This is a genomic window from Desulfovibrio sp. Huiquan2017 (assembly GCF_017351175.1).
In the GTDB taxonomy this organism is placed as follows: domain Bacteria; phylum Desulfobacterota; class Desulfovibrionia; order Desulfovibrionales; family Desulfovibrionaceae; genus Pseudodesulfovibrio.
Map to the genome: position 1 here is coordinate 57,672 of NZ_JAFMPN010000008.1, position 115,343 is coordinate 173,014.

Here is a 115,343-nt window from a genome sequence, read left to right on the forward strand (position 1 = left end):
TCGTAGGCTTTCTCGTCGAGAGCCCTGACAGTATCCAGCAGCTTTTGCGCTTCCTCTGGTTTGAGGAATCGGGTCCGGGCGTTATTTATTCTCCCCACTTCGATCGCTCGGGTAGGGCTTTCAGTCTCGACGATGCCTCTTTTCCTGGCGTGATTCCAGACGAGGCGAAATATGGCTAGAGAAAGTTGGGCTGTTCGCAGGGTGCGCCCTTTGTCCAGGATGGCGAGTTTGATCTGTTCGATGTCATCCGGAGTGACGGACCGCATGGGCTTCCCGTTGAGCTGAGGGGAAATCCATGTCTCAAGGTGTTGCTTTTCGCTTTTGATCGTTGTGGGCTTTTTCCGGGTACGGGCTTCCGGGAGGTAACGATTGTTGAAATAGTCCTCAAAGGACGTGTCCTTGCGTTTCTCGGAAAGGACTGCTTCGCGTGATCGTTGATTCTCTTCTTGGGGGCCGGTGGGGCCGAGTCCATTCTTTGCGTTTTCAAGATACAATTGTTTTTTTAAGTAGGCATTACTTTCAGACCAGCCTTCAGACTCCCAGCCAAGCAGGCCTTCGTACTGCTTCCCATTAAACATGAATCGGTAGCCGAAATTGCGATCAAATCGCACGCCATGTTTGCGTGTGCTATGCTGTTGCCACCTGACTCCGGTAAATTTTTTCGAGTTGATCCATTTCCTGCTCATTCCGGCCTCCTGGGAGACCTTGACGCTGCCACAAAATTGCCACGAAATCACCACAAAATTTCGTGGCAAACAAAGTGAACTCCAGTGAGCTCCTGTGAAGTTTGTGGCATATAACTTATTGGCAATATTTGATTAAAATGATTTCAAGTGAACTTCAGTGAACCCTTAAATAGAGACTCAAAATCCGCCGGTAGCGATACTGTGAGGGTTCGAGTCCCTCCCCTGGTACCAGAATGAAATGAGGGCGTTAGAGGTTGTGCCTCTAGCGCCCTTTTTGTTTTGTCGGCGGAAGAGCGGGATCGCTCGCGGGGAGCTGTCGGGAGTTAGTCCTTGGCGGCGGCGAGGCAGGCCGTTTGGAGCCTTTCTTTTATGTATTGCACCACATCGTCGTCGGCTTCGTAGAGGTCGAAGCATTTGGCGTCTTCGCCCAGGAGGCCGCCGGGGACTTCATCACCCAGGTCCTTGGGGTCGTCCACCAGGTCGTTGTAGAAGCAGATCGACAGCCAGCGGTCGGCGGGGTCGTCGTCGATGACGTCGACCATGGCGAACAGGTTGCGCCTGGTTTGGTTCTCATGGGCGGCGCGCAGGGAGAAGGTGATGCCGGGGCGGGGCACGAAGTCGAGCCGGATGCCGCCCAGCCCTTCGAGGTGCGCTTTGAGGGCCGTGAAACAGTTCTTGGTGTTGTTGGGGTCCGTTGTCCATGAGTCGAGGAAGGCGGCCAGTTTGTCGGCGAGCAGGGTGTCCATGGGGGAGGTCTCCTTGGGATGCGTTGCTTCGGTTGCGGGGCAAGGGGGCTTGTCGGCCGACTTCGGACAGTCTCGGCCGTACGTGTCCCCCAAAGGGGCCGAACAGGGAGTGCCTCCCGTGCCTATACGTGCTGAACGCCAGGCCTTCAAGGGGAAGGTGGGGCGGAATATCCGTCTCGCGCGGAAAGTCGTGGAAGCCAAGCGGCCAGACTCCGGAAGGGTGCTCTGTGCGGAAATCCGCGCAGAGGTGCGACCAGCCGCATGTTTTTGAGCTTGGTCGCGGACTCTTTCCAGGCCCCAGTGAACAGTGTTGGAGGCCCCCTAGAATCGTTCGAAATCGGAGTCGTCTCGGCGTGGGGGGGCATTGGGACTTCCATCCCCAGCACCATGGAGCCGTCGGCCCCCAGGAGAATCCCAGTGCATTCAGGGTTGGTCCTCTTGAACCGGCGCAGTTTTTCCTGCCAGATTTTACCCACGGCACCGTCAGGGGCGACGTTGCTCTTGGACGGCTGGTCCTTGTCGAAATAGCTGGTGGTGATCTCGTTGACCTTCTGTGCGTCCGGGTTCAGGGCGAAACGCAGGCAGTTGCTTCTGAGGGCGTCCATGAATTGAACAATGTTGATGGAGGCCTGGGATAGGCTGAGCTTCATGGAGTTGGAGAAGGAGCGGTGGGAGGAGTCATTGACCTTGGCTGCCACGAATCCGAAAATCACTCCCTCGGTCAGGAGGAACGAAACAGTGATAGCGCCGAGTACTTTTGTTCTGAGATTGAGTTTCCTCGGGGTCTTTCCCTGTCAGGGGGCAAGCGTGAAAAAGGATAGTCGCCGTCCTTCGTGTCTAACTGCATGGACGTGTGGTCGCAATTTGTGTGCCTTTCGGCCCATGCGAAACGAGCAGGACCGCCTTCACTGGCTCCGATTTGTTTATTCCATCCCGGACGTAGTGTGAAGTTGTGCGATGCCGTGGTCGCCCCCCTCGACAGGGAATTTCATGCGATCTCGTGTTTGTTCAATATTTAGGGATGGAATCCAGTCTGTTGGAAAAGAGCAAAGTGTCGCCCCTGCAAAGGGTCAGGGTGATTTTGGAATACCTTTCCGAGAACGGGCAGGGGCGGAAATGGCCGCGTCTTTTGGCAATTAAGTATTGCAGGTATTTTCCCCAAAAGGTAACTTAGCCCCAACTAGCCGTAACCATGGCTCGGCTTCAGCGTGGAACCGGGGGGAGCGGCCCAAGTATTCGAGTAGGAGTTTGGTATGCGAAAAATTCTGATTCCCGCCCTTCTTGCCTGTTGCATCGCATTGTTTTCCGTGCCCGCCTTCGCGGAAGGCCCGGTCAAGACCCTGCCCGGCGATATCACCCTGGTTCAGGCTCAAGCCATTCTCAAGGCCGCGTTGAAAAAGGCCGTAGAGATCAAGGTCCCCGTGAATATCGCCATCGTGGACGCCGGGGGCAACCTCAAGGCCTTCTACCGCCAGGAAGACGCCTTCCTCGGCAGCATCGACATTTCGATCAAGAAGGCCGTCACGGCCCGTTACTTCAACATGACCACCCGCGCCCTGGGCGCCGCGTCCGTGCCCGGCCAGCCCCTGTACGGCATCGAGGCCAGCAATGACGGTCTGATCCTGTTTGCCGGCGGCGTGCTGCTCGTGGACAAGAACGACGTCATCATCGGCGCCATTGGCGTGTCCGGCGGCACCGTGGACGAGGATGAGAGCGTAGCCATGGCCGGAGCCGCCGTCATCAAGTAGCGTTTTTTTTCACATTGTCCGAATTATAGGTCGGCCCGACCCGGAGGTATTCCCGGGCCGGGCCGTGTTGTTGGCGCGGCCTTCTTCCTGGCGGGTGTTGACATGCATGCAACTGTGTTGCAAAGTGTAATTTGTTTGCTTGATTCGAACACTGCAACATTGCGACCCAGGGAGGTTGTCATGGCGGTTTCTCATTTGATGAAAAAGGTGTTTTTGGCCGCGCTCGGGCTGGTCCTGGCCTGGGGCGGGCCCGCGCTGGCGCAGGGCAAGGTGCGGGCATTCGTGTCCATTCTGCCGCAGCAATATTTCGTGGAGCGCATCGGCGGGGATCTGGTGGATGTGAGCGTGCTGGTTCTGCCCGGGGCCAATCCGCACATGTACGAACCCAGCCCCCGACAGATGACCGCCCTGGCCCAGGCACAGGTCTATTTCGCCATCGGCGTCAACCTGGAGGACACCTGGTTGCCCAAGCTGGCAGACGCCAATCGCGACATGCTCGTGGTCCGCACCCAGGAGGGCGTGGAGAAATTTCCCATGGCCGCCCATCATCATGACGGGGAGGGCCTGCATGAGGAGCACGAGCACGAAGCCGAGCACGAAGGGATGCACGGGGAGCACGATCACGGCATCCTCGATCCGCACATTTGGCTCGACCCCGTGCGCGTGAAGACCATCGCGCGGAACACCTGCACGGGGCTGGTTCAGGTCGATCCGGCCCACCATGCCGTCTACGAGGCCAACCTGGCTGCATTTCTCAAGGACCTGGACGGGTTGAACGCCTCCATCGCCAAGACCTTGGCGGGCCTTCCGGCGAACAAGCGGACCTTCATGGTCTTCCATCCATCCTGGGGCTATTTCGCCAAGCGTTACAGCCTGAACCAGGTGGCCATCGAAGCGGGCGGCAGTGAACCGAGCCCCAGACATCTGGCCGAGATCGTCGAGCACGGCCGTGAACTGGGCGTGTCCGTGGTCTTTGTCCAACCCCAGTTCTCCCAGCGCAGCGCCGACGTCATCGCCGCGGAGCTGCACGCCAAGGTGGTGCCCCTTGATCCTCTGGCGGCGGACTGGCGGGATAACCTGCTGCACGCGGCCGACGCCTTTGACCAGGCGCTCCGCTAACCCGATCCTTTGGAGATGGACATGACGCTGCACGATACGGCCGGAGCCGCCCGGGAATTCCTGGAGCAGACCGGCCTCGAACCGACCCTCAACCGCATTCTGGTCCTGTCCGCCGTGGTCGCGCACCACCGGCCTGTGACCGCCGGGGAGGTGCACGCCGAGGTCCTGCGTGAGCATAAGCTCAACCGGGTCACGGTCTACCGCATCCTCGACCTGTTGGCCGAGAAGGGCGCGATCAATCGCTTCAACTCGGGCGAACGCGCCCAGCATTACTGCGTGGGCCGGAATCACAGCCACTTCCATTGCACCGCCTGCGGCCGCGTCCGGTGCATCGCCAACGAAGACCTGCACTTCGACGAATCCGCCGTGGCCGACGCCCTCAATCTGGCCGTCAGCCATGTGGACCTTCACCTTGAGGGTCTCTGCCCCGACTGCGCCCGCGCAGCGGGGTAGGCGTGGGGCAGACGTCTCCGACGGCCGGGGGAAGGGGAGGAAAAACCTTTGAAAAGGGGCATTCCTCCCCTTCCCCCGGACCCCCATCCCTTCCTTTTCCTAAACTCTTTGTCGCCGCTTCGCGGGCGGGGCATGTAAAAAGCCTTTGGCCAGGAATGAGCCGAAGGCTTTTTACCTTTTGAAGGTGGTCTTCACGTCGGCACCGGATGGCGGCTTTCGCAGCCGCACGGAGTCCGGCTGGCGAGGATGGCGTGCCCATGTCTTTTGGGGCGGGCGTTTTGCCGTGGCGCACTGCGTCCGTGTTCTGAGGAGGCGGCCCGATGGAGACTGGGCGGATGCGCTGCAACCGGAAGCCGCGCTCAAAAAAAGAAAGGCTCCATGGCGGTGATTGGAGCCTTTCGGGGGGAGTCCCCGGCGGGGATTGCCGGGAAAACAATTGTTGTCATTGACCTGTGTGCATAGGCTCACACTTCGTCGGCAAATACAATAGGGGAACTTCCTGTTGTTGGCCCGCTGTTGTGGGAGAATTTCCCGTTCGGCAAAAAAAACCGCCCGGCAGGGCCGGGCGGCGTGAAATGGCGGGATGCCGCGGCGGGTTGCCGGGCCGTTATTCGCCGAGGAGTTTGCGGGCGATGCTCAGGTCGTAAAGGGCCAGGGGATTGCGGTCGGTGTTTTTCTCGCGGAACATGGCCGCAGCCGCCTCGATGGCTCCGTAAGCGACCCAGGGATGCTTTTCCCAGATGACCGGTTCGTCTGGGTTGTACAGGCGGAATTCAATTTCCCCCTCATTTTCGCGCACATACATGCGCACCTCGGGGTGTTGCAGGGAAGGGGTGTAGTAGACGCCGCGTTCATCTTTCATGGCGTATTCTCCTAGGCTTGGAAGTTGAAGCGGACCGTATCGCCCATGTCGTAGACCTTGACGTTCATGGCGCCGAGCAGGACGCGCAGGGGCCTGCCGAAGAGGAAGTCGTTCAGCTCTGGGGCCATGCCCGATTTTTCCGGGATCAGCCGGCGCAGCTCCATGTCGTAGACGACCATCTCCTTGAGCGTCTCGCCTGCCTCGCGGTCGCCATCGCGGGCCGCCTGGACCAGCTCTTCCATGCGTGCCGGGTCGCAGCGGCGGTCGTGCTCGGCCATGAGCTCAAGCAGGGGGTGTCCCTCGGGCAAGAGGTCGGCGCGGGTCAGTCTGTCCTTTTCGTACATGGCCTGAAGCGGGCCGGTGTCCGCGCAGAACAGGATCTCGCATTCGGCGGGCCGAGTGGCGTAGACCGCGCAGAGATTGCTCTCGGGACTCAGGTAGATGCAGGTCCAGGCGCCGTCGCGGCCTTTGATCTTGAGCATCTCCGCCGTGAGCGGCACGACCGTGCCCGCGGGCTGATCGTAAACCCATTCCCCGGCGCGCAGGGTGACGATGTCGGCCAGGGGGATGGTGCCGTCCTGGATGAGCGGAAGGTCCTGTGTGTGGAGGGCCGGGCCGCCCTTGCGGCAACACTGCCCGCAACGGCTGCATTGCGGCTCGTTAGTGGTTGGAATTTGCAAGTTTGTGTTGCTCCTTATACCCTTTTGCGGTAACGCTTATGGCGGTCCATATCCTGTGCCAAGGGTCCGATACTCCGGCTCGGCCGCGAAGGCAAGGCCGGGAGTGCCGGACAGACCCCGCACCGCAGTGTGCTTGAAGCTGCAAATTGAGGATTGACAATGGGTTCTTGGATATTTCGGTTGACAGAAAACTGAACCGTCCAGTACATTGACAGCCCTGCATACCTTGTGAATATTGGCGCAATTGCCGTTATTCCAGGTATTTACGTTACGTAGGTAAGGCGTCTTGGCTCCGCGTGATTTTTTTCACCATTCACCGGCCCGGGCGCAAAAAAATGGTTGATGGCAACATCTTAATCAAACAATGGAGGTTAAGGGAATGGCGAAACACAAAACTCCTATGTTGGATCAGCTGGAGACCGGCCCGTGGCCCAGCTTCGTATCCGACATCAAACAGGAGGCTGACGCTCGAGCCAAGAACGAGAAGGGTCTGGATTACCAGATTCCCGTCGATTGCCCCGAAGATCTGCTGGGTGTCCTGGAAATGTCCTACGAGGACGGCGAAACCCACTGGAAGCACGGCGGCATCGTCGGCGTTTTCGGTTACGGCGGCGGCGTCATCGGCCGTTACTGTGACCAGCCGGAGAAGTTCCCCGGCGTGGCGCACTTCCACACCGTGCGCGTGGCTCAGCCCAACGGCAAGTGGTACAACACCGAGTTGCTGCGCAACCTGATCAAGATTTGGGAGCTTCGTGGTTCCGGTCTGACCAACATGCACGGCGCCACCGGCGACATCGTGTTCCTGGGCACCACCACCCCGCAGCTTGAGGAAATTTTCTGGGAACTGACTCACGACCTGGAAATCGACCTTGGCGGCTCCGGCTCCAACCTGCGTACCCCCGCCACCTGCCTCGGCATGTCCCGCTGCGAGTACGCTTGTTACGATACGCAGGAGCTGTGCTACAACCTGACCCAGGAATACCAGGACGAGCTCCATCGCCCGGCGTTCCCCTACAAGTTCAAGTTCAAGTTCGACGGTTGCCCCAACGGTTGCGTGGCCGCCATCGCCCGTTCCGACCTTTCCTTCATCGGTACCTGGAAAGACCAGATCAAGGTTGACCAGGAAGCCGTGGCCGCCTACGTCGGCGGCGAGATCGCTCCCAACGCCGGTGCCCACGCGGGCCGCGACTGGGGTGCGTTCGACATCCAGAAGGAAGTCGTGGACCTGTGTCCTTCCAAGTGCATCACCTACGCCGACGGCAAACTGACCATCGACGACAAGGAATGCGTCCGCTGCATGCACTGCATCAACACCATGCCTCGCGCGCTGAAGGTCGGCGACGAGCGCGGTTGTTCTGTCCTGTGCGGCGCCAAGGCCCCCATCCTCGACGGTCCCCAGATGGGCTCTCTCCTGGTTCCCTTCATGGAAGTGAACAAGGAAGACGACTACCAGTCCATTAAGGATCTCATCGAGAACATCTGGGATTGGTGGATGGAAGAAGGCAAGAACCGTGAGCGCATCGGTGAGACCATGAAGCGTCTCGGCATGTCCGCTCTGATCGATGCCGCCGGCGTGCCCGTCGATCCCCGTCAGGTTCAGGAGCCTCGTCACAACCCCTACATCTTCTGGAAAGCCGAAGATGTCGAAGGTGGTTGGGATCGCGACATCAACGATTTCCGCAAGCGTCACCAGCGCTAAAAAGAGGAGTGTATCGATATGGCTTTTATTTCTTCTGGGTACAATCCCGCTAAACCGATGGAAGGTCGGATTTCCGACATCGGTCCTCGTCACTTCGGCGAGTACCTGCCCCCGGTTATCAAAGAAAACTTTGGTAAATGGGACTACCATGAGATCATCGAGCCCGGCATCCTGCTGCACGTGGCCCAGTCCGGCGACAAGACCTATACGGTCCGCGCCGGTACCGCCCGCCTGATGTCGGTCACCCACATCGGTGAAATCTGCGACATCGCCGACAAGTTCTCCGGCGGCTACGTCCGTTTCACCACTCGTAACAACCTCGAATTCCAGGTCGAGACCGAAGAGGCCGCCAAGGAACTGAAGTCCTTCCTGAACGACCAGAAGTTCCCCGGCGGAGCGCACAAGTTCCCGGTCGGCGGCACCGGCGCCGGTGTGACGAACATCGTCCACACCCAGGGGTGGGTCCACTGCCACACCCCGGCCACCGACGCCTCCGGTACCGTCAAGGCCACCATGGACGTCGTTTTCGATGACTTCCAGAGCATGAAGCTGCCCGCTCCGGTGCGCATCTCCATGGCCTGCTGCCTGAACATGTGCGGCGCCGTGCACTGCTCCGACATCGCCATCCTGGGCATCCACCGCAAGCCGCCGCTGCTGGACCACAAGTATCTCGACAACCTGTGCGAGATTCCCCTGGCCGTGGCCGCCTGCCCCACCGGCGCAGTGCGCCCGTCCAAGATCGAGATCGACGGCGAGACCTACAAGACCGTTGCGGTCAAGCAGGAACGCTGCATGTTCTGCGGCAACTGCTACACCATGTGCCCCTCCATGCCCCTGGCGGACAAGGACGGCGACGGTATCGCCCTGATGGTTGGCGGCAAGATCTCCAACCGCATCACCAAGCCGGCCTTCTCCAAGGTCGTGGTCCCCTTCATCCCCAACGAGCCGCCTCGCTGGCCCACGATGACCAAGGTGATCAAGAAGATCCTCGACACCTACGCCGCGGATGCCAACAAGTACGAACGCCTGGGCGACTGGGCCAACCGCATCGGTTGGGAACGTTTCTTCGAGAAATGTGAGCTGCCCTTCTCCGAGCACCTGATCGATGACTTCCGTGATCCGGCGTACTACACTTGGCGCCAGACCACGCAGTTCAAGTGGTAGAATAATGATAAACCGGGGCGCGGCCTGGCCGCGCCCCGGTCTAAACAAAGGAGGCCGTCATGGCACTCGATCCTGAAGCCGGCAAGGCTGAAATCCTTAAATTCTGCGAAGAGAAGTCTAACACCAAGACGAAATTCTACTTCAATGATTTCACTAAGCTTTTCCCCGACGAGAAAAGCCGCGCTGTCAAAAAACTCCTGACCGAGCTGGTTCAGGAAGAAAAAATGGTGTTCTGGTCCTCCGGGTCCACCACCATGTACGGTCTGGCCGGTGTCGGCAAGCAGGCCGCTTCCGAGGGCGAAGGCTAGTCCTTCGTTTCTTTTGGTTTTCAAGCCTTGCCCTCGTCTCCAGGATGACGGGCAAGGCTTTCTTGGTTACAAGGACCTGTGCGCAACGTGGCGAATCCTATCCCCCGTATACTCCTGGCCGGACTGTCCGGCGGCACCGGCAAGACCATCGTCTCTCTGGCGTTGGTCCGCGCTTTCACGCGTCGCGGCCGGACCGTGGCCCCGTTCAAAAAGGGCCCGGATTACATCGACGCCCAGTGGCTCGGCTTGGCCGCGGACCGGTCATGCTCGAACCTTGACCCGTTTTTCCATTCCAGAGACGTCATCCGTTCCGTGTTCTTCCATAAGTCCCGGGGCGCGGACGTCAGTCTCATTGAAGGCAACCGGGGGTTGTTTGACGGCATGGACGAGTGGGGCTCCTGTTCCAGCGCCGAACTGGCCCGTATGCTCGACGCGCCGGTGGCCCTGGTCATCGACTGCACCAAGATGACCCGCACTGTGGCCGCCATCGTCCAAGGGTGCGCCGGATTCGAGCCCGGCCTGAACCTGGCGGGCGTCATCCTCAACCGCACGGCGGGCGAACGGCATCGCGCCGTGCTGCGCCGCTCCATGGAAACTTACAGCGATGTGCCCGTGCTCGGCATGCTCCCCAAGATGGGCCGGAATCCCATCCCCGAGCGGCACATGGGGCTCATGTCCGATCAGGAATACGACGGGGCCGCCCATCTGGACGCCTTGGCCGATCTGGCCGAGGATTGGCTGGACCTGGACGGGCTTCTGGCGGCGGCGGACGCGGCTCCGGAGTTCGGCCCCGAGCCCGGCCCGATCTTCCCCGGCTCGGCGGTCCCCAAGGCCGCGCGCATCGGCTACGTCCGCGATGCGGCCCTGTGGTTCTATTATCCCGAGAACCTGGAGGCCCTGGAGCACGCCGGGGCCGAACTGGTCCGGTTGAGCTTGCTGGACGGCGAACCCTGGCCCGAGATTGACGGGTTGTACCTGGGCGGCGGATTCCCCGAGGTTTTTGCCGAGCGCATCGCGGCCAACCAGCCTGCGCTCCGGTACCTTCGCTCCCTGGCCGAGGCGGGCATGCCCATCTACGCCGAGTGCGGCGGGTTCATGGTCCTGTGCGACGCCTTGGAGATCGACGGGCGAACCCACGCCATGGCGGGCGTCTTTCCCCTGACCACCACCTTCTGCCCCCGTCCCCAGGGGCTTGGCTACACCGAGGCCGAGGTGGTCGAGGACACGGTTTTCTTTCCCCGGGGCGAGCGCGTTCTGGGACACGAGTTTCATTACTCCATGTGCGTATCCGATGGCGCGGCGGAGCTGCGCCACGGGCTGCGTATGCTGCGCGGCCAGGGGAGCGCATTGGGCCGGGACGGCTTTCTGCATAAAAATACCTGGGCCGGGTACAATCACATCCACGCCCTGGCCGCGCCCGGCTGGGCCGAGCGGTTCGTGGCCGCCGCGGCCGCCCGGCGACGGGGCGGGGCGCGGTAAATTTCTTGTTCGGCACGGTCTTTCGTGAGACACTGCCGGTACACAATCACCCACTCCTACAAGCGAGTATTATAATCATGAGCATACCGTTCATTGACCTGAAAACGCAGTACAGACAGATTGAAGATCAGATTAAAAACAATATCGAGGGCGTGCTGGAACACGGCGCCTACGTCATGGGTCCGGAGATCGGCGAACTCGAGACCACCCTGGCCAAGTACACCGGGGTGTCCCACGCCGTGAGCTGCTCCTCGGGTACCGACGCCCTGCTCATGGCCCTCATGGCCCTGGGCGTGGGGCCGGGCGACGCGGTCTTCACCACGCCGTTCACCTTCATCGCCACGGCCGAGGTGGTCGCCCTGCTCGGCGCGACCCCGATTTTCGTGGACATTGATCCCGTGACCTTCAACATCGACGCCGACGACCTGCGGCGCAAGATCCGCGACGTCAAGGAAAACCGCACGGACCTCAAGGCCCGGGGCGTCATCACCGTGGACCTCTTCGGCCAGCCCGCCGACTACGACGCCATTGAGCCCCTGGTCCACAATTCCGGCCTGTTCCTGGTGGTGGACGCGGCCCAGTCCTTCGGGGCGACGTACAAAGGGCGGTCCGTATGCTCCCTGGGCGACCTGGCCTGCACCTCCTTCTTCCCGGCCAAACCGCTCGGCTGCTACGGTGACGGCGGCATGGTCTTCGCCCGCAACGAGGCGCTGCACAAGCTGTTGGTCTCCATCCGCGTGCACGGCATGGGCAAGGACCGCTACGACAACGACCGGTTGGGCCTGACCGCCCGCATGGACTCCATGCAGGCTGCCGTGCTCCTGGCCAAGTTCGGGATTTTCCCCGGCGAAATCGAGAAGCGTCAGGAAGTGGCCGCCCGTTATGCCGAACTGCTGTCCGAAGTGGACGGCCTGACGCCGCCGTCCGTGCCCGAGGGCAACGTTTCGGTCTGGGCGCAGTACTGCGTCCTGGCCCGGGACACCGAGCAGCGTACCGAAGTCATGGAACGGCTGGCCGAGGCGTCCATCCCGTCGGGCATTTACTATCCCAAGCCGCTGCATCTCCAGAAGGCGTTCGCCTACCTCGGCTACAAGCTCGGCGATTTCCCGGTGTCCGAGGACGCTGCCTCGCGCATCTTCGCTTTGCCCATGCATCCCTACCTGACCGCCGAGGATCAGGAAACCATCGTCAAGGCCCTCAAGGGATAGGGGAGCGCATGGCCTGGCTGACCTGGACGGGGATGGTGCGGGTGCTCAAACCCGTTGCCGCCGGCATGGCCCTGGCCTATTTGGTCACGGGCTTCGTGGACGGACCTCCGCCTGTGAGCTTCAGCCGGGAGAGCCTGCATTCCGCCAAGCAAACGGAGATTCTGGAACCCCAGGGCGACCTGGTCATCGAGCGGAACATCCTCAAGCTCGGCTCGCTGCTGACCTTCCGGGTCGAAGACCCGGCCCTGGTGCGGCAGCAACGGGAAATGGCGGGTGAGCCCGGCATGTTCTTCGATCCCGGGTTTCAAGGACCCGAGGTCAAGGGCATGGTGTCCGGCTCGCCCGAGTTCCTGCCGTAGACCCGGGACGAAGCGGGGCCTGCGGCGGCCGATTTGCCAGCCGGACCGCGCTCTGGTAATGGGAACCCCCCAAACGACATCACGCCGGGTGCGGCCCGGCACAAAGGAGTACAGTCATGATCAAGATGGAAACCAGCATGGGCGATATCGTCATCGAACTCGATTTCGATAAGGCCCCTAAGACCGCAGCCAACTTCCAGCAGTACGTGGAGGAAGGTTTCTACGACGGCCTGATTTTCCACCGCGTCATCTCCAACTTCATGGTTCAGGGCGGCGGCATGGACAAGGACATGAAGGAAAAGGCGACCCGCGCGCCCATTAAGAACGAGGCCAACAACGGCCTGACCAACGACAAATACACTCTGGCCATGGCCCGGACCATGGATCCTCATTCCGCCTCGTCCCAGTTCTTCATCAACGTCAAGGACAACGGCTTCCTGAACTTCTCCTCCGAAACCCCCCAGGGTTGGGGCTATGCCGTGTTCGGCAAGGTTGTGGAAGGCCAGGACACCGTGGACAAGATCAAGGATGTGGACACCGGCCGTCATGGCTTCCATGACGACGTGCCGCTGGAGCCCGTGGTCATCACCAAGGCGACCGTGGTCGAATAACGGCCCGTGTCGGCAAAGCCCGCCGCGGCGGGCCATCAACGCCGCTCGTGGGGCCGTTCCCTTTGAGGCCACACGACACTCCGCAAGTCAGAAGAGGCGCACCATGGTAGATGGTGCGCCTCTTTTTTTATACTGCGGATCGGGCTGTCCGGTTTTCCCCGGACCGGTCGCTACACGAACAGGTTGAGGCCGGTGTAGGACTTGGAGGCGTTCTGACTGAAGGCCAGGAGTCCGCCGCCGTCGAACCAGCTTGAGGGATTGGTGTTGTCCGCGTACCACCAGGCAAGGGTCTGCTGCTTCAGATCGACCATCTTCTGGCTCTGGGAGAGCTGGGTGGAGGCCGTGGCAGTCAGCTTGCCCAACTGGATGATGTCATAAAATTCCTGGACCTTGTTCGGGTTGTCCTCAAAATATTTGTTGATCACGTCGGCGTCCTTGGTGTCTGCCGGGACCGTGACTTTGCCTGTCTTCGGGTCGTAGGTCATGGCGAACTCGGAGGACACGTCCACGCCGAGCTTCTTCAGGTCGGCCATGACCGAGGCGTCCCATTTGTCGCCCAGGCTCTTGCGGTAGTCCTCCACCTCCTGGAACGAAAGTTTGTTGTCGTCCCCCTTGGGTATCTGGTCCAGAAGGGCGGATATTTCCGAGGCAAGCCCGGTGTTTTTATTGCTTTCTTTGGACTTCGCGTCCAGCGCCTCGGCTTGTTGGTGGAGCTGTGTTTCCTCCATTGAGGCGCGGAGCAGAGTATAGGTGTTGGCGATAAGATCCGATCCTATGGTCATTGACATGGACATACTCCCGCTGTTGCCGTTTCCTGGGGGAATGATTTTCCCCTCTACGGTTCTCAGCACAAGGCGTGCCAGACGGGAACGGCGCGGTCCCGAGCATCGGAACCGCGCCGGAACGCGTGCGTGGCGGGGAGCGTGGCTTAGCCGCCGAGATAGGCCCGCTTGACCTCCGGGTCGTCCATGAGGTCGGCGGACGAACCTTGGGCCACGATTTCGCCGGTGTCGATGACATAGCCTCGGTGGGCGAATTTGAGCGCCAGGTTGGCGTTCTGCTCGATGAGCAGGATGGTCATGCCTTCCTCGTTGAGTTCCTTGAGGGTCCGGAACATGTCGTACATGAGCAGGGGCGCCAGGCCCATGGACGGCTCGTCGAGCATGATCACCCGGCAGCCGGACATGAGCGCGCGGCCCACGGCGAGCATCTGTTGTTCGCCGCCGGACAAGGATTCGGAGCGTTGTTTTTTGCGCTCGTCCAGGCGCGGGAACAGGGTGTAGACGCGCTTGTAGTCGCGGTCTATCTCCCCTTGCCCGTCCTTGCGCGAGTAGGTGGCCAGCTTGAGGTTCTCCTCGACGGTCAGGTTGCCGAAGATGTGCCTCCCCTCGGGGACCAGCGCCATGTGCAGGTCCGCGACCACCTTGTCCGCTGGCATCCCCAGGATGGACGTGCCCCTGAAGCGGATGTCGCCCTGGATGACCTTGGGGGCCTCGGGTGGCGGCAGTTGGGCGATGGACATGAGCGTGGTGGACTTGCCCGCGCCGTTGGCGCCGATGAGGGTGACGATTTCTCCCTCGCCCACGGTGAAGGAGATGCCGTGCAGGGCTTCGATGTTGCCGTATTTGACGTAGAGGTTTTCGACTTCGAGTAAGGGAGTGGTCATATGTTGTCGTCTCCAAGATAGGCCTTGATGACGGCCGGGTTGCTCTGGATGTCTTCGGGGGTGCCCTCGGCGATGGTTGAGCCGAAGTCGATGACCTTGATCCACTGGCACAGGGACGTGACGACCTTCATCTGATGCTCGATCATGAAGATGGTGATGTCGAAGTGCTCGTGGATCCAGCGGACCAGGGTGATCAGATCCTCCACGTCCTTGGAGTTCAGCCCTGCCGCGGGCTCATCGAGGAGCAGGAGCTTGGGCCGGATGGACATGGCTCGGGCTATCTCCACGCGGCGTTGCAGCCCGTAGGGCAGGTTCTTGGGGAACTCCATGGCCACGTCGGTCAGGGACATGGCCTCCAGGAGGTCTTCGGCGATCTCCAGGATGCGCGCTTCGCGCTTGTGGTATTTTTTGCCGCGTATCACGGAATCCCAGACCGAATACCCGAGGCGGTAGTGCTGGGCGATGCGAATGTTGTCCAACACGGTCATGTCGTGCCACAGGCGGATGTTCTGGAAGGTCCGGGCGATGCCCATGGAGGTGACCTGGTGCGGCTTGAGCCCCTTGGTGGGCTTGCCGCCGAAGGTGATGGCCCCTTCGGTGGGCTGGTAGAAACCGGAGATGAGGTTGAAGATGGTGGTCTTGCCTGCGCCGTTGGGGCCGATGAGGCCCATCAGTTCGCCGCCCTGCATGTCCACGGAGAACTCGGAGACCGCCTGAAGGCCGCCGAACCGCTGGGTGAGGCTGTCTATTTTAAGCAGTGACATGAACAGCCCCCTATTTGAACGTGTAGTATTTCTTGAGTTTCGGGAACACGTCCGACAACTCCTTGTTGCCCATGATGCCCTCGGGCCTGAACTGCATGATCAGGACCAGGAGCAGGGGAATCATGACCCACTTGATGACGCCCGCCGATGGTTCCCAATCCGGGAAGACAAAGGTGGCCGGGGCCATCAGGAAATCGATGAGCGCCTGGGAGCGCAGGATTTCGAGCAGGAAGGTGAAGACCACCGCCGAAATGATCGCGCCCGACAGGGAGCCCATGCCGCCCAGGTAGACCATGACCATGGCCTCGGTGGACTTGAGGATGTTGAAGGACTGCGGGTTGACGTAGCCGATGACGTGGGCGAACAGACCGCCCGCGCATCCGGCCAGACCCGCCGAGATCATGAAGTTTACGGTTTTGATCTTGTTGGTGTTCACCGACATGATCTCGGCCGCGGTCTCGTCCTGGCACACGGCGTTGACGCCCTTGCCATAGGTCGAGGTGATGAACCGGCGGATGACCCAGACGTCGAAGGCCGTGAACAGGATCACGTAGAGCAGGACCCAGGGGAAATCGTTGTCCCCGGCCAGCCAGGACGGGGTGCTGTCCACCATGGCCCAGACCGTGTCTTTCATGCCCTGGAAGCCGCGCGAGCCGCCGACGAAGTCCATGTTCTCGATGGCCGAGATGACCATGTAGTTCACGGCGATGGTGATGATGGCCAGATAATCGTCGCGGGTTTTGAACGAGGGCAGGGCCACCAGGATGGAGGATACGGCCGCGACGGCACCGCCCAGCAGGATGATGACCGGGAAGACGAAGTAGGAGGCCGCCGCGGGCAGCAGGGGGTCGCCGAATTTGTCGCCGAAGCAGAGCACGGACAGGATCGAGGCCACGTAGGCGCCCACGCACATGAAGGCTGCGTGGCCGCAGGTGAACTCGCCCATGTTGCCGTTCACCAGGTTCAGCGAGGTGGACATCATGATGTTGATGCCCCCGAACATGATGACCGCCTGGATGTAGTTGTCGAGAATGCGGTATTGGGCCAGGACCAGCAGGGCCACGGCCAGGAATGCCATGAGGATGTTGAAGGTGTATTTCTGCATGCGTCTTGCCCGCCTAGATCTTGGTGGACTGCGGCATGCCGAACAGTCCTGTCGGTTTCATCCAGAGAATGATCAGCAGGATGGTGAAGGCGAACAGGTCCCGGTAGGTGGACGGGAACACGGTGACCACGCCGACTTCGATGAAGCCGAGCAGGAATCCGCCGTAGAATGCGCCCCGGATGTCGCCGATGCCGCCGACAACGGCCGCGATGAACGCCTTCCAGCCGATGATCATGCCCATGAACGGTTCGAGCACGGGGTAGGACATGGCGAAGAGCAGTCCGGCCAGGCCCGCGAAACCGGAGCCCAGGATGAAGGTGAAGACGATGATCTGGTCGATGGGGATGCCCATGAGCGGGATGGCGAACTTGTCGTAGGAGATACCGCGCATGGCCATGCCGATCTTGGTCTTGGTGACGATGAAATTGAGGATGACGAAGACGGCCACGGCCGCGACGATGACGATGACCTTCAGGTTGGTCACGGTCACGCCGCCCATGTTCCAGATGGTCTTGTGGACCAGCTCGGGGAACTTCAACCGGCTGGCGCCGAGCACGGCCAGGTTGGAGTATTCGAGGATCAAGCCGCACATGAGGGCCGTGATGACCACGTAGAGGCGGTGCGCCCCCTTGCGGCGCAGGGGCCGGTAGGCGATGCGCTCCAGGGTCACCCCCACGCAGGCGGTCAGGAACATGGTCAGCGGCACGGCGAGCAGGAATGTCGCCATGGGCGACAGCCCGAGCGCCGGGCCGAGCATGAATCCGGCCACGAAAAACGCGATGTATGCGCCGACCATGAAGATGTCGCCATGGGCGAAGTTGATCAGGCGCAGCACGCCGTACACCAGGGTGTAGCCCAACGCGATGAGCGCGTAGAAGCTGCCCCACTGCAGGGCGTTGATGATATTTTGAATGATGAAATCCACGGTAGCCTTCCCTGGGGAAAAAGTCTCGGCTCTTGGGCCAAGGGGCGCCGGATGCCTCGGCGGGGGGATACAAGAGCGGGGGCCGTCGGCCCCCGCTCACCTCAATCGGTGCCGTTGCGCGTCTACGGGCAGACGGACTGCTCGAAGACGAATTCACCCTGGTCGGAGATCTTGACCACGACGGCGCATTTGATCGGGTCGCCCTGTTCGTCGAACTTGGACTTGCCGGTGATGCCGTCGAAGGACTTGATGGAAGCCAGGCCGTCGCGGATGAGCTTGCGCTCCTTGCGCGGGTTGGGGTCCACCTTGCCTGCGTTCTGGATGCCCTGGACGAGCAGGCCGATGGAATCCCAGGTCAGGGCCGCGTAGTCGGCCGGGGTGGAACCGTAGGCCTTCTCATAGCGGTCGATGAAGACCTTGGTGGCGCCGGCGGCGCCTGCCGCGGCGTAGTGGGTGGAGAAGTAGTTGCCGTAGCACTGCTCGCCGCAGAGCTTGATCAGGTCGGGGGTGCCCCAGGCGTCGGAGCCCATGAAGGGACCCTTGTAGCCGAGGTCACGCGCCTGCTGCACGATCAGGGCCACCTGATTGTAGTTGTCGGGTACGAAGATGAAGTCCGGGTTGGCCTTGATGATGGTGGTCAACTGGGCGGAGAAATCCTGGTCCTTGGTGCCGTGGGACTCGAAGGCCACGACCGGGCCGAGGCCCTTCTTTTCCCAGGCGCTCTTGAAGATTTCGGCCAAACCCTTGGAATAGTCGTTGGACACGTCGAAGAGGACGGCGGCCGTCTTGGCGCCGAACTTCTGGGAGGCGAAGTCCGCGGCGACGGGACCCTGGAACGGATCCAGGAAGGCGGCGCGGAAGACCCAGGGGCGATCCTTGGTGGTGTCGGGATTGGTGGACCACGGGGTGATCATCGGGCAACGGTTGTCGTTGCAAGTGCCGCCGGCGGGCACGGCCTGCTTGGAGGAGTTGGGGCCGATGATGGCGACCACGTTCTCCTGCTCGATGAGCTTCAGGGCCGCGTTGACGGCGGATTCGGCCTTGGACTCGTTGTCCATGTAGACGAATTCGAGCTGGTACTTCTTGCCGCCGACCTCAAGGCCGCCGGCGTCGTTGATGTCCTTGAGGTACATCTCGGCGGCTTTCTTGGAGCCGTCGCCGACCTCGGGAATGTCGCCCGTCAGGGGCAGGTTGAAGCCGATTTTGATGGTGTCGGCGGCAAAGGCCGGGACAATCATCAAAAAGCTCAGAACGAACGCCAGAGCCAGCAGGCCCATTTTGTGCAAACTCAGTTTCATTACTCCTCCTCTCATAGGAATTATGGTTGCTGATCGGAACAGTGATGATTCATACACGATATAGGGAGTGAGAGGAAGTGATTTCCAATAGTACAATTTTGCAAATCTCCCGGTATGGTTGGATAAATTGCGTACTTTTAGAATAAATGGGCGCGAAATTTCTCAAAAAGAAATTTTTGGGGGTGCTAAATTTTTCATTAATGTCAGAAAAAGATCGGAGAATCATCCATTGTGTGCCTGCAATCTGGCGAAGAAGGGAAGCGGCGCCGTTTCGGGGGCGCGAAAAAGGCCGGTCCCTGACGGGAACCGGCCTTGCGAAGACGGGATGGAACGGGGGCTGGTCGGCGGTTATTCGGCCTCTTGCCCGGTCTTGGCGTTCTTTTTTCCGTTCCGGCGCAGTTTTTTGGCCTCGGCTTTGGCTTCCTCCTCCTCGCGCAGGGCGCGGCGCAGGACCTTGCCGACCATGGTCTTGGGCAGGTCGTCGCGGAATTCCACTTGGCGCGGGACCTTGTAGTTGGCCAGCTTCTCCCTACAGTAGGAGATGACGTCGCTGCGGGAGAGCCGCTCGCCGTCCTGGACCACCACGTAGGCCTTGACGATTTCGCCGCGCGCCTCGTGGCGGATGCCTACGGACACGGCCTCCTTGATCTTGGGATGGCTGTGCAGGACCTCGTCGATCTCGCGCGGATAGATGTTGTACCCGCCGGAGATGATCAGGTCCTTTTTGCGGTCCACGATGTAGAAGTAGCCTTCCTCGTCCATGGTGGCGATGTCTCCGGTATAGAGCCAGCCGTTGCGGAGCACGTCGGCCGTGGCGTCGGGCCGGTTGTAGTAGCCCTTCATGACCTGCGGGCCTCGGATGACCAGTTCGCCGCGCTTGCCCGGGGGCAGGGGGTCGCCGCCGACCTCCATGTCCACGATCTTGGCATCCGTGTCCGGGAAGGGCAGCCCTATGGAGCCGTCTTTGCTCTTGCCGATCAGCGGGTTGAAGTGGGTCACGGGCGAGGCCTCGGTCAGGCCGTATCCCTCCGTGATGGAGGTGCCGGAGCGCTTGAGGAACTGCTCCATGTACTCCACGGGCATGGGCGCGGACCCGGATACGCAGACTTCGATGGAATTGAGGTCGTACTTGTCGATGTCCTTTTGCTGCAACAGCGAAATGTACAGGGCGGGCGCGCCGGGGAATACCGTGGGGCGGAGTTTGTGGATGCCCTTGAGCACGTCGAGCGGCACGTAGCGCGGAAACGGGGCCAGTGTCGCGCCCAGGCTGGTCGGCCAGGCCAGGCAGGTGGTCAGCCCATATATATGAAAATAGGGCAGGATGCCGAGGAAGGTCTCCCGCTTTTTGCCTAGGGTGAACATCATGGATTGGCACTGCTGCATATTCGCGCCGATGTTGAAATGGGTCAGGATGCACCCTTTGGACACGCCCGTGGTCCCGCCGGTGTATTGCAACAGGGCCATGTCCTCGGGGACCACCCGGTCGTTGGTGAACCGTTCGCGCCCCTTGGTCAGGGCCTTGAAGGGCAGCACGGTCTTGCCGTCATAGGGCACCTTGTGGGTGTGTCCGCCTTTTTTCGCCTGGAGCCAGTAGAGCAGATTCAGGGGAAACTTCAGCCCCTCGCCGATGGTGGTCACAAAGAATTTTTCCACCGGCAGGGAGTCGCGGAGCTTTTCGAGCTTGGGCCAGAGCATGTCCAGGGTGATACAGCAGCGCACTCCGGCGTCATTGAACTGGTGGATGATCTCGGTTTCCATGTACAGGGGATTGGTCATGACCCCCACGGCCCCGGCCCGGAGCACGCCCCAGAAGGCGATGATGGATTGGGGCAGGTTGGGCAGCATCAGCGCCACCCTGTCGCCCTTTCGGATACCCGCCGCGCGGAGGTTGGCCGCCACGATTTCGGTCTGCGTCTTGAGCTTGGCGTAGGTGATCGACCAGTTGCGGAAAACGATGGCCTTGCGTTTGGGCCATTTGTGCGCGGCCCTGTCCAGGAACTTGAACAGGGGGATCTTTTCGTAATCCAGCGTGGGCGGAACATCCGGATCGTAGGATTTGAGCCAGGGGCGGTCGATTTGCTCCATCGGGCGCTTCCTTTAACAAGTTTGGGTGGTGAAAATGTGCGGCGAAGGTATATTAGCCCGGGCGCATGGTCAATATGGCTTGTTTCAAACGATCGGATCGAGTTTTTGACGATTTCCGGCGGGTCTCGCCGGGGCGTCGGGGAAGCTGCCATCGCGGGCGAGGCCCGGGAAAATAAAAGATACTCGTTTCATTTGGTTGGCGGCATGTCCGGTGCTCGTGGTCTTCTTGGCAGACTCCTTGCAACTATGTCGAAATGCCCCTTGGGGGGAAATCCTTGCCTGTCGGCCAACATCGGGGCCCCGTGCGTCCCGATCATTCAATATGTCAATGATCAATCCGGCAGATGGGCAAGGCGGACTTCAAGGCCTCCGGGCGAAGAGAGACGGGCGGGCCTGAGTTGACAGGGGTGGAGCCCATGCCTACAGTGAAAACTTCGGCATACCCGGGTGCCACTCCATGCAGATAAATCATTGATCGAACGAATGACCGAGAAAGTGCATGGTAGAAAACGCTGAAAACGTGGCGACCGGAATGCTTATTACCGAGGGGTGCTACCTCAAACCGAGCAAGAGTACCCGAGTCCTGGCCATCCTGGATGCCCTGTCCCGGGATTCCAGTTTGTCCCAGTACGAATTGGGGCGGCGGCTGCATCTGTCCGGGGCCATGATCAACCAGTACCTCAAGCAGCTTCAGGCCGACGGGCTGGTCGAGTTCCTGCCGGTCAACGGCAAGAGCTACCATTATACCCTGACGGAGGCGGGTCACCGTTCGCGCCAGCGAATGTTCTCCGACTATTCCTCGGAGACCGTCCGGCTCTACTCCACCATCAAGAAATTCGTGCTCGGCAAGTTGAAGTACCTGGAAGACGAAGGCAAGTTGGATCTGGCGCTGTTCGGCGCGTCCGAGACCTGCGAGGTGGTCCTGTCCGCCCTGCGCGGCACTTCCTTCCGGGTCAAGGCCCTGTTGGACAACGATGGAAGGAAACAGGGGCAGATTTTTAACGGGCACGTGGTTTCCGCACCGTATGTCCTGGACCAGGTGGACTGCGACGCCGTGGTCATCACCTCCTTCGGCAAGCAGAGCGAAATTTATGAACAGGTCGAGCCTTACGCCGACAAGCGCGGATTTCAAATCGTGAGATTCTGATTATGCAACAGCTCCAGTCCGTCACATTGCGTTCGGGCGTCACCATCGGCGCGGGACATCCCTGTTTCGTGGTCGCGGAAATAGGCAACAATCATCAGGGCGAGTTCGATATTGCCAGGCGGATGATCGATGCGGCGGCCGCCGCCGGAGTCCAGGGGGTCAAGTTCCAAAAGCGGGACAGCGAGGCGCTGCTCACCCGCCAGGGCCGGGCCGCGCCCTACACCGGCCCCAACAGTTTCGGCCCCACCTACGGTGAACACCGCGCCGCTCTGGAGCTGTCCATCGACCAGATGGCCCTGCTCAAGGCATACGCCGAATCCCTCGGTCTGATCTTTTTCGCCTCGGCCTGGGACGAGCCGAGCCTGGACCAGATCCTGGGCCTGGACGTGGAGCTGCTCAAGATCAGCTCGGCGGAACTCGTCAACGTGCCCCTGGTGCGCAAATACGCCCAGGCGGGCATCCCCATCATCCTGTCCACCGGCATGAGCGGGCTGGACGACATCGACGCGGCCATGGCGGAGATCCACGCCTGCCACGACGACGTCATCCTTTTGCACTGCAATTCCACTTACCCCTGCCCCGAGGAGCACATCGGCCTGCCCGTCATGGATGTCCTGCGTGAGCGTTACGGCGTGCCGGTGGGGTATTCCGGCCATGAAAGGGGCGTCGGTCCCAGTGTGGCCGCCGCAGCCCTGGGGGCGTGCGTGGTCGAACGCCATTTCACCCTGGACAAGACCCTCAAGGGCACGGACCACCAGGCCTCTCTCGAACCCGCGCAACTGGCCGCCCTGGTGACCATGATCCGCGAGGTCGAAAAGGCCGTCCAGGTCAAGGGCAAGGTCGTCTTCCCCGATGAACAGGCCGCTGCCGACAAGCTGCGAAAGTGCATCGTTTTTTCCCGTGATCTGCCTGCCTGGCATGTCCTTACCGAGGCCGACCTGACCACCCGCTGCCCGCGCGTGGGCATCTCCCCGATCCACTGGGACGAAGTCCTCGGCGCCGTGCTCAACCGGCCCGTCAAGCTTGAGGAACCCGTCCAATGGGATGCCCTCGGCCTCAGCCAGGCCGTCTGCGCCGGAGCCGTCTTGCCGTAACGCGCCCGACCGGGAAAGGGGGGGACGCATCGCGCGTTTCGCTTCTTTTGGGGCGTGTCCCGTTGCCCTCCAAGGAGAAAGCCGGACGCCGAACTCCGTTTTGCGACGGGTTGTTTGCCTCTGGTGAAAAATTATCATTCATTTCAGGGAGGCGACGTGGTAGAGGGGGAAACGGTCGCAACCATGCCGGAGGAGCACGAATGAGCCAGACGGAAATTCTGTTGGAAACGGGGACCAATGAGCTTGAGATCATTGAATTCTTCATTGACGAAGTGACCCCGGACGGGGTGGAGCGGCAGTATTTCGGCGTGAATGTGGCCAAAGTGCTGGAAGTGGTGGAGGCCCCGGAGGGGCTGGAAGGGTCCGAGGCCGCGGCGCATCCGAGTTTCCTGGGCACGATCCCGTTGCGCGACCTGATCCTGCCGGTGGTGGATTTGAGCATCTGGCTGGATATGGAGCGTTCGCCTGCGGCGAACGAGCCGATCATCGTCACCGAGTTCAATGCCATGATCACGGGCTTTCGGGTTTCGGGAGTGACGCAGATTCACCGGGTGTTCTGGGCCGATGTGGAGCCGCCGAGCAAGTACGTCTCCTCCATGAAGACCAACTGCATCACCGGCACGGTGAAGATCAAGGACCGGTTCGTGCTCATGCTCGACCTGGAGCAGGTCCTGGCTGACCTGGATGAGTCGGGCCAGACCAAGGCGGCCTTGAGCAGCGTGGTTTCCGAGGAGCGTTATCGGGCTCTGGTGGCCGACGATTCCACTTCAGTGCGCCAGTTGCTCGAATCGAATTTCGACCAGGCCAATTTCGAGGTGACCATGGTCCGCGACGGGGCCGAGGCGTGGACGGTGCTGGAAAACATCAAGGCGCGGTGCGCCTCCGAGGGTGGTTCTCCGCTGGACTATCTGGACGCCGTGGTCTCGGATGTGGAAATGCCGCAGATGGACGGGTATACCCTGACCCGCCGGATCAAGGAGGACCCCGTCCTGAAGGTCCTGCCCGTGGTCCTGTTTTCCTCGCTCATCTCCAAGTCCGTCCTGCACAAGGGCAAGGCCGTCATGGCCGACGAGCAGGTTACCAAGCCGGAGTTTCACGGTCTGACCGAAAAGGTTCTCCGCCTGATCCGCAATTGGGATCGGGGCGCGACCGTTTCCTAGACGGCCACGGCCGATAACCGATCGACAACTAGCCGACCACCTCGCCAAGCTGCTTGCGCAACGTGGACACGCCGCAGGAGTGGTGCTGGTAGACCGGCACATCCTTGCCGCGCACGGCGTCGAGCACGTCTTTGCGCGCCTTGTGGGACACCTTGTTGGTGAACATGACCACGAAGTCCACTTCGCCAAGCGCCTTGGAGATCTTCCGTTCCTTGCCCGTGAAGTGTTTGAGCTTGATGCCGTTCTGCTTCGCTTCGGAGACGTATTCCTTTTTCAGCCTGTCCATTCCGCCGATCAGAGCCGCGCACATAATGTCCTTCCTTGTTTTGAAATTGAAAATCGTTTTCAATAAATACAGAGAGGGCGCAGCCCTGTCAACAACTGTCCGCAACTATTCTTAGATAACCTCCAAGTTGCTTAATCCGTTGTGGATTTTTTACGGCCTTGTCGTCGTCCAAAGTCTGGCCGACCTGTTCGCCCACGGCCCAGTAGCGATTACCGGGCATGGTTCGGGTAAAGGAGCTGACTTTTCCCACGCCGGTGTGCCCGTCGGTCAAGCGTTCCTCGGTCCAGGCGGCCGCCAGTTCATCGCGGAACAGGGTGTCGTTGGTCATGGTGAATTGATCCAGGAGACGGAATGCCATGGCCATCGGGCACTGGCGGATGGCCATGGCGTTTTCCAGTTCGCTGAAATGGACCTCGAACAGGCCGGACTTGTCGGTTCGTCTGCCCGAGATCAGGCTGGCGCAATCGGTTTGGGTGACCATGTCCACAGAGGGGGTGTTGATGGCGTATTGGCCGGTTTCGAGGATCGCCTGGTGGCTGGCGTGCTTCCGGTTGACCTCCATGCCCATGATGCAGGGCGAATAGTTGCCCCGCCTGACTCAGGTCATGCCATGAAGTTGGGTTTGCCGTTGAGCATGATTCCGAGGATGGTCTGCGGTTCGGGCAGGGTGAAGGCGTTGTCGCCGATGTTGATCCGTCTGGTCATGGCGAGCTCCCTGTTGTGGTCCCTTATACGGCGAGTCTCCTTGCCGGGCGCGCGGGGCAAGGGAAGGCGAGGGGGTTTGACATAATTCTCGCAGCCCGCTAGTTTTTTATTTTCATGAAAATTGTTATCGAGAGGAGAGCGGGTTGGGAGAGAAAAAAACTTCGACACGGTCACTGGTAAGGCAGTTCGTTCCCTTGGTCGCGTTTCTTGGCGCTTTCCTCGGCGAACGCTGCGAGATCGTGCTGCACGACACTTCGACCAAGGAAAAATCGGTGCTGGCCATTGCGAACGGACACATCTCCGGCCGCCGGGAAGGGGCGCCGCTGACGGATCTGGCCCTCAAGTTCGTGGTCAACAAGGACTATGAGAAGCACGACTGGGTCATGGGCTATACCACGCGCACGAGCGACGGGCGGCCGTTGCATTCCGCCACCTATTTTATTCGGGAGGACGACGGGGAGTTGGTCGGGATGTTGTGCCTGAACATGGACACTTCCGACTTGTTGCAGGCGCGCGATATCTTGAACAAGGTCATCGCCGCCGCCGGCCTGGAGTCTTCGCAGGCAAAGGAGAATCCGGAACAGGCTGGGCATACCGAGACCTTTTCCGGCTCGATGGAGGAATTGACCGAAAACCTTATCCGCCGCGTCGTGACCGAGGCAAACGTGCCGCCCGAACGCATGACCGTTGCCGAGAAGATGGGCATCATGGCCACCCTCGATTCGCATGGCGTCTTTCTGCTTAAAGGGTCGATCCGGGTGGTGGCCGAGTACCTTGCCGCATCGGAAGCCACCATCTATCGGTATCTGCAAAAGCTGAACGGGCAGTAATCCTGCCTCGGCACACCTGTTCGCTGAAACCGGCGAGTCCCGCATTTTATGCGCGACTCGCCGATTTTTATTGGTTTAATAAAAATTTATTTAATGTGATAAAAAATTATTGACTCCCTGGACATTCCCCTTTAGTAAAAAATTATTGTGATGCGAATAAGTGCACCATGCTGAACAACCATTTAAGACATAAGGAGATATTTTATGCATCAAGCTGTAAACAGCGATAAAGTCCCGGCAGCCGTTGGACCCTATTCCCACGGGACCGAAGTCGGCGGCCTCATCTTTACCTCGGGACAATTGCCCATTGACGCCGCGACCGGAGAGATGCCGGTCGATGCTGCAGGGCAGACCAGGCAGTCCCTGGAGAACGTCCGCTACACCCTCGAAGCGGCCGGCTCCTCGCTGGAAAAGGTCATCAAGACCACTGTGTATTTGAATAACATGGAGGACTTCGGCTCGGTCAACGAGGTGTATGCGTCCTTCTTCAAGGAGCCGTTCCCGGCGCGCAGTTGTTTCGAGGTGGCCCGTCTGCCCAAAGACGCTTTGGTGGAGATTGAAGTTATCGCGGAAAAATAAAGCCCCTGGAGCACTTCCGCTTCAACAGGCTGTCCCGGCCGGACCGGAGGGTCCGCCGGAACAGTGCATAACGCTAGGAAGGAATGCCATGTCAACCAAGAGCAGATTCGGAGAGTTCGGGCTCATCATCAAGCTGGTGCTCGGTATCGTTATAGGCGTCATCGTCGGCCTGTTCGCCAACGAGGCGGTCATGGATGTTGTCGTTACCGCAAAATATGTCATGGGACAGTTCATTTACTACACCGTCCCGCTTGTCATTATCGCCTTCATCGCCCCGGCCATTACGCGCCTGGGCAACAATGCCAACAAGATGCTCGGCGCGGGAGTAGCTTTTGCCTATGTTTCCGCCGCCGCAGCGGCCACCATGGCCGCCGTCGCCGGGTACGCCATCATCCCTCACCTTTCCATCGCCACGCAGGTGGAGGGGTTGCGCGAATTGCCCAAGGTGGTTTTCCAGCTCAGCATCCCGCCGGTCATGCCGGTCATGACCGCCCTGGTGACGGCCGTGATGCTCGGCGTGGCCACCATCTGGACCAATGCGCGGACCTTCCGGGGCATCCTGAGCGAGTTCGAGAACATCATGATGCAGGTGGTCATCCGCATCGTCATTCCCGTGCTGCCGTTCTTCATCGCCGCCACCTTCGCGGGACTGGCCTACGAGGGCAGTCTGACCCGCCAACTGCCGGTATTTCTTGAGGTCATCGTCCTGGTGCTGCTGGGCCACTGGATCTGGCTGGCCGTTCTCTACACCATCGCGGGCGTCGTCTCCGGCCGCAATCCCTTCGAGGTTCTCAGGCATTACGCCCCCGCATACCTCACTGCCGTGGGCACCATGTCCAGCGCGGCAACCCTCCCCGTTTCCCTTGAGTGCGCCCGCAAGTCCAAGGTGCTCAGCAAGGATACGGTGGAATTCATGATTCCGCTGGGCGCGACTATCCACCTGTGCGGATCGGTGCTCACCGAAACCTTCTTCGCCATGACCATCTCCATGATGCTCTACGGCCACCTGCCTTCCGTGGGCACGATGGTGCTCTTTGTCCTGCTCTTCGGCATCTTCGCCATCGGCGCGCCCGGCGTGCCCGGTGGTACGGTCATGGCCTCCCTCGGCATCGTGGTCGGCGTGCTGGGCTTCGACCCGGCCGGCGTGGCGCTGCTGCTGGCGGTCTTCGCTCTTCAGGACAGCTTCGGCACCGCTTGCAACGTCACCGGCGACGGAGCGTTGGCCTTGATGCTCGAAGGGTTGTTCAACCGTCACGGTGAGCTCAACGCGGCTCGGCACGTGGAAGAGGCGGCCGATGCTCCGCGGGGCGAGGAGGCCCCGGTCCGTGTCGAGTCGTAAGACAGCATAAGGTTAATAAACACAACTGGAGATTTTCATTATGTCAAAGAAGGATTGGGCTTTTTACCGAGCCATTATCGATAAAGAAGTAGTGCCCGCCCTCGGTTGCACTGAACCGATAACCATCTCGCTGGCCGCCGCCCGCGCTGCGGAAACCCTGGGAGTCCTCCCGGAACGGATCAGCGTCCTGGTGAGCGGCAACCTGCTCAAGAACGGCATGGGCGTGGGCGTTCCCGGCACGGGAACCACCGGCCTGGACATTGCCGCCGCCGTGGGTGTCACGGGCGGCAAATCCGAACTGGGCTTGGAGGTCCTCCGGGACCTTTCCGAAGAGCAGGTCCGGCAGGGCAAGCAACTGTTGGAGGAAGGCAGGGTCAGTGTCGGCGTTACGGACGTCGGTGAGCTCCTCTATGCGGAAGTGACGGTGGAGGCGGGCGGCGAAACGGCCCGCTGCGCCATCGCCCGCGAACACACCGCCATCGTGCTGGTGGAGAAAAACGGCGATGTGCTGCTCGACAAGCGGCAGCCCGCTTCCGTGGAAGAGAGCGGCGACTGGCCCCTGTCCATTAGCGATATCTATGAGTACGCCACCGAGGCGCCGTTGGAGGATCTCGACTTCATCCTGGAGGCCGCCCGCATGAACGAGGCCGCCGCAGCCATGGGGCTGGAGAGCGACTGGGGCTTGCAGGTGGGACGTTCCATGGACAGGGATCTTGCCGCGGGCCTGCGCGCGGACGACATCATCTCCTATGCCACCAAGCTGACCGCCGCCGCCTCGGACGCCCGTATGGAGGGCGCGCCTCTGCCCGTCATGAGCAATTCTGGCAGCGGTAACCAGGGGTTGACTGCCACGTTGCCCGTGGTGGCCTTCGCCCGGCGGCGCGGGGACTCCGAGGAGGCCCTGGTCCGTGCCCTGATCATGAGCCATCTGACCGCCATCCACCTCAAGCATCACCTCGGCAGACTCTCCGCTCTCTGCGGCGCGAGTCTTGCGGCCACGGCCGCCGGATGCGGCATCGTGCTGCTTCTGGGCGGCGGTCTTCATGAAATCGAAAGCGCCATTCGCAATACCGTCGGCGACATCGCCGGCATGGTCTGCGACGGAGCCAAGACTTCGTGCGCCCTCAAGGTGGCTTCCTGCGTCGAAGCCGCCATCAACGCGGCCTTGCTGGCCATGAAGGGGATATCCATTCCCGGCCGGGACGGCATCGTGGCCGACGACATCGAGGCCTGCATCCGCAACATCGGCCGCCTCGGGTCCGTGGGTATGGTCGAAACCGACAAGGTCATCTTGGACATCATGACCAGCAAACGCAATGGCGCGGCCGCCAAGGCCGTGTAACTATCTCATCTAAAGGGGTTATCCCCCTCTCCTCTCTCTGCGGGAATCGGCTACGGCCGGTTCCCGTTTTTCTTTGGCGACGGCCTAGCGCACAGGCTCCCAGGCGTCGCCCTCGGCGTCGGCCTCGGGCAGGGAGCAGGGGGCGCAATCCGCCACGCGGTTGCCCTGGCCGTGGTCGGTCAGCGCCTGGACCGCGCCGACCACCAGGTTGACGCGGCCGCCGAGCAGGATCTGGCCCTTGAAGCCCGTGAACAGGCCGAGGTCGGTCCAAGCGAAGGTGTTGGCCGTGGCCGTCAAGGCCTCGAAGGGATAGCAGAATAGAGCGTAATTGGCCCGGCCGCGCACTCGGTTGTTGGCGAAGAACCCCCGCGATCCGGTCTGGACCAGGCCGCGCGCGCTCCGCCCCCCGGCCATGACGACGTCGTTGCAGGCGACTACCATGTCGTTGGCGTAGAGTTGCAGGCCGGTGGAGTTCTCCCCGCGCCCTTCAATGCGGTTGCCGGTGATGCTGATGCGGTTGTTCCGTGCGAAGTCAGCCCCACCGGAGGTGTCGAAGTACCATCCTGCGACGATTCCGTTGGGGCCGAATTTGTTGGGATAGGCGATACCTTCGTCGTCCGTGGCGATGCGATTGTCCCGGATGCGGATGGAGCCCTTGCCATGGGCGTCCAGCGCGTTGTCCAGGACCTCGATGCCGTTGCGCGAGGCGCGGCTGATCTCGTTGTCGCGAATGGTCAGTTCCGCGCCCCAGGTCCAGTCCGCGAGCACCCCGTATCCGGCGGTTTCCTCCGGGTGGTCATTGATCATCTCCAGCCGGTTGCCTTCGATGAGCACCGTGCCCGTGATCGCCCGCTTGAGCATGCCCTTGGCGTAGACCAGCCGGTTGCCGACAACGATCCCGGCCTGGAGGGGCTGGCTCTCGCCGCCTTCCCATTTGATGCCTGCGCCCTGGGGTTCCACGTTGGTGACCAGGCAGCCGCCGATTTCCAACCCGCCTGCATGGGCGAAGTGCAGGGGCGTGCCCCGGGCTCCGTCGAAGTGGATGTCGCGGACCGTGATGATAGGTCCGTTTTCGGCCGGGGGGGCACCGTCGATAGGCAGCGGGGAATACAGGGTCCAGGTCCCGCCTCTGATGACCGTTGCCAGCTCGTCCGAGCCGTCCCGCCGTCCCAGGATGCGCACGTTCTTGCGGATCTTGACCCGACCCTCGCTGCCGAAGTCGAAACGGCCGAGCAGTTTCACGGTGCCACCCTTGTCCACGGCCGCCTGCACGTCGGCCACGTCCCGTGCCGGATCGCCCGTGCCGGTCACGACCTGGTCCGCCAGGGACGGAGCGGCGAGGAGCAAGACGAGAAATAGGGCGAGCATCGGGCGCGGCATGGCGGTCTCCCTCGGTTTGCGGATTGGTTGTCGGGGCAAGGCCAATCTACCCTCTTTGCCGGGGATGTTCAATCCGCGGCAGACCGGCCCGCGGCAGAACAGCCTATGGAAATAATAATACCAATTATTGGTTATGACGTTATTTGTGGAAAAAACGAGGGAACGCCGGTGACGGCGGACAAGCGCCACGCGAGTGGTCGCCAAGGGAGGGACGAATGCGTCTGAAGACAAGAATGACGTTGATGCAGGTGGCCACGGTCCTGGTGGTCATCATTGTTTTGTGTTTGCTTTTCATCCGCGAGATGACCGGATATGCCGAGGAGCAGATGGTCGATTTTCGCCGCGAGCAGATGGAGGACGCCCGTATGAGCCTCACGGACGCGGTCCAGATGGCCGAAAGCACCGTGAAGGGGTATTACGACCGTTCCCAGGATGTGGAGGCCCTGAAGCGGGAACGGCAGGATGATCTGAAACGGGTGGTCGATGTGGTCTATGGCCAGGTTAAGGAATACTATGACGCCAACAAGGACCGGCTGGATCGGGCGGCCCTCGTCCGGGGGCTGCGGCCGCTGGTCGAGCCGGCCCGTTTCGACGGGGACAACTACCTCTGGGTCCAGAACCTGGATAACGTCATCCTGGCCCACCCGTCCGAGTCGCTGCGCGGCAAGGACATGTCCGGCCTCAAGGACAAGAAAGGCTTCCCGATCATCGTGGGCATGAGCGACATGGCCCGGGAAAGCGGGGAGGGCGTGGTCGACTATTGGTGGCCCAAGCCCGGCGAGGAGGAGCCCAAGCTCAAGATATCCTATGTCCGCCTGCTGCCCGAGGCGGGCTGGGTCGTCGGTGCCGGTGCCTGGATCGAGGACATCACCGAGGCCATGAAGGCCGAGGCCCTGTATCAGGTGTCCAAGATGCGCCTCACCGACGGCAACTACTTTTGGATCACTGATCTGACCCCCAAGATGATCATGCACCCCATCGACTCCGGCTTGGACGGCAGCAACGTCGGCGGCCAACTGGACAGCAAGGGCAAGCCGTTCTTCAAGGAGATGGCCGAGGTGGCCGCGAAAGACGGGCAGGGGTTCGTCAAGTACTACTGGTCCAAGCCGGGCGAACAGGGCTCTTTCCCCAAACTCTCCTTTGTCAGGCTGTTCAAGCCGTGGGGCTGGGTTTTGGGCATGGGCGTGTACGTGGACAACATCGACGCCGAGATAGCCGCCAAGCAGCAGGCCCTGGATGTCCGGATTCGAAACGTCATCCTGCTGGTGTTGGGCATCGCCCTGCTGTTGGCCCTGCTCGGTGTGCTCGCAGGCATCCTCGGTTCCCGTTCGGTGACCAATACCCTGGGCGGCGAACCCATCGACATCGCCGGGCTGGCCTCCCGCGTGTCCCGTGGAGACCTGACCATGCCCGCACCGGCCGAGCGCGACCGGGGGGTGCTCCGTTCCATGCTGGATATGGCCGTGCGGCTGCGCGGCGTGGTCGGCGAGGTCCAGTGTGCCACCGACAACGTGGCCGCAGGCAGCGTGCAATTGTCCGCCTCGTCCGAGTCCCTGGCTCAATCCACCGAAGAACAGGCCGCGTCCATCGAGGAGGTCTCCTCGTCCCTGGCCGAGATCGTCAGTTCCATCCGCAAGAATGCTGACAACGCGGAACGGACCAGCGAGATCGCAGACCGCGCCAACCGGGAAATTCTCACCGGGGAGGAGTCCGTGCGACGGACCGTGGACGCCATGCGCGAGATAGCGGACAAGATATCCTTCATTGAGGATATCGCCCGGCAGACCAATCTGCTGGCCCTGAACGCGGCCATCGAGGCCGCCCGCGCCGGGGAGCACGGCAAGGGCTTCGCCGTGGTTGCCGCCGAGGTGCGCAAGCTGGCCGAACGCAGCGGTGCCACGGCCCAGGAGATCAGCTCCCTGTCCGCGTCGAGCGTGGAAGTGGCCGAGCAGACCGGCGACCTCTTTGCCCGCGTGACTCCCGAGATCGCCAGGACTGCGGAACTCATCGAGGACGTGTCCAAGGTCTGCGCCGAGCAGAACCACGGGGTCAGCCAGATCGAACGGGCCATGAGCCAGTTGGATACGGTCATCCAGCAGAATGCCATGGCCTCCGAAGAGATGGCCTCCACCTCCGAGGAGCTGTCGGGACAGGCCGCGACCCTGCAATCCTCCATCCACTACTTCCAGGTGGGGACCGAGGCCGAAAAGGCCTGCGACCCCGTCGAGTTCAAGGCCCTGCCCATGGGCGGCCAGCTCGCCTGACCTCACCCGAATACAACGCCCCCTCCCGGCAGGCCGGGAGGGGGCGCATCATGGGCGCGTCGCCCGAAAGATCAATATCCTTGCCGGAATTCCTTATCGCGCTTGCCTTGTTCGCGGAATCCGCGATCGCGCGCATTGAGTTTGTCCTGCTCGAACACGGCCACAGCCACGGCCTCGCATGCCGCGTCGAGGTCCGCGCCGCTCGATCGGATGGCCTCGACCTGCGCCTTCAGCGTCGTCTCCACCTTGCGTTGGCCCGCCCAGGAGGGATAGCGCGCCCAGTATTCGGCCGCCTCATCGCTTCGGCCCAGCTTGGCCGCCGCATATCCGGCGTTCACGAACGCATCCGGGATCTCCTTGCGCGACACGCATTCGGCCAGCACCCGCAAGGCGTCCTCATAGCGGCCGACGCGCGTGTAGCACACTCCGGCCATGACCAGGTGCGAAGGCCGGACTTGGCTGGGCGCTCCGGCGAAGTAGGCGTCATAACCCGCCGCGCCTTCGGTGAAATACGCCTTGGCCTTGGCGAAATCGCTTCGCGCCTCGGCCGCCCGGCCGCGTTCGAAGTTCTTTCGTCCCTTTGTCTCGGGCCGTACCAGCTTGGAAAGAAATGACATGGTGCCGATGGTAGCGGTTTGGCGCGGCGAGGACAAGGGGGACGCGTTCTCGCGCGGACCGCCGGGAAAAGGGCCGCGCAAGTTGAAAGGACTTGCGCGGCCGACTGTTTCGAATGGGATGCGGGCCTCTGGTGACCCGGAAGTGGGGATTTCTCCGCTTAGAACCGCCCGAATCCTTCGTCGTCCACATCCCCCATATCCATGACGACGCCGGAGTGTATGCCGGACGAAGCCAGTTTCTTGGGCTGCGCGGGGACAACCGTGACGCGGCGGGGCCGGGCGGCAGCGCGTGCCGCTTGCCCGCCGTGGGAGCTGAGGCGGAAGAAGGACATGGTCTGTTGCAGGGACTCGGCCTGAGAGGAAAGTTGTTCGGCGGTGGACGCCATCTCCTCGGAGGCTGCGGCATTGGATTGGACGACTTGGTCGAGCTGGTGGAGGGCCTTGTTGATCTGATCGGCACCGGCTTCCTGTTCCTGGCTGGAAGCGGTGATTTCCTCGACCAACTGCGCGGTCCGCCGGATGTCGGGCACCATCGAGGTGAGCATGCCGCCTGCCTTTTCGGCCACGGCCACGCTCCGCGCCGAAAGTTCGCTGATCTCCGCGGCCGCGCGGCCCGAGCGCTCCGCCAACTTGCGGACCTCCGCCGCAACCACGGCGAACCCCTTTCCGTGGTCGCCTGCGCGCGCCGCTTCGATGGCCGCATTGAGGGCGAGCAGGTTCGTCTGGCGGGCGATGCCCTCAATGATGCTGATTTTCTCGGCGATGTTCTTCATGGCCGCAACCGTTTCGGCCACGGCCTTGCCACCTTCGTCGGCGTCGGCGGCGGAGCGGACAGAGATCTCTTTCGTTTGTGTCGAATTTTCGGCGTTCTGGCGGATGGTGCCCGCCATTTCTTCCATGGAGGAGGAGACTTCCTCGACGGAAGCCGCCTGTTCGGTGGCCCCGTCGGCGAGCGTCTCGGAGGAAGAGGAGAGTTCTTCCGCCCCCGAAGCGAGGTTCTCCGTGGCGCCCTGCACTTCCCCGACAACTTCGATGAGTTTTTCGGACATGATTTTCATGTCACGGTAGACGCCGATCAACCCCTTTTTATGATTGTGAAAAGCGATACGCAGGTCGCCGGCAGCGATGCTTTTGGCAACGTGCGCGATCACCATGGGGTCTTCGCCGAGTTGGTTCATGGCTCCCCGCGCGATGAGAAAGGCCAAGATGGACGAGACCAGAACGCCGATGATCAAGGCCGCCAACGAAAGGGTTTGCGAGAACTGCGCGATATGCGTCGACTCCACTTTCGCTGCTTCCGCCTCCGCCGAGTTGATGTTGACAATGGCGTTGAGCAGCCCTTCGGCTTTCGTGAAGGTAGCGGTGCTGACTTCCAAATCCTGCTGGATCATCTGCCGCCGCAACTCTTCACTCCTGTTTTCATCGTATTGCCTGGACAGCCGCATGAAGGACTTGTGGTCCTTTTTCCAGTTGTCCCAGGCAGTGACGAATTGCCCCCACTTCACGCTTTCCTCGGGGGTTTGCGGGAGCGGGGCATAGATGTTCCATGCTTTTTCCGCCCGTTGCCAGGCGGCGTTGATTCTCTTGTATTCCGTGTCGCGAGCCGTTTGAGAAATCGTCGTCTCCAGCAGGGCATTTTCGGAAGAATGGATTGCGGTTTGCGCTTCGCTGATGACGAGAAGAGCTTGTAGGCTCGGGAGACGGACCTCGGCTATTTCGTCGATGCAGGTAGACAGCTGGCTGATGTTGTACACGGCCATCAACCCTATGATCATGGCGATTGCCGCGACAAGGCCGAATCCGCCAAACAACTTTGTTCGAAGTGTTATATCCTTAAGCACAAATACTCTCCTTAAATCCCTGTTGCTTCTTTGTAATGGTTATTTTGCAACGTGGAAAACGAAACGTCCCGACACCCCGCGCACCGGATTCCTGAATGTAAATCCCTTCCTCTTTGCGGCATGATCTAAAGCCCGTTGCTGCTTACAGATCGGGATAGCCCCGGCCGTTAACGAAGAACCGGGAAAATATTCATTTGCCATCGATACTCAATTATAAAAAAATAATGATATGTGTTATCGTGTTGTGCATTTTTGAGGGAGCCAGGGGAATGCGCGCCCATTGGGCTTGGATGTCCATGGTTCCGGGGGGCTTGCCGGAAGGCGGCGCGCTGTCGCGGATACTTTTCAACAGTCTATTATCATTGAGTAATTTTTTGAAAGTTCCGCCCGGAAGAAACGTGGCGGGGGCACTGCCGCGTATGGCTTCTACAGCCCGGCCCGCCATCAGGGCAGGTTGAAGCAAGGAGCCGGAGCCGGACGGGAAGAGGGCGGGAGATCGAATTTCCCAAGCGTGGAATTATGGGCATCCGCCGACGGAAGCCCGCTGCGGCCGGATGAACCAAAAAAAGTGCGGACGCGCAACACGCGTCCGCACTTTTGATTGTCTTTGGGGGGGCGACTAGTCTTCGTCGGCGACGTAGTCGGAGATGGCGCACTCGGTGGTCAGGAGCATCCCGGCCACGGACGAGGCGTTCTGCAGGGCGATGCGGGTGACCTTTTTGGGGTCGATGACGCCGTCCTTGACCAGGTCGGTGTATTCGCCCGTGGCGGCGTTGAAGCCGTTGTTGCCCTTGAGGTTCTTGACCTTTTCAACAATGACGGAGCCTTCGAGGCCGCAGTTGTTGGCAATCTGCTTGAGCGGTTCCTCGATGGCGCGGGCGATGATCTCGATGCCGGCCTGTTCGGTGTCGTCGGCGCCCTTGAGGGTCTTGAGGACCTTTCCGGCGCGAACCAGAGCGGTGCCGCCGCCGGGCACGATGCCTTCGTCCACGGCCGCGCGAGTGGCGTTGAGGGCGTCCTCGACGCGGTCCTTGCGTTCCTTCATCTCGATCTCGGTGGGCGCGCCGACCTTGACCACGGCCACGCCGCCGACCATCTTGGCCAGCCGCTCCTGGAGCTTCTCGCGGTCATAGTCGCTGGTGGCGTTCTTGACCATGTTGGAGATCTCCTCGCAGCGGAGCTCGATGGCCTTCTTGTCGCCCGCGCCGCCCACGATGAGGGTGTTCTTCTTCTCGACCACGATCTTCTTGGCGGAGCCGAAGTGCTCGGGGCGGATGGACTCCAGCGTCACGGCGGTGTCTTCGGATACCGGGGTGGCGCCGGTCATGATGGCGATGTCGCGAACCATTTCCTTGCGGCGGTCGCCGAAGCCGGGCGCCTTGACGGCGCAGACCTTGAGCGCTCTGCGCATGGCGTTGATGGTCAGTCCGGCCAGGGCTTCGTTTTCCACGGTCTCGGCGATGATCAGCAGGGGCCGGTTCGCCTTGGCCACGGCCTCAAGGATGGGCACGAGCGCCTTGATGTTGGAGATCTTGTTTTCGGACAGGAGGATGAACGGATTCTCGAAGGTGACGTTCTGGTCTTCCTGATTGTTGACGAAGTAGGGGGAGAGGTAACCGTTGTCCCACTGCATGCCTTCGACCACATCCAGTTCGGTGGTCAGGCCCTGGGATTCTTCCACGGTGATGACGCCGTTCTCGCCGACCTTGTCTACGGCCTGGGCCAGGATCTCGCCGATGGTCGGGTCGTTGTTGGCGGAGATGGAGCCGATCTGGGCGATCTCGGAGGTCTTCTTGATGGGCTTGGCCATGTTGTCGAGTTCTTCGACCACGGCGGCCACGGCGGCGTCCATGCCGCGCTTGAGCGACATGGGGTTGCGGCCTGCGGCCAGCAGCTTGACGCCTTCGTTGAACACGGCCTGGGCCAGGATGGTGGCGGTGGTGGTGCCGTCGCCGGCGATGTCATTGGTCTTCTTGGCCACTTCCTTGACCATCTGGGCGCCCATGTTTTCGAGCTTGCCCTCAAGGTCGATCTTTTCGGCCACGGTCACGCCATCCTTGGTCACCTGGGGCGCGCCCCAGGTCTTTTCCAGCATGACGTTGCGGCCCTTGGGGCCCAGGGTGACCTTGACGGCGTCGGCCAGGGTATTGACGCCGCGCTGCATGCCCTCGCGGGCTACGGCTTTGTAATCAATTGCTTTGGACATTGTTCCGAATCCCTATGAAAAATGGTTGTCTGTTGTTGATTTCGAAAACCGTGCGGAAAGGTCCGGACGCGGGGTGCGAAAAAGAGTCACGGGCCGAGTCGCGGCCTTCCCGAGAGGGTGATTCTTTTGCGGCAACGCGGCGGCAGGGCCTTCGCGCGGGCGTTAGGCGAAGACGCCGAGGATGTCGTCCTCGCGCATGATGATCAGGTCGTCGCCGTCCATGCTGAATTCGCTGCCCGCGTACTTGGCGAACAGAACGATGTCGCCATCCTTGACGGTCTGGCACTCGGGCCCGGCGGCCACGACGACGCCGTTCTGGGGCTTTTCTTTGGCGGAGTCCGGGATATAGATGCCCCCGGCGGTCTTCTCCTCTCCTTCTTTCCTCTGGACGATGACACGGTCATTGAGCGGTTTCAAACCCATGAGAAGTCTCCTTATGCTGTCTTCACCGCAAGCAGTGGCGGCGTGTGTTTCAACTGGAGCAAAGGATAAGTCCGGCGCGGGCGGTGTCAACAGGACCACCGGATATTTTTCCGGACCTTTTGGAAGGCGCGGTTGAAATCAAGGCCGAAGCGGAGTAACACTATAAAGAGGAAAATAGTATAGCCAAGAAAAACAGGAGCAAGTACAGGATGGAACCCGCGCTACGACGGTTGGTGGTGGTCTCCAACAGGCTCCCGGTGGCCCTCCGCAGAGAGGAGGACGGCTGGAAGCTCAAACAGGGCTCGGGGGGCTTGGTCACGGCCATGGCCCCGGTGCTCAAAAACCGTGGCGGCATGTGGATCGGCTGGTCCGGCGCGAGCGATCCGGGGCGCGGTTCGAAAGCGACGGACGAGACCGACATGGAAACGCTCTTCGCCGATTTTACCGAGGAGGCGGGGTACGAGCTGTGCACCGTGCCCCTGACCCGGGAGGAAGTGGACGGCTACTACTACGGGTTTTCCAACGAGATCATCTGGCCGCTGTTTCACGATTTGCAGAGCCGCTGCCGTTTTCATCCGCGATATTGGCGCACCTACCTGGACGTGAATTTCAAGTTCGCCGAGGTCGTGGCGCGGCGTTCCTCGCCCGAGGACTATCTCTGGATCCAGGATTATCACCTCATGCACCAAGCCTTTTTCCTCAAGTCCATGGGGGTTCGGCGCAACACCGGATTCTTTTTGCATATCCCCTTCCCCCCGCCGGACATCTTCATGAAGCTGCCCTGGCGGGCCAAGCTTATTCAGGCCCTGACCGAGTTCGACCTGGTGGGCTTCCAGACGGTCCAGGACAGGCGGAACTTCGTGGGCAGCCTGCACCGGCTTATGCCCGAGGCCAAGGTGGAGGGGCGCGGCGCGGTGGTTGCGGTGAACATGGGCAACCGCTCCTTCCGGGCCGGGGCCTTCCCCATCTCCATAGACTATGCGCAGTTCTCGGAGATGGCCGCCCAGCCGGAGGTGGCCCGAAAGGCGTTCGATCTTAAGGAGGCGCTCCGGCACCGCAAGATCATCCTCGGTGTGGACCGGCTGGACTATACCAAGGGCATCCCCGAGCGTATCCGCTCCATCCAGACCCTGTTGCGCCGCTACCCGGATCTCAAGGGCAAGGTGAACTTCATCCAGATCGCGGTGCCGAGCCGTGAAGAGGTGGACGAGTACAAGGAACTCCGGACCGAGATCGAGCAGTTGGTGGGACGGGTCAACGGCGAGTTCTCCTTCCCGGGCTGGGTGCCGGTCCATTATCATTACCGAAGCCTGCCGCACGACGACCTGGTGGCCTATTACGCGGCGGCCGACGTGGGGCTGGTCACGCCCCTGCGCGACGGCATGAACCTGGTGGCCAAGGAATACTGCGCCTGCAACAACAAAGGCGACGGGGTGCTGATCCTGAGCGAATTCGCCGGGGCCGCGGCCCAACTCCAGCGCCACGCCTACCTGGTCAACCCGTATGACGTGGAGGGCATCGCCAAGGCGTTGCATCGCGCCCTGCACTGGCAACTGGAAGAGCGCAAGGCGCACATGTCCAGGTTGCGCGAGCAGATCCGGCGCAACAATATCTTCCGTTGGGTGGACTCCTTTCTCCGGGCGGGCATTGCCAAGTCCCTGGAGGACTTCCCCGAAGTCGAGACCGTCCACTTCAACCGGGTCTAGACATGCTCCTGCTCAAGTGCGCCGATTGCCGACGCAAGCTCTGGAAGTACTACAAGATCGGCCAGGGCGAGCTGCACCGTTGCCACAAGGACCGCATCAGGAAGGTCTGGAACATGGAGGAGCGGGACGGCAAGGTTTTCTGTCCCTGCGGTCGGGCCGTGGGCATCGACCGGGGGAGTTACTACACCATGGACCGGAAGGCCTTCACCAGCAAGGGGACCAAAACCAACGGTTGACAGGTTCTCGTCATTTCGGAAAAGGTATGTAAATGAGTTAGGTGGAACGCATGAACAAGGAGTTGAATTTGAAAATACGCATCTTGATTCCGGCCTTGATGCTGATCCTGTGCCTGGCCGCCGCCGCTTCGGCCGCCGAATCCGCCCCTTCGTCCCCGGAGGGGGAGTGCAGCGCCATCCCCTGGGGCGCGCCCATTTCCGCCGTGGAGGAGATCACCTATTCCCACACCGTGGCCGGGGTGCGGTTTTACACGGTGAAGAAGACCGAGCCGTGCTGGATATTTCAGATTCAGGGCGCAAACGTGACCTACGGCTTCAGCCGGGGCAAGCTCTATTCGGTGCTGGTGGAAGTGGACAAGGCCCAGGACGTCAAACAGGTGGTGGCCACCCTGATGGACTCCTACGGGTTGCCGGACCACAAGCAATCGGACGGCTGGGACGAGTACCGTTGGGAAACCGACGACCTCAAGATCAAGCTCAAGAGCCAGTTCGCCACGGACCGCATCAAGATCGGCATGTATTACAAGCCGTTGATGTCCGGGGAGTAGCGACTTTTCCCTTTCGCTTTGCAGGCCGTCTCGCCCGGGGCGGCCCTTTTCGGCATTTGCCTTTCGCCGTTGGGGCCTTATCCTGTGCGAGGAGGACAATCCATGTCGAAACAGATGAAGAACTTCCTGACCGTGGCCGGGATCATCGTCTTGGGGGCTTTCCTCGCCTTTCTCTATGATTGCGTCACCGGACTGGCCGACTTCGCCGGACGGATTAATCCGGCGTTGGCCCCGTGGGTCTTCTGGATTTTACTGGCCGCGGTCGGCGGCTCCCTCGCCTGGTGGGCGGCCGTCCTGCTGGTCCGGCCCCGGCCGTTGCTGGTCCATGCCGACCCGACTCCCGAGGAGATGGCCGGGTTTCGCCGGGATCTGGTCAAGCGGCTGTCCAAGAACCGCATTCTCAGGGATTCCGGGGTGGACGTGTGCGACGAATCGGGGCTGGAATTGGGGCTCGAGGTGTTGCGCAAGCGGGCCGACGAGGAAATCCGCAGTACGGCCAAGCGGGTCTTCATCGGTTCGGCCGTGTCCCAGAACGGGCGGCTCGACTCCCTGGTGGTCCTTTTTCTCATCTCGCGCCTGACCTGGCGCATCTCCAAGCTCTATGCCCAGCGGCCGCACTACCGGGAGTTGGTCAACCTGTACGTGAATATCGCGGTAACCTCGTTCCTGGCGGGCTCCATCGAGGAATTCGGCATCGAGGAATACATCCACGAACTCATGGGCCCGCTGGTGGCCGGGTCCGCCCTGGGGGTCATGCCCGGGGCCGAGGCCGTGGCCGCCACCGTGACCAGCTCCATCCTGAGCGGCTCCACCAACGCTCTTTTGGCCATGCGTTGCGGCATCGTGGCCCGCAATTACATGAGTCTGGACCTGGCTCGGCGCGGGGCCATGCGTCGTTCGGCTACCCTGGAGGCGGCGCGCATGTTCATGTCCATCTCCGGTGAGACCGTGACCCAGGTGACCAAATTGCTGGTCAAGGGGTCTTCCAAGGCGGTCAAGGGCGGGGCCAAAAAGGCCTTCACCTCCGTGGGCAAGGGCGTGTCCGGCGCGGCCGGAAGCGTGGGGCGGGGCGTGTCCGGGGCCGCGGGGGCCGTGGGCGATGGCGCCAGGAGCGTGGGGCGCGGGGTCAAGGGTTCCGCCCGCACGGTGGTGGACGGCGTGGACCGCACCGTGGACAAGGTCGCGGGCGCGGCCGCCGGGGCGGTCAAGCGTTCGGCGCACACGGTGCGCGGTGCGGCGGACGGTGCCGGGCGGCTGGCGAAGAAGGCCGGGCAGTCCGTGTCCGGCGCGGCCGGGACGGCCCGGGGTGCGTTGCGGTCCGTGGGCCGGGGCGCGCGTTCGGTGCGTGATACGGTGCTGCGCCGGAAGAGGCGCTCGGGGGAAGCGCCGGAAGACGGCTAGAGCACGCGCCGCGCGCTCAGGAAGTGTTCCATCCAGAAGGGCGAGTTGAGGCTTGATTCCATGACCCGCCTGCCTGAGCTGGGCGAGTGCACGAACGTGCCCCGGTCGGTGACGATGCCCACGTGCAGGGACTTGCCGTCCTTGTCCACCTTGTGGAAAACGAGATCGCCGGGACGGATGTCGGCGCGATTGACCGGCGTACCGGTCCCGAGCTGCCGCCAGGAGATGCGCGGCAGGTCCACCCCATTCCGATGGTATACGTACCAGATGAATCCCGAACAATCGAAGCCGGTCGCGGGCGAGATGCCGCCCCACTTGTAGGGCGTGCCGACCAGCGACCGGGCCAGGCGGATGACTTTCGCCGCCCGGGGCGAGGCGGGTTCGGCCCGGATCACGGCTTCGGCCGGAGGGGCGGGAGCGGGGGCGGTCCCGGCACAGGCGGCCAGAAGGAGCGCGCAGGCCAACAGGCCGAGCGCGGTCGTGATGCGTCTGGTTCCCCGGTTTGCCATGGTCGCCGCTTATCCGCGCTTGATCCGCAGGAAGGATTTGACCGAGCGTACGCCAGCCACGGACTTGGCGTGGGCGATGATCTGGTCGCGCTCGGCGGCGGAACCGACGATGCCGAGCAGGACCACGTTGCATTGCACGGTCTTGATCTCCACGTTGGTGGACCAGACGTTCTTGTCCTGCACGAGCAGGTTCTTGATCTTGGCGTAAAGTTCCAGGTTGTCGGTGGTGCCGCAGGAGTCGTCGGCCTTCTTGGGCAGCAGGTAGGTGGTCACCGAGCGCACGCCGTCCACGGACTTGGCGATTTTGACGGCCCGATCGACCTGGGCGCGGGATTCGTACTCGCCCACGATGTAGACCAGCCCCTCGTAGCTCGATGCGTCGAAATCCAGGTATTTGACCAGGTCGTCCGCCAGGAAGTCCTTCTTGATGAGGAAGGCTATCTTTTCGTCGTTGGCGTAATCGCCCACATTTCGCTCCTCCACGGCCACGTCGTAAACCGTGCAGCCATTGGCGAACAGGCCGAGGGCCAGGAGCATCAGGAGCGAAAGAACAAGGTTGTTGCGGTGCATGGGACTCCCCCTGAGGTTTTCTAGATTTATTCTACATACCGATTTTGCAACCGGGAGGCAACAACGGACCGGCGCATTGACCCGGCGGGCGGATTTCCGCATAGTTTCCGCATAGCCTCTGGAGGTGGCCCTATGCGACGAATCCGATATGTGCTCCCGGCCGTGCTGGCCGTTTTGATCCTGGCGGGGTGTGCCGCCAGAGGACCGTTTGTCGAGGACCGCGACGGCAATGTGGTCATTTTCACCCGGGCCGACACCGGCCATGCCGTGACCGTGACCCTCGGGCCCGGCCTCGATTACGAAAAACGCGTCAGCCGCGACTTCATGGGCGCGGACATCGAGGGGTGGCTCTACAGCGCCGACGACGGCACCTCGGTGCTCGTCTCCAGCATGGCGCGCAAGGAATTTGAAGATCTCGTGGGCCGGTCCATCGACGCCCCGGCCACCGGGGCCAAGGCATATCCGCCGCAGACCTCCTGGCTGCCGCGTCTGTGTCAACTGGTTCGGGCCTATGTGGTTTCCCTGGACGGCGATGTGATTTCGGTGGTCAAGTTCGGCCCGCGTCCCGAGATGTGCGACGGCCTGGTCGAGAACGACGCGTACATGGCCGCCCACGCGGACGAGGTGGCCGCGTTCGACCGCAAGGCCGAAGAGGAAGTTTTTCTGGCCTGGTAGCCGCCTCAGTCGAAGAGCAGGCCGAGGGCCTTTTGCAGGGCCTCGCGGTCCACGGTCCAGCCGCCGGACCAGACCGGGGCCAGGCGGATGGTCCGATCCCCGGTGCGCAGCGCGTAGCAGTGCAGACGCATGGGGCCGCGCGACGATCCCTTGCCGTATTTCCCGTCACCGATGACCGCGTGTCCGCGCGAGGCGAGCTGTACCCGGATTTGGTGCGTGCGCCCGGTGAGCAGACGCACGGCCACCAGGGACCGGTCCTTGCTTGAAATCAGCCCGGCCACCCGCGCCAGCGCCGTTTTGCCCGACCCGGTGCGCACCCGCTCCCTGCCCGGCGCGCCGCACTTTTCCAGGACGTCTTCGAGCAGGGTCCCGTCCGGCTCGTTCCACCGCCCGTCTACCCAAGCCAGGTAGACCTTGGCCACACCGTTTCCGGCGAAGAGGTCGTTGAGTTCCCGCAGGGACTCGTAGCTTTTGGCCGCCAGAAGCAGGCCCGAGGTGTCGCGGTCCAGCCGGTGGGCCAGGGTGGGCATGAAGTCCGCGTCCCGGTACATGGCCCGCAGCCGGGCTGTGACCGAGTCATCCACCCCGTCGCCGCCGTGGGCCGCCAGCCCGGCGGGCTTGGCGACGGCCAGGATCGTGTCGTCCTCATAGGCGATAGCCAGTTCGCCGGCCTCGGATACGGTCTTTCCCTGCCCCGGTGAGTATGGCGGGATGCGCACGGTCTGTCCGGATTCGATGCGGTCAAAGGGCTTTTTGCGGCCCTTGTCCACGCGCACCTGTCCGGTCCTGATCCACTTCTGGATGGCCGAACGCGGCACGTCGCCGGTCAGCCGCCGCTCCAAAAATTGCAACAGCTTCTGGCCCGACTCGGCCCGCGTGACGACGACGAATTGTGTTTCCGGCATGATGTTGTGGGGGGCTCCGGCGGCCGGGGACGGGGAAGGAAAACCCTTTGGAAAAGGCTTTCCTTCCCCATCCTCCATCCTCATCCTTTCCCCAATTTCTTGTTGCCGTCTTTGGCGAGGAGGGGATGCGGGGGAGGGACGGAGCGTGGTTGGGAGTTTATTTTCGGTACCAGGTCCCTTCGGGCTTCTGGAGCCAGGTGCCGGGCTTGGCCTGCTGGGCGATCTTGCCCGCGCGCCGCTGGCCCACCAGTGCGGAGGTGGTCCCGGCTTTCTTGGCGATGGCCGCGTAGACCGTGGCTCGGTCCTTGTTTTCGGCGGCTACCACGTCGGCCTGTTTTTTGGCTCCCCGGAATTCGAGGTAGCCCTGGTTGTTCTCGCCCACGGTGCCATCGGCGAGCAGCGCGGCCACGGCGGGTTTGCGGGCGATGATCCGGTCTTTGAGCGCCCCGGCCAAGGCCGAGGTCGCGGCCAGGCATAGGGCCAGGGCCAGAACGAGGGTCAGTATCAATGTTTTATTGCGCATTGGTCGCCTCCGGTGCGGCTGGAGCTTCATCGATGTCGGAGAAGAAATCGTCCAGGGCCCGGTCCACCCGGACGTTCACGTCGATGGTGATGTGGATGGGCTTGACCTCCACCGGGGCCACTTCGACCTTGTGGCTGGTGGAACAGCCGAAGGCGAGGAGCGGCAGGAGGCAGGCGGTCGCGGCTACGAATCGTTTCATGGCATTCTCCTATTCGATCATGCGTGTGATGTCTTTATACAGCAAAATCCGGTCCAACGGTACGCTGAAGTTCACGTCCAGCCGGAGGCCCTGGAAATTGGATCCTTTGACGTCGCCCGTCACGCGCACGAACCCGCCGAATTCCCGCTTGTAGAGGAAGGGCAGGGTGGAGGCGGGCTTGCCGTCCACGGACAGGCGCACCAGCAGGTCTTCGCCCACGGTATCCGCCTTGATGCGCACCCACTTGTAATCGAAGTCCCTGACCGCTTCGCGCGCCAGTTCCAACTGGCCGCGCTCGGGCGTGCCTTCGGGGATGGCGTCCACCAGGCCCTGCATGGCCTCCACCCGGATGGTTCCGCCTTCGCCCGGCGTGGAGTGCAAAAATCCGCCGTTGAACGAAATTTTTCCATCTTTCCAGGTTACGGGCAACTCGCCCGACAGGGCCGCCTCGCCCTTGGCCGTGGCCAACCCGAGCTGGCCCAGGATTTCCGAGAGCTTCAGCTCCGAGCAGAACAGGGTGACCGCGTATTCCCTGGACTCGGGCTCGATGCGGAAGGCCCGGCTGGAGATGTGGCCGCCGCACCAGCGGAACCCGGCCTGCTCCACCAGAACGGAGCCCATGGATTCCAACTGGTAAACGATCTTGCCTTTGGTCAGGACGATGTCGCCCGCCTTGAGGGAGTCGAAGGTCAGGGTTTGGGCCGGGGCGCTGCGCAGGGTGAACAGGTCTGGAGTATAGTAGGTGAGGTCGATGTTGTCCACGACCGTGCCGCCTTCGTTCAGGGCCAGCCTGCCGTGGGTCAGGAAGAGCCCGGCCCGGCTGTCCACGCCGCGCTCGTTCACGGTGATGCCGCCTTCGGCCCGGATGGTTCCGGTCAAGCCGATGCCCTTGAGCCCCGGCGCAAGCGTACCCGGATCGAAGGTCTCGGGCAGGTCATAGCCCGCGACCTTGAAGGTCACATCCGATTCGTTGCGGATCATGGAGGACGTGCCGGAAAAGGGTATCCGCAGGCCGGGTAAAAGCTCGGTGTACAGGGTCCCGCCGTAGGCCAGGTCCGTACCCTGTTGGCGGATCCGCGCCTTGACGTTGCCGAGCCTGCGTTTGCCCAGCGCAAGCCCCGACAGGCTGACGGTCCCGGGGGTATTGGACTTGGGCGCGGGCCATTGCAGCGGCAGGGTCAGCCGCATGGGACCCGAGGTGAAGCCTGTGTTGTCCAGCCCGGTGCCGCGCGTGCCGCAATTGAGGACCACATCCGCCGATTTCTGGCTCGCCGCGCCATGCAGGGAAAAGATGAAGCCGTTGAGCCTGATGGTTCGGCCCGTGGTGTGGACGACCAGTCTGTCCGGATTGGCCGCCGTGAGCGACACGTCCCACAGCCCGCTGCCGTCGGTTCTGCGCATGGCATCGAATCGGCCGCCCATCTCCACGCCCGCCCCGGCCACGGAGAATTGCACGGTCATATCGTCCGTGCCCATCCGGCCCGCCGGAACGCTCACGGACGCGGGATAGGGCGAGAGCATGGCCACGCGGCTGACCGAGAAGCGGACCTCGCCTTCTTCCAGGCGCCCGGTCACTGTGACGGGCGTCTCTCCGGCCAGGGTCACGCCCAGGGCGCGCAAGTCGGCGTCGGCCAGGTTCAGGGAGAAATCGGCCGTGGTCCGGGACGGATCGGCCAGGTTCACCTTCGCCGTGGCCTCGATGCGGGTCGTTCCGTCCAACGGCATGGGCAGGAAGTCGTCAAAGGCCCCCAGGCGCAATGCGTCCGCCGCCACCGAAAGGGACAGGTCGCCCGGAGCGGGGCCGAGGGTTCCCCGCACGCGTATGGACTGGTCGCGTGGCGTCAGATCGGCCGAGAAGGCCAGGCTTTGGCCTGGCGTGATCTCGGCGTTGCAGGGCACGGCCATCTTCCGGCCCAGGAATTCGCCGTCCAGGACCGCGTCGCGCAGGATCAGCGTGTCCAGGGGCAGGGCCGGGACCGAGGCCTCGCCCGCCGCGCTCGCGCCGTCGCCGGACTGGGGGAGCATGTCGAGGACCGGCAGGCTGAACCGCTCGCCGTCCCAGGAGCAGGCCAGGCGCAGCCCGTCCAGTCGGACCGCGAGCACCCGTCCGGCCTTAAGCGAGGCCGGGGTGTAGGTCACGTGCACGTTGGCCAGCGTCAGTCCTTTCGCTCCGGTCCCCAATCGCACCGGCCCGATGTCCGCTGAAAACAGCCCGGCGTCGCGGATGTGGAATTCCGTGAGTTCCAGCCCCATTCCCCCGGCCAGCCTGGGCACCAGGCGTTCCAGGTAGCCCGGCGTCCAGACCGTCAGCCACCACCCGGCTGCCAGCGCCGCCGCCAGCAGCCAGGGCAGGACCAGCAGGGTCCGTTTCAGGATCGTTTTGCCAAGGGATTTCGCCATGCGCTATTCATACAGGCCCCGGTCGCTTATTGGCAAGGGATTGCCCTCGCCCCTTCCTTGTCCTCGACTTTTTATCGCCGCTTCGCGGGGTGCGGGCGCATAAAAAAGCCGCCGCCGCAACAGTACGTCGAAGGCCTGAGTTTTTTTGGGGGATTCGGGTGCGCAGTACTCGGCAGGGGCGTTTCGCGCGGGCGCAAGGAGGTCGAGAGCGGGCCGTCCGCCCGCGGCGACTCATTTGGGGGGAACGTATAGAGTTAACCCCCTTGCCGTAGGCGAAAAGCCGCGTGGTGGAAAAAAGATCGCGCCGGAGGCGAAATCAGTTTGATTTTTGCCGCGAAGCGGCTTTCAACGCCTGGTTTTTCCAGGGAGTTAAGGGGATAATTCCCCTTTTTTTACATCAGGCTCGGCAGGAACGTCACCAGTTCCGGCACCATCAACATGAGCGCCACGCAGATGGCGTAGGCGGCCACGAAATAGGCCACTCCCTTGAAGGCGTCGGTCATGGAGACGTCGGGTGCCATGGACGCGACGATGAACAGGTTGACGCCCACGGGCGGGGTGATGGCGCCCAGCGTGGTGACCACGGTGATGAGCACACCGAACCAGACCGGGTCGTAGCCCATGGCCGTGACCACGGGGAAGAAGATGGGGATGGTCACCAACAGCAGGGCGAGTGCGTCCATGACCATGCCGCCGATGACGTAGATCAGGCAGATGACCATGATAATGACCACAGGCGGGATGGGCAGTCCGGCCACCCAGGTGGCGGTCTCGAAGGGCAGCCGGGAGATGGCCAGGAAGCGGCCGAAAATGACCGCGCCGAGCATGATGACCATGATCATGGAGGAGATTTTCAGGGTGTCGCTGACGGCCAGCCGGAATTTCTCCACGTTCATCTGTCCGGACAGGACCGCGATGAGCAGGGCCAGGGCCGCGCCTGCGGCGCCCGCTTCGGTGGGGGTGAAGAAACCCATGAACAGGCCGCCCATGACCAGGATGAACAGGGTGATCATCTCGATGGAGCCGGGCAGGGAGCGAAGCTTCTCGGCAAAGGTGGTCTTCGGTCCGGCCGGGCCCCAGTCCGGGTGGCGTTTGCACAGATACCAGATGGTCCCCAGGAACAGTCCGGTCAGCAGGACGCCGGGGACCATCCCGCCCACGAACAGTCCGGCGATGGACTGGCTGGTCTGCAGGCCGATGATGATCAGGACCACCGAGGGGGGAATGACCACGCCGAGCGTCGCGCCCGCGGCCACCGAGCCGGTGGACAGGATCGGGTTGTACTTGAATTTCTTCATCTCGGGCAGGGCCACGGTGGACATGGTCGCGGCCGTGGCCGAGTTGGACCCGCAGATGGCCGCGAACCCGGCGCAGGCCAGGACCGTGGTCATGGCGATGCCGCCTTTGATCTGGCCCATCCAGGCGTAGGCGGACTTGTACAACCGCTCGTTGACGCCGGAGTAGAAGCAGATCTGGCCCATGAGGATGAACAGGGGAATGACGGTCAGCCCGTAGTTGGAAAAGACGTTCCACATCTCGGTGCCGAGCATGCCCGTGGCCGCGTTCCAATTGAGGATGTAGGCGAAGCCGGAAAAGCCGATGAGGCCCATGGCGAAGGCCACGGGGATGCGGAACAGGAAGATGGACGCCAGGAGCAGAAGGGTGCCGAGAATGCCGGTGGTGATCGGGTCCATTACGCCGCCTTTTCCCGGGTCAGGACCTTGAGCGTGTCCACGGCCAGGACGAAGGCCAGGGCGAGGCACCCGGCGGCCGAAGCGAACACGAAGGGATGGAAGACGATCTGGAGGGTCTCGGAAACCTCGCCGGTTTGAACCAGGAACAGGGCCCATTTCCAGGTCTCGATGCCCGCCAGGAGGAAAAAGCCGCAGGACAGCCCGTTGGTGGCCGCATCGGCCAGCCGCCGGAACCAGGCCGGAAAGCGGGAAAGCAGGATGCCCACGGCGATGTGCGCCTTGCGCCGTTGGGCGAAGGCCAGGGAAAAGGAGGCTACCACCGCGCCGAGAAAGCCCATCAGTTCGAAGGTGCCCTGGACCGGCGTACCGAAGACGGACCGCAGGACCATGTTGGCGCAGGCCAGCAGCATCATGGAAACGAGAAATACGCCAGCGAGCACGGCCAAAGCCTTGGCCGTCAGTTCGCTGGCGCGGTCGAGAAATCGCATCATGGGAGCCCCGAAAAAAACCGCCCCCGCGCGGACGCGGGGGCGGATCGTGTTACAGGGATTCGTATTTGGCCTGAAGATTGAGCAGGTCTTCGAGCACCGCGTCGGCATCGATGCCCGCCTTGGCGCATTCGGCCTTCCAGGCCTCCACCAGGGGCTGGCCCAGTTTCCTGATCTCGGCGTGTTCGGCCGGGGTCAGCGCGTGGACCTCCACCTGGTACTTTTCCCGGGACCAGTCCAGGGAGTCGTTGATGTGGGCGTCCAGGTACCGGCCGGTCCACTGGGCCTGATCGCGGGCCAGGTCGTCGAGGACCTCCTTCACGTCGCCGGGCAGGGATTCCCATTTGGCCTTGTTCATGATCACGGCAAAGGGATAGACCGGCAGGTTGGTGATGGTCTCGTGGCGGCAGCTCTCGGCGAAGTTGAAGTCCTTGAGCACGTCGAAGGAGGATACCAACCCTTTGACCACGCCCTTTTGCAGGGCTTCGGGGGTCTCGGACATGGGCATTCCCACGCCCTGGGCGCCCAGGCCGCTCAGCACGCGCAGGATGGAGCCCGAGGCGCGCAGGGGCATGCCCTTGAGATCGGCCAGGGTCTTGACCGGCTCCTTGCTCATGATCTGGGACGGGGCCGAGGTGAACAGGGTCAGGACCTTGACGTCCTTAAACTCCTCGGGCTGGTATTTTTGGAAGAGGTCCCACATGGTCAGGCTGGCCGCCTCGGTGGAGGTGAAGGCCACGGGCAGGTTGACCGCGGACATGAGCGGGAATACGCCGGGATAATAGGCAATGGAGATGCAACCGATGTCGGCCTGACCGGTCTGCACGCCGCGCAGCATGTTCTTGGCCCCGAGCAGGGTGGAGCCGGGAAAGGTCTGGACGGTCAATGCGCCGCCGGTGCGCTTCTCCACCTCGGCCTTCCAACGCTCCATCTGGACGCAGGGGAAGGTCTTGGAGGGCGGGAAGTTGGCATAGGTCACCATGGTTCCGGCCAGGGCCGTGGCCGCCATGAGGCAGAGCCAGGCCAGACAGGCGGCCAGCACGGTCATCGGTTTTCGCATCACTCTCTCCTTAATAATGCGTGTTGGAGGCGATCGGCCGACCGCTCCCTATTTGGCGTTCAGATCGTAGGCCAGGACCAGGGTCTTGCGGTTGCCGTAGCCGTAGCCCGTGAAGGTGTTGACCAGCACGCACAACTGCTTGTTGCCGTCATTGTTCAGATCGGCCAGGGCCAAGTCCGCGACTTGGCCCTTGATGCGCCGGGTCTTCCAGGCCAGGTTCATGCCCACTTGGTCGTAGACCAGCGAGTGGATCTCTCCCTGAGTGAAGTATTTGTAGTTCTTGAAAATCTGTGCCGTGGCGGACAGATCCTTGTTGACCAGCAGTTCGTAGTGCTTGTCGGAGGTCAGCGGTGCGGCCAGGCCCCGGATGGGAATGTTGTAGACGATGCCGTGCTCTTCGGTCGGGCCGCCGCCCATGCCGACCATTTTGTCGGCGGTCTCGATGACCACGCCGGAGCTGCTGTAGGTTTCGTCACTTTCGTAGAGGCGTTCGAAGCTCTGGCTGTAGACCAGCATCTTGTGGCTGTTGCTGATGACGATGCATTTGTAGCCCAGTCCGTCGGGCAGGTAGGTCAGGTTGTAGACGTTGGCGAAGGGCGGAACCGGGATGGATTGGCCGATTTCGATGCTGTCGCCCTTGATGAATGCCTCGGTGATGTGCTTGTCGAAGAGGTCGCGCTGGCCTTTTTTCTGGGCCACCAGGATGGGCATGTAGGTCGGCGGGAGGCGGAGCACGCCGAGGAAGCGGTCCACCTTCTTGACCAGGTATTTGAACTTGCCCCCCTCGAAGGTCAGGATGCTGGAGCGGGGGGTGCCGCGCGGGGCGCGGATGCCGCCCTGGTTCTCGAACTGATAGGCGCCGATGATGAATTCGGGCAGGCCGTCGCGGTTGAGGTCCGCCACTTCGAGGCGCACGCTCATGACGTTGGCGGGCAGCTCGAAGGTGTTCAGGTGCTGGAGCTTGCCTTCTTTGAAACGGTAGGCCGAGATGGCCGATTCCTGGAGGACGAACAGTTCGTTGCGGCCGTCGGCATCGCCGTCGGCGACGTACATGCCGAAGGAGTAGAAGGGCAGGGTCTGGCTTCTCCACCGGCCGGTGGTCTCGGTGCCGCCTTCATAGCGGAACTGCGGGTTGAGGGCGGCCGCCTGGAACGGCTTGCCGTCTCCGGTCAGGAACGGGCTGTCGGAGGGCGCCGCGGCCTGCATCGTGTTCTTTTCCACCTGCGCCTTTTCCACCGTGCCATAGCCCGGGCGGTTGAAGACGTCGCCCTGAATGACTCTGGCCTGGGAGTCCAGCCATCCCGTCATCTGGTCGATGTCCACCTCGCCCTTCTTTTGCCAGGACTTGCCGTCGGCGGAAACCGCGTCGATGCGCAAATGCGCCTTGGTGTCGAGAATGGCGATCTCGCCGTACATGAGATAGTCGACGCCCATGCCGCGCAGGGCATTCAGCGCCGCGCCCTTGTCCTTGGGCACGGTCACGGATTTCAGGCTCTTGGTGGACGGCTCGGCGTGTCCGAGCCATTCCAGATCGTTTTCCAGGCTGGCCTGGACCGCTCTGGAAAAGTATTCGTATTTCTGGGGACCATTGTAGACGAACGGGAGGACCGCATAGGTCTTGGCTCCCTGGGCCATGGCCGGAAGGGCCAGGAGCAGAGTCGCCGCGAGGGCGGTCAAGACGGTGATGACGGGTTTTCTTGCCATGTATTCCTCCGGAAGGTAGGTGATAGCCTACGTTAATGACTTGTGTGGACGTGCGGTTTCGCACGGGAGGCCCTTGTACCAGTTTCCTGGCTGGATGCAAAGGGCCAAGAAGGTTGATCTGGCGGGCCGTAGCCGCTATTGCTGCCGCCGGCGGACGGGCCGGCCGGCATGGTGGCGGTCCGGTGTCCGGGCCGCCGCAGGGAGAGTTCATGACCCAATTTGGACGCACCTTCCGGCTGGTTTGCGACGAGCCGGCCATCCCGGTGGTGGAGGGATTGCTTCGCGAGCAGGGCTTCGATTTCGAGCCCGAGCCGTTTTTCGCCTATGCCCGCAGGCTGGTTCGTGAGCCGTTTCCCCTTGGGGAGAGCCTGGCCGCCCGGTTCGGGCTGATCTACATTCAGGATCGCTCCTCCATGTTGCCGCCGTTGACCCTGGCCCCGCCGACCGGAGCGAGCGTCCTGGACATGTGCTCCGCCCCGGGCAGCAAGACCAGCCTGCTTTCCCGCCTGGTGGGCCCGCGGGGATTCGTCTTCGCCTCCGAGCCGTCGGCTGACCGGCTGGCTACCCTGCGCGCCAACCTGCGCCGTACCGGTTCGGTGAACACGGCCACGGCCAAGGCCATGGCCCAGGACCTGCCCTTTGCGGACGGCGTCTGGAGCCACATCCAACTGGACCCGCCGTGTAGCGGCTGGGGGACCGTGGACAAAAATCCCAAGGTCATGGAGGTCTGGTCCGGGTCCAAGACGGCCCCGCTGGTCTCCTTGCAAAAGACGCTCCTGCAAAAGGCGGCGGACCTGCTTGAACCCGGCGGAACGGTTCTGTACTCCACCTGCACCACCAATATCGAGGAGAACGAGGATCAGGTCGCCTGGGCGCTTGGGGCCCTCGATTTCGATCTGGAGCCCCTTGCCAAGCCCGCCGGGTTTGTTTTTGAGCCGCCGCACCGGCCCGGCCTGGACGGCGTCCTGCGCGTTGCCGAGGGCTCGGACGGCCAGGGGTTCTTTCTGGCCCGATTCGTGAAACGGGGCGAGGCGAGCGCAAGTCCCGTCGCCCCCGCGCAAAAAAGAGACCTGCCGGGTACCCGCCTGAATCTGGCCCGGATGCTCGGCGGCGACGGGCTGGACCTGACCCGGCTGCCCCGGGGCGAGGTCTTCGACTTCGGCGGCAAGGCGTTCTTCCTGCACGAGCGGGCGTTGGATCTGATGCCCGGCTCCCTGCGCTGGCAGGGATTTCCCCTGGGCAAGGTGGCGGGCAAGGGCGACCGGATCAAGTTCACCCCGGGCCCGCTGGCCCGCATGCTGCTCACCGAAGACCCGGCCCAGGCGTCTTGCGACGTGTTCGAAGCGGAAGATATCGAGGTTTTGGAACGGCTTTTCACGGGCCAGAGCGTACAGTTCAAGGCGGGCCGGGGGAGCGTGGGATTGTATTATCGCGGCCTGCCCGTGGGATGGCTCGCCCGGAAGGGTGGCCGCGTTCTTTGGGCCGCGAAATAGGCAAGCTATTTCAGACGGTTGAAGATTGTAAAATTTTTGTCAAAAAGCGTTGACAAAAGGCGGCCGTGTGGGCAGTATGCCCTTCGCTGAACGCGGTTGGGAGCTTGGCCAACAGCGCGCCGCCACTGCCGAAAGTGGTTGACAAGCGTCACGGGCCAAGCTAAAGACTCTCTTCCTGCGGGCGCGTAGCTCAGCTGGGAGAGCATCGGCCTTACAAGCCGAGGGTCACAGGTTCGAGCCCTGTCGCGCCCACCATCTTTGACATAAGGGGTAGCTTAACACCCTTTATATAATAGAGCGGAGCCGTAGTTAAGCTGGTTATAACGCCGGCCTGTCACGCCGGAGGCCGCGAGTTCGAGTCTCGTCGGCTCCGCCACTAAAGATCAAGGACTTCAAGCAATTAGCTTGAGGTCCTTTTTCTTTTTTTGATAATTGGTCGAAACTCAGGAAGTCCATCAATATAGTCCAAAAGGTTTTTTATTGTGTTTTAGCTGTTTTGGCTTCTGTAGTAGTCGATATCCTTCAGCCTTTTGCTAAAGGCATTTTGTGATGCATGGGGGAGATTGGTCATGGCGTAGATGCATAATTCTTCACCCTTGTCAAAGTCTTGCACACGAATAGCGACTTCAACCAGCTGACGCAAAGCAGATATTACATTCATACGTACTTCAGCTTCTATGCGATTGACGTCGACATCTTGAATGAATTGATAATATGCGTCGCCTTCGTAAAGGATATCAAAGAATCTCGTTTTTTGGACAGCACAAGCAGATTTAAATTGATCGTGAGTAATTTCATCTAAGCGTTTCTTAGTTTTCAATTGCTTCCTTTCATCTATCCAAAAAATTGCCTTGTAGAGTATTAGCAAGGAAAATATATCAACACAAATTAAGTCATCTGTTTTGAGTTGAGCTGATGATTCTGAGAAGTGATCTTCGATTAACCGTATCGCTTTTGACTTATGTTCTTTCCCTCCAGCAGACCAGCAAAGACTTGCGAAAAGTTTAATAAACCTGTTGTCGAGCCTAAAAGTGTTGTAGTAGGTGTTGCATAACTCAATCGCTTCGAGTCTTTTACCTCTGTCATTCGCGTAGTAATTAACTGCATTGAGAATCGCTTTAAAACGTATACTGGATGGTGCCGATGATCGATCTAAAACAAAGCGGTACTGCTCTATCACGTTTTCTTCAGTTTCTGTGTATCTAGAAGAGTCAGCGCTTCTTAAAAGAGCTTCGTCGATTTCAAAAGAATTGTCCGATCCTACTCTCCCAATGTTTCGTATGACTTTCTTTTTGAAACTTGCCGCAAGGTCTTCAAAAGACGATTTCATTATCTGGAAAATTTCTTTTGAATACACCTTGAAGAATTTGCCATCTAATTCGATTATTCTTAATTTTTGCAAATCTATTAGTGATGAAGTGAACCGATCTCCATCTTTGTCCATTTCAACAACATAAGCGAGCTTTGCTACCAAGTTTGAAAGTTCGTCTTCGTCGACCAACTGACTGATTGTCCCAAATAATTTTTTTGAGTTAAGTGTGAGATAGTCGAAGATTCTTCCGTATAGGAAGTCGATCGCTGCTTCAGAATTCTTGAGATCTTTGTCTATGATCTTGTCAATGTTACCATTTTGCATCCACAGGTATGCAAACTGGTATATAAAAATTGGCCTTCCGCTTGTTATATCATGAATTGTCTTGCCAAGGTTTTTGTCAGTGATGTTTTCTTGGTATGGTTTTATTTGTTCTATTTTGAACTCATTAATTAATACTTCGTAAAGGAACTCTAGGGTCCTCTTCGTGTCGAGTTCATTGGTTCGAATCTCTTCACCAATGACTGAGTTTGATCTAGTTGTAATTAGGACTTTATGGCGATCAATATCAAGTTTTCTGGTGAACGCTTCGATTAAAGCTCTTTCGTCAGGGGGGAAAGTCTCAAAGTCGTCAATAATAATGAGGACTTTCCCCTCGTAGTTTAGAATCTTATTCTTATCGGCTGAGAGCTCACCATGAATTACAGAATTTGTTTCTTCGATGATGTCGTTAAAGCTTCTTGCAGAAGGCTCGTTATCTACTACTTCTCCGCTAAAGTAATTGTAGTATCTATCTTTAGCACTATAAAAGACAATGTAGTCGAAATATTTTTTGTTGACAGATAGGTCTTCGCATATACTTTGAACTGATGCGGTTTTACCTACTCCTCCGTGCCCCCATACTGTGGCGCTTGCTGAAGCTCTATTTTTCGTCAAAAAATCTTTGATCTGTCTTTTTACGCCAACATCTATATACTTTTTGTAGTTGTTTCTGAATTCGTTTATGATTGTTGAGTTTTCTGTTCTTTTTCTTTTTCCGTCATGTTCTATTGTGATATTTATCAATTCTGGCCATACCACATAGAGCTCACCAGTTTTTCCAAGCTGATTGTATTGAACTTTTCCAATCAGTTTTTCCTTGATACTGCGATACATGTAGACACTGTCTTCATCTCTGATGTGTATGAATGGAGATACCCTTTTAAATTTTCCACTATTAATTCTTATGTATAAGTTGTTTTTCTGTGCTGTCGTTGCATGTGATGGACAACTGTAGTAATCATATTCATTTCCATCTGCATTATAAACTGTACCATGTAGGATTTTATCCTCTTCTTTGTCGATGAAGATCATGTCGTATTTGTTTTCAAATAATGCGCTGCTGTTTTCTATATCGTTTATAATGTTGTTGTATCTATCTATTACAGTTTCAGTTGCGTCCTCGTAAGCGAAACCATGGCCTATTATATTGTTTCGGAAGCTAGGATACTCATTTATTCTTTTCGATATTTTCTTATTTGAAAAGAAGGCCTTGTCCAAGTCGAGCATCCTAGAAATTTCTACTATTACCCCTATTGATGGCGCCGGTAACTCTCTCAGGACGAATTCCTTGTCATCTGCCTCTAGTTGTTCGAAGTTATCATCCCAAAGGTAAGCAAGAATTAGAATAAGCATATACTCGATTTTTGAGCGCAAATATGTGCAAAGGATATCTTGCTTCGCAGGTTGCTTCCTGAAATAGTTTATTTTTTTATTTAGTTTTGATAATATAAAATCCATGATACTTCCTTGCACTGAATGTTTTCTGCAAATATTAATCGCGATCATTCTCCCTATACACAACTCGATTTATTTGCCAATAAAAAGGCCGGAGCTTTCGCCCCGGCCTTGTTTTTTTAGCGACTATTTTATAGGCGCAGCCTAGAAGGTCCCATCAATCTGTTCGAGCGCGTTGTCGAGCCCAAGCTCGTGGAGATAGCGGGCTGTCGTGTTCGGGGTCTTGTGGCGCAGGATACGCTGGATCAGCGAGGCCGGGGGCCCCGCGTGGAACAGTTCCGTGGCCGTGAGGTGGCGGATGCCGTGGTAGCCGAAGGGCTCCACTCCGGCGGGGATGCAAGCCCGGAAGTGGGCCTCTGCCATGGGGAATCCCCGGCATGGGCGCTATCCGCTTTTCCCGCTATCCTGGAAAAAGGATTTGTCCACGGCGAACCCGCGCAGCCGGGCCAGCGTTTCCGCATCGCTGAATATCTCCCGCAATCCGACGACCGCCGTGAAGACAAAGGCCTTTCCCCGTTGGTTGAGCTCAAGATAGCCCTTGTCCACGAGTTCGAGAAAATCCCGCCGCGCCGTGGGATAGGCGATCCCGTGATTGTTCTTGTGGTAGCGGATCGTGAATTCGGCCTCGGCATTGCGCAGGGCCCGCCCCACGATGGAACGCTGCCGGTCGTTCAACTGGGGGTCGTTCTTGAGCATCTGGCGCAACTCCCGGTCCCATTTCTCCCATGCCTCGACATAGTGCTCGACGACCCTGAGCGAGACCAGCATCAACTGGGCGGCCAGGGTCTGGAGCGACGTCAGGTCCCCGGGGCTCCGCCTGCGCAGGTTCTCGAAGGTGGGCCGGTCGAAGGAGACCAGGGGCGGAAGAATGCGTCCCGCGTCCCAGTCCAGCTTGGCCCGGGAGGCGGGCAACAGGCCGAGCACGGGCAGGTCGTGTTTCAGGGCGTAGAGATGCGCGACGAGACGGCCCACTTGGTAGCTGACCTGTTTGAATGGGCGGTAGAACCGGAACGAGTCCGTCAGGATCAGGGCCCGCAGGAGGTCATAGTCGTACTGGCTGCCGGTCTCGCCGTTCGCATAGGCGGCGATGTGGTCCAGTTGCCTGTCCGCGAACCGCTCGACCATGGCGTCCGGCCATTCGAACAGGCCGGTGCCCAGGGGGGCCTGGCTCGTGGCGAGGGCGTCCATATCCACTCCCTTGAGCAGTCGGTCGCGGAAATGCACGAACAGGTCCCTGGAGAAGGGTTCGTGGAGAAACTCCGAAAGATGGTCGATGGCGTAGAAGGTGTTGTACACAAGCTGCTCGGTCGCGTTTTTGGGCGCTTTGTCGAGCCTGAGCAGTATGTCCGCGTCCTTCATGGAGATGGAGAGGCCGTCCAGCTGCGTGGCGGCGATGGTTTCCGGGATCCGGACGTTCATGAGAAAGTGCTGGCCCCCTGCGGACGTCATGGTCCGGTGCAGATGGGAGTCCGGGGCGCAGGCCCTGGTCACTATGGTGACCACGTCCGAGAGCTCGTGCGTCCGGCGATACCAGTGCTCGCCGTCGTTCAAGTCCGGGATCGGGAGCTCAATCCCCATATAGCGGCTCATCCGGTGCATAAGCTCCCACATGCCGAGGGGACTCATGCCCGGAGGCAGGCTCTGGGACAGAAACTCCTCCCAGGTAATACATCGCTGCGCGAATCGTTTGATCATCGCCTGGAATTCGGGAGTATTGAAAACCTTCCAAATATCCCGCCCGGATGCGGGCGATCCGGTGTCGGTCATGTGCCGCTCCATACCATCCAAGATTGTTTTTGAATCATCGGGCGGCAACATCCGTCGGCAACCCGATGGGAAAGCATCCATTTCGTCCGAGGCGGTCAGTCGGCCCGGTCCCCGTGGCGGGTGTCGCTGCCTCAAACGTTCTCTACGCTACGGCAGTATATATATCATCCGAGTCATTTTTTGGCAAAAACTTATACATGCTCTGAAAATATATAAATAGTGCGCGCGTTGGGTGCAAAAAATAGTTTGCGGGAAATAGTTGGTTCAAAATGCCGGTAGCCGTCTCGGAGCCTGCGCCTCCCCTTGCCCTGCTCGGAGCGGGAGTCCAAGGAGAAGGCAGAGGGATAACGATACGATCATTTTTTAACATATATCAAAGTGGTTAGGGCTATTCACGCCGTTTGTCTCCCCGCGCCTTCGCAGAGTCCTTGCCGAACGGTTCGCTTCGTGCCTGCTGCTGGGATGACGCCCAATCTATCCTTTTTGCATCACCACCGTATTGGTCAGAATAATGGTCCGTGTTTATCATGCAAAATCTCTATTGTGTATACTTCTATCACTTCAAATCTTGTGCAACATATACAAAATCTACATATTGACACACTAAAGGCAGGGAGATACGGCAAAAATTAAGAGGTTGTGAATACGGATAGAGTCGTACATCGGCGGAACCGGAGACAAGGCGGATTCTCTTAACGAAGTGAAACCGAAAGGAGGCAATCACATGCCTGAACAATTGTTGGATTTTACGGGAAAGGTTCTCGCCCTGACGGGCGGCGGCTCTGGCATAGGGCAGGCGACCGCCATCGCCTTTGCACGGCAGGGCGCCAAGGTCGTCATCGCCGGGCGAAGCAACGCGGATGAAACTCTGCGCCGTATCAAGGAAGCCGGCGGCGAGGCCATATTTGTACGCACCGACGTCAGCGTCTCCTCCGATGTGCGGAACTTCATCAAGACGACCATCGACACCTATGGACGGCTCGACATCGCCTTCAATAATGCCGGATTGCTCCCCCCGACCGTCGACCTGGCCGATCAGACCGAAGAGGACTTCGACAAGATCATGGCCGTGGACGTCAGAGGGGTCTTTTTGTGCATGAAGTACCAGATCCCCGAGATGCTCAAGGTCGGAGGCGGCGCGATCATCAACTGCGGTTCCATCGTCAGTCTCGTGGCCGACCCCGGAATGAGCCCCTACGCGACGGCTAAGCACGCGGTCGCAGGCATGACCAAGGCCGCCGCCTTGGAATATGCGGCGCGCAATATCCGCGTTAATACGATCTGCCCCGGTCTGACCGAAACCGGCATGACAAAGGGCTGGCTGGCCGACCCGGAAATGCGTGAACTGGTCAAGTCCTACAATGCGGCCCACCGGATCGCCTCGCCGGACGAGATAGCCGGTATCGTCCTGTTCCTGGCTTCGCCGATGGCGTCCTTCGTCACCGGCGGCGTCTATCCCGTGGACGGTGGCCAGAGCGCCCACTAACCGCGCATCGAACGAGGGAAACCCATGAAGATACTTGTCGTATTCAAATGGTCGCAGGACCCGCAGGACGCCAGGGTGAGCGCCGACGGCGCCGTCGACTGGCAAGGCGTCAGGATGTCGGCGAACGACGACGATCCCGCCGCCATGGCGGTTGCCAGGGATATCGCTTCCCCGGACGGCGAGATTGTCGGGCTGACCATAGGCGATGGGGAAACGGCCTGGGCGGCGGCGCGCGGAGCGTCGAGCACCGTGGTCGTGTCCGACGCCCGGACCAATGCGGACAGCGCCGTCACCGGTGCCGTCCTGGCCGCCGGGGTCAGGCGGGCAGGCGATGTGGATGTCGTCGTTATCGGCGATTCCGCGTGGGATTACGGCGTGGTCGCCTCGCTGGCGGGGCAGCTGGGCTGGCCCGCACTGGCGAACGTCCTGTCCGTCGAGAAACGGGATGGGGCGCTGCGGGCGACCCGCAAGATCGGCAGCGGCACCCAGATCGTCGATGTGACCGGGCCCGCCGTTCTGGCCGTGGTCGCCAACCGGGCCGAACAGGAGATTCCCGGAATGAAGGCTGTTCTCGCCGCGCGCAAGAAGCCCGTGGACACGATTGGCCTGGCGGATTTGGCGATTGACCCACCGGCCGTGGTTTCCTCGCGGGGGACGAAGCTCCCCGATGTCCCGCCGGCACAGATTATCGACGGCTCGGACCCCAAGGCCGCTGCCGGACGGCTGATGGCGGCCCTGCATGCGGAAAACGTGTTGTAGGCATGGCCGGAGCCGCGTGAGCAACAGGAGGTGGCAAGTGAGTGGAGATAGTTGGCTTATCATTACCGATGAAGGACGCATAGGCGGGATGCTTTCCGCCGTCCGACAGCTTGGCGGCAAGGTCACGGCGGTGGTGGTCGGGCCTCGTGGCCTGGCGGACACCGTCGCGGCGAAAGGGCCTGACCGGGTTCTCTGGTTTGCCGTGGAGGAGGGCTTTCCGCCCGAAGCGTACGGAACGCAAGTCGCCGAGGCGGCAAAGACCGCCGGGGTACGGGTTGTCCTTTCGTCGGATGTGCCGTCGGGGCGTGTGCTGCTCGGCATGGTTGCCGCGCAGACGAACAGCGCCGTGGTCGGTTCGATTCGGAGCCTGGCCGAGGATGGAGATAGTCTTCTGGTCGGCCGGTCCGTGGCCGACGGCAGGGCTGTCGAGACCCTGGAAGTGACCGGTTCACTGGCCGGTATTTTCGACGGAAAGGATGTGGACCTGCCGCCCGGCCAGCCCGCGACCGTCGAGGAAGTTCCGGTCCGCCAGCCGGACGGCGCCTTGCGTGTCGTGGAGACCCTGCCTGCGAGCGCGGAGAGCGCCGGGCTGCTGTCCGCGGAGCGTGTGGTGGGCGCGGGCTCGGGAATCCGGGCCAAGGAAGACCTCGAACTGATCCGGCAACTGGCGACAGCCGTTGGCGCGGAGATCGCCTGCAGCCTGCCCGTCTGCGACGACATGCGGTGGTTCGAATCGGCGCGTGTCGTCGGGTCCTCACATCATCAGATCGCTCCGGCTCTTTATATCGCCGTGGGCATCTCCGGGCAGCCGCAACACATGTCCGGGCTGCGGGACGCCAAGGTCATCGTGGCCGTCAATAACGATCCCGAGGCCCGGATCTTCAAGCATTGCAATTATGGAATCGTCGGGGACCTCTACAAGGTCGTCCCCGCATTGGCAGAGGAATTCAGGAACGCCTGTTGATCGTGAATGAGTAACACACTCTTTTATCAGGAGAAATAGAATGTCTGACCAAAACATCGCTTTCGATACTGAATACGACGTTGTCATCATCGGTGGCGGCGGCTCTGGAAAGTCTGCGGCTCTCACGGCGGCTCAGGGTGGGCTGCGCACCGCGATCCTGGAGAAGATGGAACAAACGGGCGGAAGTTCGATCTACGCCGAGGGAACCGCCGCGTTCGAGTCCAGCGAACAAAAGAAGCGCGGTGTTCCGGATCAGGAAGGAAAGCACTTCCCCTCGCGGGAGGAGGGATTCCGCCGATATATCGAATATAGCCACCATCGGGCCAACCCCGACGTCGTGCGAATGCAGGTCGAGAACACCGCCGAAACCATCGACATCCTGAAGTCCCTGGGGATCGAGTACACCGACGTCTCCATCTATGCGTACGACCAGCCCCATGAGCTGTACACGTTCCACCGGCCGGACGGTTTGGGCGAACGCGTCCAGGAGGTCCTGTTGCGCGCCTGCGTCAATGCCGGAGTGGACATCTTCACGTCGACGCCGGCCAGAAAGATTTTGATGAAGGACGGCGCCGTGACCGGGGTCGTGGCCGAGGATTCCGATGGGAACGTCATGAACATCGGCTGCCGGGCGGTGATTTTGGCGACTGGCGGTTACGGCAACAACCCGGAACTGGTGAAGAAGTACTCGTGGCTCTACCGCAGTGCGGACTTCACCTATCAATGCGTTCCCACGGAGAACACCGGCGACGGACTGACCATGGCCCTCGAGGTCGGCGCCGACACGGAGAACATCGGTGCGATAATGATCGTCCCGTGCGCGCGAAGCAAGACCCTGACCTCGCATGCGAGCGGCGCCGGTTCCCAGCCGGTCCTGTGGGTGAACAAGACGGGCCGTCGCTTCGCCAGCGAGGAAGTGGCCATGAGTTTTGCCGACGCCGGGAACACCGTGGCCAAGCAGCCGCAAGCCACGGTGTATGCGCTCATCGACAGCGACACCGTGCAGCACCTCATGACCGAGGGATCGGACATCGGCCTCGGCGATTTCATTGAATACCACATGAAGCTGGTCCGGCTCCAGGCGGAACTGGATCAGGATGTCGCCGACGGCATCGCCTGGAAGGCGGACACCATCGAGGGCCTGGCCAAGGCCGTAAAGCTCGATCCCGCCGTGCTCGCCAATACGGTGGATGAATACAACGATGCCTGCGACAAGGGGTATGATCCCTTGTTCTTCAAGCCCGCCAAGTTCCTTCGCCCCGTGCGGAAGGCCCCGTTCTACGCCATCAATATGGCGGCGAGCGTGCTTGCTTCGGACGGCGGCATTCGGGTCAACGGCGATCTTCAGGTCACCGACCAAGACTACAACCCCATTCCGGGATTGTACGCCGTGGGCAACGACGCCAGCGGCTTGTTCGGCGACACCTACAACCTGGATGTACCCGGAACGGCCAACGGCTTTGCGCATGCGTCGGGGCGGGTCGCCGCACGGCATGTAATCGCCATGTGCAAGGAATCGTAGGGTCACATTCTCGGACACGCTCCTACCGATCGAGGGAGGTGGGCCTGGCGGCCATTCGCGGCCGCTGGTCCGCCGCCCTCCCGGTGGGTTCCCGGTTGAGACAGGAGGTAGCAGGAATGAATGCAGAGAACCAATCCCCGGATGTCGATTTCGACGTCATCGTCGTCGGAGCCGGTGTGGCCGGTTGCGTCACGGCATACCAGCTGGCCGTCAAGGGACATTCCGTGCTTCTGGCGGAGCGGGGGCCGAAGCCGGGTAGCAAGAATCTGTCGGGCGGCGTTTTTTATTGCAGCGTGATGAAAGAGGTTATGCCCGAGTTCGAGGCCGAGGCGCCGATCGAACGCCGGGTGACCCGCAACTGCCTGAGTTTTCTCTCGCCCACATCCTTCGTCAACCTGGACTATCGTGATGAACGGCTGGCCCAGAACGGGACTGCCGTGACCGTGCTCCGGGCCAAACTCGACGATTGGCTGGCCACCAAGTGCGAAGATGTCGGCGTGACGTTGATGCCCGGCATCAAGGTCGACGGGCTGCTCAAGGATGCGGACCGGATTGTCGGCATCAAGGCGGGGGACGATACCTTGCGCTCGCATGTGGTGGTCGCGGCCGACGGCGTGAATTCGTTCCTTTGCCGGGATGCCGGCATCCGGGCGACGGAGCCGACGAACCATCTGGCCGTCGGGGTCAAATCGGTCATCAGGTTGCCGCGCGAGGTGATCGAGGAGCGGTTCAATCTCAATGGCGACGAAGGGGCCGCGTATGCCGTGGTCGGCGATTGCACCAATGGCGTGGGCGGCGGGGGGTTCTTGTATACCAACATCGACTCCATCTCCATTGGTGTCGTGCTCCGGCTCGACGATCTTGTCGAACGCGGCGAGTCGTCCTCGGACCTGCATGACCGTTTCTTGAGCAATCCGGCGATTGCGCCGTTTCTCAAGGGAGGGGAATTGCTCGAATACGGCAGCCACCTGGTCGCCGAAGGAGGTCGGGCCATGGTGCACGACCTCACCCGGCCGGGCCTGGTCGTTGTCGGCGACGCCGCCGGATTGACCCTCAACACCGGGTTGACCCTCCGGGGCATGGATCTGGCCGCGGGGTCGGGTATCGTGGCGGCAAAGACCATCGACACCGCCTTGCAACAGGGGGATTTCTCCCAGGCCTCGCTGGACGCCTATACCGCCGAGCTCGATGCGACCTTTGTGGGCCAGGATATGCGGACCTATGCCAAGGCACCGGACTTTTTCCTGAATCCGCGCATGTATGGAGACTATGGCCGGTTGTTGAGCGACGTCTTGTACGGTGTCTATAATCTCGACATGAAGCCGCGTCGGCATTTGCTGCCCATGGTGATGGCCGCGCTGAAGGAATCGCCGGTAAAGGCCATGCAACTCGCCAGAGACGCCTACGCGGCAGTGAGGGCGCTATGAACACGAATCAATTCGGGACCGTCACCGAACGGCTTGACAGGAACCACTATGAAACGGATGTGGAGCAGTCCCATATAACGGTCGATCAGGCCGCTGCCAGGGCCGCGGACGCCGGTCCGTTGCTCGTCCGGATCTGCCCCGCCCACGTCTATTCGATCCAGGCGGACGGCACCATCGGGGTTATGGCGGCGGCCTGCCTGGAGTGCGGGGCCTGCCTGGCCGTGGCTCCCCCCGGCGTGCTCTCCTGGCGCTACCCCCGCAGCGGCATGGGCATCACCTACCGCGAAGGCTAGGCGGGACGAAAAGCAGACCCGATTCCGGCGGCATACCGCGTTTGGTTATACGTCCCGCCACGCCGGAGCCCGCGCGTTCGAGCCTCGTCGGCTCAGCCGAGAAAGATCAAGCCCTTACGACTTGCATCGTAAGGGCTTTTTTTTGTCTCACCACCATGCGTTCAGGGGGTGGGGCGCTATCAAGGCAGCGCTTCGGTGGGCTGTTTCTTTGTCATCGCTGCTTGCGCCGGTTCATGCGCTTGATTTCCATGGTTACGTCTTTCCAGCGCTCTTTTTCGACGCAGTCCGCGCTTTTTTCGGTGCGGGCCCGGACGTAGCTCATTTCCCGTTGCATTTTGCGGTAGTTCTCCAGGCGGGCCGGGGAGAGTTCGCCGGTGTCCACGGCGAGGATCACCGCACAGCCGGGTTCGTGCCGGTGCGAGCAGTCAGCGAAGCGGCAGTGATCGGCCAGTTCACGGATGTCGGCAAAGGTCGCGTCCAGGCCATCGCCGTCTTTGGACAAGGCTATTTCGCGGATGCCCGGGTTGTCCAGGAGCAGGCCGCCCCGGGGCATGGCGATGAACTCGCGGGACGTCGTGGTGTGGCAACCCTTGCCCACGCTTTGGCTCACGGCCGCCGTGGCCTGGATATCGCTGCCGTGCAACATGTTCGCCAGCGAGGATTTTCCCGCTCCGGACGAGCCGATCATGGAGACGGTTTGCCCGGCCCCGAGGAAGGCGTGGAGCGCTTCGACGCCGAGCCCGCCCTGTGTGGAGGTGAGGATCACCGGGACGCCGAGCGCGGTGTTCTCCACCTCGTCCCGGCATGTCGCCGGAGATTCGTGGAGGTCCGCCTTGGTCAGGACAATCACCGGGGCCATGGCGCAATTATAGACCAGGGCCAGGTAGCGCTCGATCCGGCGCAGGTTGTAGTCACGGTCCAGGCCGCAAACGATGAACACCGTGTCGATGTTCGCGGCCAATGGCTGTTCGCGCCGGGACGCGCCCTCCTGCCTTCCGCGTGAGCCCGCCTCGCCCCGGCACAGTGTGTTCCGGCGCGGGAGGACGCGTTGGATCACGGTTTCGTCCACGAGCACCCAGTCTCCGGTGACCGGATAGTCCTGCCCCAGGGGGCGGCGCATCCTGCCGGACGGGGTGCAGAGCCATTGCGCGCGCCCGTCGGAGACCGGAAAACGGTCCCGCTGCGCGCTGAGGACCCGGGCCATGCGGCTCATGTCGAGGTTTTCGTCGGCCGCCAGGCGGTCGAAGCGTTCGCTCCAGCCGAGTCGGCGGAGGTTGTCTGTCAGTTCGTCCTGATTCGTGGAAAAGGTCTGTCTCTTCATCTTGATTCCATTGCGGTTGCATCGAAGGGAGCCTTCGATCGTGTCGGATCACGGCCGGCCGACGCTGCGGCCGACGGTCAACGGTAAACGGAATGGGGGATATGGAAAGGGCGTCGAAAAAGACCTGTTTCAGGCGAAACAAGACCTGGCTGGCTGAGTCAACCATAGGGGAGGGCCGCGCCGGGGCGCGGCGCAGAGGCTGCTTAGACCTGCGGGTCGCCCTTTTCCATATTTCGGGCGGCAAGATCCAGAGACCGGGAAATCATCCAAACTCCTTGGTTACACGAGGAGGCTTATCGCAAACGCAATGCTTGTCAAGAGGCTTTACGCGGGGCCCAAGGGGATACCGCTGGGGCGGGTTCCGCTGAAAACAGCAAGCCCCGGAAGCGTTGCGCCCGGGGCTTGCACCTGGGGCCGTCTGGTTGCGAACAAACGGCCTGCATGGGGTTGGGGTGAGGTCTATTGCAAGGAAAATCCGTATTTTACCGGATCGTCTTCATCTATCACATATTGCCCGTAGCCCGTGATATACGCGCTGCCGGTGATCTCCGGGATGATGGCCTTGTACGGCCCGACGGTCGTCTCCCGCTTGGCTTTGCCGATGAATTTGGTGTTTATGACGCTTTCATAGACAAAGGGTTCGTCCAAGGCCAGCTCGCCTCTGGCCCACAATGTCGCGACCTTCGCGCAAGTCCCGGTGCCGCAAGGAGAGCGGTCGATTTGGCCGTCGAAGATGGTGATGTTCTGCATGTCGGTGTCCGGCGATTTGGCCGGGCCGTAGATCTCGCACAAATCGATGGTGGTGATGTGCGGCAGCTCCGGGTGGATGATCTCGATCTGCTCATTCGCGGCCCGGAGAATGGCCATGCCCGCATCGGTCAGCTTGGACGCATTCTCGGTGCAGATTTCGAGCCCCAGCTTTTTGGAGTCGATGATGGCGAAGAAGCTTCCGCCGAAAGAGATGTCCATCGTCAATTTCCCATAGCCGGGAACATCGACTTCGGCATCCTTGCGGTACAGAAAGGCTGGAACATTCTCGAACGACACGCTTTTGGCCTTTCCGCCTTCAACGTTCACGTTCACGCTGACCAGACCGGCCGGGGTCTCCATCTTCACGGACGTATTCGGTTCCTGGACTTCGATCATGCCGGTTTCGACCATGATGGTGTTGGTGGCGATGGTGCCGTGGCCGCACATGTTGTGATAGCCGTTCCCGTGCATGAATATCACGCCGAAATCGGCGTCGGGATTACACGGCGAGGTCAAGACCGCGCCATACATGTTGCAGTGCCCTCGCGGCTCCAAGATCAGAGCCCGATGCAGATCATCATAATGCTCCATGAAGTATGCCTTTTTTTCCGGCATGCTGCTCCCTTTCACTTTCGGGAATCCGCCGACGATCAGCCGCAAGGATTCTCCCATCGTGTGGGACTCGACTGTGAATATATGACGATTTGATTTCATGGAAAAAACCTCCATCGTGTGAGTTTATATGTTTTTCATTGAAATGCTTGGAAGCATGGTTTGCTGCTGTAAAAGCCGGCAATTACGGTGTGTTGCTTTCCGGAATGGCATCGGCGGCCGGGGCGTTCTGGCGCCAGTCCTTGAACATGCTGTAGATCATGGAGGCGGCAGTGTAGAGAATCACGCCGATGACTACCCATTTCAGTACGAACAGGGGCAGAGACTTGACCAGGAATGCGGCGACGAGCACACCGGGAATGCCGGCCATCATGTAGATCAGGGCAACCTTGCGGTCGAGCGCGCCTTCCTTGATGAATTTCAGCGAAGCAATGGGCATGAGAAACGCGCAGGAGCCCATCATGATGGGGAAGGCCGCCCGGGGGGACATGCCCAGGAAGTAGATGAGCGCCATACATGGCGCGTACAGGCCGATGCCCGCCGTCATCAGAATGCCCAGGATGAAATTGCCCACGACGGCGATAACCAGGTTTATCCCGGTCAGTCCGGTGGCTTCGCCGCCGCTCGGCATCCAGCCCATCATGCCCAGGAACATCACCACGGCGGTGACGAGCAGGGCAACACCCATGGTCAGGCGGACCTTCTGCACGGAAAAGTGCGAGATGATGGAGGCGCCGAAATACGCGCCCACAGAGCTGGAAACCAACATGCTGATCAGCGTCACGGGGTCCACGTCGATGGTCGTGATCAGAATACAGCCGGAAAACACTTCCGGAAGGGAAGTGAACACATTCAGCGTTCCCGGAATCTTCTGGTCCTCGATTTGCTTGAAGAACCGCAGCAGGGCCGTGGCGGGGGCGAAGTTGCCTATCCCGAGCGTATCCCCGAACATCGTCAAAAACCCGATGGGAGCGACCGCGCCGACGGTTGCTGTACTTTTCACGTGACGATTCGCACGATAGTCCTTCAAAAAGACAAACAGGAAATATGCACCAAGAAGCACGAGTAACCCGGTGAGAATTCGAACCATTTTGCCCTCCACCGTAGCACGGCAAGCTTGAAATCTTTGTTATCTCATGGTCGGAGTCTTCGGTCGTCCGACGGCCGGAACAATCTCTCACCACGCCATCAGCTCTTGATGTCGCTTCCGATATCGGTTTTCCCCTCCGGAGCGGTCGCCCAAACCACTCCGAAGATGGCGCTCACGATTGAGCTTCAATGCAGTCCCGGCGGTAGCGCCCGTGCATCCCGCCGGGACTGCATGTCCCTGACGTCAGGAACTATTTCAATCAGTTGACAAGGTTATATATCCACAGCTCGCGCCTACAGCAGGTCGGACGGGCTGGGCATCTCGATGAGCTCCCCCAAACGGAGCGGGAAGAGAGGTGGTTGCGCTGTGTACAGCGGCAGATTCTCCAGCGGCATCCCCTGGGCGTCGGCGATCATCTCGACAACGGCCTGGCCGCAGACGCGCCCCTGGCAGGTGCCCATGCCCGGCCGGGCCTGGGCCTTCAGGCCGTCGGGCGAATAGCAGCCACCGCGAATTGCTTCGCTCAGGTCCCTGGCCGTCAGTTCTTCGCATCGGCAGACGATGGCGTCCGGGTGCGGTTGCAGCATGGCGGGTGTGGGGGCGAAGTATTCGTCCAGGAAAGGCTGTAAAGCCTTGCAGCGCCTGATGGTCCGCAGGAAGGGCCGAGCCTCCCTGTCGCGTTCCGCCAGGGGCAGGCGGCCGAGTTCGCGGCAGATATCCAAGCCGACAAGGCTGCCTTCGGCACGGGCCGCCAGCGCTCCGCGGACAGTGACGGTGTCACCGGCCGTGCGCAGGCCCGGCGCGGAGGTCTGGCCCCACATGTCCGCATCCACGTGCCAATAGCGCTGCGTCTGGTCCCAGGCGTGGCGCAGCCGCGCCAGGCGGGTGATGCGACTTTCGGAGACAACCCCCTCGTGGAGCAGCACCGTGGAGGCGGCCAGGCTTTTGCGTTTGCCGCTGCGGGTGGCGAAGCTCACGCTCAGACCCTGCCCGCTTTCGCGGATGGACACGTCCTGCGCGCCCAACACGCACTTTTGCCCGAGGAAAGTCTTGGCCGCCATGTTCATTCCATGGAGGAAATACCCCGGACGGGCCAGTATCCCGGACGCATGCTTCATGGCGCGCATGGCGTTCCCGAGCCTGCCCGTCAGCAGGACGCCGGCCACGGGGACCTTGAAGTGGCTCAAGTGCACGGCCGCCTGAAGGATCAGCGGGCCGTTGCCGCACAAGACCACCGGACCTTCGGGCAGGAGGCCTGCCGATTTCAGCAGCACGTCCGAAGCACCGGACCCCATGACGCCGGGCAGGGTCCAGCCGGGCAGGGGGACGGGGCGTTCCATGGCGCCGGTGGCCAGCAGTACCTGACGCGCCCGGACGAATTGGCTCTTGCCCTGTTGGCTGTAGTACACCCGGTCCGGAGCGATATCCCAGACGTTGGCCCCGGCTTCGAATTGTGCGCCGCATTGAAGAAAGCGCTTTACGAGCGGAAGGCCGTCGGCATAGTCGCTGCCCAGCTTGCCGGACATGGGAGAGGAACCGACGCTGCGGTAGATCTGCCCTCCCGGTTCGGTCTGCCGGTCCACCACCAGGGTGGACAGCCCGTGCCCGGCGGTCTCGATGGCGGCGGACATGCCCGCAGGCCCCGCACCGACGATGATCACATCCCAAACCTTACTCATGGCTGTTCTCCTTGTGGAAATCGGGCACGCCGTTCTGGCGGAAGACCTGCATGCCTTCGACAACGGCCGTCAGGCAGGCCTGTTGATTGGGAACGCCGTCTATCGTCATGAGGCATTCATGGCACACGCCCATCTGACAGTAGGGGCCGCGTTTTTGCCCGCCGTGGGAAGTGCGGGTCCAGCCGTGGGAGGGGCCCAGGACCGCAGCCGCCACGGTCATTCCCTCTTCGACTTCAAGGGGCTGCCCTTCGAAGTATATTGTGATGGTTTTTCCCTTGGACTCACTGACTTTCTTAAACATTTGCTTCCTCCTACGCCGACGTTTCCCCGACGGGCAACGCCGGAGGGTTGAAGCCAAAACGATCAATGCTCATGTAGCTGGTGTCGATGAACGGCGTTTCGCCGCGAACGAGTTCCGACATGATCTTGCCCGTGATCAGCGAGAGGCTGATGCCGAGGCCCTCATGGCCTGCCCCGACGAACAGGCCCGGGACATGGGTTGTGGAAATGATGGGCAATTCATCCGAAGTCGCGGGGCGCACACCGGCGTAACAACGCAGGAGACGCATGTCCGACAGGGTCGGGAAGAAGTGATTTCCGCGCTCGGCCACGGCCCGCATGACCGCGGGATGGGGGCGGATGTCCATACCCACGAAGCGGCGGCTGCTGCCGACCAGCACCGTACCCGCCGAGGACGGCTCGATGACGAAGGCCACACCGAATTTGTCCATGTCGGGAGTCACGTTTTCACGCTTCAGGCCGTGCTTGGTCAGCAGGTAGCCGTATTCCACGTATGCCTTGCTCAGCAGGCCCTTGACCCGCTCGGTGACCAGGATGTGGCCCTGGCGCGGGCGGATGGGGATGTTCACGCCCAGCATGGCCCCCAGTTGCGGGGTCCACACGCCGGAGGCGAGGATGACGTTTTTGGTGGCGATAAAGCCCTTGTCGGTCTCAACGCCGCTAACCCGGCCATTCTCCGTGCGCAGGCTCGTGACCTGCGTGCGGGACAGGATGGTCGCGCCGTTGGCCTCGGCGTGTTTGGCCAGGCCAAAGCAGAGGCGCATGGGATTCAGGGTACAGTCGTTGTTGAAGTTCAGGCAGGCGAGGACCTTGTCGCCGATATTGGGTTCGCGGTGGCGCAACTCGTCCCGGTCCCAAAGGGTGACGTCGTATCCCTCTTTCTTTTTGCCTTCGTAGTTTTCCTTGACCGTTTCGAGGTGGCTTTCATCGTCCACCAACAGGCCGATGCCCTCGGGGGTGAATTCGAAATCCACCGGCAGGAATTTCTGGGCCTCGTAAAACAGGTTCTGCCCTGTTTTGCAGAATACGCTGTAGTCGCCGGGAGGCGTGTCATAGGTGACCACGTGCCCTTCGCATCGACGGCTGGTGCCCCAGGCGAATTCGCCGCGTTCCACCAACGTCACGTCCACCCCGCCCATGGCGAGGTAACAGGCGACAGCCGTTCCAACGGCCCCGCCACCGATGACGACGGCTCCGGCTGTTCGTTTGCTGCTCATGTCATTTCTCCTTACTACCCTGTGGTCTTCGGGGAATCCGCAACACGCCCCAGGCCCAGAGATGCTTATGAATTTTTAATGGTTGAGATGTCCCATCTGGCTTCGGAATTTTCCCGGCCGCGCACGGCCCGTCAAACATCCAAGGGGACGAGGCATTGCCGTATCCGCTAGCGCGCTTCGGAGGCCGAAGAGCTCGGTTCAAGGTAGACGCTTGCTCCCGGCTCCGGGCAACAGGCAGCCTCCTCCAGCGTACAGTGCTTGGTTTCGGGAGCCATCTTCAGGCTCACTAGGTAGCCGATTGCCGTAATGAACGCCGCCGCCCATACCGTTCCGCTGATACCCAGCCTTTCGAGGGACAAAGGCACGAAATAGGTGCCGATGGCCGCCCCTATCCGGCTCAAGGATGAGGCCAGGCCGACGGCCGAGGCCCGGATCTCCGTCGGAAACAGCTCGTTGGGATAAACGAACTGCAAATTCTGGGAACATCCCGTGGCCAGGGCGTAAACCGAGAACAGCAACAGGATGAGGAAGGGGTTGGCGTTCGTGAAAAGGCCGAGGAGGAATAAGGCCACGGCCGACCAGAAGAAACTGTGCAGCAGGGAGGAGCGGCGGCCCATCTTGTTGATGAGCGGCAGGGGGAGGAGACACCCGAACATGAAGATGACGGTGGTGACCACCGAGCTCATGGTGCCGTGGTCGTGGTTGAGCCCCAGGGCAGCCAGGATCTTCGGCGCAAAGGCGTATACCGAGTACATCGGCAGGATCGCGCACGTCCAAAAGACGGCGATGAACAGCATGCGGGTGCCGTAGCCCGACTTGAACAGTTGCCGGACGCTGGCGGTCTTGGTCGATACGTCCATCGACTTGATCGTTTTCAAGGGAACAGTGGCGTCATACACCAGCTTGAACACCGCGCGGGCCTCTTCATAACGCTGCTGCTTGATGAGCCAGCGGGGTGATTCAGGGGTATGCCTCCGCATGAACAGGAACAGCGTCGCGGGAAGCGCCGCGCTGGCGAGCATCCAGCGCCACGCGTCGGGGCTGTAGGGCAGCATGATGCTTCCGACAACGTAGGCGACAGTCACGCCGAAGGCCCACATGACCACGAGTCCGCCGATGAAGGGACCGCGATATTTCTTCGGGGTGAACTCGGCCATGAGCGCCGTGGCGATGGGGTAGTCGGCGCCGACGGCGACACCGAGCAGGAACCGGATGACGAAGAGATAAAAGGGCGTTTCGGCCCAGAACTGGAGAACCGAACAAAGGCCGAGCGCGATCAGGTCGAGGGTATACAGCAACTGGCGGCCGTATTTGTCCGTCACCCAGCCGCCGGTGAAGCCTCCCAGAAACATGCCCGCCATGGTGGACGCCCCGAGCATCCCTTCCCAAAAGACCGACAGGTTCATGTACGGGGTTATTTGCACCAGGGCGATGCCGATCATGCCCATCACATATCCATCCAGGAACGGTCCCCCCGACGAATAAAAGGCCAGGCGCTTGTGAAAACTGTTCAGAGGCGCATTGTCGCAAAGTTCGGTTAATGATCCACAGCCCATCTCTCTTCCCTCCATAAACTTGGTAATTATCCGCGCAGTTCGACTGCTGCGTGAGTCTGCTTCCGCTTGCGAGAGTCTGTTTTCCTCGCGGCATGACTCATCTGAAATCTTGATCTCCCAGTTTTGAGTGCAATGGGGGGGCGGGTGGTGGCTGAACGCTTCCGAATCGTTCAGAATCGGGGGCTAAGACGAGCAGCCCGCCACCCGCCGAAGGCGTTGGTTAAGAGAATTCTGCGGTAAACTCCATTTCGATGAGCGCCCCCTGGGCGAGGCGGCTCACTTCGACGGTGGCGCGCGCCGGTTTGTGAGCGCCCATGTACTTCTTGTAGACTTCGTTGTAGCCCGCGAAATCATCCCAATTGGTGAGGTACACGGAGGCCCGAACCACGCTCGTCATATCCAGCCCGGCGGAGTCCAGGAGGGATTTGAGATTCTGCATGGCTTGCTCGGTCTGCTCGGTGATGTTCGATCCCACCAACTCACCGGTTTTCCCGAAAGGTCCCTGGCCGGCAAGAAAGAGCAGGTTGCCGCTTCGGATGGCGTCGGTATAGTGACCCAGAGGAGCCGGGCCATTTTTATCGTTGATGAATTCCATAATGATTCCTCCAGGGTAAGAGTTGGCAATTCGTTATGCACATTCCCCCGGCGGCCGAAACCGCCGGGGGAATGTGGTGTTATTTGTTTTCCGTGGGATGCAGTACGATCCGTGCGTCCACGATTTCGATGCCGTTTTCCGTTGCGAACACGGGGTTCAAGTCCACTTCGGCCACATCGGACGACAGTTCGGCGACCATGTAGGATAGACGGCTGACGCCTTCCTCCAGGGCGGGCACGTTGGCGCCGGACTGGCCGCGGACGCCCGTCAGCATCGGATATCCCTTGATCTCGCGGATCATGCGGCCCGCTTCGGGGGTGTTCACCGGAGCGACCCGGAAGGACACGTCCTTGAGGACTTCGACGAAAATGCCGCCGAGACCGAACATGACCGAGGGCCCGAAGGTGCTGTCATAGCTGCTGCCGATGATGCATTCTATGCCGCCGGGCAGCATGGGGGTCAGCATCACGCCGAAGACGTCGGCGTCGGCCTTGTAGGCCCGGCCGTTGGCGATAAGCTGGTTGTAGGCCTCCCGGGCCTTGGCCGTGCTGTCGACATGCAGGATGACGCCGCCGGCGTCGGTCTTGTGCAGGATATCGGGAGAGACAATCTTCATGACCACCTTGTCGGCGCCCATCTCGGTGAATAGCTTGGCCGCCTCGTCCGGGCTGGTGGCCAGGAGATGGTTCGGCAGGTCAAAGCCGTATGCGCGCAGCACTTCGCGGGCTTCGGTCTCCACCAGGTTGATCCGATTCTGGGACCGGACGGTCTTGAAGATGGCGTCGACCTTGGACTTGCGGTCTTCGGGAAGCTGCGGCGGGGTGGCCGCCAGCTCTTCCTTGATCTTTTCCTGGCGGGAGTTGAAGCCGACCAGGGCGCCCATCGCCCGCATGGCGGAATCAATGGAGCCGTAAACCGGGAAGCCGTGCTTGCGGATGTAGGTCAGGCTTTCGGGCTGTTGGGCGTAGTACATGGAGTGCATGAGCACCGGCTTGTCCGAATTGTTCGCCCGCTCGACCAGGCTCTTGGCCACATCCATCTCCATCTGGCGGAATTCCTCGGAGAAGTCGCAGTAGCCGCCGTAGAGACCGGCGATGACCAGGCCATCGACCTCGGGATCGGCCAGCAGCACTTCGGCGCAACGGTCGAAGACCCACATGTCGTGCTCAGGCGTGCCCGCGAGATCAACGGGGTTCTTGATCGGGCAATGGGGCATGAGGATGGCGCGCAGCTTCTTCTGGGTCTCCTCGGAAAGCACGAAGGCGTCCAGGCCTAGGGGTTCGGCCATGTCCGTGGCCATGACGCCATGGCCGCCGCCGTCGGTCAGGATGGCGATGCGGTTGCCCTTGGGCTTCTTGCAGCGGGCAAAGGCCTCGCCGACATCCAGGAGTTCCTGCGGCGTCTCGACCCGGACGACGCCGGCTTGGTTGAGGGCGGCATCAAAGATCTTCTCGCTGCCGGCCAGGGAGCCCGTGTGCGATGCCGCGGCGCGGGCTCCGGCCTGGCTGCGACCGATCTTGATGGCGGAGAGGGGTTTCTTGAGCGTGGCCAGGCGGGCGTTGTGCAGAAAGTTCCGGCCGTCGTCCACGGAGGCGACGCGGAGCCCTTCCATATACATCATGACCACGCGGGTGGCATCGTCCTGGCCCATGTACTCCACGAAGTCCGCAAAGCGCAGGTCCATCTGATTGCCGATGCTGGCCCAGGCGCTGTAGCCGATGCCCCGAGTTTTGGCGTTGAAGTTGATGTCGATGCCGAAGTTGCCGCTCTGGAGTACCAGACCCATGGGGCCGTCGGCCAGATCGATGGTGCTGGCGTTGAGGTGGACGGGCGAGCTGAAGATGCCCATGCAGTTGGGACCCTGGATCCGCATGCCGGCCTTTTGGGCGATGGCGACGATCTTTTTTTCCAGTTCCTTGCCCTCGGGGCCGGTCTCGCCGAAGCCGGTGGCGACCACGACCAGGGCCTTGACACCCTTGTCGGCGCACTCCTGGATGACGGGCAGAATATATTTGGGGGAAATGCCGACGATGGCCATATCCACGGGACCCGGGACATCGGAAATGCTGGCATAGGGTTTCTTGCCCAGAATATCGGCCGCGGCAGTCCTGGAGATGAAGTACAGATCGCCGGTGAACTTGCTGTCGATCAAGCCCTTTGCGGTCCAGTACCCGTATTTTTTCGGATCCGAAGAAGCGCCGATCAGCGCAACGCTCTTGGGTCGAAAAAGAGGATTCAAATCAGACATTTTCTATTTTCCTTGTTCCAAAGTATTAGTTTGCTTCGATGACGCCGATGGCGACATCGGGGCAGACAATCCGGCAGACATTGCACTTGATGCATTTCTCGGGAGCCACCTGGATCACGTAGGCATAGCCCTGGGGGTTCAAATCGGAACCGATGGCGAGGGTTTGCTTGGGACACGCCTCGACACACAGGCCGCAAGACTTGCAACGCACGCTCTCGATCAAATGCAGTTTCATTTTCTTGCTCATTTGCAAGCCTCCTTTTCCGCGGCTTCGATGCCGGCGTTCAGGGCCTGGATGTTCACTTCGAGTAACGCGGCCTTTTTCTTGCCCATGGCGTCGGTAAGCGCGGCAACGACGGCGTCGGTGCCCAGCATGCCGACGGTCTTGACCACGGCGCCCAGCATGATGATGTTGGCCACCCGCACATTGCCCATGTCCTGAGCCATCTCGGAAACCGGCAGGCGCACTTGTGTCACCTCGGGCCGGGTCAGTTCCTTCTTGACCATGGAGCTGTTCACGAACAGCGTGCCGCCGTCCTTCATGCCTTCCAAGGTGGCCTGGTAGATGCTTTCGCTCATGGCCACGCCGATATCCGCGTCGGATTCGACAATGGGATTGCCGATGGGGGTATCGGAAAGGACGACGAAGCCCGTGGAATCACCACCGCGCTGCTCGACCCCGTAGGTCTGGGTCATGACAACCTGCTTGTTTTCCTTGATGCCCGCGTAGCAAGTGAGCTTCGCCATCAGAGCAGCCCCCTGGCCGCCGGAACCTGAAAATGCACACTTATACTTCATCGCTTTTCTCCAATTCATTTTTGAAAACTTGAGGTTTGAAGTAGCTGAGGGTTTCTTTGGCGGCGTAGGCGTAGGCGTCGGGCACCGACAGATGGAGCCCGGTCGGACAGGGCGAGATGACTTCCACGAAGGCGAAGCCCAGGCCCTTGACCTGACATTCGAAGGCGTTGCGGATGCTCTTGGCGGCCCGGTTGATGCTCTTCACGTCGACGACGGTTTCCCGGGCGAGGTAGGCGACGCCTTTCATTGCCCGCATCATCTCCGGCACCAGCAGCGGATAGCCGTGGATATGGACGTCGCGTCCCTTGGTCGTGGTGGTGGTCACCTGTCCGGGGATGGTCGTGGGAGACATCTGTCCGCCGGTCATGCCGAACACGGAGTTGTTGACCATGATGCAGGTGATGGGCATGCCGCGGTTGGCCGCATGCATGATTTCATGCAGGCCGATGGCGCTTGTGTCGCCGTCGCCCTGGTAGGTGAAAACGACGTGGTCGGGCATGGCGATCTTGTAGCCGATGGCCGTGGCCGGAGCGCGCCCGTGGATGGCCTCGATGGCGTCGACTTCCAGATAATGGTGGGAAAAGCCGCCGCAGCCGATGCCGACCACGGACATGGTCTTTTCCCGGATTCCCATGGATTCGATGGTCTCGGCCACCAGGCGGGTGACGATGCCGTGCCCGCAACCGGGGCAATAACTGGTGAGCTTGTCGAATTTCAGCGTTTTGCCGTAATAATCTGCTAATGTCTGCATGCTACTCTCCCTCAAGCAGTTTGCTGGCTTCACGGGTCATGTCCGCCAAGGTGCACATGGGGATGTCGCCGCCGGTCTTGCCCAGGAAGTGCACCGGCACTCTCCCGTTTACGGCCAGGCGCACATCGTCGACCATCTGTCCGTGATTCATTTCCACGACCAGGATCGACTTGACCGAAGCGGGGATGTTCTCGAAGGCCTTGTTGGGGAAGGGCCAGAGCGTGATGGGACGGATAAAGCCCACGCGCTTGCCCTGCGCCCGAAACGATTCCACCAGGTCCTTGCACATGCGGCCGTGGATGCCGAAGGCGACGACCAACACTTCGGCGTCGTCCACTTCCTCCTGCTCCCACATCTGCTCTTTTTCCGCGATTTCCGCATACTTGCGGCGCATGCGTTCGTTCATCTCGTAGCCCTGCTCATGCGTGTAGCTGCCGGTCAGGAGGAAACGCTTGGGATGATCCGCCGTGCCGGTGTAGGCCCAATCCGAGGTGTCGAAGTCCGCCGTGTAGTCGTACGGCTCGTCGAAAGTCGTCGTTTCGGTCATCTGGCAGGTGACGCCGTCAACCACGAAAAGGACCGGGTTGCGGTAGGTCAGCGCCAGCTTGATGCCCTGGGGCATGAGTTCGGCGATTTCCTGCCCGCATGAGGGGGCGAGTACGATGACGCGGTAGTCGCCATGCCCGCCGCCGCGGGTCGCCTGGAAATAGGTGCTTTGCGCACCGATGATGTCACCGTCGCCGGGGCCGACGCGCATGGCGTCGAGCATGATACAGGGCAGTTCGCCCGCCGCCATGAAGCCGATGGCTTCCTGCATCAGCGTCATGCCCGGTCCCGAAGAGGACGTGGCGCCCAGTTTGCCTGCACAGGCGTAGCCCGCCAGCGCGTTGGATACCGCCAGTTCGCTTTCCATCTGCACCATGCGGCCGCCGACTTCGGGCAACATCCTGGACGTATATTTCATGACGTCCGTCGCCGGAGTAATCGGATAGGCAAAGTGGCAACGTATCCCGCAGCGAATCATGCTTTCGGCGAACGCTTCCGTGTTTTTCAAAAACAATGTTTCTTTCATCCTGACTCCTCGCAGAGTTTAAAAGGTATCGGCGCTCAAGAGCGCTCATTTCGACCTTGTCCCGCATTGCGGTATGTCGTACCATTCTTAAAACGAGAACTACATGATAAAAAATATTTCTGTCAACAAAAAATTATTGTCGCCTTGTACTATCCAATATAAGTAACTGAAATAAAAAATTAAAATTTATAACTTTTTTGTTTAAAAAATCCGTATAATGCTCCTGTGTAGCCGATTTCATACTCCGCTGAGCGGTTGGTGAAGGGCAGATATGAGCACGATAAAATACGAAAACGGTATAGCGTACCGTATGTAAATGTGCAGTGAGGGAGGAGCGTGTTGCGACCATGCCGCCAGCCGACGGCCTGGGTACGGCACGGATCCCGGAATGGGGGAAAAGGCGAGCCGTGAGGCGCGCCGGATCAACGGTGCCGGGTTGGTTGAGACCCCGGCGTCGTCCCGAGTTGCGGATTGTCGAAGAGAGCGGGAAAAGTCAGAAATCAGACTTTTTACGTATGGAAATATGGACGATTTTACTATAGTCCTGTGAGGCGTGCCGAGGAAGCGCTACGGCCCGGTTGTGGCACCGCAACGACCGCAGGGTACCATTTCCCGGATCGTGTTCGGCGGAGGGAGCCCATGTTTCTTGTCCGTTGGACAATTTTCGGAATGGCGTACCGCTCTATTGCCCTTCCTACTATTTTAACCTACGATAAAAAAAATCACTAAAACAATATACAAAAACACGTGGAGCCGTCGTGGTTAAAACCGAAAAAAAATATTATGAAATCAGTGCGATTACGAAATGTTGTCTGCTGATTGAGAAGCTGTCGACCCAGAAAACCTGGGAGCTTGCCGATCTCAGTCGGGCTATGGGACTTCCCAAGACCACCGTACACCGCATGTTGCTGACCCTGGTGGACAACGGGTATGTCTATCAGGAAAAGGAGCGCGGCGAATACAGCCTGACTTTCAAGCTCTTCTCCATGGGGAGCAAGGTGCTGCGCCATTCCAGCGTGGTTGACGTGGCGCGGCCCTATTGCCGGGAACTCCTCGGTGCCGTGGACGAGACCGTCAACCTCTGCGTCGCCTCGGGCACGGAAATGCTCGTGGTGGACAAGCAGGTCACCTCCCAGATGCTCCGGCAGGACTCCATCATCGGCAGTTCCTTCCCTCTGTTTCAATCCGCATCCGGCAAGATTTTTCTCGCCTTTGCAGAGGAAGAGGAGGCCGAAAGAGTGCTCAATCTCATTCGCGAACAATCCCCGCAACGGGACATAGACCGCGCACTGCCGGGCCTGCGTTCGGAATTGGAGGAAGTGCGTCGGACCGGTCTCGCCTACGATTATGAAGAGGTCTTCAAGGGTGTCCGCTGCACGGCGGTGCCCATTTTCGATTTTCAGAACAGGCTCGTGGCCACTCTCAGCGTCTCGGCTCCGACGGTACGCCTGAACGAAGTCACCAGCGCCAACATCGAGCGGAACATCATCCGGGCCGCGATCGGCATCTCCCAACGCCTCGGGGCCTCTCCCGCCATCCTGCCCTTCAATATCGCCGGCTAGCCCCGGATAACCGGAGGCTTTCGCCGCTCCCGGCTCCCGTCTGCGTCGAGGACCTGAGGGTGGTTGTGTCGATTGCCTAACGAAAGCCATGGCTCGGCGGCCTTCGGCGGGCAGGGGATAGCCCCACCCTCCGAAGGCTCCGTCGGGATCGCTACAGCTCCAGCCCCCACCGGGACCAGACCTCCGCGCGCCAGGCTGCGAAAGCCTCGGCAAAACCATCCAGCGGCAGCTCCGTTTTCTCACTGGTTTTTCGGTCCTTGGCCTCGATGATTCCTTTTTCGAAGCTTTTTCCGCCCAGAACGAGCTGCATGGGATAACCCACCAGATCTGCTTCGGCGAACTTGACGCCTGGGCGCTCCCCGCGCTCATCAAAGGCCACGTCCACACCCATGTCCGTGATGTTCGCGTAGAGTTCCTCGGCCTTGGCCGCCACGTCCTCATCCGCGCCCGCCAGGGAGATCAGGCAGACTTCGTAGGGGGCGATGGACGGCGGGAAACAACAGCCGTTCTCATCGTTGTTCTGTTCGATGGCCGCAGCCACGATGCGCGAAACCCCGATTCCGTAACAGCCCATGACCATGGGCTTGCTGTCGCCGTTCTCATCCAGGAACGTGGCATCCATCTTGGCGGAATATTTGAGGCCCAGCTTGAAGACGTGTCCCACTTCGATTCCTTCGGTAAACTCGATGGCCCCCCCGCATTCCGGGCAGGGATCGGAGGGTTCGATGGTGCGCAGGTCCGCAAATTTATCGATCCGGCAGTCGCGGCCCAGGGAAAGGTGGCGAAGGAGGGTGTCCGGCGCATTGTCGCGGGCCGTCCAATCGGTCGCCAGGCGCAGCTCGTTGTCCGCATACATGGGAATGTCTTCGGCGAGACCCACGGGACCGGCGAACTCCCCGGACGCTCCGGTCAGCCGACGGATCACGGCCGCGTCCGCGAACTCGATGTCGTTGCCGCCGACCAGGTTGCGCAGCTTGACCTCGTTGAGCTCCCGATCCCCGCGCACCAGGGCTGCTACAGGCCTGTCGCCGTCCACGACCAGGAGCAACGCCTTGATGAACTTGTCCGGGGATGTGCCGAGCGCGGCACAGGCTTTGTCAATGGTGCGGGCGTCTGCAGCGGCCACGCGCTCCAGTGTCGGGCAGTCGGCGCGGGTCATGTCCTCGCCTTCGGGCACGGTCACGCGGGCCTTTTCCAGGTTGGCGGCGAATTCGCAGGCGGTGCAGGACGCGAGCGTGTCCTCGCCGGTCTTTGCCAATACCATGAATTCGTGGGAGAAATCTCCCCCTATGGCCCCGGAGTCCGCCTGAACAGGTTTGAAGCGAAGGCCGATGCGGGCGAACGTCTTCTTGTAGGCCTCGAACATGGCCCGATAGGATTCTTCGGCACCTTTCTCGTCCCTGTCGAAGGAGTAGCCGTCCTTCATGATGAACTCGCGGCCGCGCATGAGACCGAAGCGGGGCCGTATCTCGTCCCGAAATTTGGTTTGGATCTGGTACAGGTTGAGGGGCAATTGCTTATAGGATCGGGTCTCGCCGCGCACCAAGTCGGTGATGACTTCCTCGTGCGTTGGTCCAAGACAATAGTCGCGGTCGTGCCGGTCGTTGAAACGAAGCAATTCTTTGCCGTAATAGTCCCATCGCCCGGTCTCCTGCCAGAGGCTGGCGGGTTGGACCATGGGCAACAGGACCTCCAGCGCCCCGGCGCGGCTCATCTCCTCGCGCACGATCTGTGAAACCTTGTTGATGGAGCGCAGCCCGAGCGGCAGATAGCAGTAAATGCCGCTGGTCAGCTTGCGGATCATTCCCGCGCGCAGCAACAACTTGTGGGAGATCACCTCGGCATCGGCCGGGCTCTCTTTGAGAGTGGGGACGTAGTAGCGGGAAAGACGCATGGATCAACCTCTCTTTTTGTGATGAACAGCTTTACCTTCGCCGCCGCTCCCGATTGTCCGCGTCGGCCCGGATCCCATTGAGGGGAGTTTTTCCGAGGAAGACGGTTTCGCGGTTGTCCGGGGCCGGGTGAACTCCGGTGCGCACCTCCGCTTCAGGCCAGCGCCGCCCGGCGGCCGACCAGGAAGCGGCGGTTGGTTTTTGCTGTGAATTAAACGGGACGCTATACCATTTTTATCGTCAAGCCAAGTAGATACGATTTTTTCCCCGCAAGTGTGATTTCTAATTATTTAATTATATGATGATGTTGCATTAATAATGAGAGGGGTATTTAAAAAAATAAGATGATGTGCCGCAATGCGGGATGATGTCTTTTTTCCCCTTTTGGCGAGCCGCGGGAAGGGTGTCGGCGGCTGGACGTCCAAGGGGGGGCTCCCCGTTCCCCAGGCCCAGGCAGGCCGGACCAACAATGAAGGCCGGGCGGCTACTGCGGATGCCCGGCCTTCATTGTTGGTCCCTGCGCGTCACGGCGCTTTGTTTGGAATTGGAGCATTCCAGGCTTACGCGGCGCGCTGCGGACCCGGGTTTGGAGAAGCTGATTTCACCGGCGCCCGGGGGGGAGAGTCCCAAGCCAGAATGCCGCCGTGGGTGTGTGGATTGTTCTGTTTGCGTCGGGATTGTCGGGGCAGCCGTTTGGCTAGGCAATCCCGTGGCGTGTTGAACGGGATGCCTGCGTGCCCTTGCTTCAGAGTGCATATGTTAGTTTAAACAAGTCAGAATTGTAGGTGTAGTGGTTTTTCATGGCCGATAGGCCTGGAGATTGATTGGATTGCTGTTCGTTGCATTATGTCAATGTATTGATGCTATATTTAACATAAGAACCGCCCCTATATGACCCGCCTGAAATGACTTGTCGGGTCATTCGGACCCGAATTCCGGAATAATCAAAATCCTCATTCCCATCCTTTGTATGGAGTTGCGAGTCGTTTCCCGCCACGCCGGGTAAAATTTAATCGCCAGCAACTTTCCGACGTTATCGACATGCGGTCAATGGACGGTGCCAATGGCGGCCGCTTGAGCTGCGGCCCTGGCACCCATCTTGCCTTGTGGGGCGTAATGTTGATTCCACAATCGCCCATACCAAGGAGGACACTGTGAGCGAGAGTTCAACCAAAAACGTGCCTGAGTCCATGGCGGCGTCTTTTCCCGAAGAACAAAGGGAAAAGGAGCAGCCGCCCGAGAAGAAGCTGGTCGTCAGCCGTAGAAAGATGCTGGGGTTTCTGGGCATCCAGATAGCCGCGGGAGCTCTGGCCGTCACCGAGGTTGTGGCCGCGCCCAAGAACTTCCGGCCGGAGTGCACCAATCGGGGCATCACCCCCGAGCAGCTTCCCAACGCCCGGGCCTGGCTCATGACCAACCCGACCACCTGCGTGGGCTGCCGGACCTGCGAGATTGTCTGCTCCCTGTCCCATGACGGCATCTGTCAGCCGAACATTGCCCGCATTCACACCGTGTACGATCCCCTGCATTCTCTGAGCAAGCTGTGCGCCATGCCCTATGCGTGCAAGCAGTGCAACATGGCGGACTGTTATCTGGCCTGTGAGTACGACGCCCTGGTCCTGGACAAGAAGACCGGGGCCCGGGTCATTGATCCCGAGAAGTGCCAGGCCTGCGGCGAATGTTTGGCGGCCTGTCCCTGGGACATGGTGGTCCACAACGAGGCCAAGGACACCTACAGCAAGTGCGACCTCTGCGGCGGCGACCCGCAATGCGTGAAGTATTGCCCGGCCGACGCGATCAAGTTCATTGAACTGGGATAATCCCGTTTGAAAGGAGCATCTACAATGTATGGATGGGCTGGGAAAATATTGAGGGTGGACCTGACCAATGGTTCCATCTCCACGGTAGACACCAAGAAGTACACCGACTACATGGGCGGCCTCGGTTTCGGGTACAAGATCATTTTCGACGAAGCGCCCAAAGCGGGTCCTTTTGACCCGGAGAACCGTTTGATCTTCGCCATCGGCCCTCTGACCGGCACCATGGCGCCCTCTACTTCGCGGCCGGAAATCATCAGTATTTCGCCGCACTCCTACGCGACGCAGGCCAAGCATCCCATGGCTTCGCGGAGCAATTTCGGCGGCTACTGGGGGGCGGAATTGAAGTTCGCGGGCTTTGATGCGGTCATCGTCCAGGGCAAGTCCCCCAAGCCGGTGTACATCAACATCAACAACGACAAGGTGACCATCGAGGACGCCTCGGCCGTATGGGGCAAGGACGGCCTGGCCGCTCAGGAAGTCATCAAGGCGGAGCAGAAGGACAACGATGTCCAGATAGCGACCATCGGTCCCGCCGGCGAACGGATGGTCCGCATCGCGCCCATTATTCACCGCCTCGGCAATGTGGCCAGGCAGGGCGGCTTCGGTGCCGTCATGGGCTCCAAGAACCTCAAGGCCATTGCCGTGCGCGGTACCCACGGCGTCGAGGTGGCGGATAAGAAAGGGTTGATCGAGTACGTCAAGACCGTGCGCGAGTTCCAGCCCGCTCCGCTGGGCGCGACCCCGCTGTCCAGCGGCCCGCTGAGCTGGACCGGGAAGCACATTGACCCCAAGAACATCAACCAGCAGGCACAGCGCTTCAACCAGACCGAGAGCAATGCGCCCTGGCTGAACAAATACCACCTCAAGACGCAGTCCTGCTACGCCTGTCCCCAGGGGTGCTACACGTATATGAAGGTGCCCAAGCTGGGCACGGGCGCAGTCAGCTGCACCCAGTGGTTTTACGCATGGATGGGCAACAAGGACGAGGCCACTTTCCAGGCCAGTCAGTTGGTCAACAAGCTGGGCCTGGATTCCTTCGAGATGTTCCCCATGATCCAGTTCATCTGGTTCCTGCAGGACGAAAAGGTGAACGGCAAGAGCCTGCTCCGGCACATGTACGACAAGAAGCTGGTCAGCAAGAAGAACCTCGATGTCCTGGAGGCCGCGCACTATCCCCGCGAAGGGGGCGATCTGGGTTCCGCCGGCCTGGAAGGCATGCTGAAGTTGATGGCCTATCGTGAAGACTTCCTGGGTGACGCCCTGGGCGAGGGTTTCCGGCGGGCCATGGACATCCTTTCGGACGAGTTCAAGAGGCTCAAGATGCCCGAGGTGGCCGATGGGGTCATGAAGTTCGTCAAGATGGAAGGCATCATGGGCGGCGTGGTTGGCGGCAACGGCGGCTGGGGCATGTCCGCCCACTACGATCCCAGGACATTCGGCTACTACTGGGCCGTGAACTTCGCCATGGAGAACTGCGACCCCATGCGCCATTCCATGACCAACCTGATCGAATGGACGGGGCTTTCCTTTGAGCAGGCCATGCCCGTGGCCAAGAAGCATTGGGGTGCGGAGATCGCGGAGAACGGATTGAGCGACATCCACCGCAGCCGCGACATCCCTTTGACCTGGCATGGCGCGAAGTCGGCCAAGGCCAACGCCGCCCTGAGCCAGTTCATTCATTACCGGGGCTGTATCAAGGACAGCATGACGGGCTGCGACTGGGTCTATCCCGTCATGACCAGCGGCCGCGAAGACCGGGGCTATGCCGGAGACATCTCGGTGGAGTACAAGCTCCTCGGGCTGGTTACCGGGGAAAAGATGACTCAGGAGAAACTGAACGAGCAGGCCGCCAGAACCTGGACCCTGCACCGGCTCCTGACGGTTCTGGAATGGAACGACGGCCAGCCGGTGAACATGCGCGAGGAACATGACCAGATCCCGGATCACTTCTTCGCTCCGGTGGACACCCGGCTTTTGCCCGCCTATCCCCCGGCCGATCCGCCGCACCCGCCCCTGATTCGCGAGAACTTCGAGGCGACCAAGACGGAATACTACAAGCTCATGGGCTGGGACGTGGAAACCGGGCTGCCGACCCGCAGCCTGCTCAAAAAGCTGGGCATGGAGGACGTGCTGGCCGCCTTCGAAGCCCAGGCCTTCAGACTGCCGAGTTGACCGACGACGCAATGGGTCTTGAACGGCGACTTCATTCCGTAAGACCTACGAGTCCCGGCCTCCCGAGCATATCGGACCCTCGGGGGGCCGGGGACTCATCCTCCGCGAACCGGGCCGCCTCGCGGCGGTCCGGCCGCGTCTGCTTCATAATGGAAGGATGGTTCGCATGAAAATTCTGCTTTTGGCTCCCCCGGCCACGCGGCTCATGAATCCGGCCACTTTCGTGGCGGACCTGCTGCCGCCCAAGACCTGGGTGCCCCTGGGGATCGCCTCCCTGGCCTCAGCCCTGCGGGCCGACGGGTTCACGGCGGACTACCTGGATTTGCACGGCTACGACTGGCCTTTCGTCGAGGCCCTGCTGACCGGGAGCGATCCCGATCTGGTGGGCATCAGCTGCTTCACCTTCGGCCGGGGAAATGCCATGCGCCTGGCTGCGCTGTCCAAGCGTTTGCTGCCCGACGTCCCGGTGGTCATGGGCGGCCCCCACGCCACTTTTTTCCCGGACCAGGTCCTGGCCGACGGCAACGTGGACCTGGTGGCGATGGGCGAAGGGGAAGTCACCATGGTGGAACTGGCCCGGCGTTTGGCCCCGGGGACGGGGCTGCGTCCGGTCCCGGAATGCGTCCGGAACCGCGAGTTGGACGATATTCGGGGCATCGCCTTTCTCCGGGACGGAAGCGTGCATCTGACACCGGCCCGGGAGAGCGCCACCGACCTGGATGTCTTTCCCTTTCCGGCCTATGACGCCTTTGAGCTGGCGGAATACAAGTCCCCGGAGATCCCCCCGCAGTACCAGTCCCTTCCGGGGACCCACGTCATGACTTCCCGGGGGTGTCCCTTTAAATGCGAGTTTTGCTCGGTGAACCGGTTCTTCAAGGGCAAGTGGGCCTTCCGTTCGCCGGGCAACGTGGCAGATGAATTGGAGAAGTTGGTCGCCGACCTCGGGGTGCGGCACGTATATTTCTCCGACGACCTGTTTTCGCTGAACGCCCAGCGGACCATCGGCATCTGCAAGGAAATACTGGATCGGAAACTGGATCTCGTCTGGATGGCCGAGACCCGGGTGGACTGCGTCAACGAGGAGATGCTGGGCTGGATGCGCAAGGCCGGGTGCTACCGGGTCTACTACGGCGTGGAGTCCGGCAGCCCGCGCATCCTGCGGTCCATCAACAAGGGCTTCACCACGGCCCAGGTGCGCCGGGCCTTCCGCATGACGCATCAGGCGGGCATGGAGCCCTGCTGTTTTCTCATGGTCGGCAATCCCGGCGAGACCCCGGACACCATTGACGAGACCATCGAGCTCATCCGGGAGATCCGGCCGGGCACGTCCCCCATTATAGGCATCACCACCATCCTGCCGGGCACCCGGCAATACGCGCTGTCCAAGCGGCAGGGGCTCATCTCCGACGACTATTGGCGGTCGGACGCGGCGCCTCCCCTGTATACCGGCGAGTATGACGTGGACGACCTGATCCAGTTGCAGATCCGCCTGGCCAGAGGGGTTTGTCCCGAGGTCTATGAGGAGATGCGCGCCCTGGGCCTGGACGACAATTACTTCCGCCTGCGCCGTATGATGGGGAGTCGGCATGACCGCACGGCGTGAGCGCGCAGTCCCCCCGCCCGCCGCGTTCCGCGCGACCGGCCTTTCCTTGGGCCTGCCCGGAAACGGCGGACCGGGCCGTCTTGCCGATATCGAATCTCGCGGCCGGTCCCGGATCGTCGAACCCGGCCCCTTTTCCCGCGAATGTCACCAAACCAAATCACCGTGTTCCACGCCATAGGCGGAAGACAGGGAGGCCATGCATGAAAGTCATCAATGTTGAAGAAGCCGTCGGTACGGTATTGTGTCACGACATCACCCGGATCGTGCCCGGAAAAAGCAAGGGGCCGGGCTTCCGCAGAGGGCATGTGGTCCGTCCGGAAGATGTTTTCGAACTGCGCAAGATCGGGAAAGAGCATCTCTACGTGTTCGATCTCGCGGATGACTTCGTCCACGAGGACGACGCGGCCCGCCGCATCGCCAGGGCGGCGGCCGGGCCCGGCCTGGAGTTGGACGAGCCCGTGGAGGGCAAGATCACCTTCACCGCGGGCATGGACGGGATGGTCGAAATCGACGCCGCGCGCTTGCTCCGGCTCAATTCCCTGGGAGACGTCCTTTTCGCCACCATTCACGGCAACCAGCTCGTGCGCAGGGGGCGTAAACTTGCCGGGGTCCGGGTGCTCCCCCTGGCCGTTCCGGAAACTTTGGTCGCCGCCGCCGAACGACTGCTGGCGGAAGAAGGGCCGATCGTCCGATTGCGGCCGCTGAAACCCGCCCGGGTGGGGATAGTGGTCACCGGCAGCGAGGTCTACAATGGGCTCATCGAGGACAAATTCGGCCCGGTGGTCCAAGGCAAGTTCGAGAGCTACGGCTGCACGGTCCTGGGCAAGCGGCTCGTCTCCGACGACGAGGTCATGACAGCGAAGGCCATTCGCGGCTTCCTGGGCGAGGGCGCGGAGTTCATCGTGGTCACCGGCGGCATGTCCGTGGATCCCGACGACCGGACTCCCGCCGCCATCCGTGCCGCCGGGGCCGAGGTGATCTCCTACGGGGCTCCGATCCTGCCTGGGGCCATGTTCATGCTGGCGCGTGTCGGCGGCGTTCCCGTGTTGGGGCTTCCCGGTTGCGTCATGTACTATCGGGCGAGCGTGTTCGACCTGGTGGTTCCCAGGCTCCTCAGTGGCGACGAGGTGACCCGCGACGACATTCTCGCTTTGGGGTATGGCGGGTTTTGCGAGGGTTGCGCCACTTGCCGTTATCCCGCCTGCGGCTTCGGCAAGGGGGCGTAATCCCCGTTTTCGGGATCGTGCGTCCTGCCGGGCGGCGCATTCACGCATCGCAACGCCCGCCACGCCCTCTCCGGGGGCGGGCATAGGCCCCCGGGAGGCTGGTGGGTGCAGACAAGGCCCGGCTCCCGCTGGGTCAGGGCTGCGGTCCGGGTGCGGAAAGGCAGTGGTGGAAAATGCGAAAATCGTGATTCCGGCAAGTTTCGGACCGGTTGTGCCTGGGGCGGATGCTCGAAATTGTTGCATGCCGACCTGAAGTGGACTATCAGGTGACGACCAAATGCGGATTGTTGGAAATCCGGGCCGATACATGCGTGGAGGGGTTCCGGCGGCGTGCGGTCGAGGGGGATTTCCCGTCCCGAACGCTCTGGAGGGAGATATCATGAAACGCATTGTCCTGTTGGCCTGCGCACTCGTTCTCTGTGCTTCCACTGCCTTTGCGGGTACGCCCGTGAAGGTGGCCCACGCCACCTGGGTCGGTTACGGCCCGCTATATATCGCAAAGGAACTCGGTTACTTCGACAAGGAAGGCCTGGACGTGGACCTGGTCATCATCGAGGATGAAGCCCAGTACGCCGCGGCGTTGGCCTCCGGCAACATCGACGGTCTGGGCAACGTGCTCGACCGCGAGGTCATCCATTACGCCAAGGGCACCCCCGAGGTCGTGGTCTTCGGCATGGACGAATCCTCGGGCGGCGACGGCGTGGTCGCCTCGGGCGAGATCAAGACCGTGGCCGACCTCAAGGGCAAGACCGTGGGCCTGGACAAGTCTTCCACCTCCTATTTCTTCTTTTTGTCCATCCTGGCCAAATACGGCGTGGATGAGAAGGACATCAACATTATGGAAATGGGCGCCTCCGACGCGGGAGCCGCCTTTGTGGCCGGGCGCATCGACGCCGCCGTGACCTGGGAGCCCTGGCTGACCAATGCGGGCCAGCGCGAGGGCGGCCACGTGCTCGTCTCCTCCAAGGACATGCCCAAGACCATAGTGGACGTGTTCGTGCTCAACGCCGATTACGTCAAGGCGCATCCCGAGGTGCCCGCCAAGATGACCCGATGCTGGAATCAGGCCGTTGCCTGGTATGCGCAGAATCCGGACAAGGGTAACGAGATCATGGCCAAGGCCATGGGCCTCGAAACCCAGGAAATGGCCGACATGGCCGCGGGCGTGACGTTCATCGGCAAGGACGACAACAAGGCCTTCTTCGACAAGTCCAAGGCCAACAGCGTGTATGCGGTCGCCGAACGGGCCATCGCCTTCTGGAAGTCCAAGGGCATCATCACCAAGGACGTGTCCGTGGACGCGCTCATCAGCTCCGACTACGTCAACGCGGACTAGCATGAAATTGGGAATTCCGACGGTGCGGAGAGGGGCGTGGCTGGCGGCCGCGTCCCTGTCCGTCGTTTTTGGCGTCTGGGCCGCCCTGGCCTATACCGGCTCGGTCAAGCCCCTGTTCCTGCCGCCGCCGCACAAGGTCTTGCTGTCCTTTGGCGAGATGTACCGGGAAGGGATTCTCTTCTCGTACACTTGGGACAGCATCTACCGCGTCATGGTCGGCTGGTCCCTGGCGGCCGTGACGGCCGTGCCCCTGGGGTTGCTCATCGCCACCTCGCGGCGTGCCGCGCACATGGTCGCTCCGGTCATGGAGTTCGCCCGCTACCTGCCGGTGGTGGCCCTGGTCCCCCTGACCTTGCTCTATTTCGGCATCGGCGACGCGCAGAAATTCGCCATCATCTTCCTGGGGACCTTCTTCCAGTTGGTGCTGATGGTCGCCGACAGCGTGTCCTCGGTGCCCGCCGACCTGAGCCGGGCCGCGGCCACATTGGGCGCGAACCGCATGCAGACCTATCGGCTGGTCCTGTTCCCCGGCGCGTTGCCGGGCATCATGGACGACCTGCGCATCACCGTGGGCTGGGCCTGGACCTACCTGGTGGTGGCCGAGCTGGTGGCCGCCAATTCCGGCTTGGGCTACATGATCCTGCGCGCCCAGCGTTTCCTGGCCATTGACCGGATCTTCGCCGGGCTGATCATCATCGGCGTGCTCGGCTTGCTGACCGACTACCTGTTCAAGCTGTTCGGGCGCATCATAACCCCCTGGAGCGAGAGGCGATGACCATGCTTTCCATCGACAACCTGGGCAAGGTCTTCGACTCCAACAAGGGGGAGGTGACCGCGCTGGAGGACATCAACCTGACCGTGGACCGGGGCGAACTGGCGGTCATCGTCGGGCCGTCCGGCTGCGGCAAGTCCACCCTGCTGAATATCGTGGCCGGGCTGGAACGGGCCTCTTCGGGCGCGGCCGTGCTCGAAGGCAGTCCCATCACCGGGCCCGGCGCGGACCGGGGCATGGTCTTCCAGTCCTACACGCTCTTCCCCTGGCTGACCGTGCGCAAAAACGTGGAGTTCGGCCTGCGCCTCAAGGGCGTGGCCCCGGCGAAACGCGCGCGGATCGCCCGCAAATACATTGAGCTGGTCGGCCTGGCCGAGTTCGAGAACGCCTTGCCCAAGGAGCTTTCGGGCGGCATGAAGCAGCGCGTGGCCATCGCCCGTGTGCTGGCCAACAGCCCGGTCATGCTGCTCATGGATGAACCGTTCGGGGCCCTGGACGCCCAGACCCGGCTGCTGTTGCAGGAGCTGCTGCTGGACGTCTGGCGCAAGGAGTCGAGCACCATTCTGTTCATCACCCACGACATCGACGAGGCCATCCTGCTGGCCGACAACGTCTACATCATGTCCAGACGGCCGGGGCGCATCAAGGCCCGCGTACCCGTGGACATTCCCCGCCCCCGGGACCACAAGGCCTCGCTGACCCCGGAGTTCTCCCGGGTCAAGTCGCAGATCATGGACCTCCTTTGGGAGGAGATCGCGGCGGGGTAGCCCGCCGCCTCGGCAGACCCGAAAGACCCCGGCCTCGTGCCGGGTTTTTTTTGGGATTATCCCTTTAATTCCCTGGGAAAAACAGGCGTTGAAAGCCGCTTCGCGGCGAAAATCAAAAGGATTTCGCCTCCGGCGGGCAAGGACTCGCGCCCTTGCATCCCGTTTTTACGCCTTCGGGTTGCCGCCCCGCGTGCTCCGCTCTCGTCCTGCCGCGTCTTCGCTGAAAGTCGCTTGCCGGCCTCGGCATTCGCTTCTGACTGTACCACACTTCGGCACTGAAAAGCGCTTTCCTGCAAGATGCCATACGATCAAAAGGATAGATAAAATCAATAGTAAATATTGATATCGTAAATGGATAAATTCAAAAAAACAGGGTCGTTAGGGGATGATTTCCCTCTTTCTCAGGCGGATATCTTTTCGCGATTTGCCTACTTGCTCAATTTAACACATTGCAATAATTGACTTTTATTTTAAAATTAGACGGAATTATCAGCAGCGTATTTTTTTAGTTTGCAGCGGCGTGCTCGCCTCTGCCCAACCAAGGAGGCCATCCATGAAATGTGACCGCCGGAGATTTTTGAAGCTCACTGCCTCATCGGCAGCGTGTCTTTCCCTGGCCCAACTCGGCGTCAGCCTGACGCCGATCAAGAGCTATGCCGCCGGGCTGAAAATCGACGGGGCGAAGGAAGTGCTCACCGTCTGTCCGTTCTGCTCCGTGAGCTGTTTTGCCATCGGCTACGTCAAGAACGGCAAACTGGTCAGCGTCGAGGGCGACCCGGACTACCCCATCAACGAAGGTTCCCTGTGCGCCAAGGGCGCGGCCATGTTCAGCATGACCACCAGCCATCACCGGGTGCAGAAGCCCATGTATCGCGCTCCGTACAGCGACAAGTGGGAGGAGAAGAGCTGGGATTGGATGGTTGAGCGCATCGCCCGCAAGGTCAAGGAGACCCGGGACAAGGAATTCGTGGCCAAGAACAAGGCCGGCCGTCAGGTCAACCGTCTGGAATCCATGTTCCTGATGGGCACGTCCCACGCCAGCAACGAGGAGTGTGCCCTGACCCACCAGTTCGCCCGCGGACTCGGCGTGGTCCATATGGACCACCAGGCGCGCGTCTGCCATAGCTCCACCGTGGCCGCGCTTGGCGAGAGTTTCGGCCGGGGGGCCATGACCAATCACTGGATCGACATCAAGAACGCCGATGCGATCCTGATCATGGGCAGCAACGCCGCCGAGCACCATCCCATCTCGTTCAAGTGGGTGCTCCGGGCCAAAGACAAGGGTGCCACGGTCATGCATGTGGACCCGAAGTTTTCGCGCACCTCTGCCCGGTCCGATTTCCACGTGCCCCTGCGCTCGGGCACGGATATCGCCTTTTTGGGCGGCATGATCAAATACATCCTCGACAACGAGAAGTACTTCAAGGAATACGTCACCGAGTACACCAATGCCTCGCTTATCGTGGGCAAGGACTTCGGATTCAAGGACGGCCTGTTCTCGGGGTATGATCCCAAGACCCGCTCCTACGACAAGAGCAAATGGAACCTGGAGTTCGACGCCGACGGCGTGCCCAAGCGGGACAAGACCCTTCAGGACCCGCGCTGCGTGTTCCAATTGTTGAAGGAGCACTACTCGCGCTATTCGTTGGACAAGGTCTCCTCGACCACGGGCGTGCCGGAGAAGACCCTGCTGCGCGTGTATGAGACCTATGCGGCCACGGGCACCGGCACCAAGGCCGGAACCGTGCTCTACGCCCTGGGCTGGACCCAGCACACCGTGGGCGTGCAGAACATCCGCACCTCGGGCATCATCCAGCTCCTGCTCGGCAACATCGGCATCGCGGGCGGCGGCATCAACGCCCTGCGCGGCGAGCCCAACGTGCAGGGGTCCACGGACCATGCCCTGCTTTATCACATCCTGCCCGGCTACATGGCCATGCCGTGCGACGAGTGGGACAGCTATGCGACCTACAACAAGGCCAACACCCCGATCAGCAACGATCCGCAGTCCGCCAACTGGTGGCAGCACAAGCCCCAGTACTTCGCCTCCCTGCTCAAGGGCTGGTTCGGCGACAACGCCAATGCCGAAAACGGCTACTGTTACGAGCTGTTGCCCAAGGTGGACAAGGGCGGAGACTATTCCTACCTGTTCATGTTCGACCGCATGTTCCGGGGCGAGATGACCGGCGGCTTCTTCATGGGACTGAACCCCATGAACAGCGTGCCCAACACCAACAAGATCCGCAAGGCCATGGACAACCTGGACTGGGTCGTCTGCGCCGAGCTGCACAACTCCGAGACCACGGACAACTGGCACCGTCCGGGTGTTGATCCCAAGAAGGTCAAGACCGAGTTCTTCCTGCTTCCGTCGGCCCACCGGCTGGAAAAGGGCGGCTCGGTGACCAACTCCGGCCGGTGGCTGCTGTGGCACGCCCAGGCCGTTCCGCCCCAGTTCGAGGCGCGGCCTTTCGGCGAGATGTACGTCCCCATCATGAACAAGATCCGCGAGCTCTACGCCAAGGAGGGCGGGACATTCCCCGATCCGGTGCTCAAGCTCGACTGGCCCGCGAAGTTCGATCCCAAGGATTTGTGCCAGCGCATCAACGGCCGTTTCACCCGCGACACCGTGGTCAAGGGCAAGCAATACAAGAAGGGGCAGCTGGTACCGTCCTTCGTGGCCCTGGGCGACGACGGCTCGACCTCCAGCCTGAACTGGCTCTACTGCGGCAGTTGGACGGAGGAGGACGGCAACAAGTGTCTGCGCCGCGATCCGAAGCAGACCCCCATGCAGGAGAAGATCGGCCTGTATCCCAACTGGTCCTGGTGTTGGCCGGTTAACCGGCGCATCCTGTACAACCGCGCCTCGGTGGACCTCAACGGCAAGCCGTTCAATCCAGACAAGGCCGTCATCGAGTGGAAGGATGGCAAGTGGATCGGCGACGTGCCCGACGGCGGTTGGCCGCCCATGGCCACCGGCAAGGGCAAGTACCCGTTCATCATGCATACGCACGGCCTGGGCCATCTCTTCGGGCCGGGTAGGCAGGACGGTCCCTTCCCCGAGCATTACGAGCCGGTGGAGACCCCGGTGAAGAGCAACCTGTTCTCCAAGCAGTTGAACAGCCCGGTCTACAAGTTCGTTTCGAGTTCCATGGACGTGCTCTCCGAACCCGCCAACCCGAAGTATCCCATCGTGCTGACCACCTACAGCCTGACCGAACATTGGTGCGGCGGCGGCGAAACCCGAAACGTGCCCAACCTGCTTGAGGCCGAGCCGCAACTGTACGTGGAGATGAGCCCGGAATTGGCCAAGGAGAAGGGCATCAGCAACGGCGACGTGATCATCGTCGAATCCATCCGGGGCCGGGTGGAGGCGGTGGCCATGGTCACCGTGCGCATGCGCCCGCTCAAGGTGCACGGCCGGATCATCCACGAAATAGGCATGCCCTACTGCTTCGGCTGGACCACGCCCGGCAGCGGCGACTCCACCAATCGGCTGACGCCGTCGGTGGGCGACCCGAACACGACCATTCCGGAGTACAAGGCGAGTTGCGTGAATATCCGCAAGGCGGACAAGACCACTGAACTGGCCACCCCGTAAGATAAGGAGACCGTCATGTCCAAAACCATACTGATTGATACCTCCCGTTGCACGGCGTGCCGCGGGTGCCAGATAGCCTGCAAGGAGTGGCACGGGCTCCCGGCCAACAAGACCTACCAGGTCGGCTGGGGCAGCCACCAGAATCCGCAGGACCTGAACCCCAACAACTACAAACTCGTCCGGTTCAGCGAGAACCTGGACAATGGGGTGGTGCGCTGGAACTTCTTCCCGGACCAGTGCCGCCACTGCGAGATAGCGCCGTGTAAGGAAACCGGCGATATGTACATCGAGGAGGCCATCGTCCAGGACGAGAAGACCGGGGCGATCCTCTACACGGACAAGACCAAGGGATTCAGCAAGGAGCAGTTCGAGGAAATCCGCGAATCCTGCCCCTACAACATCCCCAGGCGGCAGGAGCAGACCGGGCTCATGGTCAAGTGTACCATGTGCAACGATCGCATCCACAACGGCATGCCGCCCGCCTGCGTCAAGTCCTGTCCCACCGGGGCCATGCAGTTCGGCGAACGCGCGGACATGCTCAAATTCGCCCGTGAGCGCCTGGCCGTACTCAAGAAGGACTGGCCCGAGGCCATGTTGGCGGACCCGGATTCGGTGAACGTCATCTTCCTGCTCATCGACAAGCCCGAGCATTACCACAAGTATGCCGTGGCCCAGGCCAACATCGGCCCGTTGACCAAGCAGCAGTTCCTCGCCACCCTGGCGCGTCCCTTCAAAGCCATGAAAGGGTAACACCTCCCAAACCTCTCCCTCCGGCCGGGGCGTCCACGCGACGCCCCGGCCCAGGGGGCACGGCGGCCGGTTTTCCCCGGTCCGCCGTAACATTTCATCCAGGCGGCTCTCCATGACCACATCGCTCCTGCGCCTCCCGACGATTCCCCCGCTCTTCGCCCCGGAACCAGCCTCGCGGTCGTGTACCATGCCCCTGCGGCGATTGCGGGAGGGGCGGCTGGTGGACGGAGAGGATCTCGTCGCCGTGGAGGCGGAGCTTCGGGTGCGTGTCCAGAACGGCCCCGACGCGATCCTGTCCCGGACTCCCGGGGACGACCTGAATCTGGTCGTGGGCCATCTTTTCTGCGCCGGCCTGATCGAGGGGCCGGGGGAGGTGGAGCGCATCGGTTTTTCCTGCCGCGCCCCGTCTCGCGCGGACGTGATTTTGCACGGCTCTCCGGTCATCCGCCCGGTCCCGGAACTTCCCGCCGCGCGGATCGAGCCCGAGGGACTGTTTCGGCTGAAGGAGGTCTTCGAGCGCCGCCAGAATCTCTTTCGCAACACCGGCTCCACCCACGCGGCGGCGTTATTCTCCCTGGACGGGCGGCTGTTTTCCTTCGGCGAGGACGTGGGGCGGCACAACGCCTTCGACAAGGCTGTGGGCCGGGCCCTGCTTGAAGGGACTCTTGGCCGGGCGGCCATCGCCATGCTTTCCTCGCGGATCGCCGCGGAGATGGCGGGCAAGGCGGCCCGGGCGGGCATCCCGGTGCTGTGCGGCTTTTCCGCCGCCACCACGTCGGGCGTGGCCGTGGCTCTGGAACGGGGCATCACCCTGGTGGGCCGTCTGCGCGGGCGTTCCTTCGATGTCTACGCCAACGCCTGGCGGCTGACGGAGGCGTAGCTTCCCGGTTCCCCATTTTGCAAACGGTCCGGCCGCGTCCTGATTGCGGCGGTACGGACGCCTTTCGGCACGACGAAAAAGGCCGCGCCCCGGATGTCGGGACGCGGCCGTGTTGCGCGTGGTGCGGAGCGGCTAGGCCGCGCCGTCCGGGTAAACCGGCGTGTCCGGCTTGACCGGTGCGGGCTCGTCGTCGAAGTGCTCGGTGGGTTTGAACTTGAAGACCTTGCGCAGCCCCACGTAGAGCAGGGGAATAAAGAAGATTCCCAGCACGGTGGCTGCGATCATGCCGCCCATGACGCCGATACCCACGGAGTTCTGCGCGCCCGAGCCCGCGCCCGAAGCCACGGCCAGGGGGGTCACGCCGAGGATGAAGGCGAAGGAGGTCATCAGGATGGGCCGCAACCTGAGTCGCGCGGCGGTCAGAGTGGCCTCGATGACTCCGGCTCCCTGTTCCTGTTGGGCCACGGCGAACTCCACGATGAGAATGGCGTTCTTGGCGGCCAGGCCGATGGTGGTCAGCAGGCCGACCTTGAAGTAGACGTCGTTGCTCTGGCCGAAGAGGGTGGCCGCCAGCAGGGCGCCGAAGATGCCCACGGGCACCGCGAGGATGACCGCGAACGGGATGGACCAGCTTTCATACAGAGCCGCCAGGCAGAGGAAGACCACCAGGATGGACAGGGCGTAGAGGGGCGCGGCCTGGTTGCCGGAGAGTTCCTCCTGGGCCGACAGCCCGGTCCACTGGAGGTTGAAGCCAGCGGGCAACTGGGAGACGAGCCGGGCGACTTCCTTCATGGCGTCGCCGGAGCTGACCCCCCGGGCCGCCTGGCCCTGGATCTCAACGGCCGATGAACCGTTGTAGCGCTCCAGCCGGGGGGAGTCGTAGGCCCACCGACCCGAGGCGAAGGACGCGAACGGGACCATGCCGCCTTTATCGTTGCGCACGAACCAGCGGTTCACGTCACTCGGCTGCATGCGGAACTGCGCGTCGCCCTGCAAATACACGGGCTTGACGCGGCCCCGGTCGATGAAGTCGTTGACGTAGTCACTGCCCCAGGCTGTGGACAGGGTCGTGTTGATGTCCGAGAAGGAGAGCCCCAGGGCGCTGGCCTTTTCCGGGTCGATGTCGATATGGTACTGCGGCTGGTCCTCCTGGCCGTTGGGACGGGTGTTGGACAGCAGCGGGCTCTGGGTGGCCATGCCCAGGAACTGGTTGCGCACCTGCATGAGTTTTTCATGCCCGGCGCCCTTGATGTCCTGGAGGAAGAAGTCGAAGCCGTTGGACGTGCCCATGCCGTGGATGGCGGGCGGGGCCAGGGCGAAGATGCGGGCTTCGTGGATCTGCGAAAACGCGCCCATGGCGCGGCCGGCCACGGCCTGGGCCGACAGGGCCGGGGAATGCCGTTCCTCGAAGGGCTTGAGCCGGATGAAGGCGATGCCCACGTTTTGGCCCGCACCGCTGAAGCTGAAACCCACGGTGGTGAAGACGCCCTCCACGGCCTCTTTTTCCTGGGTGCGGAAATACTTGGTTACCTTGTCCAGGACCCGCTGAGTGCGCTCCTCGGTGGCACCCACCGGGAGCTGGGCGCTGGCGATGAGGATGCCCTGGTCCTCCATGGGGAGGAACGAACTCGGCAGCTTGGCGAACATCCAGCCCATGGCTGCCGTGAGGAGCAGGAAGATGATCAGGCAGCGGCCGGTGCGCTGTAGAATCCAGGCCGTGCCGTCGTGGTAGGCCTCGGTGGAGCGGTCGAACCAGCGGTTGAACCAGCGGAAGCAGCAAAGCGGCTTATTGTGGTTCACGGGCCGCAGGATGGAGGCGCACAGGGCCGGGGTCAGTATCAGGGCCACCAGGACCGAAAGGATCATGGCCGAGACGATGGTCAGGGAGAACTGGCGGTAGATGACGCCCACGGACCCGCCGAAGAAGGCCATGGGCACGAAGACCGCGGACAGGACCGTGGCGATGCCCACCAGGGCCCCGGAGATTTCCTTCATGGACTTGCGCGTGGCCTCGCGCGGGCTGAGCCCCTCGGTGGCCATGACGCGTTCCACGTTTTCCACCACCACGATGGCGTCATCCACGAGCAGGCCGATGGCCAGGACCATGGCGAACATGGTCAGGGTGTTGATGGAATACCCGGCCACCGAGAGCACCGCGAAGGTTCCGAGCAGGACCACGGGCACGGCGATGGTCGGGATAAAGGTGGCCCGGATGTTCTGCAGGAAGAGGAACATGACCAGGAAGACCAGGATGATGGCCTCGATCAGCGTCTCGATCACGTCGGCGATGGACAGCTTGACGAACGGGGTGGTGTCGTAGGGATAGACCACCTCGATGCCCCGGGGGAAAGTCGGCGAGAGCTTGGCGATGGCCGCTTCCACGGCCTCGGCGGTCTGGATGGCGTTGGCGCCGGTAGCCAGCTTGATGGCCAGGCCCGCCGACGGCATGCCGTTGTACAGGCCGTTGGTGGTATAGCTTTCGGCCCCGAGTTCGACCTCGGCCACGTCGGACAGGCGGACGATGGAGCCGTTGGCGGAACTCTTCAGGATGATGTTGCGGAATTGATCGGCCGTTTGCAGGCGGCTGCGGGCGGTGATGGTGGCGTTGAGCTGCTGGCCCTTCACGGCGGGCAGGCCGCCGAGCTGGCCTGCGGAGATCTGGGTGTTTTGCGCTTCGATGGCCTTGGCCACATCGCCGGGCATGAGCGAATATCCGGCCAGCTTGTCCGGGTTGAGCCAGATGCGCATGGCGTAGGCCGAGGCGAAGAGCTGGGTGTCGCCCACGCCTTTGACGCGCTTCAGGGTGTCGTTCAGGGAGCTGTCTACGTAGTCGGCGATGTCCACCGAGGACATGCTGCCGTCCGAAGACACGAAGCCGATGACCATGAGGAAGCTGGCCGAGGACTTGGTCACGCTGACGCCGTTGTTTTCGACCACGTCCGGCAGTTGCGAGGTGACCTGCTGGAGCTTGTTTTGGACCTGCATCTGGGCCACGTCGGGGTTGGCCGCGTTGGTGAAGGTCAGAGTGATCTCCGACTCTCCCGTAGAGGTGGACGTGGAGGTCATGTAGTCGAGGTTGTCGATGCCGGTCATGCCCTGCTCGATGACCTTGGTCACCGAGTTCTCCACGGTCTTGGCGTCCGCGCCGGGGTAATTGCAGTTGACCCGTACCGAGGTGGGCGCGATGTCCGGGTACTGGGAAATGGACAGGGTGTCGAGGGCCAGCAGGCCCGCGAGCATGATGACGATGGCGATGACCCAGGCGAAGATGGGCCGTTTGATGAAAAATTCGGACATGATCGGGTTAGCCTTCCGCACCCGCTGGCGCGGTCTGTGCGGGGGTTGCATCCTCCACGGGCTTGACGCTGCCGGTGGCGTCGTCCACGACCATCTCCTTGGTGGTCACGGCCTGGCCGATGCCCACGAACTGGGAGCCCTCGACCACCAGCTTGTCGCCGGCCTGGATGCCGGATTCCACCAGCCAGGAGTTGCCCACGTTGCGGCTGATCGACAGGACCCGCTGTTCGATCTTGTTGTCCTTGTTGACGAACAGGGCCACGGGCTCGCCCTTGGTGTTCCGGCTGACCGCTCGCTGGGGAACCAGGTAGCAATTGTCCACCACGCCTTCCTCGATGACGGCGCGGACGTACATGCCGGGCAGGAGCAGGCGGTTCGGGTTGGGGAACTCGGCGCGCACGGTGAAGGTGCCGGTGCCCTCGTCGACCTTGGTTTCGGAGAACTCCAGGGAGCCGGAGTAGGAGTAGAGGGTCCCGTTGTCGAGCTTCAGCTTCACGGCCATGGTCGTGCCGGTCACGTGGATGCGCCCGGAGGCGATGGCCTGGCGCAGGTTGAGCAGGCTGGTGCTCGACTGGGTCATGTCCACGTTGATCGGGTCGAGCCGCCGGATGGTGGTCAGCGGGAAGCTTTGGTTGGCGGTAACCAGCGCGCCGGGCGTAAGGGCGGATTTTTCGATGCGTCCGCTGATGGGGGCCTTGATTTCGGTGTAGGCGAGGTTGATGCGCGCGCGTTCCACTTCGGCCGCGGCGGCGGCCACGGCGGCCCGGTCGGATTCGTAGATGGCTCGGGCATCCTCGTAGTCCTGGGAGCTGATGGCCTTGTCCTTGATCAGTTCGGAGTACCGTTGGGCCTTGTTCTCGGAACTGGGCAGGGCGGCCTGGGCCTTTTTCAGGGCGGCCACGGCGCTGTCGTAGGCGGCTCGATAGGAGGACGGCTCAATGCGGTAGAGCACGTCGCCCGCCTTGACTTCGCTGCCCTCGCGGAAGAGCCGTTCGCGGATAATGCCGTCCACCTGCGGGCGGACGTCGGCCACGAGCGAGGCCGCTGTCCGGCCTGGCAGTTCGGTGGTCAGGAGCACGGACTGCGGACGCAGGTTCTCCACGCCGACCTGGACCGGGGCCCGGGTGGCTTTGGCTTCGGGGGTCTTGTCCTCGCACCCGGCCAACCCGGTCAGGGCGAACAGGAAGATGAGGAGTATAGGCATGGCCGCAGCACGGCTTATGCTAGAAAAAAAATGGCTCTTGGACAGGATCTGCAATGCGGATTCCTCCTTGACGCTTGGAAGCGACGTCATTTACGGTACCAGGCAGTACTCATAGGGACGACGGGCCCCGCTGTCAATCGGTTAATTGGTGAAAAAATGTTAAATGGAGGGAGTCAGGTGGGCACGGAAGAGAAGACGAGGCGCGGTCGGCCCAAGGCCGTGCCCGATGGTGAGCGCCGCCGGCGAATCGTCCAGACGGCGGAAAAGCTCTTCGTGCGCAAGGGGTACGCCGGCACCTGCACCAGCGAGATCGCTTCCCGGTGCCGTATATCCAAACAGACCCTGTACCGGCTCTTTCCCGGCAAGATAGACCTGTTCGCGGCCGTGGTCGAGGCCCATCGTCTGAAAATGATCGACCTGGAAAGCAGTCACGACGACCTCCCCCTGGACCAGGCCCTGGCGCGCATATTCATGATCGACATGAATCAGGATGACTACGAGCTGCGCGCGGGCTTTTTGCGTACGGCCAACTTGGAGTCCCTGCATCACCCCCAATTGCTGGCAATCCTGCGCCACCACGGCGGCCAGAAGGCCCTGGACGGGCTGGCCGTCTGGCTGGATCGACAGTGTAGCCTGGGCAGGCTGGTCATCGGCGATACCAACCAGGCTGCCCACATGCTCTTGGATATGTTCACCGGCGCGGTCTTCCTCGACGCCCTGGGCGGGTTCGGCTGGACCTGTCGGGAGGAGCGCATTGCCCATTTCCGCCAGTGTATCGATATCTTTCTCCACGGGGCCCTGCCCGACGGGAAGTAGATTCCGCCCGATCCCGCCCGTCTTCCGGCGCGGCTTTCGGCTTCACTCCCGCTGGATTTGTGGTGTGTTGAGATCAAACGAGAATCGTTCCGGGGTTGCCGGTGCGGATCCCTCCAACCAGCGCCAGACTCCCATGAGCGGACAACTTCCTCTGCTTGAGGTGACCAGAGTCCTTTCTCTTATAAGGTAGTGGGACGCGTGATCCGGGAGGGTCTCTCGCCGCGCTAAGCCGTGGAGTGCTCTCCGCCCGACCCCAGGGTGGCTTCCCGTCCAATCGCCCGGAACCGATCGTCCCCTTCCCTCTCTTCATCACGGCACGGGGCGGGCTCCCCGACCTTTCAACCTGTTTTCTTCGACGGCCTGGATCGTCCTTTCGGCAGTATCCCTTTCCCGGTTGCGGCGGCGGGATTTTTTTTTGCCTGTGGTCTTGCCAGGCCCCGAAAAGGGCTTATATTTTGATTGACCGATCAGTTAAAAAGTGAAGTTTTTTTAAAAATGTAAATAAAACGATAAGTTAAAGAGGGAAGTTTTACTTCACATTTTGTTACGATGTGGTAGATGAAAGGTGTTGCCGGTTGGGAACCGGTATTTGGGAGCCAATAAATTTATAAAGAGAGGATATTGTCATGAAGCGTTTTACCCTTGCCCTGATGTTTGTATTTACCGTCAGTGTCGCCACCGCGTTTGCCGCCGCCACCACGTTTGCGGGCGCTTTCCAGTCCCATGACACGAAGGCCCACACCGTGGCCGAAGCCAATGCATCGAGCGTGGACACCGGTGTTGCCCTGCACGGGCACATCGTCAAGGTCATCAACGACGACAGCGTGCTGTTTGCCGACAATACCGGCGAACTCCTCGTGCACATGAAGAATGCCGAATCCAACAAGGCCGCCATCACCAATGCCGATGTGGACGTTAACGGCAAGATCGTCAGCGACCTCATGTACACCGAGGTTCAGGCCGACTCCGTGACCGCGCACAACTAAGCCGGATCGGAAACGAATAAAAAAAGGGACGCCCTCCGGGGCGTCCCTTTTTTTGTGCCTTCGGCGTCCAGAACCTTCCGTCGCCACTCCGTGGGGGGCTGGCTCGTAAGTTCTTGTTTTATCGAGCTTCTTTTCCTTTGCGGATATGGTGTTGATTCAACCACCTGCATTCCGCCCCCTCCCCCGTGAAGCGGCAATAAAAAGGCTGGGAAAAGGAGGGGATGGGGACCGGGGAAAGGGGAGGCTTCTTCCCAAAAGAAGAGGGCCTCCCGCCGGGGGCGGGAGGCCCATAACGCGGGCGTGGTTCCTTAGGAGTATATTTTGCAAGTTGCGGTCACAAAACTCCACCCGCGTTATTGTCGGTTAACGGCCGTCGTCGCACGGCTCTCCGGAGCCGGGGCTTTCGGCGGAGATGCCGGTCGCGCAGACGGCGGGATCTTCGGTTTCAGCGGTGACGGGCGCGGCCTCGGCCATGCGGTTGAGGGCGGCGTACCGCTTGTCGTAATCCTCTTCGATCTTGGCGCGATAGGTCTTGGACAGGTCCGGGTGGAACCGTTCCAGCATGGCGTAACGGTTTTCGCCGGACAGGAATTCCTGAAGTGTGCCGTCCGGGGCCTTGGAATCGAGCTGGAACGGGTTCTCGCCTTTGTCGGCGCGTTCGGGGTCGAAGCGGTAGAGCGGCCAGTAGCCCGAATCCACGGCCAGTTTTTGTTCGAGCTGAGTCTTGCCCATGCCCTTCTTGATGCCCTGGTTGATGCACGGGGCGTAGCAGATGACCAGCGAGGGCCCCGCGTAGGCCTCGGCTTCGCGGAAGGCCTTGAGGAGCTGCTGCTTGTCCGCGCCCATGGAGACGGAGGCCACGTAGACGTAGCCGTAGGTCATGGCCATGCGGCCGAGGTCCTTCTTGCCGGTGCGCTTGCCCGCGGCCGCGAACTTGGCGATGGAGCCGAGCGGGGTGGCTTTGGAGGACTGCCCGCCGGTGTTGGAGTAGACCTCGGTGTCCAGGACCAGGATGTTGATGTCCTCGCCGGAGGCCAGCACGTGGTCCACGCCGCCGTAGCCGATGTCGTAGGCCCAGCCGTCGCCGCCGAAGATCCACACGGATTTCTTGGTGAACAGGTCGGCGTCGGCCGCGATATTTTTGAGGGTTTCGTCGTCGGCACCGGACAGGGCGGATTTCAGGGCCGCGCCGGTTTCGGCGGAGGTCTCGGGATCGTCCTTGGCGGCCAGCCAGTCGGTCAGGGCCGTCTTCACGGCGCCGGTGGCGGTTTCAAGGGCCTTTTGGCAGTTGGCCGTGAGGATTTCGCGGCGGTTGTTCAGCCCCATGTTGATGCCGTAGCCGAATTCGGCCGCGTCCTCGAACAGGGAATTGCCCCAGGCCGGGCCGAATCCGTCGCGGTTGACGCAGTATGGCGTGGAGGGGGCCGAAGCGCCCCAGATGGAGGAGCAGCCGGTGGCGTTGGCGATGACCATGCGCTCGCCGAAGAGCTGGGTCAGGACCTTGACGTAGGGGGTCTCGCCGCAGCCCGCGCAGGCCCCGGAGAACTCCATGAGCGACTGGCGGAACTGGGAGCCCTTGACCGTGTCGCGTTTGAAGGCGTCCTTGTAGGATACGGCCTCGGCGAAGTCGAAGTTGGGCACCTGGTCCGGGGTCTGGGTGGCGATGGGCTTCATGACCAGCGCCTTTTCCTTGGCCGGGCAGATGTCGGCGCAGTTCCCGCAGCCCAGGCAGTCCAGGGTGTTGACCTGCATGCGGTAGCGCATCCCCTTGACGTCCTTTCCTTTGGCTTCGACCGTGATGAAGGTTTCGGGCGCGCCCGTCGCGTCGGCCTCGGTCAGCAGGACCGGGCGCAGGGCGGCGTGGGGGCAGACGAAGGCGCACTGGTTGCACTGGATGCAGTTCTCCGCGATCCACCGAGGCACGTTGATGGCCACGCCGCGCTTCTCGTATTTGGAGGTGGCCGACGGCATGGTTCCGTCCGTGGAAAAAACCGATACCGGCAGGGTGTCGCCCTTCTGGGCCAGCATCGGGCGCATGACATTCTTGACGTAGGCGGGCTCGTCAGCTTCGGGAGCGGGCTCGTCGGCCAGGTTCGCCCAGGTCTCGGGGACGTCCACCTTGACCAGGGCGTCCGCGGCCTTGTCCACGGCGGCGCAGTTCATGTCCACGATCTTCTGCCCCTTCTTGCCGTAGGCCTTGTCGATGCCGTCCTTGAGCAGGCTGACCGCCTGGTCGAAGGGGATGACGTCGGCCAGCTTGAAGAAGGCTGTCTGCATGACCATGTTGATGCGCCCGCCCAGGCCGACCGCGCCCGCGATCTCGACCGCGTCCACGGTGTAGAATCGGAGATGCTTTTGCGCGATGGTCCGGCGCATGGCGGCCGGGAGTTGTTTTTCGATTTCGTCGCCGGTCCAGGGGCAGTTCAGGACGAAGGTTCCGCCGTCCTTGATGCCTTCGAGCACATCGTAGAGGTGCACGTAACTCGGGTTGTGGCAAGCCACGTAGTCGGCGGCGGTCACCAGGTAGGTGGACTGGATGGGGGCGTGGCCGAAACGCAGGTGGGAGATGGTGATGCCGCCGGACTTCTTGGAGTCATAGGCGAAGTAGCCCTGGGCGTACATGTCGGTGTTGTCGCCGATGATCTTGATGGCCTGCTTGTTCGCGCCCACCGTCCCGTCCGAACCGAGACCCCAGAACTTGCACTGCACGGTGCCTTGGGGGGTCGTGTCCAGGGTCCCGGTCAGGACGAGGGAGGAGTTCGTCACATCGTCGTCGATGCCCACGGTGAAGCGGGGCTTGGGAGAGGACGAGGCCAGGTTGTCGAAGACGGCTTTGACCATAGCCGGAGTGAATTCCTTGGAGCCCAGGCCGTAGCGCCCGCCGACCACGGCGGGGCCGTCGCCGTGCTCCAGGAGCACGGCGCAGATGTCCTGATACAGGGGATCGCCCTGCGCGCCGGGTTCCTTGGTTCTGTCGAGGACCGCGAGCCGCTTGCAGGCGGCGGGCAGCACGGACAGGAAGTGGGCGGCGGAGAAGGGCCGGTACAGCCGGACCTTGATCAGGCCGACCTTTTCGCCGTCCGCGACCAGGCGGTTGACCACTTCCTCGATGGTCTCGCAGGAAGAGCCCATGGAGACGATGACCCGCTCGGCGTCGGGCGCGCCCACATAGTCGAAGGGTTTGTACGCCCGGCCGGTCAGGGCCGAGACGCGGTCCATGTATTCCTCGACGATGGCCGGGATGACGTCATAGTTGGAATTGGCCGCCTCGCGTCCCTGGAAATAGATGTCCGGGTTCTGGGCGGTGCCGCGAATGTTCGGGTGTTCGGGGTTCATGGCCCGGGCGCGGAACTCGGCTACCTTGTCCATGTTCAGGAGCGGCTTCATGTCCGCGTAATCGATGGTTTCGATCTTCTGGATTTCGTGGGAGGTGCGGAACCCGTCGAAGAAGGAGACGAAAGGCACCGACGCCTCCACCGTGGACAGGTGGGCCACCAGGGAGAGGTCCATGACCTCCTGGACCGAAGCGGCCGCGAGCATGGCGAAGCCGGTCTGGCGGCAGGCCATGACGTCCTGGTGATCGCCGAAGATGGACAGGGCATGTCCGGCCACGGCGCGGGCCGAGACGTGGAACACGCAGGGCAGCAGTTCGCCCGCTATCTTATACATATTCGGGATCATCAACAGCAGCCCTTGGGACGCGGTGAAAGTGGTCGTCAGCGCCCCTCCGGCCAGGGACCCGTGGACCGCGCCCGCCGCGCCCGCCTCGGATTGCATCTGGCGGATCTTCAAGGGGTGGCCGAAGACGTTTCGTTTGTCCTGGGCTGCCCACTCGTCGGCGATTTCGCCCATGGTGGAGGAGGGAGTAATGGGATAGATGGCGGCGGTTTCGCTCATGGCGTAGGCCACCCAGGCGGCGGCGGTGTTGCCGTCCATGGTTTTCATTTTGGACATGTCGTGCTCCGTTTTTTTTGATGCTTGTTGCGGGTCGCTATATGGTTACGCCTCGACAAGAGCCTGAGTGGCGTGGGCGATCTCCATCTCTTCGTTGGTGGGGACCACCAGGACGGCCACCGGGCTGTCGTCGGTACTGATGCGTCGCACGCCTGGTTCGCGCGTCGTGTTGCGTTCCGGGGAGAGTTTGATGCCGAGCCCTTCCAGTCCTTCGCAGGCGGCGGCCCGGACGGCGTCGTCGTTCTCGCCGATACCCGCGGTGAAGACCACGGCGTCGGCCCGGCCGAGCACGGCCAGGTAGGCCCCGATGCGGGCCTTGACCCGGTAGGCGAACATCTCGAAGGCGAGCTGGGCTTGCTCGTCGCCCCGCTTGCGGGCAGCGTGCACGTCGCGCATGTCGTTCAGGCCGCAGATGCCGAGCAGGCCGCTTTGCTTGTTGAGCAGGGTGTCCACCTCGACTACGGACATTTTCCGGTGCTGGGCGATGAATGGGAACAGGGCCGGGTCCACATCGCCCGAACGGGTGCCCATCATCAGCCCTGCCAGGGGCGTCAGCCCCATGGTCGTGTCCACGCACCGGCCGCGTTTGACCGCGGCCATGGAGCAGCCGTTGCCCAGGTGGGCGGTGATCAGGTCGGTCTCGCCCACGGGCTTGCCGAGGAAGGCGGCGGCCTCGCGGGTGACGTATTTGTGCGAGGTGCCGTGGAAGCCGTACTTGCGGATTTTGAGATCCGTATAGAGGTCCATGGGCACGGGATAGAGATATGCCTTGGGCGGCATGGTCTGGTGGAATTCGGTGTCGAACACGGTCACGTTGGGCGTGTTGGGGAAGAGTTCCAGGGCGACCTCGATGCCCGCCAGGTTTGCGGCGTGCAGCGGTGCCAGGGGAATGTTGTCGCGGATGGTCTCGACCACATCCGCATCCACCAGGACCGGAGCCGAGAAGGACTCGCCGCCCTGGACCACGCGGTGGCCCACGGCGTCGATGTCGGTCAGGGAGTCGATGACGCCCCAGTCCTCGCCGATGAGCTTGTCCACCATGAGCCCCATGGCCGCCTTGTGATTCGGAATGACCCGGTGCTCCACGGACTTGGCGTCGGGCCATTTGTCCGGGTTGGATTTCTGGGTGATGGAACCCATCTCCTCGCCAATGCGTTCGATGACGCCCAAGGCCATGACCCGGTCGTCGGCCATGTCGATGAGCTGGTACTTGAGGGACGAACTGCCGGAGTTGATGACCAGGATGTGCATGCTAGATGCTCCTTTGAGCCTGGGCCTGGATGGCGGTGATGGCCACGGTGTTGACGATGTCGCGCACGCGGCAGCCGCGCGACAGGTCGTTGACCGGCTTGTTCAGTCCCTGGAGGACCGGGCCGATGGCCACGGAGCCGGGCACGGCCCGTTGCACCGCCTTGTAGGTGTTGTTGCCGGTGTTCAGATCCGGGAAGATGAAGACCGTGGCCTTGCCCGCCACTTCGGAGCCGGGCAGTTTGGTTCGGGCCACTTCGGGATCCACAGCCGCGTCGTACTGCAACGGCCCTTCGATGGGCAGGGTCAGGCCGCGCTCCTCGGCCAGGGTCTTGGCGATGGCCGTGGCCTCCACGACCTTGTCCACGTCCGCGCCTGAGCCGGATCCGCCCGTGGAATAGGAGAGCATGGCCACATACGGGTCGATGCCGAAGAGCCGGGCGGTCTGGGCCGAGTTCAGGGCAATTTCGGCCAGTTGCCGGGCGTCGGGCTTCGGGTTGACCGCGCAATCGCCGAAACAGACTACGCGGTCGCCCATGCACATGAGGAACACGGACGAGACGATGGAGGCGTCCGGCCGGGTCTTGATGAATTCGAAGGCGGGCCGGATGGTCTGGGCCGTGGTGGTCACGGAGCCGGAGACCATGCCGTCGGCGTGTCCGGCGTGGACCATCATGGTCCCGAAATACGTGGGGTCCACGATGCGGTCGCGGGCATCCTCCATGCGGATGCCCTTGTGCTTGCGGGCCTCGAAGTAGCGCCGGGCGTAGTCCTCGAACTGCGGGGACGCCGCCGGGTCCACCACCTGCGCGCCGTTGAGCTGCACGCCGAGGGCGGCGGCCTGGGCCGCGACGGCCTCCGGGTCGCCGAGCAGGGTGATGTCCGCCACGTTGCGCCGTTGCAATATCTCGATGGCCCGGAGGATGCGTTCGCTCGACCCCTCGGGCAGGACAATGCGCATGCGCCGGGCCCGGGCCGTCTCGATAAGGTTGTACTCGAACATGATCGGCGTGATCTTGGTGGACTGGGTGGTCACCAGCCGGTCGCGCAGTTCCTCGATGTCCACCCGGGCCTCGAACAGGCCTATGGCCGAAGCGATCTTGGTCGGGTGCTCGGGGTCAATGGTCCCGTGCAGGGCCTGGAGGGTCTGGGTGGCCTTGAAGGTGTGGTCCGTCACGCTCAGTATGGGCAGGGGCACGCCGGTCCAGCCTTCGATGAGTCGGTGCATGGCCACGGACGGCTGGATGCCGCCGGTCAGGACCATGCCCGCGATGTTCCCGTAGGAGGCGGACTGGCGCGAGGAAATGGCCGCCAGGATGATGTCCATGCGGTCGCCCGGGGTGATGATCAGGGCGCCGTCCTCGATGTATTCCAGGAAATGGGTGATGTGCATGGCCGCGGTCAGGAAGCTGTCCACCGGGGTGTCCAGGCTGCCGTGCCCGTAGAGGACCTTGGCGTCCAGCCACTTGATGACGTCGTGGATGGTCGGGTTGCCCAACCGCTTGTCGTCCGGGATGGCATAGGTCAACAGGGGGTGCGCGGTGCGCGTCCGGGCCTTCAGGTCCTTGAGGGTCTCGGGGGAGAAGTCCGGCCGGGCGCGGTTGACGATCAGCCCCAGGACCTCCAGGCCGCGCTCCTCGAATATCTCCACCGTGCGCTGGGCCGAACTGCACAGTTCGTCGTCCGAACGGTCCAGGCCGTTGACCACGAGCAGGACCGGGCAGCCCAGGTTGGAGACGATGGCCGCGTTGATCTCGAATTCCAGGGTGGCGCTGCCGCCGATGTAGTCCGTGCCTTCGCACAGGACGAAGTCGTATTCCTTTTCCAGCTCCTTGAATTTGTTCAGGGTGTTCTCCAAGAGCAGGGCCTTGTTTCCACTGTTGATCAGCCTGCGCGCCTCGCTCAGGGTGTAGCCGTAGGTCCGCTCATAGGGCTGGTCGAGCTTGAAGTGGCGGAGCAGCAGGTCGATGTCGTGGTCGCGGCGGCCGTCCAGCGGATCGTTGATGACCGGGCGGAACACGGCCACGTTCTGGAGATTGGCGCGCAACAGGTGCATGACGCCGAGGACGATGGCGGATTTGCCGCTGCGGGCCTCGGTGGCCGCTATGTAGAGACTCTTGGACATATTGGTCTCCTTGGACCGGCCCGGAGGAGAACCGGGAGAAGGCGGTTGTCGGTGCGCCTTCTCCCGGCCGGATGCCGTGGGTGACGTCGGGGCTGTTGACGACGGCATCCGCTATGCTCCGTAGGGCATGGGGTATGGCTTATCGGTCAGTTCTCGGCCGGGGTCTCCTTGGCCAGGAACGGTTCGTCCCGGTCGTAGCAGACCAGGCCGCAGCGCAGACAGCGGTCGGCTTCGGCCAGGGCCTGCTCCTGGTTGAGCGGCCCCTCCACCTCGCTGAAGGAGCAGGTGCGCTCGTCGTCGTGGCACAGCAGGGGCAGCACCGCCCGCTGCTTGCGCTCCACGTGGTCTATTTCCTTGAACAACGTGTAGGGAATCATGCCCTTCTGAGTGGTCTCCGGGACCGGAATGGCTGTTTGCGTCATGTAATAGTGGATGGAACGGGCCGCCTTGCGCCCGTCGCCGATGGCCGAGATGACCAGGTCCGGGCCGGTGTAGACGTCGCCCGCGGTGAATACGCCGGGGATGGCCGTCTCGAAGGTATCGGGGTCGGCCACAATGGTCTGCCACTTGGTGGTCTCCAGGGGACAGGTTCCCTCGGGATTGTCCTCGTACAGGCAGGTGAGATCCGGCTTCTGCCCGATGGCCGGAATAATCAGGGAGGCCTCCATGCGCTGTTCGGACCCCTCCTTCTTGACCGGGCGGCGGCGTCCGGATTCGTCCGGCTCGCCGAGCTCCATCTCGTAGTACTCCAGGTGAGTGGCCCGGCCGTTCTCGTCGCCGATGACCTTCGCCGGGGCAGCCAGGAATTTGAACTTCACGCCCTCGTCCTCGGCCCCGTCGATCTCTTCCACATCGGCGGGCATTTCGTTGCGCGTGCGCCGGTACATGAGCGTCACGTCGGCCCCGAGGCGGACGCAGGTGCGGGCCGCGTCGATGGCGGTGTTGCCGCCGCCGACCACGATGACCTTGTCCCCGGTCTCGGGCTTCTGGCCCAGGGCGTGGGCGGTCAGGAATTCGATGCCGCCCATGACGCCGTCCAGGTCCTCGCCCTCGGCGTACATGCCCGACGCCTTCCATGCGCCGATGCCGATGAAGACCGCGTCGAAGCCGTCGGCCTTGAGGGATTCCAGGGTGAAGTCGCGGCCGAACTTGGTGTTCATTCGCGTGTCGATGCCCAGGTCCAGGATGCCCTGGATCTCCCAGTCGAGGTCCGCCTTGGGCAGCCTGTATTCGGGGATGCCGTAGCGGGTCTGGCCGCCGAGTTCGGGCATGGCGTCGAAGATGGTCGGATGGTGGCCCAGGCGGCGCAGGAAATAGGCGCAGGACAGGCCCGCCGGGCCGCCGCCGATGACGGCCACGCGTTTGCCGGTATCCTTGGCGCAAGGCACGGGCAGCCGTGCGCCCGAATGCAGCTCGCGGTCGGCCACGAACCTCTTCAGCATGTTGATGCCCACCGAGGTGTCCACGTACTGGCGGCGGCAGACCGTTTCGCACGGGCGGGGGCAGACCCGGCCGCAGGTGACCAGCAGCGGATTGCGTTCCTTGATGGTCATGACAGCGCCATCGAAGTCGCCCGCCTTGATCTGTTCGATGTACCGGGGGATGTTGATCTGGGCCGGGCACTTCTGGCGGCACGGAGCCAGACAGTCGGTGGTCTGGTTGAGGTGCAGCAGCCGGGTGGTCATGCCGGAGATGCCGATGACCCCGCGCGGGCAGGCGTCCACGCAGTTGCCGCACGCCTTGCACTGGTTCGGGTCGATGACCGGCAGCCCCTCGGGTCCCATGTGGATGGCGTCGAACGGGCAGGCGCGCACACAGGTGCCGAGCCCCAGGCACCCCTCGGGGCAGGATTTGGACCCGCCGTAGAGCAGGTGGGCGGCCCGGCAGTCGAGCGCGCCCTCGTAGTGGAAGGCGTCCTCGGCCCGCAGCCCGCCGGTGCAGTCGCGCACGGCCAGCTCGGGCTCGCGCTCAATGACCTCCTGGCCCATGATGGCCGCGACGATCGCGATGGCCTCGGCGTCGGCCACGATGCAGACCGAGGCGGGCGCCTTGCCCGCCACGATGGCCGCCGCTGCGCCCGAACAGCCGGGGAAGCCGCAGCCTCCGCAGTTCGCGCCGGGCAGGTTGTCCTCGATGAGCGCGATGCGCGGGTCCTCCTTGACGAAGAGGAGCTTCGAGGCGAGGCCCAGGATGGCCGCGGCCAGCAGGCCGATGCCGAATAGAGTCAGTCCCGATGTCAGTATCATGATGTCGTCCCGTGCTTGTCCGTTAAATCATGCCCTTGAAGGCGAAGAAGGCCAGCGACATGAGTCCGGCCATGACCAGACCGATGGGCGTGCCCCGCATGGCCACGGGCAGCCGCCGTACGGCCAGTTTTTCGCGGATACCCGCCAGCAGGACCAGTGCGATCATGAAGCCCAGGCCCGAGGCGAAGGAGAACATGACCGTTTTGAGGAAGCCGAACTCCTCGCGCTGGCAGATGAGCGCGATGCCCATGACCGCGCAGTTGGTGGTGATGAGCGGCAGGAAGATGCCCAGCGACTTGTACAGCGGCGGGACCATCTTCTTGAGGAACATCTCCACGAACTGGACCAGGGCGGCGATGACCAGGATGAAGGCCAGCGTCTGGAGGAAGTCCAGGCCGAAGGGGGCCAGGACGTATTCCTGGACCAGCCAGGTGATGGCCGCGGCCATGACGGCCACGAAGACCACGGCTCCGCCCATGCCCAGCGCCACGCCCGTGTCCTTGGAGGTGCCGATGAACGGGCAGTTGCCCAGGTACTGGGCCAGGACGATGTTGTTGACGAACATCGCCCCGATGAAGAGAAGGAAGTATTCCTGCATGATCGTTTCCCCCGGGGATTAGCAGTTCTTGTGCCCGCAGCCGCCGCAGGCGCCGCAGTCGTGGGTGGGGCCCTGGACGGCCGCCAGTCCCCGGCGCTTGCGCCGGACGTTTTCCACGAAGGTCATGATACACAGCAGGATGCCGAGCGAGACGAACGCGCCCGGGGCCTGGACCATGATGCCGATGGGCTGGAATCCGTCCCAGGCCACGTTGACCCCGAAAATCATGCCCGTGCCGAGCAATTCGCGCAGGGCGCCCAGGAAGGTCAGGGACATGGTGAAGCCCACCCCCATGCCGAGCCCGTCGGCCATGGATAGCAGCGGCGGGTTCTTGGACGCGAAGGCCTCGGCCCGGCCCAGGATGATGCAGTTGACCACGATCAGCGGCACGAAAATGCCGAGCTGTTGGTAGAGCGGATAGGCGAAGGCCTGCATGAGCAACTCGACGGCCACCACCAGCGAGGCGGCGACCACGATGAAGCAGGCGATGCGCACCTTGGCCGGGATGATCTTCCTGAGCAGGGAGACCATCAGGTTGGACAGGGTCAGGACGAAGACCACAGCCACGCCCATGCCCAGCCCGTTGTTGGCCGTGTTGGTCACGGCCAGGGTGGGGCACAGCCCGAGGACCAGCTTGAACGGCGGCAGGTCCGTCCACAGCCCCTTGGAGAATTCCTTCCATAATCTGCTATTCATTGTCGGCTCCATGCGGTGCGGCGGTTCAGGACCAGCCGCCGGCGAGTTTGCCTTTCAGGGCGTTGAATATGGCGATGGCATCGCGCACGGCGGTCACGGTGCCGGTGGACGAGATGGTCGCCCCGGCCACGGCCTCGATGTCGCCGCCGTTTTTCTTGAGATCCACCTTGTCCAGTGAATGGCCCCGGAATTGGGTGGTGTAGCCGTGCTC

General features: G+C 61.5%; 98 protein-coding genes and 2 tRNA genes (2 of these 100 cut by a window edge). 45 read left to right on the plus strand and 55 right to left on the minus strand.

What is annotated here, in order from left to right:
* From J0909_RS07970 to J0909_RS07980, 3 genes are all read right to left on the minus strand, one after another.
* Nucleotides 1-686: the 5' portion of a tyrosine-type recombinase/integrase gene (locus J0909_RS07970; protein ID WP_207261916.1), read on the minus strand. Its footprint begins 526 nt before the window's first position; the window shows 686 of its 1,212 coding nt (coding positions 1-686); it begins with the start codon at nt 684-686; the stop codon falls past the left edge of the window.
* A 323-nt stretch (nt 687-1,009) separates the two neighbouring features.
* On the minus strand, nt 1,010-1,432 hold the full coding sequence (locus tag J0909_RS07975) for a hypothetical protein (RefSeq protein WP_207261918.1): 423 nt from the start codon (nt 1,430-1,432) through the stop codon (nt 1,010-1,012).
* 146 nt (nt 1,433-1,578) lie between these two features.
* A complete protein-coding gene (locus tag J0909_RS07980) occupies nt 1,579-2,130 on the minus strand; it encodes a hypothetical protein (RefSeq protein ID WP_207261920.1) in 552 nt (183 codons plus the stop codon).
* Between the two features lie 555 nt (nt 2,131-2,685).
* On the opposite strand from J0909_RS07980, the gene J0909_RS07985 reads away from it, so the two are divergent.
* The 3 genes from J0909_RS07985 to J0909_RS07995 all read left to right on the plus strand — a co-directional run bounded on the left by J0909_RS07985 (nt 2,686) and on the right by J0909_RS07995 (nt 4,752).
* Nucleotides 2,686-3,180 carry a GlcG/HbpS family heme-binding protein gene (locus J0909_RS07985; RefSeq protein WP_207261922.1) on the plus strand — a complete coding sequence of 165 codons (495 nt, stop codon included), beginning with the start codon at nt 2,686-2,688 and terminating at the stop codon, nt 3,178-3,180.
* Between the two features lie 180 nt (nt 3,181-3,360).
* On the plus strand, nt 3,361-4,299 hold the full coding sequence (locus J0909_RS07990) for a metal ABC transporter solute-binding protein, Zn/Mn family (protein WP_207261924.1): 939 nt from the start codon (nt 3,361-3,363) through the stop codon (nt 4,297-4,299).
* Between the two features lie 21 nt (nt 4,300-4,320).
* Complete coding sequence (locus J0909_RS07995) at nt 4,321-4,752, plus strand: Fur family transcriptional regulator (protein WP_207261926.1); 432 nt, start codon at nt 4,321-4,323, stop codon at nt 4,750-4,752.
* A 607-nt stretch (nt 4,753-5,359) separates the two neighbouring features.
* On the opposite strand, the gene J0909_RS08000 is transcribed toward J0909_RS07995, so the two are convergent.
* Both J0909_RS08000 and J0909_RS08005 read right to left on the minus strand, forming a co-directional pair.
* Nucleotides 5,360-5,614: a hypothetical protein gene (locus J0909_RS08000; RefSeq protein WP_207261928.1), complete on the minus strand. Its 255-nt coding sequence runs from the start codon at nt 5,612-5,614 to the stop codon at nt 5,360-5,362.
* Between the two features lie 11 nt (nt 5,615-5,625).
* Nucleotides 5,626-6,294, minus strand: coding sequence for a YkgJ family cysteine cluster protein (locus J0909_RS08005; RefSeq protein ID WP_207261930.1), 669 nt, complete (start codon nt 6,292-6,294; stop codon nt 5,626-5,628).
* Between the two features lie 379 nt (nt 6,295-6,673).
* Between J0909_RS08005 and dsrA the strand changes: the two genes are divergently transcribed.
* The 7 genes from dsrA (at nt 6,674) to J0909_RS08040 (ending at nt 13,122) form a co-directional block, all read left to right on the plus strand.
* Nucleotides 6,674-7,993 carry a dissimilatory-type sulfite reductase subunit alpha gene (gene dsrA, locus J0909_RS08010; protein ID WP_207261932.1) on the plus strand — a complete coding sequence of 440 codons (1,320 nt, stop codon included), beginning with the start codon at nt 6,674-6,676 and terminating at the stop codon, nt 7,991-7,993.
* 18 nt (nt 7,994-8,011) lie between these two features.
* Nucleotides 8,012-9,157, plus strand: a complete 1,146-nt coding sequence (gene dsrB / locus J0909_RS08015) for a dissimilatory-type sulfite reductase subunit beta (protein ID WP_207261933.1) — start codon at nt 8,012-8,014, stop codon at nt 9,155-9,157.
* Nucleotides 9,158-9,216: 59 nt separating this feature from the next.
* The gene (locus J0909_RS08020) at nt 9,217-9,465 is read left to right on the plus strand and encodes a dissimilatory sulfite reductase D family protein (RefSeq protein ID WP_207261935.1); all 249 of its coding nucleotides are present in this window, start codon (nt 9,217-9,219) and stop codon (nt 9,463-9,465) included.
* A gap of 87 nt (nt 9,466-9,552) precedes the next feature.
* Entirely contained in the window at nt 9,553-10,944 is a 1,392-nt protein-coding gene (locus tag J0909_RS08025) for a cobyrinic acid a,c-diamide synthase CobB (protein ID WP_207261936.1), read from the plus strand.
* 77 nt (nt 10,945-11,021) lie between these two features.
* Nucleotides 11,022-12,152 (plus strand): DegT/DnrJ/EryC1/StrS family aminotransferase, encoded by a 1,131-nt coding sequence (locus J0909_RS08030; RefSeq protein WP_207261938.1) that lies wholly within the window; start codon nt 11,022-11,024, stop codon nt 12,150-12,152.
* A gap of 8 nt (nt 12,153-12,160) precedes the next feature.
* A complete protein-coding gene (locus tag J0909_RS08035) occupies nt 12,161-12,511 on the plus strand; it encodes a hypothetical protein (protein WP_207261940.1) in 351 nt (116 codons plus the stop codon).
* Nucleotides 12,512-12,627: 116 nt separating this feature from the next.
* A complete protein-coding gene (locus J0909_RS08040; RefSeq protein WP_207261942.1) occupies nt 12,628-13,122 on the plus strand; it encodes a peptidylprolyl isomerase in 495 nt (164 codons plus the stop codon).
* Between the two features lie 170 nt (nt 13,123-13,292).
* On the opposite strand, the gene J0909_RS08045 is transcribed toward J0909_RS08040, so the two are convergent.
* The 7 genes from J0909_RS08045 to J0909_RS08075 all read right to left on the minus strand — a co-directional run bounded on the left by J0909_RS08045 (nt 13,293) and on the right by J0909_RS08075 (nt 20,965).
* Nucleotides 13,293-13,910, minus strand: coding sequence for a hypothetical protein (locus J0909_RS08045; RefSeq protein WP_207261944.1), 618 nt, complete (start codon nt 13,908-13,910; stop codon nt 13,293-13,295).
* 140 nt (nt 13,911-14,050) lie between these two features.
* Entirely contained in the window at nt 14,051-14,788 is a 738-nt protein-coding gene (locus J0909_RS08050) for an ABC transporter ATP-binding protein (RefSeq protein WP_207261945.1), read from the minus strand.
* Complete coding sequence (locus J0909_RS08055) at nt 14,785-15,552, minus strand: ABC transporter ATP-binding protein (protein ID WP_207261946.1); 768 nt, start codon at nt 15,550-15,552, stop codon at nt 14,785-14,787. The genes J0909_RS08050 and J0909_RS08055 overlap by 4 nt, the downstream gene beginning before the upstream one ends.
* Nucleotides 15,553-15,562: 10 nt before the next feature.
* Nucleotides 15,563-16,657: a branched-chain amino acid ABC transporter permease gene (locus tag J0909_RS08060; RefSeq protein ID WP_207261947.1), complete on the minus strand. Its 1,095-nt coding sequence runs from the start codon at nt 16,655-16,657 to the stop codon at nt 15,563-15,565.
* 13 nt (nt 16,658-16,670) lie between these two features.
* Nucleotides 16,671-17,582, minus strand: a complete 912-nt coding sequence (locus J0909_RS08065; protein WP_207261948.1) for a branched-chain amino acid ABC transporter permease — start codon at nt 17,580-17,582, stop codon at nt 16,671-16,673.
* Between the two features lie 122 nt (nt 17,583-17,704).
* Nucleotides 17,705-18,880, minus strand: a complete 1,176-nt coding sequence (locus J0909_RS08070) for an ABC transporter substrate-binding protein (protein ID WP_207261949.1) — start codon at nt 18,878-18,880, stop codon at nt 17,705-17,707.
* Between the two features lie 348 nt (nt 18,881-19,228).
* Entirely contained in the window at nt 19,229-20,965 is a 1,737-nt protein-coding gene (locus tag J0909_RS08075; RefSeq protein ID WP_207261950.1) for a long-chain-fatty-acid--CoA ligase, read from the minus strand.
* 499 nt (nt 20,966-21,464) lie between these two features.
* Between J0909_RS08075 and J0909_RS08080 the strand changes: the two genes are divergently transcribed.
* The 3 genes from J0909_RS08080 to J0909_RS08090 all read left to right on the plus strand — a co-directional run bounded on the left by J0909_RS08080 (nt 21,465) and on the right by J0909_RS08090 (nt 24,366).
* On the plus strand, nt 21,465-22,112 hold the full coding sequence (locus tag J0909_RS08080; RefSeq protein WP_207261951.1) for a winged helix-turn-helix transcriptional regulator: 648 nt from the start codon (nt 21,465-21,467) through the stop codon (nt 22,110-22,112).
* Between the two features lie 2 nt (nt 22,113-22,114).
* Nucleotides 22,115-23,206 carry an N-acetylneuraminate synthase family protein gene (locus tag J0909_RS08085; RefSeq protein ID WP_207261952.1) on the plus strand — a complete coding sequence of 364 codons (1,092 nt, stop codon included), beginning with the start codon at nt 22,115-22,117 and terminating at the stop codon, nt 23,204-23,206.
* 200 nt (nt 23,207-23,406) lie between these two features.
* Nucleotides 23,407-24,366: a chemotaxis protein gene (locus tag J0909_RS08090; RefSeq protein WP_207261954.1), complete on the plus strand. Its 960-nt coding sequence runs from the start codon at nt 23,407-23,409 to the stop codon at nt 24,364-24,366.
* 28 nt (nt 24,367-24,394) lie between these two features.
* On the opposite strand, the gene J0909_RS08095 is transcribed toward J0909_RS08090, so the two are convergent.
* Both J0909_RS08095 and J0909_RS08100 read right to left on the minus strand, forming a co-directional pair.
* Nucleotides 24,395-24,676, minus strand: a complete 282-nt coding sequence (locus J0909_RS08095; RefSeq protein ID WP_207261956.1) for a DUF2325 domain-containing protein — start codon at nt 24,674-24,676, stop codon at nt 24,395-24,397.
* Nucleotides 24,677-24,740: 64 nt separating this feature from the next.
* Nucleotides 24,741-25,220 carry a flavin reductase gene (locus J0909_RS08100; protein ID WP_286181895.1) on the minus strand — a complete coding sequence of 160 codons (480 nt, stop codon included), beginning with the start codon at nt 25,218-25,220 and terminating at the stop codon, nt 24,741-24,743.
* Between the two features lie 280 nt (nt 25,221-25,500).
* Between J0909_RS08100 and J0909_RS08105 the strand changes: the two genes are divergently transcribed.
* The 4 genes from J0909_RS08105 (at nt 25,501) to J0909_RS08120 (ending at nt 29,447) form a co-directional block, all read left to right on the plus strand.
* Nucleotides 25,501-26,187 (plus strand): helix-turn-helix transcriptional regulator, encoded by a 687-nt coding sequence (locus tag J0909_RS08105; protein WP_207261958.1) that lies wholly within the window; start codon nt 25,501-25,503, stop codon nt 26,185-26,187.
* A 204-nt stretch (nt 26,188-26,391) separates the two neighbouring features.
* Nucleotides 26,392-26,766 (plus strand): RidA family protein, encoded by a 375-nt coding sequence (locus tag J0909_RS08110; protein WP_207261959.1) that lies wholly within the window; start codon nt 26,392-26,394, stop codon nt 26,764-26,766.
* Nucleotides 26,767-26,854: 88 nt separating this feature from the next.
* Entirely contained in the window at nt 26,855-28,105 is a 1,251-nt protein-coding gene (locus tag J0909_RS08115) for a dicarboxylate/amino acid:cation symporter (RefSeq protein WP_207261960.1), read from the plus strand.
* Nucleotides 28,106-28,145: 40 nt separating this feature from the next.
* Entirely contained in the window at nt 28,146-29,447 is a 1,302-nt protein-coding gene (locus J0909_RS08120) for an L-cysteine desulfidase family protein (RefSeq protein ID WP_207261961.1), read from the plus strand.
* An 84-nt stretch (nt 29,448-29,531) separates the two neighbouring features.
* Here the strand turns inward: J0909_RS08120 and J0909_RS08125 are convergent, their stop codons facing one another.
* Nucleotides 29,532-30,827, minus strand: a complete 1,296-nt coding sequence (locus tag J0909_RS08125; protein WP_207261962.1) for a right-handed parallel beta-helix repeat-containing protein — start codon at nt 30,825-30,827, stop codon at nt 29,532-29,534.
* Between the two features lie 215 nt (nt 30,828-31,042).
* On the opposite strand from J0909_RS08125, the gene J0909_RS08130 reads away from it, so the two are divergent.
* Nucleotides 31,043-33,091, plus strand: a complete 2,049-nt coding sequence (locus J0909_RS08130; protein ID WP_286181897.1) for a methyl-accepting chemotaxis protein — start codon at nt 31,043-31,045, stop codon at nt 33,089-33,091.
* A 71-nt stretch (nt 33,092-33,162) separates the two neighbouring features.
* Here the strand turns inward: J0909_RS08130 and J0909_RS08135 are convergent, their stop codons facing one another.
* The 4 genes from J0909_RS08135 to J0909_RS08150 all read right to left on the minus strand — a co-directional run bounded on the left by J0909_RS08135 (nt 33,163) and on the right by J0909_RS08150 (nt 38,178).
* Nucleotides 33,163-33,708 carry a tetratricopeptide repeat protein gene (locus J0909_RS08135; protein WP_207261964.1) on the minus strand — a complete coding sequence of 182 codons (546 nt, stop codon included), beginning with the start codon at nt 33,706-33,708 and terminating at the stop codon, nt 33,163-33,165.
* Nucleotides 33,709-33,866: 158 nt separating this feature from the next.
* Entirely contained in the window at nt 33,867-35,537 is a 1,671-nt protein-coding gene (locus tag J0909_RS08140) for a methyl-accepting chemotaxis protein (RefSeq protein ID WP_207262074.1), read from the minus strand.
* 631 nt (nt 35,538-36,168) lie between these two features.
* Nucleotides 36,169-37,755, minus strand: coding sequence for a chaperonin GroEL (groL, locus tag J0909_RS08145; protein WP_207261966.1), 1,587 nt, complete (start codon nt 37,753-37,755; stop codon nt 36,169-36,171).
* Nucleotides 37,756-37,917: 162 nt separating this feature from the next.
* Entirely contained in the window at nt 37,918-38,178 is a 261-nt protein-coding gene (locus J0909_RS08150; RefSeq protein ID WP_207261968.1) for a co-chaperone GroES, read from the minus strand.
* 209 nt (nt 38,179-38,387) lie between these two features.
* Here J0909_RS08150 and J0909_RS08155 point away from each other — a divergent pair, with 209 nt between their 5' ends.
* The 4 genes from J0909_RS08155 to J0909_RS08170 all read left to right on the plus strand — a co-directional run bounded on the left by J0909_RS08155 (nt 38,388) and on the right by J0909_RS08170 (nt 42,069).
* The gene (locus J0909_RS08155; RefSeq protein WP_207261970.1) at nt 38,388-39,884 is read left to right on the plus strand and encodes an alpha,alpha-trehalose-phosphate synthase (UDP-forming); all 1,497 of its coding nucleotides are present in this window, start codon (nt 38,388-38,390) and stop codon (nt 39,882-39,884) included.
* 2 nt (nt 39,885-39,886) lie between these two features.
* Complete coding sequence (locus tag J0909_RS08160; RefSeq protein WP_207261972.1) at nt 39,887-40,120, plus strand: hypothetical protein; 234 nt, start codon at nt 39,887-39,889, stop codon at nt 40,118-40,120.
* Nucleotides 40,121-40,188: 68 nt separating this feature from the next.
* The gene (locus J0909_RS08165; protein ID WP_207261974.1) at nt 40,189-40,668 is read left to right on the plus strand and encodes a hypothetical protein; all 480 of its coding nucleotides are present in this window, start codon (nt 40,189-40,191) and stop codon (nt 40,666-40,668) included.
* Between the two features lie 102 nt (nt 40,669-40,770).
* The gene (locus tag J0909_RS08170) at nt 40,771-42,069 is read left to right on the plus strand and encodes a DUF697 domain-containing protein (protein ID WP_207261976.1); all 1,299 of its coding nucleotides are present in this window, start codon (nt 40,771-40,773) and stop codon (nt 42,067-42,069) included.
* On the opposite strand, the gene J0909_RS08175 is transcribed toward J0909_RS08170, so the two are convergent.
* Nucleotides 42,066-42,578: a C40 family peptidase gene (locus tag J0909_RS08175; RefSeq protein WP_207261978.1), complete on the minus strand. Its 513-nt coding sequence runs from the start codon at nt 42,576-42,578 to the stop codon at nt 42,066-42,068. The two genes, J0909_RS08170 and J0909_RS08175, sit on opposite strands and share 4 nt — an antisense overlap.
* 9 nt (nt 42,579-42,587) lie before the next feature.
* Complete coding sequence (locus tag J0909_RS08180) at nt 42,588-43,148, minus strand: BON domain-containing protein (RefSeq protein ID WP_207261980.1); 561 nt, start codon at nt 43,146-43,148, stop codon at nt 42,588-42,590.
* Nucleotides 43,149-43,280: 132 nt separating this feature from the next.
* On the opposite strand from J0909_RS08180, the gene J0909_RS08185 reads away from it, so the two are divergent.
* Nucleotides 43,281-43,823 carry a hypothetical protein gene (locus tag J0909_RS08185; protein WP_207261982.1) on the plus strand — a complete coding sequence of 181 codons (543 nt, stop codon included), beginning with the start codon at nt 43,281-43,283 and terminating at the stop codon, nt 43,821-43,823.
* A 5-nt stretch (nt 43,824-43,828) separates the two neighbouring features.
* On the opposite strand, the gene J0909_RS08190 is transcribed toward J0909_RS08185, so the two are convergent.
* The 8 genes from J0909_RS08190 to J0909_RS08225 all read right to left on the minus strand — a co-directional run bounded on the left by J0909_RS08190 (nt 43,829) and on the right by J0909_RS08225 (nt 52,796).
* Nucleotides 43,829-44,728 carry a pseudouridine synthase gene (locus J0909_RS08190; protein ID WP_207261983.1) on the minus strand — a complete coding sequence of 300 codons (900 nt, stop codon included), beginning with the start codon at nt 44,726-44,728 and terminating at the stop codon, nt 43,829-43,831.
* A gap of 157 nt (nt 44,729-44,885) precedes the next feature.
* The gene (locus tag J0909_RS08195) at nt 44,886-45,251 is read right to left on the minus strand and encodes a YdbL family probable chaperone protein (protein ID WP_207261984.1); all 366 of its coding nucleotides are present in this window, start codon (nt 45,249-45,251) and stop codon (nt 44,886-44,888) included.
* Nucleotides 45,241-45,450: a hypothetical protein gene (locus J0909_RS08200; protein ID WP_207261985.1), complete on the minus strand. Its 210-nt coding sequence runs from the start codon at nt 45,448-45,450 to the stop codon at nt 45,241-45,243. The genes J0909_RS08195 and J0909_RS08200 overlap by 11 nt, the downstream gene beginning before the upstream one ends.
* A 9-nt stretch (nt 45,451-45,459) precedes the next feature.
* Nucleotides 45,460-47,850, minus strand: coding sequence for an intermembrane phospholipid transport protein YdbH family protein (locus J0909_RS08205; protein WP_207261986.1), 2,391 nt, complete (start codon nt 47,848-47,850; stop codon nt 45,460-45,462).
* Between the two features lie 392 nt (nt 47,851-48,242).
* Nucleotides 48,243-49,544: a TRAP transporter large permease gene (locus J0909_RS08210; protein WP_207261987.1), complete on the minus strand. Its 1,302-nt coding sequence runs from the start codon at nt 49,542-49,544 to the stop codon at nt 48,243-48,245.
* Nucleotides 49,544-50,035: a TRAP transporter small permease gene (locus tag J0909_RS08215; protein ID WP_207261988.1), complete on the minus strand. Its 492-nt coding sequence runs from the start codon at nt 50,033-50,035 to the stop codon at nt 49,544-49,546. The genes J0909_RS08210 and J0909_RS08215 overlap by 1 nt, the downstream gene beginning before the upstream one ends.
* 49 nt (nt 50,036-50,084) lie before the next feature.
* On the minus strand, nt 50,085-51,092 hold the full coding sequence (locus J0909_RS08220; protein ID WP_207261989.1) for a TRAP transporter substrate-binding protein: 1,008 nt from the start codon (nt 51,090-51,092) through the stop codon (nt 50,085-50,087).
* Nucleotides 51,093-51,140: 48 nt separating this feature from the next.
* Nucleotides 51,141-52,796, minus strand: a complete 1,656-nt coding sequence (locus J0909_RS08225; protein WP_207261990.1) for an FG-GAP repeat domain-containing protein — start codon at nt 52,794-52,796, stop codon at nt 51,141-51,143.
* 209 nt (nt 52,797-53,005) lie between these two features.
* On the opposite strand from J0909_RS08225, the gene J0909_RS08230 reads away from it, so the two are divergent.
* From J0909_RS08230 to J0909_RS08240, 3 genes are all read left to right on the plus strand, one after another.
* Nucleotides 53,006-54,289 carry an NOL1/NOP2/SUN domain family protein gene (locus J0909_RS08230; protein WP_207261991.1) on the plus strand — a complete coding sequence of 428 codons (1,284 nt, stop codon included), beginning with the start codon at nt 53,006-53,008 and terminating at the stop codon, nt 54,287-54,289.
* 179 nt (nt 54,290-54,468) lie between these two features.
* Nucleotides 54,469-54,544: transfer RNA gene (locus J0909_RS08235), tRNA-Val, on the plus strand.
* A 44-nt stretch (nt 54,545-54,588) separates the two neighbouring features.
* Nucleotides 54,589-54,665 (plus strand) — tRNA-Asp (locus J0909_RS08240).
* A 111-nt stretch (nt 54,666-54,776) separates the two neighbouring features.
* Here the strand turns inward: J0909_RS08240 and J0909_RS08245 are convergent.
* The 3 genes from J0909_RS08245 to J0909_RS08255 all read right to left on the minus strand — a co-directional run bounded on the left by J0909_RS08245 (nt 54,777) and on the right by J0909_RS08255 (nt 59,144).
* A complete protein-coding gene (locus J0909_RS08245) occupies nt 54,777-57,380 on the minus strand; it encodes an NACHT domain-containing protein (protein ID WP_207261992.1) in 2,604 nt (867 codons plus the stop codon).
* 141 nt (nt 57,381-57,521) lie between these two features.
* On the minus strand, nt 57,522-57,740 hold the full coding sequence (locus J0909_RS08250) for a tyrosine-type recombinase/integrase (protein ID WP_207261993.1): 219 nt from the start codon (nt 57,738-57,740) through the stop codon (nt 57,522-57,524).
* 21 nt (nt 57,741-57,761) lie between these two features.
* On the minus strand, nt 57,762-59,144 hold the full coding sequence (locus J0909_RS08255) for a Fic family protein (RefSeq protein WP_207261994.1): 1,383 nt from the start codon (nt 59,142-59,144) through the stop codon (nt 57,762-57,764).
* A gap of 724 nt (nt 59,145-59,868) precedes the next feature.
* Here J0909_RS08255 and J0909_RS08260 point away from each other — a divergent pair.
* The 6 genes from J0909_RS08260 to J0909_RS08285 all read left to right on the plus strand — a co-directional run bounded on the left by J0909_RS08260 (nt 59,869) and on the right by J0909_RS08285 (nt 65,595).
* Nucleotides 59,869-60,630, plus strand: a complete 762-nt coding sequence (locus tag J0909_RS08260) for a glucose 1-dehydrogenase (protein WP_207261995.1) — start codon at nt 59,869-59,871, stop codon at nt 60,628-60,630.
* A gap of 24 nt (nt 60,631-60,654) precedes the next feature.
* Nucleotides 60,655-61,389 (plus strand): electron transfer flavoprotein subunit beta/FixA family protein, encoded by a 735-nt coding sequence (locus tag J0909_RS08265; RefSeq protein ID WP_207261996.1) that lies wholly within the window; start codon nt 60,655-60,657, stop codon nt 61,387-61,389.
* Between the two features lie 37 nt (nt 61,390-61,426).
* Entirely contained in the window at nt 61,427-62,353 is a 927-nt protein-coding gene (locus J0909_RS08270; RefSeq protein WP_207261997.1) for an electron transfer flavoprotein subunit alpha/FixB family protein, read from the plus strand.
* A 40-nt stretch (nt 62,354-62,393) separates the two neighbouring features.
* Entirely contained in the window at nt 62,394-63,875 is a 1,482-nt protein-coding gene (locus J0909_RS08275) for an FAD-dependent oxidoreductase (protein ID WP_207261998.1), read from the plus strand.
* A gap of 116 nt (nt 63,876-63,991) precedes the next feature.
* Complete coding sequence (locus tag J0909_RS08280; protein WP_207261999.1) at nt 63,992-65,302, plus strand: FAD-dependent oxidoreductase; 1,311 nt, start codon at nt 63,992-63,994, stop codon at nt 65,300-65,302.
* On the plus strand, nt 65,299-65,595 hold the full coding sequence (locus J0909_RS08285) for a ferredoxin family protein (RefSeq protein WP_207262000.1): 297 nt from the start codon (nt 65,299-65,301) through the stop codon (nt 65,593-65,595). The genes J0909_RS08280 and J0909_RS08285 overlap by 4 nt, the downstream gene beginning before the upstream one ends.
* Before the next feature lie 211 nt (nt 65,596-65,806).
* Here J0909_RS08285 and rsgA read toward each other — a convergent pair whose 3' ends face one another.
* From rsgA to vorB, 13 genes are all read right to left on the minus strand, one after another.
* Nucleotides 65,807-66,916 carry a ribosome small subunit-dependent GTPase A gene (gene rsgA, locus J0909_RS08290; protein WP_207262001.1) on the minus strand — a complete coding sequence of 370 codons (1,110 nt, stop codon included), beginning with the start codon at nt 66,914-66,916 and terminating at the stop codon, nt 65,807-65,809.
* A gap of 459 nt (nt 66,917-67,375) precedes the next feature.
* On the minus strand, nt 67,376-68,395 hold the full coding sequence (locus tag J0909_RS08295) for a proline racemase family protein (protein ID WP_353616749.1): 1,020 nt from the start codon (nt 68,393-68,395) through the stop codon (nt 67,376-67,378).
* 67 nt (nt 68,396-68,462) lie between these two features.
* Complete coding sequence (locus J0909_RS08300; RefSeq protein WP_207262003.1) at nt 68,463-69,368, minus strand: sulfite exporter TauE/SafE family protein; 906 nt, start codon at nt 69,366-69,368, stop codon at nt 68,463-68,465.
* Between the two features lie 293 nt (nt 69,369-69,661).
* Complete coding sequence (locus tag J0909_RS08305; RefSeq protein WP_207262005.1) at nt 69,662-71,047, minus strand: FAD-dependent oxidoreductase; 1,386 nt, start codon at nt 71,045-71,047, stop codon at nt 69,662-69,664.
* On the minus strand, nt 71,040-71,348 hold the full coding sequence (locus J0909_RS08310) for a (2Fe-2S)-binding protein (protein WP_207262007.1): 309 nt from the start codon (nt 71,346-71,348) through the stop codon (nt 71,040-71,042). Before J0909_RS08310 ends, J0909_RS08305 begins: the two co-directional genes overlap by 8 nt.
* Nucleotides 71,349-71,358: 10 nt before the next feature.
* A complete protein-coding gene (locus tag J0909_RS08315; protein WP_207262008.1) occupies nt 71,359-72,564 on the minus strand; it encodes an NAD(P)/FAD-dependent oxidoreductase in 1,206 nt (401 codons plus the stop codon).
* Between the two features lie 167 nt (nt 72,565-72,731).
* Nucleotides 72,732-74,135 carry an MFS transporter gene (locus J0909_RS08320; protein WP_353616750.1) on the minus strand — a complete coding sequence of 468 codons (1,404 nt, stop codon included), beginning with the start codon at nt 74,133-74,135 and terminating at the stop codon, nt 72,732-72,734.
* A gap of 205 nt (nt 74,136-74,340) precedes the next feature.
* Nucleotides 74,341-74,715 (minus strand): RidA family protein, encoded by a 375-nt coding sequence (locus tag J0909_RS08325; protein WP_207262010.1) that lies wholly within the window; start codon nt 74,713-74,715, stop codon nt 74,341-74,343.
* Between the two features lie 79 nt (nt 74,716-74,794).
* Nucleotides 74,795-76,963: an acetate--CoA ligase family protein gene (locus J0909_RS08330; RefSeq protein ID WP_207262011.1), complete on the minus strand. Its 2,169-nt coding sequence runs from the start codon at nt 76,961-76,963 to the stop codon at nt 74,795-74,797.
* Nucleotides 76,964-76,988: 25 nt separating this feature from the next.
* The gene (locus J0909_RS08335; protein ID WP_207262012.1) at nt 76,989-77,210 is read right to left on the minus strand and encodes a 4Fe-4S binding protein; all 222 of its coding nucleotides are present in this window, start codon (nt 77,208-77,210) and stop codon (nt 76,989-76,991) included.
* The gene (locus J0909_RS08340) at nt 77,207-77,779 is read right to left on the minus strand and encodes a 2-oxoacid:ferredoxin oxidoreductase subunit gamma family protein (RefSeq protein ID WP_353616751.1); all 573 of its coding nucleotides are present in this window, start codon (nt 77,777-77,779) and stop codon (nt 77,207-77,209) included. The genes J0909_RS08335 and J0909_RS08340 overlap by 4 nt, the downstream gene beginning before the upstream one ends.
* Entirely contained in the window at nt 77,751-78,512 is a 762-nt protein-coding gene (locus J0909_RS08345; protein WP_207262015.1) for a thiamine pyrophosphate-dependent enzyme, read from the minus strand. Before J0909_RS08345 ends, J0909_RS08340 begins: the two co-directional genes overlap by 29 nt.
* Nucleotide 78,513: 1 nt before the next feature.
* Complete coding sequence (gene vorB / locus J0909_RS08350) at nt 78,514-79,584, minus strand: 3-methyl-2-oxobutanoate dehydrogenase subunit VorB (protein ID WP_207262017.1); 1,071 nt, start codon at nt 79,582-79,584, stop codon at nt 78,514-78,516.
* A gap of 758 nt (nt 79,585-80,342) precedes the next feature.
* Between vorB and J0909_RS08355 the strand changes: the two genes are divergently transcribed.
* Nucleotides 80,343-81,146: an IclR family transcriptional regulator gene (locus tag J0909_RS08355; protein ID WP_207262019.1), complete on the plus strand. Its 804-nt coding sequence runs from the start codon at nt 80,343-80,345 to the stop codon at nt 81,144-81,146.
* Between the two features lie 151 nt (nt 81,147-81,297).
* Here J0909_RS08355 and J0909_RS08360 read toward each other — a convergent pair whose 3' ends face one another.
* On the minus strand, nt 81,298-83,040 hold the full coding sequence (locus J0909_RS08360; protein ID WP_207262021.1) for a proline--tRNA ligase: 1,743 nt from the start codon (nt 83,038-83,040) through the stop codon (nt 81,298-81,300).
* 1,152 nt (nt 83,041-84,192) lie between these two features.
* On the opposite strand from J0909_RS08360, the gene J0909_RS08365 reads away from it, so the two are divergent.
* From J0909_RS08365 to J0909_RS08410, 10 genes are all read left to right on the plus strand, one after another.
* Nucleotides 84,193-84,858 carry a 4Fe-4S dicluster domain-containing protein gene (locus J0909_RS08365; RefSeq protein WP_207262023.1) on the plus strand — a complete coding sequence of 222 codons (666 nt, stop codon included), beginning with the start codon at nt 84,193-84,195 and terminating at the stop codon, nt 84,856-84,858.
* A gap of 54 nt (nt 84,859-84,912) precedes the next feature.
* On the plus strand, nt 84,913-87,030 hold the full coding sequence (locus J0909_RS08370) for an aldehyde ferredoxin oxidoreductase N-terminal domain-containing protein (protein WP_502757435.1): 2,118 nt from the start codon (nt 84,913-84,915) through the stop codon (nt 87,028-87,030).
* A gap of 166 nt (nt 87,031-87,196) precedes the next feature.
* On the plus strand, nt 87,197-88,633 hold the full coding sequence (locus J0909_RS08375) for a B12-binding domain-containing radical SAM protein (RefSeq protein WP_207262025.1): 1,437 nt from the start codon (nt 87,197-87,199) through the stop codon (nt 88,631-88,633).
* 200 nt (nt 88,634-88,833) lie between these two features.
* Nucleotides 88,834-89,859: a molybdopterin-binding protein gene (locus tag J0909_RS08380; RefSeq protein WP_207262026.1), complete on the plus strand. Its 1,026-nt coding sequence runs from the start codon at nt 88,834-88,836 to the stop codon at nt 89,857-89,859.
* Between the two features lie 379 nt (nt 89,860-90,238).
* Complete coding sequence (locus J0909_RS08385; protein ID WP_207262027.1) at nt 90,239-91,195, plus strand: ABC transporter substrate-binding protein; 957 nt, start codon at nt 90,239-90,241, stop codon at nt 91,193-91,195.
* A gap of 1 nt (nt 91,196) precedes the next feature.
* On the plus strand, nt 91,197-91,970 hold the full coding sequence (locus J0909_RS08390; RefSeq protein ID WP_207262028.1) for an ABC transporter permease: 774 nt from the start codon (nt 91,197-91,199) through the stop codon (nt 91,968-91,970).
* Entirely contained in the window at nt 91,967-92,734 is a 768-nt protein-coding gene (locus tag J0909_RS08395; RefSeq protein WP_207262029.1) for an ABC transporter ATP-binding protein, read from the plus strand. Before J0909_RS08390 ends, J0909_RS08395 begins: the two co-directional genes overlap by 4 nt.
* A 553-nt stretch (nt 92,735-93,287) precedes the next feature.
* Entirely contained in the window at nt 93,288-96,332 is a 3,045-nt protein-coding gene (fdnG, locus tag J0909_RS08400; protein WP_207262032.1) for a formate dehydrogenase-N subunit alpha, read from the plus strand.
* Nucleotides 96,333-96,347: 15 nt separating this feature from the next.
* Nucleotides 96,348-97,082 (plus strand): 4Fe-4S dicluster domain-containing protein, encoded by a 735-nt coding sequence (locus J0909_RS08405; protein ID WP_207262033.1) that lies wholly within the window; start codon nt 96,348-96,350, stop codon nt 97,080-97,082.
* A gap of 112 nt (nt 97,083-97,194) precedes the next feature.
* Nucleotides 97,195-97,962 carry a formate dehydrogenase accessory sulfurtransferase FdhD gene (locus tag J0909_RS08410; protein ID WP_207262034.1) on the plus strand — a complete coding sequence of 256 codons (768 nt, stop codon included), beginning with the start codon at nt 97,195-97,197 and terminating at the stop codon, nt 97,960-97,962.
* A gap of 132 nt (nt 97,963-98,094) precedes the next feature.
* On the opposite strand, the gene J0909_RS08415 is transcribed toward J0909_RS08410, so the two are convergent.
* Both J0909_RS08415 and J0909_RS08420 read right to left on the minus strand, forming a co-directional pair.
* Nucleotides 98,095-101,259 carry an efflux RND transporter permease subunit gene (locus J0909_RS08415; protein ID WP_207262035.1) on the minus strand — a complete coding sequence of 1,055 codons (3,165 nt, stop codon included), beginning with the start codon at nt 101,257-101,259 and terminating at the stop codon, nt 98,095-98,097.
* Between the two features lie 7 nt (nt 101,260-101,266).
* Entirely contained in the window at nt 101,267-102,463 is a 1,197-nt protein-coding gene (locus tag J0909_RS08420; protein WP_286181899.1) for an efflux RND transporter periplasmic adaptor subunit, read from the minus strand.
* Between the two features lie 177 nt (nt 102,464-102,640).
* On the opposite strand from J0909_RS08420, the gene J0909_RS08425 reads away from it, so the two are divergent.
* Nucleotides 102,641-103,279, plus strand: coding sequence for a TetR/AcrR family transcriptional regulator (locus J0909_RS08425; RefSeq protein WP_207262036.1), 639 nt, complete (start codon nt 102,641-102,643; stop codon nt 103,277-103,279).
* A 626-nt stretch (nt 103,280-103,905) separates the two neighbouring features.
* The gene (locus J0909_RS08430; RefSeq protein ID WP_207262037.1) at nt 103,906-104,265 is read left to right on the plus strand and encodes a NirD/YgiW/YdeI family stress tolerance protein; all 360 of its coding nucleotides are present in this window, start codon (nt 103,906-103,908) and stop codon (nt 104,263-104,265) included.
* A gap of 363 nt (nt 104,266-104,628) precedes the next feature.
* On the opposite strand, the gene nifJ is transcribed toward J0909_RS08430, so the two are convergent.
* The 7 genes from nifJ to rnfG form a co-directional block, all read right to left on the minus strand.
* On the minus strand, nt 104,629-108,219 hold the full coding sequence (nifJ, locus tag J0909_RS08435) for a pyruvate:ferredoxin (flavodoxin) oxidoreductase (RefSeq protein ID WP_207262038.1): 3,591 nt from the start codon (nt 108,217-108,219) through the stop codon (nt 104,629-104,631).
* Nucleotides 108,220-108,264: 45 nt separating this feature from the next.
* A complete protein-coding gene (locus tag J0909_RS08440; RefSeq protein ID WP_207262039.1) occupies nt 108,265-109,470 on the minus strand; it encodes an acetate kinase in 1,206 nt (401 codons plus the stop codon).
* A 1-nt stretch (nt 109,471) separates the two neighbouring features.
* Nucleotides 109,472-111,592: a phosphate acetyltransferase gene (gene pta, locus J0909_RS08445; RefSeq protein ID WP_207262040.1), complete on the minus strand. Its 2,121-nt coding sequence runs from the start codon at nt 111,590-111,592 to the stop codon at nt 109,472-109,474.
* Nucleotides 111,593-111,738: 146 nt separating this feature from the next.
* Nucleotides 111,739-113,838 (minus strand): FAD-dependent oxidoreductase, encoded by a 2,100-nt coding sequence (locus J0909_RS08450; protein ID WP_207262042.1) that lies wholly within the window; start codon nt 113,836-113,838, stop codon nt 111,739-111,741.
* 22 nt (nt 113,839-113,860) lie between these two features.
* The gene (locus J0909_RS08455) at nt 113,861-114,436 is read right to left on the minus strand and encodes an electron transport complex protein RnfA (RefSeq protein WP_207262044.1); all 576 of its coding nucleotides are present in this window, start codon (nt 114,434-114,436) and stop codon (nt 113,861-113,863) included.
* Between the two features lie 18 nt (nt 114,437-114,454).
* The gene (gene rsxE / locus J0909_RS08460; RefSeq protein WP_207262046.1) at nt 114,455-115,132 is read right to left on the minus strand and encodes an electron transport complex subunit RsxE; all 678 of its coding nucleotides are present in this window, start codon (nt 115,130-115,132) and stop codon (nt 114,455-114,457) included.
* 25 nt (nt 115,133-115,157) lie between these two features.
* Nucleotides 115,158-115,343, minus strand: the 3' end of a protein-coding gene (gene rnfG / locus J0909_RS08465) for an RnfABCDGE type electron transport complex subunit G (protein WP_207262047.1). It continues 390 nt past the right edge of the window; 186 of the gene's 576 nt are visible here — the last part of the coding sequence; its start codon lies off the right edge, out of view; its stop codon occupies nt 115,158-115,160.

Excerpts from the sequence above, each read along its gene's own strand:
- J0909_RS08205 (WP_207261986.1), bottom strand. The coding sequence starts at position 47,850 with ATGGCGAAATCCCTTGGCAAAACGATCCTGAAACGGACCCTGCTGGTC.
- J0909_RS07995 (WP_207261926.1), top strand. The coding sequence starts at position 4,321 with ATGACGCTGCACGATACGGCCGGAGCCGCCCGGGAATTCCTGGAGCAG.
- J0909_RS08060 (WP_207261947.1), bottom strand. The coding sequence starts at position 16,657 with ATGCAGAAATACACCTTCAACATCCTCATGGCATTCCTGGCCGTGGCC.
- J0909_RS08430 (WP_207262037.1), top strand. The coding sequence starts at position 103,906 with ATGAAGCGTTTTACCCTTGCCCTGATGTTTGTATTTACCGTCAGTGTC.
- J0909_RS08260 (WP_207261995.1), top strand. The coding sequence starts at position 59,869 with ATGCCTGAACAATTGTTGGATTTTACGGGAAAGGTTCTCGCCCTGACG.
- J0909_RS08055 (WP_207261946.1), bottom strand. The coding sequence starts at position 15,552 with ATGTCACTGCTTAAAATAGACAGCCTCACCCAGCGGTTCGGCGGCCTT.
- J0909_RS08090 (WP_207261954.1), top strand. The coding sequence starts at position 23,407 with ATGAGCCAGACGGAAATTCTGTTGGAAACGGGGACCAATGAGCTTGAG.
- J0909_RS08155 (WP_207261970.1), top strand. The coding sequence starts at position 38,388 with ATGGAACCCGCGCTACGACGGTTGGTGGTGGTCTCCAACAGGCTCCCG.
- J0909_RS08170 (WP_207261976.1), top strand. The coding sequence starts at position 40,771 with ATGTCGAAACAGATGAAGAACTTCCTGACCGTGGCCGGGATCATCGTC.
- J0909_RS08415 (WP_207262035.1), bottom strand. The coding sequence starts at position 101,259 with ATGTCCGAATTTTTCATCAAACGGCCCATCTTCGCCTGGGTCATCGCC.
- J0909_RS08450 (WP_207262042.1), bottom strand. The coding sequence starts at position 113,838 with ATGATACTGACATCGGGACTGACTCTATTCGGCATCGGCCTGCTGGCC.
- J0909_RS08405 (WP_207262033.1), top strand. The coding sequence starts at position 96,348 with ATGTCCAAAACCATACTGATTGATACCTCCCGTTGCACGGCGTGCCGC.
- J0909_RS08345 (WP_207262015.1), bottom strand. The coding sequence starts at position 78,512 with ATGCAGACATTAGCAGATTATTACGGCAAAACGCTGAAATTCGACAAG.
- nifJ (WP_207262038.1), bottom strand. The coding sequence starts at position 108,219 with ATGTCCAAAATGAAAACCATGGACGGCAACACCGCCGCCGCCTGGGTG.
- J0909_RS08440 (WP_207262039.1), bottom strand. The coding sequence starts at position 109,470 with ATGCACATCCTGGTCATCAACTCCGGCAGTTCGTCCCTCAAGTACCAG.
- J0909_RS07985 (WP_207261922.1), top strand. The coding sequence starts at position 2,686 with ATGCGAAAAATTCTGATTCCCGCCCTTCTTGCCTGTTGCATCGCATTG.
- J0909_RS08185 (WP_207261982.1), top strand. The coding sequence starts at position 43,281 with ATGCGACGAATCCGATATGTGCTCCCGGCCGTGCTGGCCGTTTTGATC.
- J0909_RS08110 (WP_207261959.1), top strand. The coding sequence starts at position 26,392 with ATGCATCAAGCTGTAAACAGCGATAAAGTCCCGGCAGCCGTTGGACCC.
- J0909_RS08150 (WP_207261968.1), bottom strand. The coding sequence starts at position 38,178 with ATGGGTTTGAAACCGCTCAATGACCGTGTCATCGTCCAGAGGAAAGAA.
- J0909_RS08385 (WP_207262027.1), top strand. The coding sequence starts at position 90,239 with ATGAAACGCATTGTCCTGTTGGCCTGCGCACTCGTTCTCTGTGCTTCC.
- J0909_RS08380 (WP_207262026.1), top strand. The coding sequence starts at position 88,834 with ATGAAAGTCATCAATGTTGAAGAAGCCGTCGGTACGGTATTGTGTCAC.
- groL (WP_207261966.1), bottom strand. The coding sequence starts at position 37,755 with ATGTCCAAAGCAATTGATTACAAAGCCGTAGCCCGCGAGGGCATGCAG.
- J0909_RS08175 (WP_207261978.1), bottom strand. The coding sequence starts at position 42,578 with ATGGCAAACCGGGGAACCAGACGCATCACGACCGCGCTCGGCCTGTTG.
- J0909_RS08325 (WP_207262010.1), bottom strand. The coding sequence starts at position 74,715 with ATGGAATTCATCAACGATAAAAATGGCCCGGCTCCTCTGGGTCACTAT.
- J0909_RS08045 (WP_207261944.1), bottom strand. The coding sequence starts at position 13,910 with ATGTCAATGACCATAGGATCGGATCTTATCGCCAACACCTATACTCTG.
- J0909_RS08280 (WP_207261999.1), top strand. The coding sequence starts at position 63,992 with ATGAATGCAGAGAACCAATCCCCGGATGTCGATTTCGACGTCATCGTC.
- pta (WP_207262040.1), bottom strand. The coding sequence starts at position 111,592 with ATGTCCAAGAGTCTCTACATAGCGGCCACCGAGGCCCGCAGCGGCAAA.
- J0909_RS08020 (WP_207261935.1), top strand. The coding sequence starts at position 9,217 with ATGGCACTCGATCCTGAAGCCGGCAAGGCTGAAATCCTTAAATTCTGC.
- J0909_RS08080 (WP_207261951.1), top strand. The coding sequence starts at position 21,465 with ATGGTAGAAAACGCTGAAAACGTGGCGACCGGAATGCTTATTACCGAG.
- J0909_RS08115 (WP_207261960.1), top strand. The coding sequence starts at position 26,855 with ATGTCAACCAAGAGCAGATTCGGAGAGTTCGGGCTCATCATCAAGCTG.
- J0909_RS08255 (WP_207261994.1), bottom strand. The coding sequence starts at position 59,144 with ATGACCGACACCGGATCGCCCGCATCCGGGCGGGATATTTGGAAGGTT.
- J0909_RS08295 (WP_353616749.1), bottom strand. The coding sequence starts at position 68,395 with ATGGAGGTTTTTTCCATGAAATCAAATCGTCATATATTCACAGTCGAG.
- J0909_RS08315 (WP_207262008.1), bottom strand. The coding sequence starts at position 72,564 with ATGAGCAGCAAACGAACAGCCGGAGCCGTCGTCATCGGTGGCGGGGCC.
- rsxE (WP_207262046.1), bottom strand. The coding sequence starts at position 115,132 with ATGAATAGCAGATTATGGAAGGAATTCTCCAAGGGGCTGTGGACGGAC.
- J0909_RS08335 (WP_207262012.1), bottom strand. The coding sequence starts at position 77,210 with ATGAGCAAGAAAATGAAACTGCATTTGATCGAGAGCGTGCGTTGCAAG.
- fdnG (WP_207262032.1), top strand. The coding sequence starts at position 93,288 with ATGAAATGTGACCGCCGGAGATTTTTGAAGCTCACTGCCTCATCGGCA.
- J0909_RS08210 (WP_207261987.1), bottom strand. The coding sequence starts at position 49,544 with ATGGACCCGATCACCACCGGCATTCTCGGCACCCTTCTGCTCCTGGCG.
- J0909_RS08215 (WP_207261988.1), bottom strand. The coding sequence starts at position 50,035 with ATGATGCGATTTCTCGACCGCGCCAGCGAACTGACGGCCAAGGCTTTG.
- J0909_RS08275 (WP_207261998.1), top strand. The coding sequence starts at position 62,394 with ATGTCTGACCAAAACATCGCTTTCGATACTGAATACGACGTTGTCATC.
- J0909_RS08160 (WP_207261972.1), top strand. The coding sequence starts at position 39,887 with ATGCTCCTGCTCAAGTGCGCCGATTGCCGACGCAAGCTCTGGAAGTAC.
- J0909_RS08035 (WP_207261940.1), top strand. The coding sequence starts at position 12,161 with ATGGCCTGGCTGACCTGGACGGGGATGGTGCGGGTGCTCAAACCCGTT.
- J0909_RS08190 (WP_207261983.1), bottom strand. The coding sequence starts at position 44,728 with ATGCCGGAAACACAATTCGTCGTCGTCACGCGGGCCGAGTCGGGCCAG.
- J0909_RS08085 (WP_207261952.1), top strand. The coding sequence starts at position 22,115 with ATGCAACAGCTCCAGTCCGTCACATTGCGTTCGGGCGTCACCATCGGC.
- rsgA (WP_207262001.1), bottom strand. The coding sequence starts at position 66,916 with ATGAAGAGACAGACCTTTTCCACGAATCAGGACGAACTGACAGACAAC.
- J0909_RS07990 (WP_207261924.1), top strand. The coding sequence starts at position 3,361 with ATGGCGGTTTCTCATTTGATGAAAAAGGTGTTTTTGGCCGCGCTCGGG.
- J0909_RS08410 (WP_207262034.1), top strand. The coding sequence starts at position 97,195 with ATGACCACATCGCTCCTGCGCCTCCCGACGATTCCCCCGCTCTTCGCC.
- J0909_RS08220 (WP_207261989.1), bottom strand. The coding sequence starts at position 51,092 with ATGCGAAAACCGATGACCGTGCTGGCCGCCTGTCTGGCCTGGCTCTGC.
- J0909_RS08305 (WP_207262005.1), bottom strand. The coding sequence starts at position 71,047 with ATGAGTAAGGTTTGGGATGTGATCATCGTCGGTGCGGGGCCTGCGGGC.
- J0909_RS08100 (WP_286181895.1), bottom strand. The coding sequence starts at position 25,220 with ATGGGCATGGAGGTCAACCGGAAGCACGCCAGCCACCAGGCGATCCTC.
- J0909_RS08285 (WP_207262000.1), top strand. The coding sequence starts at position 65,299 with ATGAACACGAATCAATTCGGGACCGTCACCGAACGGCTTGACAGGAAC.
- dsrB (WP_207261933.1), top strand. The coding sequence starts at position 8,012 with ATGGCTTTTATTTCTTCTGGGTACAATCCCGCTAAACCGATGGAAGGT.
- J0909_RS08250 (WP_207261993.1), bottom strand. The coding sequence starts at position 57,740 with ATGGCAGAGGCCCACTTCCGGGCTTGCATCCCCGCCGGAGTGGAGCCC.
- J0909_RS08200 (WP_207261985.1), bottom strand. The coding sequence starts at position 45,450 with ATGAAACGATTCGTAGCCGCGACCGCCTGCCTCCTGCCGCTCCTCGCC.
- J0909_RS08230 (WP_207261991.1), top strand. The coding sequence starts at position 53,006 with ATGACCCAATTTGGACGCACCTTCCGGCTGGTTTGCGACGAGCCGGCC.
- J0909_RS08360 (WP_207262021.1), bottom strand. The coding sequence starts at position 83,040 with ATGCGTCTTTCCCGCTACTACGTCCCCACTCTCAAAGAGAGCCCGGCC.
- J0909_RS08320 (WP_353616750.1), bottom strand. The coding sequence starts at position 74,135 with ATGGAGGGAAGAGAGATGGGCTGTGGATCATTAACCGAACTTTGCGAC.
- J0909_RS08310 (WP_207262007.1), bottom strand. The coding sequence starts at position 71,348 with ATGTTTAAGAAAGTCAGTGAGTCCAAGGGAAAAACCATCACAATATAC.
- J0909_RS08095 (WP_207261956.1), bottom strand. The coding sequence starts at position 24,676 with ATGTGCGCGGCTCTGATCGGCGGAATGGACAGGCTGAAAAAGGAATAC.
- J0909_RS08050 (WP_207261945.1), bottom strand. The coding sequence starts at position 14,788 with ATGACCACTCCCTTACTCGAAGTCGAAAACCTCTACGTCAAATACGGC.
- J0909_RS08245 (WP_207261992.1), bottom strand. The coding sequence starts at position 57,380 with ATGGATTTTATATTATCAAAACTAAATAAAAAAATAAACTATTTCAGG.
- J0909_RS08395 (WP_207262029.1), top strand. The coding sequence starts at position 91,967 with ATGACCATGCTTTCCATCGACAACCTGGGCAAGGTCTTCGACTCCAAC.
- J0909_RS08420 (WP_286181899.1), bottom strand. The coding sequence starts at position 102,463 with ATGCCTATACTCCTCATCTTCCTGTTCGCCCTGACCGGGTTGGCCGGG.
- J0909_RS07975 (WP_207261918.1), bottom strand. The coding sequence starts at position 1,432 with ATGGACACCCTGCTCGCCGACAAACTGGCCGCCTTCCTCGACTCATGG.
- J0909_RS08265 (WP_207261996.1), top strand. The coding sequence starts at position 60,655 with ATGAAGATACTTGTCGTATTCAAATGGTCGCAGGACCCGCAGGACGCC.
- J0909_RS08130 (WP_286181897.1), top strand. The coding sequence starts at position 31,043 with ATGCGTCTGAAGACAAGAATGACGTTGATGCAGGTGGCCACGGTCCTG.
- J0909_RS08040 (WP_207261942.1), top strand. The coding sequence starts at position 12,628 with ATGATCAAGATGGAAACCAGCATGGGCGATATCGTCATCGAACTCGAT.
- J0909_RS08030 (WP_207261938.1), top strand. The coding sequence starts at position 11,022 with ATGAGCATACCGTTCATTGACCTGAAAACGCAGTACAGACAGATTGAA.
- J0909_RS08000 (WP_207261928.1), bottom strand. The coding sequence starts at position 5,614 with ATGAAAGATGAACGCGGCGTCTACTACACCCCTTCCCTGCAACACCCC.
- vorB (WP_207262017.1), bottom strand. The coding sequence starts at position 79,584 with ATGAAAGAAACATTGTTTTTGAAAAACACGGAAGCGTTCGCCGAAAGC.
- J0909_RS08135 (WP_207261964.1), bottom strand. The coding sequence starts at position 33,708 with ATGTCATTTCTTTCCAAGCTGGTACGGCCCGAGACAAAGGGACGAAAG.
- J0909_RS08330 (WP_207262011.1), bottom strand. The coding sequence starts at position 76,963 with ATGTCTGATTTGAATCCTCTTTTTCGACCCAAGAGCGTTGCGCTGATC.
- J0909_RS08225 (WP_207261990.1), bottom strand. The coding sequence starts at position 52,796 with ATGGCAAGAAAACCCGTCATCACCGTCTTGACCGCCCTCGCGGCGACT.
- J0909_RS08180 (WP_207261980.1), bottom strand. The coding sequence starts at position 43,148 with ATGCACCGCAACAACCTTGTTCTTTCGCTCCTGATGCTCCTGGCCCTC.
- J0909_RS08075 (WP_207261950.1), bottom strand. The coding sequence starts at position 20,965 with ATGGAGCAAATCGACCGCCCCTGGCTCAAATCCTACGATCCGGATGTT.
- J0909_RS08070 (WP_207261949.1), bottom strand. The coding sequence starts at position 18,880 with ATGAAACTGAGTTTGCACAAAATGGGCCTGCTGGCTCTGGCGTTCGTT.
- J0909_RS08455 (WP_207262044.1), bottom strand. The coding sequence starts at position 114,436 with ATGCAGGAATACTTCCTTCTCTTCATCGGGGCGATGTTCGTCAACAAC.
- J0909_RS08375 (WP_207262025.1), top strand. The coding sequence starts at position 87,197 with ATGAAAATTCTGCTTTTGGCTCCCCCGGCCACGCGGCTCATGAATCCG.
- J0909_RS08300 (WP_207262003.1), bottom strand. The coding sequence starts at position 69,368 with ATGGTTCGAATTCTCACCGGGTTACTCGTGCTTCTTGGTGCATATTTC.
- J0909_RS08195 (WP_207261984.1), bottom strand. The coding sequence starts at position 45,251 with ATGCGCAATAAAACATTGATACTGACCCTCGTTCTGGCCCTGGCCCTA.
- J0909_RS08340 (WP_353616751.1), bottom strand. The coding sequence starts at position 77,779 with ATGAATTGGAGAAAAGCGATGAAGTATAAGTGTGCATTTTCAGGTTCC.
- J0909_RS08120 (WP_207261961.1), top strand. The coding sequence starts at position 28,146 with ATGTCAAAGAAGGATTGGGCTTTTTACCGAGCCATTATCGATAAAGAA.
- J0909_RS08125 (WP_207261962.1), bottom strand. The coding sequence starts at position 30,827 with ATGCCGCGCCCGATGCTCGCCCTATTTCTCGTCTTGCTCCTCGCCGCT.
- J0909_RS08390 (WP_207262028.1), top strand. The coding sequence starts at position 91,197 with ATGAAATTGGGAATTCCGACGGTGCGGAGAGGGGCGTGGCTGGCGGCC.
- dsrA (WP_207261932.1), top strand. The coding sequence starts at position 6,674 with ATGGCGAAACACAAAACTCCTATGTTGGATCAGCTGGAGACCGGCCCG.